At 48.4% G+C, this 111,205-nt stretch carries 106 protein-coding genes and 2 tRNA genes (1 of these 108 only partly in view); 80 read left to right on the top strand and 28 right to left on the bottom strand.

What is annotated here, in order from left to right:
* The first annotated feature begins 220 nt into the window (after positions 1-220).
* Genes FBF28_04550 through FBF28_04535 form a run of 4 tightly spaced genes read left to right on the top strand, consistent with a single transcriptional unit; the run spans position 221 to position 2,203 of the window.
* Positions 221-358 (top strand): 50S ribosomal protein L34, encoded by a 138-nt coding sequence (locus tag FBF28_04550; protein QJU08794.1) that lies wholly within the window; start codon positions 221-223, stop codon positions 356-358.
* 51 nt (positions 359-409) lie between these two features.
* The gene (rnpA, locus tag FBF28_04545) at positions 410-757 is read left to right on the top strand and encodes a ribonuclease P protein component (protein ID QJU08793.1); all 348 of its coding nucleotides are present in this window, start codon (positions 410-412) and stop codon (positions 755-757) included.
* A gap of 24 nt (positions 758-781) precedes the next feature.
* Entirely contained in the window at positions 782-1,732 is a 951-nt protein-coding gene (locus FBF28_04540) for a YidC/Oxa1 family membrane protein insertase (protein QJU08792.1), read from the top strand.
* A 9-nt stretch (positions 1,733-1,741) separates the two neighbouring features.
* Entirely contained in the window at positions 1,742-2,203 is a 462-nt protein-coding gene (locus FBF28_04535) for a KH domain-containing protein (protein ID QJU08791.1), read from the top strand.
* Here FBF28_04535 and FBF28_04530 read toward each other — a convergent pair.
* The 3 genes from FBF28_04530 to FBF28_04520 form a co-directional block, all read right to left on the bottom strand.
* Complete coding sequence (locus FBF28_04530; protein ID QJU08821.1) at positions 2,200-2,568, bottom strand: GtrA family protein; 369 nt, start codon at positions 2,566-2,568, stop codon at positions 2,200-2,202. The two genes, FBF28_04535 and FBF28_04530, sit on opposite strands and share 4 nt — an antisense overlap.
* Before the next feature lie 81 nt (positions 2,569-2,649).
* A complete protein-coding gene (locus FBF28_04525; protein QJU08790.1) occupies positions 2,650-3,831 on the bottom strand; it encodes a glycosyltransferase family 4 protein in 1,182 nt (393 codons plus the stop codon).
* Positions 3,815-5,014, bottom strand: a complete 1,200-nt coding sequence (locus FBF28_04520; GenBank protein ID QJU08789.1) for a glycosyltransferase family 4 protein — start codon at positions 5,012-5,014, stop codon at positions 3,815-3,817. Before FBF28_04520 ends, FBF28_04525 begins: the two co-directional genes overlap by 17 nt.
* On the opposite strand from FBF28_04520, the gene FBF28_04515 reads away from it, so the two are divergent.
* Entirely contained in the window at positions 5,006-5,815 is an 810-nt protein-coding gene (locus tag FBF28_04515) for an ABC transporter permease (GenBank protein QJU08788.1), read from the top strand. The two genes, FBF28_04520 and FBF28_04515, sit on opposite strands and share 9 nt — an antisense overlap.
* Entirely contained in the window at positions 5,816-6,997 is a 1,182-nt protein-coding gene (locus tag FBF28_04510; protein QJU08787.1) for an ATP-binding cassette domain-containing protein, read from the top strand.
* 52 nt (positions 6,998-7,049) lie between these two features.
* Here the strand turns inward: FBF28_04510 and FBF28_04505 are convergent, their stop codons facing one another.
* Positions 7,050-8,198, bottom strand: coding sequence for a glycosyltransferase (locus FBF28_04505; protein QJU08786.1), 1,149 nt, complete (start codon positions 8,196-8,198; stop codon positions 7,050-7,052).
* A gap of 7 nt (positions 8,199-8,205) precedes the next feature.
* Here FBF28_04505 and FBF28_04500 point away from each other — a divergent pair, with 7 nt between their 5' ends.
* Together FBF28_04500 and FBF28_04495 are read left to right on the top strand one after the other, a co-directional pair.
* On the top strand, positions 8,206-8,745 hold the full coding sequence (locus FBF28_04500; protein QJU08785.1) for a hypothetical protein: 540 nt from the start codon (positions 8,206-8,208) through the stop codon (positions 8,743-8,745).
* A complete protein-coding gene (locus FBF28_04495; protein ID QJU08784.1) occupies positions 8,742-11,405 on the top strand; it encodes a hypothetical protein in 2,664 nt (887 codons plus the stop codon). Before FBF28_04500 ends, FBF28_04495 begins: the two co-directional genes overlap by 4 nt.
* A gap of 9 nt (positions 11,406-11,414) precedes the next feature.
* Here FBF28_04495 and FBF28_04490 read toward each other — a convergent pair whose 3' ends face one another.
* A complete protein-coding gene (locus FBF28_04490; protein QJU08783.1) occupies positions 11,415-13,553 on the bottom strand; it encodes a glycosyltransferase in 2,139 nt (712 codons plus the stop codon).
* 67 nt (positions 13,554-13,620) lie between these two features.
* On the opposite strand from FBF28_04490, the gene FBF28_04485 reads away from it, so the two are divergent.
* The 5 genes from FBF28_04485 (at position 13,621) to FBF28_04465 (ending at position 19,232) form a co-directional block, all read left to right on the top strand.
* Positions 13,621-14,973 carry a hypothetical protein gene (locus FBF28_04485; protein ID QJU08782.1) on the top strand — a complete coding sequence of 451 codons (1,353 nt, stop codon included), beginning with the start codon at positions 13,621-13,623 and terminating at the stop codon, positions 14,971-14,973.
* Positions 14,966-16,081, top strand: a complete 1,116-nt coding sequence (locus FBF28_04480) for an FAD-binding oxidoreductase (protein QJU08781.1) — start codon at positions 14,966-14,968, stop codon at positions 16,079-16,081. The genes FBF28_04485 and FBF28_04480 overlap by 8 nt, the downstream gene beginning before the upstream one ends.
* Entirely contained in the window at positions 16,068-17,072 is a 1,005-nt protein-coding gene (locus FBF28_04475; protein ID QJU08780.1) for a glycosyltransferase, read from the top strand. Before FBF28_04480 ends, FBF28_04475 begins: the two co-directional genes overlap by 14 nt.
* Positions 17,069-17,905: a glycosyltransferase family 2 protein gene (locus tag FBF28_04470; GenBank protein QJU08779.1), complete on the top strand. Its 837-nt coding sequence runs from the start codon at positions 17,069-17,071 to the stop codon at positions 17,903-17,905. The genes FBF28_04475 and FBF28_04470 overlap by 4 nt, the downstream gene beginning before the upstream one ends.
* A gap of 82 nt (positions 17,906-17,987) precedes the next feature.
* Positions 17,988-19,232 (top strand): hypothetical protein, encoded by a 1,245-nt coding sequence (locus FBF28_04465; protein ID QJU08778.1) that lies wholly within the window; start codon positions 17,988-17,990, stop codon positions 19,230-19,232.
* On the opposite strand, the gene FBF28_04460 is transcribed toward FBF28_04465, so the two are convergent.
* Positions 19,233-21,350, bottom strand: a complete 2,118-nt coding sequence (locus FBF28_04460; GenBank protein ID QJU08777.1) for a hypothetical protein — start codon at positions 21,348-21,350, stop codon at positions 19,233-19,235. It abuts the gene before it with no gap.
* Positions 21,351-21,452: 102 nt separating this feature from the next.
* Here FBF28_04460 and FBF28_04455 point away from each other — a divergent pair, with 102 nt between their 5' ends.
* The 6 genes from FBF28_04455 to FBF28_04430 all read left to right on the top strand — a co-directional run bounded on the left by FBF28_04455 (position 21,453) and on the right by FBF28_04430 (position 27,110).
* On the top strand, positions 21,453-22,214 hold the full coding sequence (locus tag FBF28_04455; protein QJU08776.1) for an NAD-dependent epimerase/dehydratase family protein: 762 nt from the start codon (positions 21,453-21,455) through the stop codon (positions 22,212-22,214).
* An 18-nt stretch (positions 22,215-22,232) separates the two neighbouring features.
* Positions 22,233-23,132 (top strand): TIM barrel protein, encoded by a 900-nt coding sequence (locus FBF28_04450; protein ID QJU08775.1) that lies wholly within the window; start codon positions 22,233-22,235, stop codon positions 23,130-23,132.
* A gap of 31 nt (positions 23,133-23,163) precedes the next feature.
* Positions 23,164-23,982, top strand: a complete 819-nt coding sequence (locus tag FBF28_04445) for a sugar phosphate isomerase/epimerase (GenBank protein ID QJU08774.1) — start codon at positions 23,164-23,166, stop codon at positions 23,980-23,982.
* Between the two features lie 86 nt (positions 23,983-24,068).
* Complete coding sequence (locus tag FBF28_04440; GenBank protein ID QJU08773.1) at positions 24,069-24,785, top strand: DUF3800 domain-containing protein; 717 nt, start codon at positions 24,069-24,071, stop codon at positions 24,783-24,785.
* 291 nt (positions 24,786-25,076) lie between these two features.
* Positions 25,077-25,991, top strand: a complete 915-nt coding sequence (locus FBF28_04435) for a hypothetical protein (protein QJU08772.1) — start codon at positions 25,077-25,079, stop codon at positions 25,989-25,991.
* Positions 25,992-26,066: 75 nt separating this feature from the next.
* A complete protein-coding gene (locus tag FBF28_04430; protein QJU08771.1) occupies positions 26,067-27,110 on the top strand; it encodes a mannose-1-phosphate guanyltransferase in 1,044 nt (347 codons plus the stop codon).
* 79 nt (positions 27,111-27,189) lie between these two features.
* On the opposite strand, the gene FBF28_04425 is transcribed toward FBF28_04430, so the two are convergent.
* Genes FBF28_04425 through FBF28_04410 form a run of 4 tightly spaced genes read right to left on the bottom strand, consistent with a single transcriptional unit; the run spans position 27,190 to position 32,326 of the window.
* A complete protein-coding gene (locus FBF28_04425; GenBank protein ID QJU08770.1) occupies positions 27,190-28,296 on the bottom strand; it encodes a glycosyltransferase family 4 protein in 1,107 nt (368 codons plus the stop codon).
* A complete protein-coding gene (locus FBF28_04420) occupies positions 28,280-29,422 on the bottom strand; it encodes a glycosyltransferase family 4 protein (protein QJU08769.1) in 1,143 nt (380 codons plus the stop codon). Before FBF28_04420 ends, FBF28_04425 begins: the two co-directional genes overlap by 17 nt.
* Positions 29,422-30,846 (bottom strand): exopolysaccharide biosynthesis polyprenyl glycosylphosphotransferase, encoded by a 1,425-nt coding sequence (locus FBF28_04415; protein QJU08768.1) that lies wholly within the window; start codon positions 30,844-30,846, stop codon positions 29,422-29,424. The genes FBF28_04420 and FBF28_04415 overlap by 1 nt, the downstream gene beginning before the upstream one ends.
* Complete coding sequence (locus FBF28_04410) at positions 30,830-32,326, bottom strand: hypothetical protein (GenBank protein QJU08767.1); 1,497 nt, start codon at positions 32,324-32,326, stop codon at positions 30,830-30,832. The genes FBF28_04415 and FBF28_04410 overlap by 17 nt, the downstream gene beginning before the upstream one ends.
* Before the next feature lie 45 nt (positions 32,327-32,371).
* Between FBF28_04410 and FBF28_04405 the strand changes: the two genes are divergently transcribed.
* The 8 genes from FBF28_04405 (at position 32,372) to FBF28_04370 (ending at position 37,953) form a co-directional block, all read left to right on the top strand.
* A complete protein-coding gene (locus tag FBF28_04405; GenBank protein QJU08766.1) occupies positions 32,372-32,704 on the top strand; it encodes a hypothetical protein in 333 nt (110 codons plus the stop codon).
* A 41-nt stretch (positions 32,705-32,745) separates the two neighbouring features.
* Positions 32,746-32,820: transfer RNA gene (locus FBF28_04400), tRNA-Asn, on the top strand.
* A 196-nt stretch (positions 32,821-33,016) separates the two neighbouring features.
* A complete protein-coding gene (locus FBF28_04395) occupies positions 33,017-33,328 on the top strand; it encodes a hypothetical protein (GenBank protein QJU08765.1) in 312 nt (103 codons plus the stop codon).
* A 13-nt stretch (positions 33,329-33,341) separates the two neighbouring features.
* Positions 33,342-33,719, top strand: a complete 378-nt coding sequence (locus tag FBF28_04390) for a hypothetical protein (protein QJU08764.1) — start codon at positions 33,342-33,344, stop codon at positions 33,717-33,719.
* A gap of 2 nt (positions 33,720-33,721) precedes the next feature.
* Positions 33,722-34,285, top strand: a complete 564-nt coding sequence (locus tag FBF28_04385; GenBank protein QJU08763.1) for a TetR/AcrR family transcriptional regulator — start codon at positions 33,722-33,724, stop codon at positions 34,283-34,285.
* Positions 34,286-34,321: 36 nt separating this feature from the next.
* Positions 34,322-37,054: a glycosyltransferase gene (locus FBF28_04380; GenBank protein QJU08762.1), complete on the top strand. Its 2,733-nt coding sequence runs from the start codon at positions 34,322-34,324 to the stop codon at positions 37,052-37,054.
* A gap of 19 nt (positions 37,055-37,073) precedes the next feature.
* Positions 37,074-37,520 carry a hypothetical protein gene (locus FBF28_04375; protein ID QJU08761.1) on the top strand — a complete coding sequence of 149 codons (447 nt, stop codon included), beginning with the start codon at positions 37,074-37,076 and terminating at the stop codon, positions 37,518-37,520.
* 160 nt (positions 37,521-37,680) lie between these two features.
* Positions 37,681-37,953, top strand: coding sequence for a hypothetical protein (locus tag FBF28_04370; GenBank protein QJU08760.1), 273 nt, complete (start codon positions 37,681-37,683; stop codon positions 37,951-37,953).
* A gap of 34 nt (positions 37,954-37,987) precedes the next feature.
* Here the strand turns inward: FBF28_04370 and FBF28_04365 are convergent, their stop codons facing one another.
* Both FBF28_04365 and FBF28_04360 read right to left on the bottom strand, forming a co-directional pair.
* The gene (locus tag FBF28_04365) at positions 37,988-38,761 is read right to left on the bottom strand and encodes a ferredoxin reductase (protein QJU08759.1); all 774 of its coding nucleotides are present in this window, start codon (positions 38,759-38,761) and stop codon (positions 37,988-37,990) included.
* Complete coding sequence (locus FBF28_04360) at positions 38,758-39,324, bottom strand: TetR/AcrR family transcriptional regulator (protein QJU08758.1); 567 nt, start codon at positions 39,322-39,324, stop codon at positions 38,758-38,760. The genes FBF28_04365 and FBF28_04360 overlap by 4 nt, the downstream gene beginning before the upstream one ends.
* 389 nt (positions 39,325-39,713) lie before the next feature.
* On the opposite strand from FBF28_04360, the gene FBF28_04355 reads away from it, so the two are divergent.
* The 21 genes from FBF28_04355 to FBF28_04255 all read left to right on the top strand — a co-directional run bounded on the left by FBF28_04355 (position 39,714) and on the right by FBF28_04255 (position 62,504).
* Positions 39,714-40,088, top strand: coding sequence for an ASCH domain-containing protein (locus tag FBF28_04355; GenBank protein ID QJU08757.1), 375 nt, complete (start codon positions 39,714-39,716; stop codon positions 40,086-40,088).
* A 149-nt stretch (positions 40,089-40,237) separates the two neighbouring features.
* On the top strand, positions 40,238-40,987 hold the full coding sequence (locus FBF28_04350) for a hypothetical protein (GenBank protein ID QJU08756.1): 750 nt from the start codon (positions 40,238-40,240) through the stop codon (positions 40,985-40,987).
* The gene (locus FBF28_04345) at positions 40,891-41,073 is read left to right on the top strand and encodes a hypothetical protein (protein QJU08820.1); all 183 of its coding nucleotides are present in this window, start codon (positions 40,891-40,893) and stop codon (positions 41,071-41,073) included. The genes FBF28_04350 and FBF28_04345 overlap by 97 nt, the downstream gene beginning before the upstream one ends.
* A complete protein-coding gene (locus FBF28_04340) occupies positions 41,066-41,230 on the top strand; it encodes a hypothetical protein (GenBank protein ID QJU08755.1) in 165 nt (54 codons plus the stop codon). Before FBF28_04345 ends, FBF28_04340 begins: the two co-directional genes overlap by 8 nt.
* Before the next feature lie 75 nt (positions 41,231-41,305).
* Positions 41,306-41,938: a response regulator transcription factor gene (locus FBF28_04335; GenBank protein QJU08754.1), complete on the top strand. Its 633-nt coding sequence runs from the start codon at positions 41,306-41,308 to the stop codon at positions 41,936-41,938.
* Between the two features lie 15 nt (positions 41,939-41,953).
* Positions 41,954-42,562 carry a hypothetical protein gene (locus FBF28_04330; GenBank protein ID QJU08753.1) on the top strand — a complete coding sequence of 203 codons (609 nt, stop codon included), beginning with the start codon at positions 41,954-41,956 and terminating at the stop codon, positions 42,560-42,562.
* Between the two features lie 12 nt (positions 42,563-42,574).
* Positions 42,575-42,922 carry a sensor histidine kinase gene (locus FBF28_04325; protein QJU08752.1) on the top strand — a complete coding sequence of 116 codons (348 nt, stop codon included), beginning with the start codon at positions 42,575-42,577 and terminating at the stop codon, positions 42,920-42,922.
* Between the two features lie 93 nt (positions 42,923-43,015).
* On the top strand, positions 43,016-43,945 hold the full coding sequence (locus FBF28_04320) for an ABC transporter ATP-binding protein (GenBank protein ID QJU08751.1): 930 nt from the start codon (positions 43,016-43,018) through the stop codon (positions 43,943-43,945).
* Entirely contained in the window at positions 43,942-44,721 is a 780-nt protein-coding gene (locus FBF28_04315; protein QJU08750.1) for a hypothetical protein, read from the top strand. The genes FBF28_04320 and FBF28_04315 overlap by 4 nt, the downstream gene beginning before the upstream one ends.
* 42 nt (positions 44,722-44,763) lie before the next feature.
* A complete protein-coding gene (locus tag FBF28_04310) occupies positions 44,764-45,303 on the top strand; it encodes a uridine kinase (GenBank protein ID QJU08749.1) in 540 nt (179 codons plus the stop codon).
* Positions 45,304-45,461: 158 nt separating this feature from the next.
* Positions 45,462-47,597 (top strand): ribonucleoside triphosphate reductase, encoded by a 2,136-nt coding sequence (locus FBF28_04305; GenBank protein QJU08748.1) that lies wholly within the window; start codon positions 45,462-45,464, stop codon positions 47,595-47,597.
* Entirely contained in the window at positions 47,545-48,288 is a 744-nt protein-coding gene (locus FBF28_04300; protein QJU08747.1) for an anaerobic ribonucleoside-triphosphate reductase activating protein, read from the top strand. Before FBF28_04305 ends, FBF28_04300 begins: the two co-directional genes overlap by 53 nt.
* Complete coding sequence (locus FBF28_04295) at positions 48,273-48,935, top strand: hypothetical protein (GenBank protein ID QJU08746.1); 663 nt, start codon at positions 48,273-48,275, stop codon at positions 48,933-48,935. Before FBF28_04300 ends, FBF28_04295 begins: the two co-directional genes overlap by 16 nt.
* Positions 48,932-51,274, top strand: coding sequence for a hypothetical protein (locus tag FBF28_04290; GenBank protein QJU08745.1), 2,343 nt, complete (start codon positions 48,932-48,934; stop codon positions 51,272-51,274). The genes FBF28_04295 and FBF28_04290 overlap by 4 nt, the downstream gene beginning before the upstream one ends.
* Positions 51,275-51,322: 48 nt before the next feature.
* Positions 51,323-53,428, top strand: a complete 2,106-nt coding sequence (locus FBF28_04285) for a DUF262 domain-containing protein (protein ID QJU08744.1) — start codon at positions 51,323-51,325, stop codon at positions 53,426-53,428.
* A 55-nt stretch (positions 53,429-53,483) separates the two neighbouring features.
* Entirely contained in the window at positions 53,484-54,146 is a 663-nt protein-coding gene (gene radC, locus FBF28_04280; GenBank protein QJU08743.1) for a DNA repair protein RadC, read from the top strand.
* 120 nt (positions 54,147-54,266) lie between these two features.
* Positions 54,267-55,424, top strand: a complete 1,158-nt coding sequence (locus FBF28_04275; GenBank protein QJU08742.1) for a Fic family protein — start codon at positions 54,267-54,269, stop codon at positions 55,422-55,424.
* Between the two features lie 12 nt (positions 55,425-55,436).
* The gene (locus FBF28_04270) at positions 55,437-57,257 is read left to right on the top strand and encodes a site-specific DNA-methyltransferase (protein QJU08741.1); all 1,821 of its coding nucleotides are present in this window, start codon (positions 55,437-55,439) and stop codon (positions 57,255-57,257) included.
* Between the two features lie 184 nt (positions 57,258-57,441).
* A complete protein-coding gene (locus tag FBF28_04265) occupies positions 57,442-58,602 on the top strand; it encodes a hypothetical protein (protein ID QJU08740.1) in 1,161 nt (386 codons plus the stop codon).
* Between the two features lie 141 nt (positions 58,603-58,743).
* Positions 58,744-59,577, top strand: a complete 834-nt coding sequence (locus tag FBF28_04260; protein QJU08739.1) for a hypothetical protein — start codon at positions 58,744-58,746, stop codon at positions 59,575-59,577.
* A 182-nt stretch (positions 59,578-59,759) separates the two neighbouring features.
* The gene (locus tag FBF28_04255) at positions 59,760-62,504 is read left to right on the top strand and encodes a DEAD/DEAH box helicase (GenBank protein ID QJU08738.1); all 2,745 of its coding nucleotides are present in this window, start codon (positions 59,760-59,762) and stop codon (positions 62,502-62,504) included.
* Between the two features lie 12 nt (positions 62,505-62,516).
* Here FBF28_04255 and FBF28_04250 read toward each other — a convergent pair whose 3' ends face one another.
* Positions 62,517-63,125 carry a helix-turn-helix transcriptional regulator gene (locus FBF28_04250; GenBank protein ID QJU08819.1) on the bottom strand — a complete coding sequence of 203 codons (609 nt, stop codon included), beginning with the start codon at positions 63,123-63,125 and terminating at the stop codon, positions 62,517-62,519.
* Positions 63,126-63,299: 174 nt separating this feature from the next.
* Between FBF28_04250 and FBF28_04245 the strand changes: the two genes are divergently transcribed.
* The gene (locus FBF28_04245) at positions 63,300-63,527 is read left to right on the top strand and encodes a DUF167 domain-containing protein (protein QJU08737.1); all 228 of its coding nucleotides are present in this window, start codon (positions 63,300-63,302) and stop codon (positions 63,525-63,527) included.
* 42 nt (positions 63,528-63,569) lie between these two features.
* Here the strand turns inward: FBF28_04245 and FBF28_04240 are convergent, their stop codons facing one another.
* The 3 genes from FBF28_04240 to FBF28_04230 are packed head-to-tail and all read right to left on the bottom strand — an operon-like array spanning position 63,570 to position 66,402.
* A complete protein-coding gene (locus tag FBF28_04240) occupies positions 63,570-65,081 on the bottom strand; it encodes a hypothetical protein (protein QJU08736.1) in 1,512 nt (503 codons plus the stop codon).
* Positions 65,081-65,797 carry a hypothetical protein gene (locus FBF28_04235; GenBank protein ID QJU08735.1) on the bottom strand — a complete coding sequence of 239 codons (717 nt, stop codon included), beginning with the start codon at positions 65,795-65,797 and terminating at the stop codon, positions 65,081-65,083. The genes FBF28_04240 and FBF28_04235 overlap by 1 nt, the downstream gene beginning before the upstream one ends.
* On the bottom strand, positions 65,794-66,402 hold the full coding sequence (locus FBF28_04230) for a hypothetical protein (GenBank protein QJU08734.1): 609 nt from the start codon (positions 66,400-66,402) through the stop codon (positions 65,794-65,796). The genes FBF28_04235 and FBF28_04230 overlap by 4 nt, the downstream gene beginning before the upstream one ends.
* A gap of 201 nt (positions 66,403-66,603) precedes the next feature.
* Here FBF28_04230 and FBF28_04225 point away from each other — a divergent pair, with 201 nt between their 5' ends.
* The 3 genes from FBF28_04225 to FBF28_04215 are packed head-to-tail and all read left to right on the top strand — an operon-like array spanning position 66,604 to position 70,077.
* Entirely contained in the window at positions 66,604-67,146 is a 543-nt protein-coding gene (locus FBF28_04225) for a PadR family transcriptional regulator (protein QJU08733.1), read from the top strand.
* Positions 67,127-67,855 (top strand): ABC transporter ATP-binding protein, encoded by a 729-nt coding sequence (locus tag FBF28_04220; protein QJU08732.1) that lies wholly within the window; start codon positions 67,127-67,129, stop codon positions 67,853-67,855. The genes FBF28_04225 and FBF28_04220 overlap by 20 nt, the downstream gene beginning before the upstream one ends.
* Positions 67,852-70,077, top strand: coding sequence for an ABC transporter permease (locus FBF28_04215; GenBank protein ID QJU08731.1), 2,226 nt, complete (start codon positions 67,852-67,854; stop codon positions 70,075-70,077). Before FBF28_04220 ends, FBF28_04215 begins: the two co-directional genes overlap by 4 nt.
* A 167-nt stretch (positions 70,078-70,244) precedes the next feature.
* Here the strand turns inward: FBF28_04215 and FBF28_04210 are convergent, their stop codons facing one another.
* Positions 70,245-72,479, bottom strand: a complete 2,235-nt coding sequence (locus tag FBF28_04210; protein ID QJU08730.1) for an AAA family ATPase — start codon at positions 72,477-72,479, stop codon at positions 70,245-70,247.
* A 73-nt stretch (positions 72,480-72,552) separates the two neighbouring features.
* On the opposite strand from FBF28_04210, the gene FBF28_04205 reads away from it, so the two are divergent.
* The gene (locus tag FBF28_04205) at positions 72,553-73,035 is read left to right on the top strand and encodes an ASCH domain-containing protein (GenBank protein ID QJU08729.1); all 483 of its coding nucleotides are present in this window, start codon (positions 72,553-72,555) and stop codon (positions 73,033-73,035) included.
* Here FBF28_04205 and FBF28_04200 read toward each other — a convergent pair.
* Positions 72,974-73,723, bottom strand: coding sequence for a hypothetical protein (locus FBF28_04200; protein QJU08728.1), 750 nt, complete (start codon positions 73,721-73,723; stop codon positions 72,974-72,976). The genes FBF28_04205 and FBF28_04200 overlap by 62 nt on opposite strands.
* A gap of 41 nt (positions 73,724-73,764) precedes the next feature.
* Here FBF28_04200 and galE point away from each other — a divergent pair, with 41 nt between their 5' ends.
* Complete coding sequence (gene galE / locus FBF28_04195; protein ID QJU08727.1) at positions 73,765-74,778, top strand: UDP-glucose 4-epimerase GalE; 1,014 nt, start codon at positions 73,765-73,767, stop codon at positions 74,776-74,778.
* Positions 74,779-74,846: 68 nt separating this feature from the next.
* On the opposite strand, the gene FBF28_04190 is transcribed toward galE, so the two are convergent.
* Positions 74,847-76,421, bottom strand: coding sequence for an LTA synthase family protein (locus FBF28_04190; protein QJU08726.1), 1,575 nt, complete (start codon positions 76,419-76,421; stop codon positions 74,847-74,849).
* Positions 76,422-76,451: 30 nt separating this feature from the next.
* Here FBF28_04190 and FBF28_04185 point away from each other — a divergent pair, with 30 nt between their 5' ends.
* The 6 genes from FBF28_04185 (at position 76,452) to FBF28_04160 (ending at position 80,290) form a co-directional block, all read left to right on the top strand.
* Complete coding sequence (locus FBF28_04185) at positions 76,452-77,276, top strand: basic amino acid ABC transporter substrate-binding protein (GenBank protein ID QJU08725.1); 825 nt, start codon at positions 76,452-76,454, stop codon at positions 77,274-77,276.
* Positions 77,270-77,935 (top strand): amino acid ABC transporter permease, encoded by a 666-nt coding sequence (locus FBF28_04180; protein QJU08724.1) that lies wholly within the window; start codon positions 77,270-77,272, stop codon positions 77,933-77,935. The genes FBF28_04185 and FBF28_04180 overlap by 7 nt, the downstream gene beginning before the upstream one ends.
* 40 nt (positions 77,936-77,975) lie before the next feature.
* Positions 77,976-78,701, top strand: a complete 726-nt coding sequence (locus FBF28_04175) for an amino acid ABC transporter ATP-binding protein (protein ID QJU08818.1) — start codon at positions 77,976-77,978, stop codon at positions 78,699-78,701.
* A gap of 11 nt (positions 78,702-78,712) precedes the next feature.
* Positions 78,713-79,324 (top strand): hypothetical protein, encoded by a 612-nt coding sequence (locus FBF28_04170; GenBank protein ID QJU08723.1) that lies wholly within the window; start codon positions 78,713-78,715, stop codon positions 79,322-79,324.
* Between the two features lie 47 nt (positions 79,325-79,371).
* Positions 79,372-79,821 (top strand): hypothetical protein, encoded by a 450-nt coding sequence (locus FBF28_04165; GenBank protein QJU08722.1) that lies wholly within the window; start codon positions 79,372-79,374, stop codon positions 79,819-79,821.
* A gap of 112 nt (positions 79,822-79,933) precedes the next feature.
* The gene (locus FBF28_04160) at positions 79,934-80,290 is read left to right on the top strand and encodes a hypothetical protein (GenBank protein QJU08721.1); all 357 of its coding nucleotides are present in this window, start codon (positions 79,934-79,936) and stop codon (positions 80,288-80,290) included.
* 101 nt (positions 80,291-80,391) lie between these two features.
* On the opposite strand, the gene FBF28_04155 is transcribed toward FBF28_04160, so the two are convergent.
* On the bottom strand, positions 80,392-80,859 hold the full coding sequence (locus FBF28_04155) for an NUDIX domain-containing protein (protein ID QJU08720.1): 468 nt from the start codon (positions 80,857-80,859) through the stop codon (positions 80,392-80,394).
* Between the two features lie 67 nt (positions 80,860-80,926).
* A tRNA-Pro gene (locus FBF28_04150) sits at positions 80,927-81,003 on the bottom strand.
* A gap of 118 nt (positions 81,004-81,121) precedes the next feature.
* Here FBF28_04150 and FBF28_04145 point away from each other — a divergent pair.
* From FBF28_04145 to FBF28_04130, 4 genes are all read left to right on the top strand, one after another.
* The gene (locus tag FBF28_04145; GenBank protein QJU08719.1) at positions 81,122-82,885 is read left to right on the top strand and encodes an ABC transporter ATP-binding protein; all 1,764 of its coding nucleotides are present in this window, start codon (positions 81,122-81,124) and stop codon (positions 82,883-82,885) included.
* Positions 82,885-84,882, top strand: a complete 1,998-nt coding sequence (locus tag FBF28_04140) for an ABC transporter ATP-binding protein (GenBank protein QJU08718.1) — start codon at positions 82,885-82,887, stop codon at positions 84,880-84,882. Before FBF28_04145 ends, FBF28_04140 begins: the two co-directional genes overlap by 1 nt.
* A gap of 122 nt (positions 84,883-85,004) precedes the next feature.
* Positions 85,005-85,829 carry a DUF1837 domain-containing protein gene (locus FBF28_04135; protein ID QJU08717.1) on the top strand — a complete coding sequence of 275 codons (825 nt, stop codon included), beginning with the start codon at positions 85,005-85,007 and terminating at the stop codon, positions 85,827-85,829.
* The gene (locus tag FBF28_04130) at positions 85,829-88,375 is read left to right on the top strand and encodes a DEAD/DEAH box helicase (protein QJU08716.1); all 2,547 of its coding nucleotides are present in this window, start codon (positions 85,829-85,831) and stop codon (positions 88,373-88,375) included. Before FBF28_04135 ends, FBF28_04130 begins: the two co-directional genes overlap by 1 nt.
* A 79-nt stretch (positions 88,376-88,454) precedes the next feature.
* Here FBF28_04130 and FBF28_04125 read toward each other — a convergent pair whose 3' ends face one another.
* The 3 genes from FBF28_04125 to FBF28_04115 form a co-directional block, all read right to left on the bottom strand.
* Complete coding sequence (locus tag FBF28_04125; GenBank protein ID QJU08715.1) at positions 88,455-88,916, bottom strand: YbhB/YbcL family Raf kinase inhibitor-like protein; 462 nt, start codon at positions 88,914-88,916, stop codon at positions 88,455-88,457.
* Positions 88,917-88,925: 9 nt separating this feature from the next.
* The gene (locus tag FBF28_04120; protein ID QJU08714.1) at positions 88,926-89,660 is read right to left on the bottom strand and encodes a hypothetical protein; all 735 of its coding nucleotides are present in this window, start codon (positions 89,658-89,660) and stop codon (positions 88,926-88,928) included.
* A gap of 198 nt (positions 89,661-89,858) precedes the next feature.
* A complete protein-coding gene (locus FBF28_04115) occupies positions 89,859-90,845 on the bottom strand; it encodes a hypothetical protein (GenBank protein ID QJU08713.1) in 987 nt (328 codons plus the stop codon).
* 119 nt (positions 90,846-90,964) lie between these two features.
* Here FBF28_04115 and FBF28_04110 point away from each other — a divergent pair, with 119 nt between their 5' ends.
* The 8 genes from FBF28_04110 (at position 90,965) to FBF28_04075 (ending at position 99,175) form a co-directional block, all read left to right on the top strand.
* A complete protein-coding gene (locus tag FBF28_04110; protein ID QJU08712.1) occupies positions 90,965-91,582 on the top strand; it encodes a hypothetical protein in 618 nt (205 codons plus the stop codon).
* 45 nt (positions 91,583-91,627) lie between these two features.
* The gene (locus FBF28_04105; protein ID QJU08711.1) at positions 91,628-92,656 is read left to right on the top strand and encodes a VanZ family protein; all 1,029 of its coding nucleotides are present in this window, start codon (positions 91,628-91,630) and stop codon (positions 92,654-92,656) included.
* 86 nt (positions 92,657-92,742) lie between these two features.
* The gene (arcA, locus tag FBF28_04100; GenBank protein ID QJU08710.1) at positions 92,743-93,978 is read left to right on the top strand and encodes an arginine deiminase; all 1,236 of its coding nucleotides are present in this window, start codon (positions 92,743-92,745) and stop codon (positions 93,976-93,978) included.
* Positions 93,979-94,968 (top strand): ornithine carbamoyltransferase, encoded by a 990-nt coding sequence (gene argF / locus FBF28_04095; GenBank protein QJU08709.1) that lies wholly within the window; start codon positions 93,979-93,981, stop codon positions 94,966-94,968. It abuts the gene before it with no gap.
* A complete protein-coding gene (locus tag FBF28_04090; GenBank protein ID QJU08708.1) occupies positions 94,969-96,555 on the top strand; it encodes a YfcC family protein in 1,587 nt (528 codons plus the stop codon).
* Entirely contained in the window at positions 96,555-97,508 is a 954-nt protein-coding gene (gene arcC / locus FBF28_04085; protein ID QJU08707.1) for a carbamate kinase, read from the top strand. The genes FBF28_04090 and arcC overlap by 1 nt, the downstream gene beginning before the upstream one ends.
* 110 nt (positions 97,509-97,618) lie before the next feature.
* Positions 97,619-98,545 (top strand): magnesium transporter CorA family protein, encoded by a 927-nt coding sequence (locus tag FBF28_04080; protein ID QJU08706.1) that lies wholly within the window; start codon positions 97,619-97,621, stop codon positions 98,543-98,545.
* 57 nt (positions 98,546-98,602) lie between these two features.
* The gene (locus FBF28_04075) at positions 98,603-99,175 is read left to right on the top strand and encodes a hypothetical protein (GenBank protein QJU08705.1); all 573 of its coding nucleotides are present in this window, start codon (positions 98,603-98,605) and stop codon (positions 99,173-99,175) included.
* A gap of 70 nt (positions 99,176-99,245) precedes the next feature.
* Here the strand turns inward: FBF28_04075 and FBF28_04070 are convergent, their stop codons facing one another.
* Complete coding sequence (locus FBF28_04070; protein ID QJU08704.1) at positions 99,246-99,902, bottom strand: CHAP domain-containing protein; 657 nt, start codon at positions 99,900-99,902, stop codon at positions 99,246-99,248.
* Between the two features lie 158 nt (positions 99,903-100,060).
* On the opposite strand from FBF28_04070, the gene FBF28_04065 reads away from it, so the two are divergent.
* On the top strand, positions 100,061-100,825 hold the full coding sequence (locus FBF28_04065; protein ID QJU08703.1) for an ABC transporter ATP-binding protein: 765 nt from the start codon (positions 100,061-100,063) through the stop codon (positions 100,823-100,825).
* A gap of 1 nt (position 100,826) precedes the next feature.
* On the top strand, positions 100,827-101,945 hold the full coding sequence (locus FBF28_04060) for an ABC transporter permease (protein ID QJU08702.1): 1,119 nt from the start codon (positions 100,827-100,829) through the stop codon (positions 101,943-101,945).
* A gap of 40 nt (positions 101,946-101,985) precedes the next feature.
* Here FBF28_04060 and FBF28_04055 read toward each other — a convergent pair whose 3' ends face one another.
* Entirely contained in the window at positions 101,986-102,534 is a 549-nt protein-coding gene (locus FBF28_04055; GenBank protein ID QJU08701.1) for a hypothetical protein, read from the bottom strand.
* A 17-nt stretch (positions 102,535-102,551) separates the two neighbouring features.
* Between FBF28_04055 and lysS the strand changes: the two genes are divergently transcribed.
* The 3 genes from lysS to FBF28_04040 all read left to right on the top strand — a co-directional run bounded on the left by lysS (position 102,552) and on the right by FBF28_04040 (position 106,861).
* A complete protein-coding gene (gene lysS / locus FBF28_04050) occupies positions 102,552-104,078 on the top strand; it encodes a lysine--tRNA ligase (protein QJU08700.1) in 1,527 nt (508 codons plus the stop codon).
* Positions 104,079-104,251: 173 nt separating this feature from the next.
* The gene (locus FBF28_04045) at positions 104,252-105,904 is read left to right on the top strand and encodes an MFS transporter (GenBank protein QJU08699.1); all 1,653 of its coding nucleotides are present in this window, start codon (positions 104,252-104,254) and stop codon (positions 105,902-105,904) included.
* 36 nt (positions 105,905-105,940) lie between these two features.
* Entirely contained in the window at positions 105,941-106,861 is a 921-nt protein-coding gene (locus tag FBF28_04040) for a magnesium transporter CorA family protein (GenBank protein QJU08698.1), read from the top strand.
* Between the two features lie 363 nt (positions 106,862-107,224).
* On the opposite strand, the gene FBF28_04035 is transcribed toward FBF28_04040, so the two are convergent.
* A complete protein-coding gene (locus FBF28_04035; GenBank protein QJU08697.1) occupies positions 107,225-107,926 on the bottom strand; it encodes a hypothetical protein in 702 nt (233 codons plus the stop codon).
* A 46-nt stretch (positions 107,927-107,972) separates the two neighbouring features.
* On the opposite strand from FBF28_04035, the gene FBF28_04030 reads away from it, so the two are divergent.
* Together FBF28_04030 and FBF28_04025 are read left to right on the top strand one after the other, a co-directional pair.
* The gene (locus FBF28_04030; GenBank protein ID QJU08696.1) at positions 107,973-109,007 is read left to right on the top strand and encodes a CBS domain-containing protein; all 1,035 of its coding nucleotides are present in this window, start codon (positions 107,973-107,975) and stop codon (positions 109,005-109,007) included.
* A 27-nt stretch (positions 109,008-109,034) separates the two neighbouring features.
* A complete protein-coding gene (locus FBF28_04025) occupies positions 109,035-109,892 on the top strand; it encodes a PH domain-containing protein (GenBank protein ID QJU08695.1) in 858 nt (285 codons plus the stop codon).
* Positions 109,893-109,908: 16 nt separating this feature from the next.
* Here the strand turns inward: FBF28_04025 and FBF28_04020 are convergent, their stop codons facing one another.
* The gene (locus FBF28_04020) at positions 109,909-110,310 is read right to left on the bottom strand and encodes a type II secretion system protein (GenBank protein QJU08694.1); all 402 of its coding nucleotides are present in this window, start codon (positions 110,308-110,310) and stop codon (positions 109,909-109,911) included.
* Between the two features lie 78 nt (positions 110,311-110,388).
* Here FBF28_04020 and recA point away from each other — a divergent pair, with 78 nt between their 5' ends.
* Positions 110,389-111,205, top strand: the 5' portion of a protein-coding gene (recA, locus tag FBF28_04015; GenBank protein ID QJU08693.1) for a recombinase RecA. It continues 254 nt past the right edge of the window; only the first 817 of its 1,071 coding nucleotides appear in the window; it begins with the start codon at positions 110,389-110,391; the stop codon falls past the right edge of the window.

Below are 111,205 nucleotides of genomic sequence, written 5' to 3'. Positions count from 1 at the left end.
AATACCTTCCCCCTCGGAACTAGCTTGATGACTTTACTATAGCAAAAAATCAGACTTTTCCACAAGCACAGGCGCCATCATAAAATCTAGGGCCTCTCGAGGTGATTTTTCCACAACGATGAGCCACCTCTGTTAAATATGTGGAAAAAGCAGCGGAAGCAGTGGAAAGTTTATCCATGGCTTGCAAAAAATATCAAAAAAGGCTACACTAAATGACGATATGCCAAAGCGAACATTTCAACCACACAAGCGACATCGCGCCAAGACGCACGGTTTTCGAGCTCGTGTTTCGACCAAGGCTGGCCGCGCTGTCCTGAAGCGTCGTCGCCTCAAGGGTCGCGCTAAAATCGCTATCTAACTGTAAACTCCCGCCTCGCCTAACAGGGCGGGATTTTGCTATACTGGACCTATGTTACGTCACGTCAACCGATTTCATGGTCATGGTAGCCTGCGCTATGTCTATGCGCGCGGGCGGGCAATTCGCTCATCGCAGCTCACCATGAAATATATCGCCAATCCGCGCCGTCGCCATGGTCGGTTTTCGGTAGTGATTAGTAAAAAGGTGCTCAAATCCGCCGTTAAGCGCAATCGTGTTCGCCGCCGAATTTACGAAATTATCCGACTAGAATTGCCACATATTCGGGGTGGGTTTGATGTTGTTATTATGGTGTTTTCGCCGGAGGTGCTGGTGATGCCACATAGCGACCTAAGGACGGCAGTAAAACAACTCTTTTCACAGGCGGGGCTGTATAAATAGCGCCACCTCTGGTATAATGAGGACATGAACATGTTTGATGTGGTTATTGTGCAACCAATTTTTAACTTGCTGATGGCAATTTATGCGCTAATTCCAGGCGGCGACTTTGGGGTTAGCGTTGTATTATTTACAATAATTGTGCGTTTTCTCTTGTGGCCGCTGGTTAAGAAGCAGCTCCATCAAGCCAAAGCGATGCGCAAGATACAGCCCGAACTTGCCAAGCTGAACAAAAAATATAAGAGCAATCCACAGATGCGGGCGATGGCGATGATGGATGTGTATAAAAAGCATAACATCAAGCCGATGAGTTCTATCCTGGTACTTCTTATCCAGCTGCCGGTACTGATCGCGATTTACCGTGTGGTGCAGATATTCGTATTGCAGCGCTCAGAGCTCGCTAAGTACACATACGACGTAATGGAGCAGTGGGAGCCGGTCAGGCACTTGATCGCCAATCCAGATCACTTTAACCAGAATTTCTTGGGGCTGATGGACCTGACGAAGCAGGCGTTATCATCAAGTGGTGTATCAATTGGGTTGCTCATCCTCGCTCTGGTAGCTGCCGTTTTGCAATATTTATTATCAAAGCAGATGTCACCAAGTTCGGACAACAAGAAGCGGCTGCGTGATGTGCTGATGGAGGCGGGCGAGGGTAAGAACGCTGACCAAACTGAGGTTAACGCCATTGTTACACGCAAAATGATGAAGGTTATGCCGGCGTTTATGTTCCTTATTATGATCAGTCTGCCAGGAGCGCTGGCGCTCTACATGGCAACCTCAAATATCGCTGCTTATATCCAAAACGCCATTATTCTCAAGCAAGACGGGACAGAAATGCAGCAAATTGCCAGCGAAAAGCGTTCGCCAAAATCTACGAGCAAGTCTGCCGCATCAGCAAAAAAATCAAAAGCCGCTTCGCAACGAGCGGCCACAGCGACTGAGGCGAACATCACGCGGATAAAAGCGAAAGACTAAGGAGGATATATGGATCAAATCGCGACCATTGAATTTGTCAAGAAATACCTAGAGGACTTTTTGGCGTTCTTTGATCTCAATCTGGATGTCGATGTTAGCGTTGAAGACGATGTTATCAAGGCTGTTGTGCCATCGAGTGAGCGCAATAGCTTGCTGATTGGGCGGAATGCTGAGACGTTACGGAGTCTACAGACGGTGGTGTCAGCAATTTTGCGTAACCGTCAGGCGGCGCTGGTGCGGGTGAATATTGATATTGCTGATTATAAAAAGCAACACGCCGAAAAGATCGCCGACAAGGCGCGCGGCTGGATCGAAGAGGTGCGGCGGACGGGCGAGACGAAGATTGTTGAATTGAATTCGGCTGATCGCTGGGTAGTGCACCATGTGGCGAATGACTATAGCGATATTGAGACGCACTCTGAGGGCGAGGGCCGTGCACGGCACCTGGTGATTTCGCAGAAGAGCTCTTAATCTTTGAAGACAACATTGGTGTAGAGCAGGTAGTTCCAGATGAGGCTGGCGACCGTGGCGATGAGCTTACTGGCGAATAGTGCTGTCGGCTGACTGAAATTAAAGCTAATGAAAATTGGCGCGAGTAGCGCAATAATGATCGTCTGAATTACCCAGAGACCAAACAGGGTGACGAGGGCAAAGAGGAGTAGTTGTTGGCGAACGTTGCCGGTGCGTGAGCGAAAGGTGAATGATCGATTGGCGACAAAGCTGAAACTAAAGGCGATGGTTGTCGAGATAATGTTGGCTAATTCTTTCGGCGTGCTGATAAACCAGGTCAACATAAACAACACACCAAAATCAATGGCGGTGTTGATGGTGCCGATGAGGAGGTAGCGGAGCTTGGTGGCGTGTTTGGTGATGTAGTGTTTGAAACGAGCCATAATGATAAGTATAACCCATAAACCCTAGTTGGTGCGATGTTTTTTAGCGGCAATGGCCTCCTTGAAAGCAGCGATGAGGCGATCAGTATTATTCTGCCAGGAAATAGCATTGAGATGAGCTTGAGCCGCAGTTTTCATATCAAGGCGTGCTTTTTGTGGGTCAGCGATGATAGAGAGTATTTTTTTCATGAAGTCGTCGGGATTTTTAGACTGAGCGTAAAGAACCGCATTTCCACCAGCCTCGCGGAGCACAGGAATATCGGAGGCAACAACCGGCGTACCGCTAGTTAGCGCCTCAGCAACCGGCATGCCGAACCCTTCGTAAATGGAGCTCATGCAAAAAAGGTCTGCTTGCTGATAAAATGCAGGCACGTCTTCTTGGGGGATGTAGCCCGGACGGATGACGTGTTCACCCGCGGCCTGGGCTTCAGCAATGGCACGCTCAGTCGCGTCGGTCTTCCAGCCCTTACCGCCAGCTAAAACTAATGAATACTGCTTGCGGACCTTTTCCGGCAGGGCACGAAAGGCGGCGATCATCGTCGGCAAATCTTTACGCGGTTCGAGATTGCCGATTGAAAAGATATACCGCTTGGTTGGTAAGTTATATTTGGCGGCAACGTCGATTGTACCCGGTTGAGAATAAATTGAGTCGGCTGGTATTGGTGTGACGATAATTTTTGAGGCTGGCACACCGTATTCAGCGATGATTTCCGCCTTGACCGACTCCGAGACAGTAATGATAAGGTCTGCTATTCGGGCCGCATGAGCGACGCGGCGGCGTAAATGGGCTAAATTACGCTGTTCAATCGTTTCAGGAAAATAAAGATAGCCAAGGTCGTGAATGACAACGGCAGTAATAGCTGCCTTACTGGTTGTCCAGCGGTCGAAATTCGGAAAAATCGCGACATCAACAGGTGAAGACAGCAGGTCGTACGGTAACGGTAGACCGTAACTCTGGAGCTTAGCAAATAGCCGCTGCGGCATGAGCGTATGTTTTTCGTGCTTAACCTGGTCGTCTAGGACGGGATCTCGGTGCTTGCTTAGAAAATTAAAATAAAACGCTGAAACTTCAGTCCCCGGCGGCGAGTAACGAGCCAGGCTATTGGTTAACATGCGGATGTAATGACCAACGCCGGATATATTGGGAGCGGTGAGGGCAGCAGTTTCAACACGAATCTTCATAGGCATATTATAACCCGTTTTCATATAAAGGAATAAATTGCGTTTTGACGATGGTATGAAAAACAAACGAGGCGAGATATTGACGGCGGGCAGCGGTGGCTAGATGTGCGCGAAGCCTGGAATTAGAATATAGCTGCTCCATGGCATCATGTAGCGCCACTGAGTTCTTTGAGGGGACGAGGAGGCCGGTCTTATTATGATGAATAATCTCCGGATTGCCACCAACGTCAGTGGCGATAATTGGTAGCTGTAGCATGCTGGCCTCAACGAGTGAAACACTAAACCCCTCGTGGTATGTTGGATGAAGATATACGTCAGCGGCGGCAACTTCAGGGAGGGGGTCTGTTTGGTGGCCGCGAAAAGTAACCGGTAACCCTGTGGTCTGTTTCTCAAACCGTGAACGATCTGGTCCGTCACCGATCAGAATGAGGCGCGTGTTGTGATGTGTAGCGTGAAGTCGTTTGAATGCAGCGATTGCTTCACTAATTCCCTTATCAACAACCAGACGGCCGGCAATACAGAACGTGAACAGGCGGCTTTTGATGGGTGCGTGTGGTGGCTTCTGGTCGTTGACACCATTATAGATAACGGTTAATTTGTGATGAATTGGTGAGGTTGACGGCAGATTATCAGAGACAAGGCGGCATTCACTCTGGCTAACGAGGGTAATTGCGTCGGCAAAGCGTGCCGCCCAAGCAACCAGCTTACCAGTCGGGTTTTTATACCATACGCCGAGCTGTTTCCAGACATGCTTGAGGTCAGCGTGGTCGGTCCAGATAACGCGAGCACCGATAAGCTTACCAGCGATTGACCCGGCAATAAAATCATCCTTACTCTGCAGGTGAACAACGTCAGCTTTGTAGCGATGAAATTGGATAATATAATACAAAGTGAGTAGCAGCTGCCAGAGTATATATAGTGGTGTTAATACAACTCGCCGGCCGCTCCAGTTTTGTTGAGACCACCACCAAGAGCGGCGATAAGTCAACCGTTCGTGCTTAGCGTAGTCACAGAGTGTCATGTGGTGACTAAAAATAACCGGCAAATGGCCCAGCTCTCGTAGCTCCTGAGCTAAGAACACTGGAAATCGCTCGCCACCACCAAAATCATGAGGTGCGGCATTTCGTACGATAACAACTCGTAACCGATTCATTTTACAAGTATATATCTTTTTGGTGTAATTTGGTATAATCAGGGAGTGAAACATCTCTTTGGTAATGAAAAAAATCGGGCAATTTTGCGCGCGATGGTCAGCACGGACTTTAAAGTTCGCTACCAAAACTCTGCCCTCGGGTACGTGTGGTCACTCCTGAAGCCGCTGTTCATATTCGGCATTTTATATGTATTGTTTACCTATGCGTTCCCACAGGGCAGTAAAGGGATTGAATATTTTGGCGTCTGGTTATTAGTTGGCGTCGTGCTATGGAATTTTTTCTCTGAGGCAACGATGGTAGGTACTCGTTCGGTAGTGGAAAATGGGCAACTAATTCGTAAAGTAGCAATCCCGAGACACCTCCTGGTGGTTGCTAGTTCTGTCTCGGCGCTGATCAACCTTGGTCTCGGGATGGTTGTGGTGATAATTTTTGCGCTACTGAGTGGTTTGATGCCAACCTTGTTATGGTTGTTGTTAATCCCAATAATTGCCCAGTTATTTTTGCTATCAATTGGCCTATCTCTGCTACTCTCGGCACTCTACGTAACGTTTCGTGATATCGCGTATATCTGGGAGATTTTGTTGCAGGCTGGGTTCTATGCCAGTGGTATCATCTTTGCCATCATCTATATGCCTGCAGTTATCCAGAAGGTGGCGTTTTTAAACCCAGTCACACAAATTATTCAGGATGCTCGGCATGTACTCATGCCCAATAATTCAGCCTCTCAAACGATTTGGCAGACGTTTCACAACCCGTTACTATGGTTCATCCCGATCGCGATAACCCTTGGGCTGTTTGGGCTGGGGTGGTGGTATTTCCAGCGTAAGCAACGTTCATTTGCGGAGGATATTTAGATGACAAGACCGGCTATTGTAGTCAAGGATATACACAAAGAGTTTGTACTGCCGCAGACTAAAAACTCAAGCATTAAACATGCCTTCGTTAACATTATCAAGCGAAACAAAAAGACCGTCCAGAAAGTACTAGACGGGGTTAGTTTTACTGTTAATCAGGGCGATTTTTTCGGCGTTGTTGGTCGGAATGGCTCGGGAAAAAGTACCATGCTTAAAATTCTCGCCGGTGTATATCAACCGACGAGCGGTAGTATTCAGCTACATGGTAAGCTGACACCATTTATTGAACTGGGTGTTGGCTTCAACCCGGAGCTGTCTGGCCGAGACAACGTTTTTTTGAATGGAGCGCTACTTGGGTTCACTCGTAAAGAGATGGAAGCAATGTATGATGAGATCGTTGCCTTTGCTGAACTTGAACCGTTCATGGATCAGAAGCTAAAAAATTATTCGTCGGGTATGCAGGTACGATTGGCGTTTTCGGTAGCAATTAAGGCGCGTAATGATATTATGATTTTTGATGAAGTGTTGGCTGTCGGTGATGAGGCGTTTCAGCGCAAGTGTATTGATATATTTGAGCAGTACAAGGCAAGTGGCCAGACGGTTGTTCTGGTTACCCATGATATGGAAACAGTCAAGAAGTTTTGTAATCGTGCCGTACTAATCCAAGACGGCACAATTATCAAAGAGGGAGACCCAGTGCAGGTGGCTGACGAGTATAGTCGGCTCAATCAAGCAGTGATTGACGCAAGTATTGATAGAAATCGGCAATATACTGGTGAAAATGTTGATGTTACGATCCGCGGCGCGACAGGTAAAAAACAGCGCAGCTTTAAAGTTGGCGAGACTATCTCGTTTGATATTGCTTGGCGTCACGATAAGACGCGAGCAATCATGGTTGATTTGTATCGGAAGGACAGTGATTTAATATCGAATTTTATTACTAATCGTGAGGGATTCGCTGAGCTACCGAAAGACAAAAAACTGACACTCGATATCGAAGCAAACTTGGGTCCGGGGTCGTACTATGTTGATGTTAATCTCCTCAATCACGATGGATCAGTAAAATACGATGTTGCGTATCGTGCCGAGGAGTTCACAATTACGAAGGATTTTTCAGCGGTTGGACAGTCATTTGGTGGACTCACACTGATCCCGCGGCAGTGGCACCATGACCATAAATAGACAAAGCATAGCCCGTCTAGCGGTTTAATAACAAATTTAATATCCTGCACTATTAAACCGCTGTTTTTGCTTTTCGACGTGATGGTTGTAGTTTAATCTTAATAATATCAAGTCCCCACTTAACAACGATCTTGGCGGCAGTGCGACCAGTTGATGCTACGTTCCAGAGTTGATGAAGTCCCTTGCTGATCTTTCCCTTTTGAAGCATGCGATAGCCAATGCGCATGAGCACAAAGGTGTAGGCGTGCTTGTGGCTAATTCCAAAATCATGGTTGATTGGATTTTTGAGATAATAGGCGAAGGCGCGTTTAATATCGGCACGGCTGGTGACCGTCGGTTGAATATTGTCCCAATTACGATGAGAAAATTTCTTAGCAAGATTGTTTTGCTCATCGCGCCTTCTTGCCGAAATACTGCCGTCACTGATGCGATAGCGAAAAATAGGGTAAGGTACGTTGGCAAGTTCACCATGTTCGGCAAATTTACTAAACAGGTCATAATCCTCGGCTGGACAGGTGTCAGGGTAAAGACCAGCATCAAGTGCTGTCTGACGGCGATAAATGACCGATGAATGGCAGAATTGATTAAAAATGCAAAGACCGAGTCTAATATCTTCATTGCGAGCAACATTAAAAATAAAACCAGTCGGCACGCTATCTTGATTCATGATCTCTGCGCCACCGCCAACCAGAACTAGGTTTTTATTTGCTTCAAGCATAGCGACTTGAGTCCTGAGCTTGTGCGGTAGCCACTCATCGTCGCCATCAATACGGGCAATGTAGGTACCACGCGCTTCGGTAATGCCGTGGTTGAGTGAAGCCACGAGGCCGCTGTTTTTTTGATTAATGAGGCGGATGCGGTCATCTTCCTTTTGGAGGCGCTGAACAATTTTTTTTGTATTATCGGTCGATCCATCATTAATAATGAGGTACTCAAAATCGGTAAAATCTTGTGACAGCACGGAGCGAATTGAGGACTCAATATATGTTTCGTCATTATAGGTAGCGGTAATAATTGACACCAATGGTGGTTTAACTTGGGATTTCTGTGCTTTCATACGGGATATTATAGCATCTTTATTGGCAAAAATATTGAAAACCCAACGATTAACTGTTATGCTTAAGCTGATAGGATAAAACAGGGGAAACAACACTATGCGAGTTAAACAAACACCGTCAAAGAAGACCAGGGCTATAATCATTAGTTTAGTGAGCGTGGTCCTCGTGATTGCTATTGCGGCGGTTGTTTATGTGGTAACGCGGCCACAACAAACAGAGCGGGCCAAGGATGATGCTAATTCGTCCCGAGCAAAGGAAAATAACAGCAACAAAGACGGCAATAAGAAAGTTGACGACAGTAAGACGAAGCCAGAAGAGCGCGATGGTCGCAGCTCCGATAAGCCAGCCGGTCCTGGCGAGCAACGCGGTTCAAAACGAGCAGTGACGCCAATCGTAAGTGGTTACGGTCTGAGTGGTGATCGCCAGCATCTACAGATTGATGGCGGCGTTAACGCTATTGTCGAAAATGGTGGCAGCTGTACCTTCACGGTCTACTGGTCTGGTGGTCAAGTTTCGCGCCAAACTGGCGCATACGCTGGTCCGAGCTCGACGAATTGTCGGATGGCCGAGATTCCACTGTCAGAATTACCATCGGGCACTGACATGTCAATTAAAGTTACTTACTCATCGAGTGCATATGTTGGAGAATCTACAAATGGGCCGTCGTTCCGCAAGGAGGGGTTACGATGATTCAGTTACAGAATATGAAACCGTCCTGGCTAAAGCGTGTCGGATATACACTGGCCGTCCTTGGTGTTGTTGGCCTAGGGGTTGTCTTCTGGCCAAAAACAGGGGCGTTGTCGCCATGGAGCCCTGGGCGAATTATTGATGACAATGTTTTTTATGACACCAATACATTTTCAAGTGTTCAAGACATCCAAAACTTTATCAACAGTCATACGCCAGCCTGCGATACGTGGGGAACTGGGCCGTCCGAGTATGGCGGAGGTACGCGAGCGCAATATGCAGCCAAACGCGGTTGGCATGGGCCACCGTATGCCTGCCTGCGTGATTATCATGAAAATCCAAGCACGAAAGAAACCTCATTTGAAAAAGGAGGCGGCTGGTTTGCTGGCGGCCTGTCGGTGGCCAATATTATTTGGAATGTATCAAAAGAATTCGGCATTAATCCACAAGTAATGCTGGTGACACTAAAGAAAGAACAGGGGTCGTTATTTACTGATGTCTGGCCACTCAAGAGTCAGTACAAGTATGCTATGGGCTTTGCTTGTCCGGACAGCGGACCAGGTAATACAGCGAATTGTTCAAATGAGTATGCTGGCATGTACAATCAATTGCGGATGGCGGCGCGCCAATTCCGGCTATATACTAATCGGCCGGGTGAATATCGCTACAAGGCTGGTCGGTCAAATTATATCCAGTATAACACAAACGCAGCCTGCGGCGGCTCATGGGTATATATCGAGAATCAAGCAACAGCTAATTTGTATAACTACACCCCATATCAACCAAATCAAGGTGCGCTCAACGCCTATCCAGGGACGGCCCACTGTGGAGCATATGGCAATCGTAATTTCTGGCGCTTCTTTAATGAATGGTTTGGTTCGCCGCTGAAATCTGTGCGAATTGAATCGCCGTTGTCAGTGAGAACGGAGGGGACCGGGTCAAAACTATTTACAGACATGACAATCACGGCATCATTCACTATCCGTAATGCTACAAATCAGCGTCGCGATCTAGGCACTATGGCGATAGCTGCCCGCGACAGTAAGTGGAATAACCACGATTTTGGCAGTCAGCGGGTTGTTCTTGAGCCATGGCAGACATATACCTACCGAGTGACAACTAAGTTAACGAAAGAGGAGGATTATAAGTTCTGGATCACAAATTACCGTGAGGGCAACGGTTGGAGTAACAATTATCCAGAATCAGCTCCGGGCTATAGTCGTGAAGTGTCAACGTTCGTGCAGACGGCGCCAACAGTAACTTCTCCAGTAACTATTCAGAACCAACGAACCCACGTCGGGCAATCAACGCGGATTCGCTTCACGGTTAAAAACAATAGTCCGAAGCCAGTTGACCTCGGTTATTTTGGCGCGGCAATTACTAGTCCGAGTGGACGAAATGCTGACGCTAGTTTTGATACAGTCAACAGCCTTGCGCCGGGTGCAACCTATGCCTATGACCGGGAGTTTATTCCGCGGGAAAGCGGTATATACAAGGTGCGAATTAGCGGCACTCTCGACAAGGGGACGACCTGGACCGAGGCGCAGTATCCGGTGCCAACGCCGGCTAGTGCTGGTAACCGGGCGCAGTTCACCATCCTCCCCAATCCCACTCTCACCCAGGGTATCACTTTCTCCAACCCCTCTCCACGTGCCGGTGAGCCAGTCACTACCACCTTTAAGATCAAGAACTTTGCCAGCCAACCCATCACTACCACTAACCGCACCTGTCTCATTATGCGCAACCAACATGGAGCAAACTATGATCTCGGCTGCCTCCAACCAACCACCATTCAACCTGGTCAAGAACAAGAATTCAAGACCACTCGTTCCTTCCCAGTTGGTGTCTACCGCGCCTACTTCTCCACCTTTGACGGCCGTACTTGGCACGAATATGCTGCTCCACCGCTTGAGACTGGTAATGAGGCGGTGAAGGGAGAGATGAGGGTGCTGCAAGATGTCGTTATGTCGCAGGGATTATCGATAACGCCAGCGCGAGCGCGTGCTGGTGACAAGCTGACCGGCTCATTCACTCTGCGTAATCTTAGTTCGGCGGTGTCGCAGACTGATCAGCGCTTGTGCTACATTATTCGGGGTCCACGTGGCGAAAATCATGACCTTGGTTGTCAGTCAACAAAGGGAATTGCCCCACATGGTAGTGTGCAGTTTTCGCTCAGTCGTCCTTTTGACAAACCGGGCACGTATAGAGCCTTCTTTGCACTATACGACGGTAGCCGTTGGCATGAGGGGGCAGCACTGCCGGGGGTGACTGGCAAGGAGGTAACCAGCTTATCGTTCACCATCCTCCCCAATCCCACTCTCACCCAGGGTATCACTTTCTCCAACCCCTCTCCACGTGCCGGTGAGCCAGTCACTACCACCTTTAAGATCAAGAACTTTGCCAGCCAACCCATCACTACCACTAACCGCACCTGTCTCATTATGCGCAACCAACATGGAGCAAACTATGATCTCGGCTGCCTCCAACCAACCACCATTCAACCTGGTCAAGAACAAGAATTCAAGACCACTCGTTCCTTCCCAGTTGGTGTCTACCGCGCCTACTTCTCCACCTTTGACGGCCGTACTTGGCACGAATATGCTGCTCCACCGCTTGAGACTGGTAATGAGGCGGTGAAGGGAGAGATGAGGGTGCGCGAGTAGGACGGACAATTATCGCTTAAGCATACGCCTAACTTCTGTCAAAAACCTTTTTTGTGAAAAATCACGTAGCGCCTGCTTTCGTAGAGATTGGGCGTTGGCAAACGCTGTCTTGGGATTGTCCAGAACAACAGTTAACGCATCAGCGTAGGCTTTTGGATTGGTGATATCGTCAACAATCTGTCCATATGTACCAACAAAGTCTGCTACTCCACCAACGCGTGCTGCTACTAGGGGCAATCCGCGCAGAGCTATCTCAATTGGCGTATTTGGCATGCCGTCAAAGAGCGATGTATAGAGAAAGACGTCATAGTTATCAACAGGTAGTGACGGTATACCGTTAAAGCCGCCGCGGTAATGAACCCGTGGATGTGACGGTAGTTTATGGGTGGGAAACTCGCTCGATGCGTCACCGTACATATCAACGTGGACATCACCCGGCAACAAATCAGCAATGGCTGCGACTAATTGAGGTAATTTCTCTGGTGATAGGCGGGACGCCCAAAGAATACGCCTTTGACCAGCCAACTTTGCTATTGGTGTATACATACTGCTATCAAGTGGTTGATGATGAACAGTGATTGCATCCGCGTCATAAGCATATTCGTTAACCCACATTGACTTGACGGCCTCGTTGTCGGTGGTTATCTCGGCCAGCAGGTGATAAACTTGCGGCAGGTGACTGTGCGAAAAACCAAATATTCGTCCAGTTTCATCGGTGCTTTGGCTATAGGACGTAGCAATAACTTTTTTGCCGGTGGCCTTGATATACACTGCGTGATCTCGCACAAAATCATAGGCTAGCTCTGAGTTGAGAATATGGAGTATGGGCGCATGAATATTCTCGATTAATTGTTCTAGCAGTCTATATTTTTGTTCTATCGGGAAAAATCGAGTAATTGTCCCAAACGGCACGAAATCTACGTCGATGTTAAGTCGTGGTCGCCACTCTGAGTAATTAGCGTCAACTTCATTTGTGGCAATAACCAAAACTTTCTTGCCGAGTGACGCAGCGGTGTTGGCGTAGTTAAGAGCAAATAGATCAGCACCGCCACGCTTGAGCCACGGTACGAACAACACATAATCATACCTATCGTTTCGTAAATCACGACACATTTGCCAGTACGCCAAGCCAACACGATAATGATCATCGGTAATTGTGTGGTATACTGTCGGTAATGGATGTGGTGGAAAAATTAGTTTCTCAATATGATGTAATGCTCGCCATTCAGCATCAAGCCACGCTGGTAGCACCTCGGTCGCCGGTGTCGATTTCTTCTTTTTGAACGCATTGCGTCCGCGTCGGATAATTGCCAGCGGGCGCTTAACCAATCCTAGTGGAATGCGAGAACGAATCAGCAGTTCTTTGATGGTATTTTTCGTTTGGCGCCGCTGCTCTGAGGCAGGCGTGGCAACCGAGTCAAGCTTGATGGTACGAAAGTGCGATGGACTAAAGAGGGCGTGGGCGCGGAGCACTGAGCGGCTAGTTTTTTGGCGTGCCCATTCCGAGCCAGTGGCCTTACGGCGAACAAAGATAGCGGTTTCCGGGATGAGGACATTTTTGATACCGTGCTGGATGAACTGACAGCTCATAAACCAATCCTCGTAGCCATATCCGGGGCTATTTGGTGTATATGGGAATTGGCGAAGTAAAGTACTTGGCGCAATAATGACCGAGTTCCATCGTCCCGAGAGTACGCTCAGTAGCGTATCACGATCTTTATTGGTGTGGCCAACTTTTTCAACGATGGCATTTGCTCCTTCAAACTCAATAGTGTATGCGCTATGAGCAACATATTTACCATAGGGGTGGGCCGTTAAAAATTGCACACTATCGCGTAACCAGTTGGCACTCATCAAATCATCGGCGTCGATAAACGCAATAAAACGGCCACGTACTTTGGTGATGGCACTGTTACGAGACTTAGCAAGGTCGCCATGATTCCATTGGTGTATATCTATCGGCAGGGCGGTATAATTACTGAAGTAGCGAATAGTTTCTTCATCACCGCGGTCGATTGATACAATTATTTCGTAGGAAATATCGCTATCACAAAGCAGACTAACAGCACGCTCAATGGAGCGCATAGTTTTGTGGGCAACGAGGCCTTCGTGGTGGGCGGTGACGATGATGGATAAAAGTGGTTTCATGACGCTATTATAGTTTAGGTGATTGCTTTAGTCTATCGTTAAATTATGATACTATATGGTAAGTATTATGGAGAGAAAAAAGAGCATACTGTTTTTTAGCGTTGTTTGGGTGGTTTTGTTTTTATCTTTCTTTGGCAATGTTTTTGGAGTCGGTTTGTGGCGCGAATGGTTTGATGGCTTTCAGCGTGACTCATCGGCTATAGTAGAAAAGACGGCTCGTTGCAAGGAAAAATCTGGTTATAGCGGGCCGCTAATCGTTGCTAAAAATGAAGATTATAATTCAGTCATGATGGCTGAAGATTGCGACGCCAGTCTGCTCAAACCTTATGCTTCACAATATGGTCTACAGGCGAGAATAATTACCGCGCTAGCACCAAAGGACAATGCAAAACTACCGTCATATTTTAAGAAGGTTAATGTAGTTCTATCTGCAGCCATGGCGGCCCTTATGGCACTTGTAACCCTTAGAGTCAGGAAGTTGTTTGGCCTTGTTGCCGCAGCAGTATTCGCGACACTGGTTGCATTTAGTCCGTGGGTTGTCGGCTATGCGCAAAATATGTATTGGATAGAGCCACTCATGTTTGCTCCGTTTGCCTTTGCCTTTCTGAGTTACTCATACTGTAAGTCATCGAAGAAAATGTGGCTATTCTACCTCGGTGAAACCATATTGCTATTCTTAAAACTTTTGGGCGGCTATGAGTATATATCAACAATTGCTATATCTGTACTTGTACCAATCATATTCTTTGAACTCGTCAATAATAAACAAAAAGTTATCAGCCTGTGGAAGCACGCCGTCATGACATGTGTCGTGGTTGTCGTGGCCTTTGTTGGTGCGTACGCAACCAACTTTATGGCACTCTCTGATTACTATCACTCCTCAGACACCGCTCTCAAGATGATTAATGAGCGGGCATCGGAGAGAGGGCTTTCGGGAATTAGAAAGATGCGAACACATGCTGTTGGTAACTTAAAGACGCTTCTACCTGAATCATATGAATTTGCCAATCGATTTATTAACATGGAGGAGCTAGCGAAAGATAGAGGCTCAACATATCAGTATCTAGCAATAAACGCAGGTAACTATGTACTATTGCCGGCACTGAGCTTGCCGCTGTTACTCAAGGGTATGGTTGGTGAGATCGTTCAATCAGTACTTGTTTGGGTACTTGTGGGGTATTTAGTGTTATTCTATCTTAAGAGGCGACACCCGTCTTTCAAGTATTATCGTTCATTCCTATGGTCGTTACACATTTCATTAGCTGGGGCACTGAGTTGGTTAATTCTTATGCCTGGACATGCTTTGCCTCACGCCCACATTAACGGTATCGTATTCTATATGCCGCTGCTTCTGTTTGTCTATATGGTAGTTGGCTTGTATATTGGTAACATAGTTAAAAAACGGAGAAAACGTGCGTAACAAAACGGTGATAATTGGCGGTGGTTTTTATGGATTGAGTGTAGCGCTGTACCTGTACGACACCCTGGGCGTCAAGAATATCGATATTTTAGAAAAAGAAAAACAGACAATGACTCGGGCGTCATATGTTAACCAAGCCAGGGTACACAATGGCTATCATTACCCGAGAAGTATTCTAACGGGATATCGTTCAGCGGTTAATTTTCCACGCTTTACGAAACAGTTTGGGGCGGCAATTCATTCAGATTTTAATAAATATTATGCTGTTGCCAAGCATCTATCCAAGGTTAATGCACATCAATTCAAGAATTTTGCGGATAAGATTGAGGCAGATATAGCGGTAGCTCCGCTAAACATTCAAAAAATGTTTAATAAAAATCTCATTGAAGAAGTCTTTAAGGTTAAAGAATATGCCTTTAATGCCCACGCCCTGAGGGATGACTTACTACGGCAAATTAACGATCGTCCGGGGATAACGCTTCACACGGGCTGTCGCGTTACGATGATTGATGAAATGCCAGATGGGCTGTGCGTTGTCACTGATGGTGGCGAATTCAGGGGTGACTTTGTGCTAAATTGCACGTATGCTAACATCAACACGCTCCATCGTGCATCAAATATACCACTTGTTGGACTGAAACATGAAGTTACAGAAATGTGTTTGGTGAGCTTGCCAGAGCACCTAAAGGACTTTAGTATTACGGTGATGGATGGTCCATTTTTTTCCATTATGCCATTTCCTTCCAGGGGATTATATACACTCTCTCATGTCAGGTATACGCCGCACGAGTCATGGATCGACAACGAGGATACGCCGGCTGAGAAAATTGACACACATGCGTATCTTGACAAAAGTTCTTTCCAGAGCAATTACAAGCAAATGTATAACGACGTGGTGCGCTTTATCCCTGCCCTCAAGGATATGAAATATGAGGAGTCGATCGTTGAGGTAAAAACAGTGCTCGTTAAGAGCGAAGATGATGATAGCCGTCCCATTTTGTTTAAGGCCAATTTGGGCTATGATGGGTATGTTTGTATAATGGGCGGTAAGCTAGATAATATTTACGATGTGTACGAGGAGTTAGACAAGCTATATGGCAAAAAATAGTTCAACTAAGACAAATGAAAAATCGAACAAACAAGATATCTTTGTATCGGTTATTGTTGTAGCGCGCGACTTTGATGATTTTCCCGACTATTGTCGCAGGCTCTCACAGAGATTAATGGGTAGCTACACAAATTATGAGATTATAATTGTCGATAATGATTTGAGTCAAAATAGTGTGATTGCTGTCAGCGGGCTTCTCGATGAACTGCCATGTATGCGGCTTATCCGCCTCTCTCGACAATACACATATGACATCGCCATTATTGCTGGTCTCGAAGGGGCGATTGGCGATTATGCGGTAGTAACTAATCCCGCTATTGACGGCATAGAGGATGTAGTGAACATTGTTGAGGCGAATAAAAAACACGATATTGTACAGGGTGTTGCCGACATAACCACAAAGCGCCTTCTGTCAAAATCTGGTATCGGTCGCAGGTTGTTTTATTGGTATAATCGCAAATACATCAATATAGATATTCCACTACAAGCAACATATCTTATATCTCTCAATCGTCGCGCCATACGAGCGATAACCCTATCGACCAGACACGACAGTCATATCAGGCACATGATAAGAAGCATTGGTTATTCATATGCTGAATATAAATATTCACCCCTAGTCGATCCTATGAAAAAGCATGGTTTTGGACGAGGAACATTAGAGGCGCTTGATATTATTACCAGCCACTCCACTCAGCCACTTCGCTTTATGTCATGGGTTGGGTTCTTCGCCAGTGTCGTGAATATGGCGTATGCTATTTATGTCGTGGTCATAGCCTTTACGAAAAAGAATGTTGCGGAGGGCTGGGTATCGACGTCACTTGAATTGTCGGGAATGTTTTTCATCCTATTTTTATTTATGGTGATTCTGTCCGAATATATTGGCAAGATATTAGTGGAATCACGGCGGGATGCTCGGTATTATGTGCTTGATGAGCTAAGTAGTACAACGTCACTAGCAAATGCAGAAAGGAAGAATATTACATCATGACAAAAACCCCTATAGTCAATAAACAAGATCATATTCGTCAAGACCATCCGGAGTGGGAGTTTCCAGACTTTGAAGTTAATGAGATAAACAAAAAAAAGCACAGGTATTGCGTGTGTGTTTTCGTAATCAATGAAGGAGAGCGAATTCAGAAGCAGCTGCAAAAAATGAAGCCGCTAGCAAAGCAAATTGACATTGTGGTAGCCGATGGCGGCAGTACTGATGGTTCGCTTGAAACTGACTTTTTGAAATCTCAAGATGTGCGCGCTTTATTAACGAAAAAAGGCAAGGGCAAATTAAGCGCACAGATGAGAATGGCGTTTGCCTGGGCTCTTTCTGAGGGTTATGAAGGAGTGGTTGTTGTTGACGGTAATGGCAAGGATAGTATAGAGAGAATTCCTGATTTTATTAAGCTGCTTGATCAGGGATATGACCATATTCAGGGTTCACGGTTTATACCGGGCGGCAAGGCGGTAAATACGCCGCTTTCTAGAGAGATAGGTCTTCACCTGATCCATGCGCCGCTGATAAGTCTTGCGGCTGGTAAGAGGCATACCGATACCACAAATGGATTCCGCGCCTACAGTGCAAAGCTACTTAAAGACCCAGATATTGCTGTATTCCGTGATATATTTCAAACCTATGAGCTTCATTACTATCTTGCTATCGAGAGTAGCCGCCGCAAACAATATAAAACGGCCGAAACGCCAGTGGTACGAACGTATCCGAAGAAAGGTAAAACACCAACAAAAATTAGCCCCATTAAGGGAAATATGCACGTTCTGAAGGTGTTGTTCTATGCGGTTGCCGGAAAATATCGCAAACATAAAAAATAGCCTCTCAAAATTTCACATCCAGTCTGCGTTGGTAGCAGCAGGTATGCTAATGCTGCTCGTCATCGTTTTCTATCCTGGATATATGTCGCCCGACTCCATTAGCCACCTTGAGCAAGCCACGGGCGTAGCTCGCCTCACTGATTGGCATCCGCCAGTGATGACGCGACTATGGGGGCTTTTGATTGGGGTAACTGGCCATATTTCATCTATGCTGATTTTTCAGCTAGTGCTGCTTGTCGCGGCTATGTTTATGCTGTCGATTCTCGTATATCGGCACACTCGTAACCGAGCATGGGCTCTTTCTGTCTACGTGATTGTACTACTGCCTAATATAATGAATATTGCTGGCGTGATATGGAAAGATGTTCAGATGGCATTCAGTTTAACATTGGCGATACTCCTCATATGGTTCATCATAACTAGTAAAAAATCACTAGGACGCATTGCTATGTGTGGTATCGTCGGACTGGCGCTGCTATTGATTCTCTATGCTGGCATCTTACGGCATAATGCATTGTTTGCGGTGCTGCCCATTCTGTTTGTATTGCCGAGCTTGTTAACCAAGCGACTTCACGCATGGAGCGGTCTTGCTAGTGTAATAATTGGTTTAGTGGTAACAATTGGTGCTACCATTGTCATTAATCAGCCTAGTGAAAAAACTCATCCAATTACCGCTGTGCAGCTTGACGATATAGTTCACGTCGCTAATCTTGAAGGAGAACATCACAGCAGGTGGTCTATGTATAAAAAAATTCATGACACCTGTCGCGATAAAACAAAAGATATTATGAATTCTTATATCATATGTACAACGGCCGCCCAGCGAGAAGCACTCAAAAACGAACATCAAGGTGTATTTAATGATTGGCTATCGACGATCATAAGACATCCAATAAAATATGTATCATATCGGTTGGCGACTTTTTCGATATTTATCTTTCCGCAACCAGAGCGTATGTATATTTTTCAGCCTGGAATTGAGCAAAACCAGGTCGGCGCCGCGGTAAAGAATGAATATGCCGTTAGTGGCCTAGCAGCATATGTTAAAGGCGGCGCTCAGGCGAATATCCCTCTGATTTTTCAGCCGTGGTTGTATGTTGCTGTCCTTGTATTTATTTACTATACGAGCAGAAGAATACGAGAACAGGTACGGCGACACTTTATCCGCGCGGTGGCTTTGTCGGGTCTTATATATATCGTGGCATACTTTCCTGTGGCCGTGGCGGTTGATTATCGGTATATTTATTGGTCGGTTTTTGCGACAATGGTGTCCGGATTATTCACGATAATATTAAGCCGATCGAAGAAAGAAGGCCGCCGCTCGTAGCTAGCGTTTATTAATCCCTTCGCATTTATTAGCGTTATGTAGGCAAAAGTTACTTTGATAGATGTACAGGTTGTTTTGGGTGGTGACCTCGCGGTAAGATACGTCTTGTATTTCCAGGGAAGCCCCCGGTATCAAACTATAAACTTTTGGCGAAATTCGTATGGATGAATCATTTGATGCCAGTGCCACAGGGAAGCTCCAGCTCGTGTCGTATTGTGGTAGCGACACAGGATGTTTTTGTAGTGATGATCCAGATAATTCTAGGAGGTATCTCGGTAGTTTAGTGGTCATGGGTAGAACACTTCTAGCACTGTAGCGAACTGATACTTCAAACACGCGTATGTTGCTTGCAGTGCCAGTGGTAATGACATAATCTCCGTTTGCGTCTTTTTGTACGTGGTGTTTCGGATAGCTCGTCTTTTTCTGTGCCGCAGTACCCGCCCGGCGTTTCCACAAAACATGAGAATCATTTGTAGCAATGATAGTGTAGTTATCCTGAAGATCCTTATAAAATGCCCAGTGACGAGTCCACAGCCACTCCTCATATTTAAAATATGAGGGATTTAGGGTTATGACGTAATCAGGCTTTTGTGTTATAAAATCTTGAGTGTAGTGATTTCTTCTGGCGGGGCCTAGGGCGTGTATAATATAGTCTTCACCCCCTGAAGATCCATTCTTCTGTTGGCGAATCGAATCATAAATACTGGTGTAGGTAGACCAGACACGTGCCCCCTTTTCAATATGTGGAGCAAAGGCCTCGAGGCGCTTCCTCCAGGCGGTGCTGATATATTCAGCATCATCAGTAGAATGCCTGGCCTTTTTTGACTCGGTAATAATGTGTCTTAGCGGCATCCAATCAATTTTTTGTAGAAATACCGCAGTGTTATATCCTAGGGCGATGATGCTACCAAGCAACAACCCGAATGCTAAGACCGAGAAGCCCTTACTTTTAGCGTTAGGAGTCGATTTTTTTGCTCGGATCAGGTTATATATCACACGCGTTACTATCGCCACAAGAATAACTCCTGCTGCTCGCTCCAGTGGTATGAGCTGCGCACTGGGTGCCCAGTAACCAGTGGCAGAAACAGCAAACACCACCGGGCCATATAGTAGCAAGACGGAGAAAACGAACGTTTCTTTTTTGGACAGTAGAGCTTTCTTTACACCAACGATATAGGCAACAACACCGCCGATAATGATGGGCAGCATGTAGAATAGCATCCTGTTGGTAAATAACTGATCAAGATTGCTTAATTGCAAAAAACTGTTCGGCGGAGCACCAAAGTACCACCCTTGGTCGCCTGAGACTTCGACGAGTGCATAGTAAAGCGCCTCATGTGCGTGACCGAGCGTCATAATTGAAAGCACGACATAGGCGGCCACTGCTATACCAAATAACTCGCCAACAAACGTCAGCACCCGCTTTTTCATCGTTTCCTTAGAGCGAATATATTGAATTGCTCTGATGAGCACATAAGCAAGAATAAATGCAAGGCCTTGTTCGGTTCCGCACGCGACGGAAATCCCCATGAGAATGTATAGGATAGGGTAGTAAAGGTTAATCTTTGTTTTATGTTTACCAACACTAACATGCCAGTCTGGGTGCCATAGTATAAATGCTGCTGCAATGAATGGAAACGCTGTTCTAAGACCTAGAAGGGAATTGCCTGCCCAAATAGCGTCAATACACAGTAGTGAAATGACGGTAAATATACTTGTCGTAAAGACTGCTTTCTTTACGTTTCTGAAGTAGGCCCAAAATAGCAAGAAAGACGAGATGAGGAATATGAGTGGTGATACTAGTAACTTTGCGACCTCTACGGCAAACAAATTGTGCCCCATGATGTAAAACAAGGGGAAATGAAGCAGGGGAACTCCCACTCCGTGAAAGAAGGGAAAATCTCGTGCCAAAATTTCACCATCAAGCAGTCGCCGGAGAGGGTTATATAGCTGGAATGTCCCATTGGCCGCATAGGAATCCATCGCCAGGCCATTCCCGAGAGCTGCGAATACAGCGTAGCCTACGAAGACCAATAAGTGGGCAATACCTACAAATACCGCGGTAAAAAGCAGTGCTTGTTTAAGAGTTATGTTGTCTAAAATTTTAGGTTTTTTCATAGCACCTAAACCATTCTATAATTGATGTTGTCGCATGTCCATACTGGCTATCGTTGAGTTTTATATAAAATCTGACATAATTGTAGCCAGGAGGAATATACTATGAAGACTGCATTAATTGGGTACACCGGATTTGTCGGTGGAAATATAAAGAGTCAACACGAGTTTGACGATTATTATAACAGCAAAAATATAGCTGACATTGAAGGTCAAGAGTACGACCTGGTGGTGAGCGCTGCAAATCGTGCTGAGATGTGGCGGATCAATCAGGAGCCAGAAGTTGACCGCGCGGAGATCGAAGGCTTTATCTCTCATATCAAAAAGGCAAAGATCAAGAAACTCGTGTTGATCTCAACAGTCGGTGTTTATAAAAACCCAAATGGTGCTAATGAAGATACGCCTATTGACACCGAAGGGCTTTTGCCATACGGAGTTAATAGGTACTATCTTGAGCAATTCTGTCGTGAGAACTTTGACACAACAATTGTTCGCCTGCCGGGGCTATTTGGCGACGGGCTGAAGAAGAATGTTATCTATGATCTGATGAATAATAACATGGTTGAGAAAATTCATGCTGATGGTATGTATCAGTACTACAATCTCGCCAATATTTGGCGTGATATCACCATTGCTCTCGAGAATAATCTGCCGCTGGTTAATTTTGCGACGCCGCCAGTCAGCACGCGGGAAGTCGCCAAGGTTGCCTTTGGTATAGAGTTTACCAACACACTAGAAGGAGTAACACCGGCCTACTGGGATATGCACAGTAAATACGCTGAGGTGTATGGCGGCGAGGGCAATTATCTATATACAAAGGCAGAGGAGCTAGCTGGCATCAAGGAGTTTGTTGCAAAAAATAAGTAATCATGGTATAATGCTGGCATGAAGTCAAATGAATCAATGAAGCTTGCCATCTCGAATATTGCCTTTGGTGAAGATCAACAAGCAGCACTGAAGTGTGTGTCGCAGAGTGGTGTTGAGGGGCTGGTGATTGCGCCGCCGATAATCTGGTCGGATCTACCGGAAATCACTAATTTCTCTGAGCGGGAGCGCAAAGACCGCCTCAAGACTATGGAGCGGAAGGCCAGAGAATACCGTGAGCGTCTCGGAGGTCTCGGTCTAACGGTCGTTGGGTTGCAGTCTTTGACGTATGCCACCAAGGATATGGCACTTTTTGGCAGTGACTATGAACGCGAACGTCTAGCGAAACATCTAGAAGTTCAAGCTATACTCGCCGGTGAGCTCGGTGCAGATTCGATGTCATTTGGCTCGCCGGCGCTGCGTAAACTGGGGGGTCGTAGCTATGAACAGGCCATGGAGGAGGCGATCGGGTTATTTACTAGGGTTGCTCGTACGGCCGCTCGTAATAATACACAGCTAGCAATTGAGCCGTTGTGTGGCTATGGCAATGAGTTTGGTATCACACTAGAGCAGGCTGAGGATCTGACTTGTCGCATTGCTGATGGGCTCGAGACGGAGAACCGTTTGGGGTTTGGAATTCATCCTGATACGGCAGCGATGCATGGTGCTGGGGACGCGCCGGGGGATTTGGCTTCGCTGGTTCGTGACCACAGAGACCGTGTGCGGGGTATTGATGCCAGTGCTCCGGAGCTAAAGCGGCTTTCAGCTGCACCGGAGGTTCCCCAGGGAGGCTATATGGATGCCCTCAGAGGGGCTACTTACGATGGCTGGGTATCAATCGAAATGAGGGGTCCTTTGAACCCGAAGGTTCTTAAGGAGGAAATCGAAATCTTCAAAAAGCAGTGTGGTCTCGCGGCATAGCCCATAGGATAAATAGTGGTATAATTACCATATGAAACTAGCTATATCGAATATCGCATGGACAAATGAAGAAGAAGTGGACGTTGCCGCAAAGCTGCGGGAGCTTGGCGTGCGCTACGTCGAGATTGCACCGACAAAGCGCTGGGACGATCCGACCAAGGCAACTCCCGAGCAAATTAACGAATATGTCGAGTGGTGGAGGGGGTATGGTATTGAGATCGTGGCCTTTCAGTCGATGCTGTTTGCGCGCCCTGACCTGAAGATGTTTGAATCAAGCGAACTTTGCGACGAGATGCGGCAATATTTGGCTGACTTTTTGCGATTGGCTGGGGATATGGGTGCTGGTCGGTTGGTGTTTGGTTCGCCAAAGAATCGACAGCGCGGTGCGATGTCAGTAGAAGAGGCGGACAGTATCGCAAGCCGCTTCTTCGCCGAACTCGGTGATGTTGCCAAACGGCATAATACCATGCTCTGTATCGAACCAAACGCCCCCCAATACAATTGTGACTACGTGACAACGGCGGATGAAGGCGCACGGCTGGTTCGTACGATTAACTCGGAGGGGATTGGCCTACATCTTGATACGGCGTGTATGGCGCTGGCTGGCGATGACATCGGTGAGTCGATACGAAATAATGGCGATATCTTGAAGCATTTTCATGTCAGCGCTCCGATGCTTGATCGAGTTTATGATCGCGACGACGTTGACTATCGCGCTGCAGCTGATGCACTAAAACACATTGGCTATGAGGGCGTTGTATCAATCGAAATGCGTCCGGGTGAGCAGGGTGAAAACGTGAAGCGTGTAGCAGACGCGGTGTCGTTCGTACAAAGCTTTTTTGAAGGGTAGGTAGCTACTTAAAAACTGGGGAGTTTTCGGATTTGGTTAGTGAACGCTCAGGCGTTTTTACGAAAAATGTTATAATTATTACCAATATGAGTGATAAAGAGTATCAAGAGATATCGATATACCTAGATGATTCTGGTGTTTTCTCTCTTAATTCTGGGCATGATTATTTTATATACGCTGGATATCTGTTCTTGGATAACCACGAGCGTATCGCAGCAAGAGAGCGGTTCAAAACGATGTCTCGAGAGATAAAATCCAGTCTCGGCATGTCGATGGGGTCGGAGTTAAAAGCGGCTGGCTTAGAGATTAAATACAAGAGAAGTCTGTATAATTGCGTCAAGTCATTCAATAGTCTTAGTGCTACGGTAAAGCTGTCTGACGTCAATGAATCTATTATGGCAAACAAGCTATCGATTCATCGCTACAAAGACTACGCCCTAAAGAGAATGATAAAGTCCAAGCTAGAGAAGCTAATTGTGTCTGGCAAGATTGATGCAGACAAGCCGGTTTCTCTGCGAGTCTACATTGACCAGCAACACACATCAACCAACGGATATTATAAACTCTCAGATAGTATTCGAGAGGAGCTAATACATGGAATTCGTAATTTTGATTACGGTATGTTTTATCCTCCGATACTGTTTGCTGACTTCAAAATTAGTATAAAGTTTTGCGATTCATCCCTAGATTATCTGGTTCAGGCAAGTGATATTCTAGCTAATCGCTTATGGTACGGCAGGAATTTCAATCGTCCGAAGCTCTATACTAATATCCCATACCATAATGATATTTTATTGCCATAATGCTTGCGCCATTGTGCTTAGCATGGTAGTATGGTGGTACAGACGTAAGTACTGTTGCACAGCCACAAGCGATCAAACTGATTAAGCGTATTGTAAATACGTCGCCTGGTTGGGATAACCCTTCTGATTCAGAAGGGTTATTTTTGCACCAACTTATTTTAGATGAGAAGCTACTCTTGTTAGTTGTATCGTATCTAATTTTTATTTAAGATTTGTTATTTCTAGATTTGTTGACCGAACCCGTTAGGACAAGATCATTGACAAATTAGACTTATGTGCTAAAATGAGAGCATGAATCGATTTAAGGGCCATTCTATAGATGGAGCACCAGTCGTTGGAGTAACGGGGACGTATTATACTGATCTTGACGATGTTCGCTTTGAAATTGCACTTGATACGGCAGCGGAGTGGAACAAGTGGGGGCTACCATTTGTTGTGGTCGATGGATCGCCAGATAGTAAAGTGGCAGGTGCCTTACGCGCACGTGGGGCTACTGTACTAACTGCCTGTGCGTTAGGAATTGCCAGTCAGCGACAGGAAGGTGCACGATATGTCATAGATCAAGGTGGAAATAAAATCATTACCTCCGAGCCAGAAAAGCCGTCGATGCCAGAGTTTGCAGAAGAGATTAGCAGGATGCTGAATAAGTTTTCAGTCGTTGTTATCGGACGGACGGAGGCTTCGAAAGAATCAATGCCGCCGTTCCAGCGGCGTACCGAAGAATTGGCTGGCTGGGTGCTTGAGCGTACGCTAGGTTTGCCGCCGGATGCGCTCGCTGGTCCACGAGGTTATAGTCGTCAAGGAATACAGCATCTGCTGAGATACCCATCAGATAGACCGGGGATGAATAACTGGATTTATATGTACGATAATCCTCTAGCAGCAAGGGCTAATGGAGAGCGTGTTGGCGCAATTGAGGTTGACCTGATATATCCAGAATCGCAGGTTGAGCAGGAAACTGACAACCCTACTTTCGATAGGAAGCGGTATGAACAGTTTGCACTCCAGCTTAACTATTTGCTGAGAAGGCCTGAGATCAAACAGCCAGCTGATGACTTGCGCAATATGGTGCTAGGGAGGCTTGCACTAATGTCAGAACGGCCAACGGATAAGGAAATAAAAGAATTCTTTAATACACTAGAAGCCAAGGCGAGGGGCTTTGGCTATAAGAAGAACAACAAGGATACACAGTACCTCAGTTTATAAATATTATTAAGTGTACACGGAGTTCGCCAAAGAATAGTTGGCGTTTGTGCGCCTAACTCGGTATACTATATTAATATGATAGCTGTAATTATTGCCGGTGGTTCAGGCACGCGTCTCTGGCCACTCTCAACCTCCACTCAACCAAAACAACTTTTGGCGTTAACTAGTGAACGCACCATGGTCCAGCAAGCCTATGACCGGGCCAGAAAGCTCGGTGATGCCATTTATGTGGTGACCGAGGCCAGCCACGCCGGGGCGCTTCGGGCGCAGCTGCCGGAGCTGCCGGACGAGGCCTTCTTGATCGAGCCGGGACGGCGGGGGACGGCGCACTGTATCGTATTGGCCCTGGATTATATCAATCGCCACCATGACCGGACTGAGCCGATTGCTTTTATTCACTCTGATCATAATGTGCGTGACACCCAAGGGTTTGCCCACTCGTTCGATACAGCAGCGCGCGTTTCTCACGAGCGTGGTTGTATTACGCTTATTGGCATTGAGCCGACCTTCCCGTCGACTGGCTTTGGTTATATTCAGCGCGATGGGGTGATTGATGCTCAAGCGGGCGTCTATAATGTCGAGTCCTTCAAGGAAAAGCCTGATTACGAGACAGCGAAGCAGTATGTTGAGTCGGGAAATTATCTGTGGAATTGTGGCTACTTTGTTGGCTCAGTCGAGGTGTTTATGCGTGAAATGCAGCAGAGCGCTCCAGATTTGTGGTCGAACTATCAGACGCTGGCGTCAATTGCTGACTTTGGTAGCGAGGCCTACAATCACGCGTACCTGGCACTGGACAATCAAGTCATCGACATCGCCCTGATCGAAAAAGCTCATCAGCTGGCTATGGTATCGGCTAGCTTTGACTGGATGGACATCGGTAATTTTAAGGATCTACACGACGCGGTCGCCAAGGATGAGTCGGGTAATTACGCATACGGTGACAACATTCATACCATTGACGTCGCTAGTACCTATATTCGCAACGAGCGGCCGGATAAGCCAGTAGCAGTCATCGGCCTTGATAATGTGGTGGTGGTCAACACACCAGACGGTGTGTTGGTGGCACGGCGGGATGTGGCCGCCAAGTGTGGCGACATCGCGAAGAAATTGCAAAAATAGCCCAGTAGCCGAGCCGCAGTCTAAAAAGTTATGGTTGCAGACGTAAGTGCCTCGTGTGTGGATGAGCCAGGATCGTCCTCTATGAGTTGGCACTCTGGCGGCCATACTGTTCGTACACCGCCAGCGTCTGCTCGGCCATTCGCTGCCACGAGAAGGTTTTGACATGCTGTTTACCCTTCTTGATGAGGTCACGGCGTCGTTTCTCGTCAGTCAGAAGTTCGTCAATTGCCCGCGCCATGTCCTCGACGCTATATGGATCAAAATAATGCGCCGCCTCGCCATGCGTTTCTGGTAGGCAAGTGGCGGTGCTCGAGGCGACCGGTGCGCCGTGTAGCATGGCTTCGAGGCCCGGCAGGCCAAAGCCCTCGCTCAGCGACGGGAAGCAATACACGGCTGCATGCTCGTACATCCAGCGCATTTGCTCGTCCGACACAAAACCGGTGAAGACGACATTTGTGATACCGCGTTCAGTAACGTATGCCTCATGGCGAGCGTAGTTACCGTCCTTTTTGCCAGCCAGTGCCAATGTCAACTCAGGATGTTTCTGCTGTAACAGTGCAAATGCATCGATCAGCCGCCGCAGATTTTTATGCGGTGTCGGCCGGCCAATATACATGATGAACTTTTTTCCAACCAGCTCTTTGACCGGATCATTGCCCTTTGGTAGCTCGTCGGCGGACTCAAGTGTCACGGTAATCTTGTCTGGACTGACCCCGGTAAAATCCACCAAGTCACGCTTCACAAATTCAGAAATAGTGATGATATGAGCCGACTTTCTGGCGACTTTTTTATTGACCCATTTATAAATTTGCTGCTTCACCCAAAAGACCACCGGGTTCTTGTCGGGGTTGCTGAATCGAACGGTGGTCAGGTCTTGCATGGTGGTAACGACCGGGCTGGCCCGGTACCACACGGGCTGCTGAACCATTGCAAAGTGCACGAGATCTGGGTACAGCTCCTCCAGTTGTTTCTTAAAACCCCGTTGCTCGGCAAATGAGAATTCAGCAAATGGACAGGCGACTTTTTGAAAGCGTGGGTTATCAGCCTGCCAGCTGTCCATGTCCTTTGGTTTGAGCAAGATAATATAGTCATTCCTGTCGTCAATTTTTTGTAAGTAGTGAATCAGCCGTTCGACGTAACGGCCAGTGCTCGTCCGTAGTGTCCGAGCATCAATGGCGATGCGCATGAGCACCCCTCCTTTCGTTGGTCACAATTTTCTTGATGGCGAGTGTAAAGGCATGTTCAGCAAATGGTTGAGCGGAGGCGGCGATGGCCCGCGGCGAGACTTGCTGGTCGGGCAGTGTTTGAAGCGTTGCTACCAAGCTCTCAACTGTTTGTTCAGCGAAAAACCAGCCATTCTTACCGGGGCTGATATAATCCAGCGCGCCACCGGCCTGATACGCTACCACCGGCAGTCCAGCGGCCAAGGCTTCAACTGGTGCGACGCCAAAATCTTCGTGGGCGGTAAAGATGAACAAGTCAGCTTGTTGGATGGCGGCAGCCCGGTCCTCGTCACTGACGTAGCCAAGAAAGCGCGTTGATTCGCCCGCCAGCTTCTCTAGCTGCTCGCGATCAGGCCCATCGCCCATGATGTCGAGCGGCCAACCAAGTTGCTGACAGGCCTCAATCACCAAATCCAGCCGCTTCATCGGCACCAGTCGCCCCCACACCAGGCAGCGCGGCCGGGTGGGTAGTGTGACGGAGCGTGGCCTGGTTTTTGCGAGCGCCATAAAGCTGGTTGTTTGTACCGGCGGAAAGACGACGATACTGTCTCGGTCATAAAACTGCTTGATATCAGCCTGAATGGCGGTGGAATTGGCCAAAAAGACATCAACGTGCTGCGCCGCCTGATAATCACGCCGCCTGAGAGGTCGGACCAGTAGCCGCAGGCCCAGTCGCGCCAGCCACCGCGGTCGAAAGCTCGGCCGACGCAGGTATTCTTGGTAGTGCCGCCAATAAAAATGCGTCGGCGTATGACAATAGCAGATATGTCGTTGATCGGGGCGGGTTTGGATAAACTTGGCCTCACCATTACCAGAGCTGGAAATAATAATATCAAATTGCCCGAGATCCAGCCGCGTAAACCACCGCTGCCTGAGTACCGGCAGCAGTCGCCTGAGCTGAGCGAATGGCCAATGCTGCAAATACCCGGTCACCACCTTGTTATCAAGCTTCTCTCGCCACGTTCTCGAGCAGTACGAGGTATAAATCGGGGCGTCAGGATAGAGCCGGTGTAGCGCCAGGACAACCTGCTCGGCGCCACCACCATACAACCAGTCGTGAACGATCGCGATGGTCGGCTGGGCGCGCATCACGACTCCTTCTTAAAGATGACCAGGCAGGTCTTGAGGAGAATGGTGATATCCAGCCACAAACTCCAGTTTTGCACATAATAGAGATCCAGTCGCCGCCGCTCTTCAAAGCCGATACTACGTCGCCCCGACACAACGGCCAGGCCAGTCAGGCCAGATTTGACCGTCAGCAGCGTGTGCTTTTTCTCGTAGTTACTCAGCTCGTGCGGCACCAGCGCCCGCGGCCCAACGAGGCTAATATCACCCTTGATAACATTAAATAACTGCGGCAGCTCGTCGAGGCTAAACCGGCGAATGAAACGACCAACCGGCGTGACGCGAAAGTCGTGATTGAGCCTATCACCGTTCTGGCGATATTCGTCGATCAGCTCTGGCTTGCCAATCATTGTGAATACCTCCTCGTCAGTCTTGCCGTCAAACTTGGCGTAGTGCGAGCGAAACTTATACACTTTGAAAGGGCGATTAAACTGGGTCAAACGTCGCCGCTGCTGCCCATGCATCAGTACGGGGCCGCGCGGGTCGCCGAGCTTAACGGCGATGGCCACCAGTAGCATAATTGGCGAGGTGATAATAATGCCGATGGTCGCACCGATGAGATCCATCAGTCGTTTGACCACGCGTCCGTAGCCGGTAGCTAGCGGCGTTGGGTGAATGTATGCCAGCGGCACGGAATTGATAATCTCGACTGTATGGCGCGCCGTCATCAGGCCGTCGAGGGCTGGCGCTTGATAAAAATCGAGATAGTGCTGCTCGGCCAAGTTATAGTGCGCTTCGCTGCGGGTGGTGTCGGTCTGGATAATGGCGTCAATTTTATCGCGAGTCAGCGCCGATGCCAGTGTCGAACGCCGCAAACCCTTGAGTCGTGGCGGGATGAGCTCGTCTTTGGATACAATAGCACTGAGGTGAAAGCCGGTTGAGGGGTGGGCACTGATAAATTCAGCTAGCGTCCGCGTCGATTCGGCGTTGCCAACCAGCGCCACGCGCTTGATGCCGATGTTTTTGCGCAGCAGATGTAGCCTGACGATATTGGCAGCGCTACGCAGAATGAGCAAGATAATAAAGCTGATGATCAGCGCATAAATCACCACCATCTTGGCCGGAAATAGCGGTGTGTTGCTAAAGAAGCTAAAGGAAATCATCATCATAATGCCGCAAACTGCCGCCATGCCCAGCCGCCAAAACTCGCGCAGCGGATGAATGTAGTGCTCACGGTCGTATAGCCCAAAAAATGAGAACAAGACAACCCACAGCGGCAGCATTAGCACAATCGACGTGATAAACTCCAGTGCCCCGATTTGCACATGGAAGGGTCGCGTGTCGAGTGATACGCGCATGATGTATGCCGCCGTGAACGCACCAACTAGCGCCAGTACGTCCAGCCCGATCAACACCAATTTGAAGTAAAAATCAGAGTTCTTCTTCATGACCTTTGGGGTGATTATACAAGAAAATACCAATCCATGCAAGGCAATGTACCGAGTTGATCAAGCTGCCAAAAAACCAAAAGTGGATAGCGATAGCCGTCGTTAACAGTAAGGCAAATCGCCCCCACGGCTTTAGTAGCCATTGGCCGCTGCGCCATAGCGTGACGACGAGCAGCGCTAGTAGCGGTATCATGCCGACAACGCCGATATTACTCAGCAGCAACACGTAGAAAATATACACTGTATGGTCGGTCGACACCGGTTGATGCAGCTGATGTTGGATAAAACTGCCGAGATTGCCAAGGCCAGTCCCAAAGAGTATGGTGCGCGGACTTGACGCCCAGGCTCGGAGTGCCAGCTGGGCGGCATTGAGTCGATCATCAGCCGAAGCGACGACGAAACCCGATGGCTGGAAATTGGCTGATGGTGCGAGCGGGTTTGGCTGGGTGGTGGGCGGTGACGGTGATGATTGCGGTGCCGTGGTCTCGTTGGTTGGTGGTGCTTGCGTGGCGGGTGGGTTGTCTGGCATAGTGGTAGTATTTTTCTGCGGTAATTTAATGCGGCCGAGCGACAACTGGTCAAGCATGCTCACTGCAGTATTATAGGCAATGTGCGGTGTGTTGTGATAGCGAACCACCGCTGATACCAGCAGTAGAGTGCATCCAATCACGAATCCGGCCGTGATGATGCCGAGTTGACGCCATGCGTCACGACGAATAGGCTCCACGGTGTCAATAGAACGAGACCCGCTTCTACACCGCTGCCACCAGCGGACGATACCATACACGATGCCCGCACCGACGATTGCGATAAACGCGCCGCGCGAAAACGTGAGGCTGATCGCCACGCTGCTACCAAAAACGCTCCAGCCAGCCAGCCGCCGTCGCTCTCGCCAGCATAGTCCAACGAACAGGGCTGGCAGTAAGCTGCTTGCTAAAAATTGCGGCTCAGCGGCAAACAGATTGATCCTGACAAAGCCAAACACGCCAGCATGACAGCCCGAGCAGAGCGTACCGAACGCCGTTGGCTCAACGTGAGCAAAGATGAGCTGCAGCACCGCTAACACACCAAACACGATGCCGCTCCACAAGCCAATTGTCATGAGGCGCCGCCGATCACTCGTTGATAACGCCCGGTACATCAGGGCAGCACACGCCGCGGTCAGCAGTAGCAGCAAGAGCGATGCCGTATATAATGCGGTACGCGCTCGGACATAGGATAATAACAGCCCAACGATACTGGTGACAGCCAGCATACCAACGCTCAGCCACCACCATCGCCCCCGAGGCCACAGTCGCTGGCGCACCATTATGCCAAGACCGCAGCCAACCACGCCGATCACCGCCACTTGATATAGTCCAATGCGGAATGATGGAAAATCGAGCATTGCCAGGCTGATGCTCGGCTGCAAGGACAGTGCGCCGCCAAACAGCACAATGGCCAGTAGCCACACATATATCGTCGATGATACTCGCTTCACCTCTTTAGTATAGCGCAAATAACTCGGGCGGGTTATACTAAAAGCATGCAACCAACGAAAAAGCAAAAAATACTGCTGGATTTCATCGATGGATTTATCAAGGGCAATGGCTATAGCCCGACGCTACGGGAAATTATGCGGGCGCTGGGGTATAAGTCGGTCTCAACGGTGGCCAAGCATGTCGATAATTTGGTGGCAGCCGGCATGCTCGATAAGCGTGATGGTGAGGTGCGGTCACTGGCGCTGTGCCTGTCGGAAAAAGAGGCGTGGTGGCAAAACTTGGTGAAGGAGATTAAGCAGCGGGAAGCGGTGGATGATGAGAAATCACGCCTGGAGGCAGCAATCTTGAAAAAAGCCCTGGCAATCGTCCGCCGGTAACTTTACAACCGCCATAAAACTCGCTATAATACGACAGGTATTCCGGGGTAGCTCAGCGGTAGAGCGGTTGGCTGTTAACCAATAGGCCGCGGGTTCGAACCCCGCCCCCGGAGCCAAGAAGAGACACTTCTATGGAGGTGTTTTTTCTTTGCCATCATATATGTAGATCATAAGGACTGTTCCTGTAAAAATCTCCTCCGATCGGCGGACTCCGAATGCTAAAAGTATTGTCCTATAGAGATACGGTATGCTATAATTTGAATGAATATAAAAAATATTCATTCAAATAAGATAAAATGGAAAGGAACTACTATGACAATTTTAGGAATTTGTCTCATCATTATCGGAATTATTACAGCTGGACTGGGTATTATAGAAACGCATACAATTAACCCAATGAATAGTGACTTTATGTCGTTTTTACTTAGTGGTATCATCCTAGCAACGATTGGCATTTGTGTTATATCAGAAATACCAACTTACGGTAAGGTGACGGCAGTTTGGCTATCTGCGCTGGCGGCGGTTGTATATACGTGGGGGATGGATATGGATTTGCCGATCAAATTAATCAGTGCTGTTGTCGTGTTTGGGCTAGCTGCCTGGATAACCACAAAACTGTTATAATGAAAGGTATATTATGAATAAACCATTGCTTATATCGCTCATTGTTGCTGGTGTTATTATCATTAGCTATGTCGCTATTAAATTGTTGCCGGCAAGCTCCGATGCAAATAATCGTAGCAAGTTAGAGCGTACCTTTACTACTGAGGAGCAGCGGTTGATTGATACCAACAAAATATCATATGAAGAATTAGCCAAGTTTAACGGACAGGGTGATAATAAACCATATGTGGCAGTGAATGGTGTTGTTTATGATTTGTCGAGTATTCAATCATGGAAAAACGGTCAGCATCACGGTGTTCGAGCAGGAGCTGACGCCACTGATAAGTTTGTGAAGTCGGGGCATGGTCGATCAATTTTGCAGAAACTACCAGTCATCGGAGGATTAAAGTAGCTATGGCGACTAGTAGTCGGGCTGGACTACTCAAGGCAGCACGGTGTATATTTTTGCGTCACGGCTATAAAGCAACATCGATAGCTGATATTGCGAAACGAGCTGGCATAGCGGTCGGTAGCGTGTATGCACTGTATCCGTCGAAGCTGGAGCTGTTTCAAGCGGTATACGAAACAGAGAATACCAGTTCAAAGCAGAAAATTGTCGCGGCAATCGATTGGTCACATCCTAAGCCTGCTCTACAGCAATATATTCGGGCGAATATAGAAGCTATCCGGCATAATAAAATCCTTGCCGAATGGTATAGCCAAGTTCCAGGTGAAGTATTGCGTAGGACACATCTAGAAACTCAGTCGAAGCTATCCGGTTGTTTTCTGGGTGAATCTCTTGCTGAAAAAGTGTCGGAGTGGCGTGCCAGTGGTCAGTTGAGGCCGGTCGCTACCGATCAATTACTTAGTGAATTATTTACTGTATTGACCATCAAAGATACGTCGGGTAAAGTCAGCCCAGAAATGATGCAGTTTTTGATCGAGGCGGTGCTGGATAAGTTGTTCATAGACGCCTAAAGCAAAATTACAGACCCCTTGGTTATAGTTGCTTGCATGAATACGAAAGCAGCAACCATATCCCAACCACTGGCTCGGTCGCGGCACTTCGCCGCTCAGAACCAGCCGTCGTTTCGGGCAATTGCCCGTCCGCTCATTGACATCGTCGTGCCGGTGTTGAATGAGGAGAAGATTCTTCAAAAAAGTATCACGACGCTTGATGAATATATGGCGAAACACTTGCCGTATCGCTACCAAATCACCATCGCGGATAACGGCAGCCAGGACAAGACCCTGGAAATTGCCAATAACTTAGCAAAAAAGCACCAATCGGTGCGGGTAGTAAGTCTGGTGGAGCGTGGTCGGGGGCGAGCGCTCAAACAAGTCTGGCAGAATAGCCCAGCCGACATCTTGACCTATATGGACGTTGATCTGTCGACCAGCTTGGATGATTTTCTGCCGATGATTCAGCCGCTAGTGGCGGGCGAAGCTGGTGTAGCGATTGGTTCGCGGCTGATGAAAGATTCTAGAACCAGTCGTGGTGTGAAGCGGGAGTTCATCTCGCGGTGCTATAACAATATTATCAAATGGACGTCAGGTACTAAGTTTAGCGATGCGCAGTGTGGTTTCAAGGCGATCCGCCGGGATGTCGCTGCAAAATTCTTGCCGAAAATCAAAGACAATGAATGGTTTTTTGACACCGAATTGCTGATCAAAACCGAGCGAGCCGGTGTGCCGATTCACGAGCAACCAGTCACCTGGATTGAAGATACGGATAGCCGCGTGAAAATTGTGAAAACGGCTGTCGATGATCTGAAAGGACTGTACCGCGTCAACAGGGAACTGGACAAACGATCATGGTTGGAGAAGTGGACACTACCGGTGCTGTTGGCGCTGACTGGTGCGCTGTATTTGTTTGGCGCGCTCCATAATGGCATGGCGAATAGTTACTATGCAGCGGCGGTGCAGGCGGCCAGCCGGGATTGGACGGCGTGGTTATTTGGCGGTCTGGACGCGGCCAATTATGTATCGGTTGATAAGCCTCCACTGGCGACGATGGTGATGGGGCTGAGCGCGCGGTTGTTTGGCTTTTCAAGCTTTTCGATGTTGCTGCCAAGTGTGCTAGCGGGCGTTGGTTCAGTGTGGCTAGTCTATGCGGCGGTGAAGCGGCAGTTTGGTTTCACCAGTGCCGTGATTGCTGGAGCAACGCTGATGCTGACACCAGTGGCGGCGCTGATGTTTGGCTTTAATAATCCTGATGCGATTTTGACACTGATGCTGACTGCCAGTGGCTACGCATTTTTACGCTCGCTGGAAGGTAAACGACCACTGTTGTGGCTGGGTCTGGCGGGGTTATTCACGGGACTGGCGTTTAATACCAAGATGCTGCAAGGGTTGATGGTGCTACCGGCGATGGTGCTAGTCTATGTGGTGTTTGCCAAGCCGCCGATCGTCACGCGGTTTCTACACGTGATGTTTGCCGGCGTCATCGCCATGATGTCGACGCTGTGGTGGAGTGTGTTGGTTTGGCTGACACCAGCTGGTAGTCGGCCGTGGGTGGGCAGCACCAATGATAACAACATTTGGAGTTTAATATTTGGCTATAACGGCTTTGGTCGACTGCTTGGCGGGCGTGGTGGAGGCGGTGGCCCAGGTGGTACGCCACCAAGTGGTGGCATGGGCGGTACCGCGATGAACACGGCGGGTAGCGGTACAAACGTAGCGTCGCAAACTATCGCCGCGCAAACTGCAACAGACGGCATCGGCATGGGCGGCGGCCCGGGTGGCCCCGGTGGCGGACATGGCCCAGGTGGTACGGGTTTCGGTGGGCAGACGGGAATTTTCAGGATCTTTAACAATGATTTTGGGCCAAATATTGCTTGGTTGCTAGTCCTAGCCCTGGCGGGCGGTGGATTATTACTGTGGATTCTACGCAAAACACCCCGGACGAATCGTGGTCGGGCAGCAGTAATGTTCTGGATGCTGTGGCTGCTGATTCACGTCGTGATTTTCAGCATGACCAGCGGCGTGATTCATCCGTACTACGTAGTGGTAATGGCGCCAGCGGTGGCGGCACTCGTCGGTATCAGTCTGCCGTTTCTGTGGGGCGCCTATGTCAGGCGCAAACCATATGCGTGGCTCCTGCCGGTGCTGGTCGGTATGACGGCAATAATTGCGGTGATTATCCTCGGTTACGCTGGGACGATGACGTGGCTGATGTGGACGGTTGGGCTATTGGGTATTGTGGGGATGATTGGATTATTAATCAACCTTTACACACCGCGGCGGTGGCTGCAAAACTTAGCAATCATCACTGCCCTAGCTGCCTGCACGCTCGCTCCGACGGTCTATACCCTAGCGACAGTCAACGTCGCACACACTGGTAGCATCCCGACGGCCGGGCCGAGTTCGACGGCGATGCAGGGTAGTAATAATGAAACATCACAGGCGGACAGTCAATTGGTGCAGTATCTTTTGCGGCATCAACATGGCGCAACCTGGCTGGTAGCAGTAGCTAGCGCCAACGAGTCGGCGGCGATTCAGCTGACCAGCGGCCAGCCGGTGATGGCGGTCGGTGGATTTAACGGTAGCGATACACCGCTGACGCTGGAGCAATTTAAGCAATTAGTGAAGGCCGGCAAGGTCAACTATTACGCCATCAGCTCACATGGTCGTGGTGGTGGCCCAGGCGGCGGTAATAATGAAATCACGGCGTGGGTCAAACAGACTGGCACCGTCGTTAATTATGGAGGTAGCGATGTAACACTATACAAGCTGTCCGCAACGTAAACTAACGAAAGGAGAAATTATGGCAATTTCACAAACCAAACAAGCACAGCTCACCACGCCAGAAGCGGCCTATGATCAGCCGTCCGCACCGCGCCCGAATGGTACAAACTCTGGCAAGAATGGGTTAAGCGCCGGGGCGATTACCGGCATGGCGGTCGGTGGCGTCGTGGCCTGCGCGCTCAGCTTTGTCATCGGTATGCAGGTCGGTGGCTCGCAAAATGGTGGCATGAATAATCAGGCTGGTGGCCCGCCGGGTATGAGCCGAAGCCAGAATAGCCAGCAAGGCAGGCCGGGTGGACAAACGGGCGGCATACCTGGTGGTAGCCAGAACCAGACTGGTCAAAGCCCCCAAACGCCAGTGACGCAGAGTAGTAACGGCGCAGCGCAAAATAACCAAACTACCCCGTCGTCACAGACTGGCTCAGCACAGCCGCCAACCACCAGCACCGCGCCGCAGACCGATTAACCAGCGGTGAATCAGCAAAAAGCAGCGTCTGCCTCCTCGGGCGCTGCTTTTTCATGCGGTAATTCTCGCACCAATAACCAACACCCACCCCAAAAAATCTTACAGCGAAATTACAGATTGTTTAGCTATCATATACTCATCACTAACAGAAAGGATGATCATGAACAAGGTGCAAGCAAACGAAATCAACTTAACTACCAACGAGGCGCTGATACTCCAGCAAGTCTACGAAGACGGCGGTGACGATGCGGCCATGCTGGCAGTACAAATGGGCCTGCCGCGTCGAACGGCGATGAATGTGCTGGCGGACTTGCGGCATAAAGGTTTGATGGCAATCGACCAGGCCTATGGTGACGCCTGGGTGCGACTAACCACACGTGGCAAACGGCTGGTGCAGCGAATTTGGCCGGAAGCTCAGGCGATAGCTGCCTAAGTATTACCTATCGGCAACCATGCAGTCATATTGACTACTTCAACCCCCGAAAAGTACTTGATTTGACGTTATCATGCATCGCGTTGTCTCCAAGGAGTTTCTTCATCGTTTTCACATCGTCGGGCTGTCCTGCTACAAGATATTGAGCCTTGTTGCCATATCTATCAATCGCCTGCTTGAAGCGTTCTTGGCTTTGAGAAAGGCTAGCAATGGTCTCATAAGTCATATTGGCTGTTTTGTTTGCTAGCTCTGAGAGTTCCTTGTCAAAGACCTTTACCCCCTTGTCTAGGTGATAGAGCATGATAGGACGTTTACCGGCCCACTGCCTGACAATTGGTCGCATTGCTGAGATACCGACATCAGAGGCGAAGCAAACCAGCGGCTCGCTACCGTCTGTAACTGACAAAGAAGATTCCAGCCAACTCATCTTGACCTGACTACCTGCTGGTAGGCTAGTCAAAGCTTTTTTATAAGGACTACCGCTATTGTGGGTTAGGATAATAATTTCATTATCCTCAGGACTAGAGGCGATACTCAGCCAACGGCTTGTCTGTTCGCCCTTATGATCATTCTTTTCGCCACCCGATGCCGTACTAGGTAGCGTGATCTTGGCATTAGAGCCTGCCTTCCATGTCATAGTATCAGGCTTTGCGAGGCGAATGACATGAAGGTCTCCGCTAGGGTTTTCGATAGATTTGACCGATAACGTTTGGCCTCTCCCTAAGTAGGCGATGACACCCCAAGTGGCAAGGCCTATAACTGTAAGAATAGATATAACGATGATTACCATTTTTTTACTCCTTTTCATGATGTAAAAATCCCTTTAACAAAGTTAGTGGCAAGTATTTCCAGCGTCCTACTGATACCTGGAAAATCGCCTTCAGTGATATGTATATCCATGTAGTAAAACAAATTATAAACCTGTAAAATATCCTGAATATTCTCCTCTGAATATCCTTCTGCTACCATGCGACCAGTAAAGGTCTCGACCAAAAATTGATGGAAGGTATTCGTAGCTTTACCCTTACCCGAAGAATAATAACCACGTAGTGTGCGAGAGACGGCTGGATTATGCCATTCCACCAGGATTTTATTGGACGAAACGAGGCTACGTGACTGTTCAAAAATCTGCCTCACGAGTTCAACCAAATCTTGCTGCCAATCAATGTCGTCCATCATCGCTTGGCGAATGCGATTGTTTTCTTCAATGTACACATCCAGAAAGATAGTTTCTTTGCCGTCGTAGTAGTTGTAGAAAGAACCGACTGCTACCCCAGCACGTTTAGCAATTTCTGAGATACCGGTATCTTTATATCCCTTTTTTGAGAAGACATCATAGGCAGCTATTTTTAATGCTTGTCTTTTATCCAACGCTGGTGACCTCCTTCATGTTAATAATATGAATGAATAATTTTTTATATTCATTCATATCGTATCGAATTATGATTATTGTGTCAATAGAAGAGTGGCTGAGTGGCTGTTGGTAGATTCGTGATGTCCAAGGACTGATGGCAATCAACCGGGTGTACGGTGACGCCTGGGTGCGACTGACCACGCGCGGTAAACGGCTGGTGCAGCGAATTTGGCCAGAGGCACAGGCGATGGCCGTTTAAGGTTTGCCTAATCTAAAGATTTTATTGTAGTTTGGTAGGCATGCCCAGTAGAAACACTTTTATAGGCTGTGCTATAATTTTACTATGACACTGCTGCTGTCTAGAAGTTAAGAAAAACTATAAAAAAGATACAACACTGTAGGAATTATGAAAATCTGGCACTCAGGACGAGAATCAAAATTACTCGACGATATTATCGCCGGGCGGAAGACGGTTGAAGGTCGATTGAATCGCGGAAAGTTTGCCGAGTACCGAGTCGGCGATAAGATTCACCTGCGCCGCGATGTTCGCGATGCCGAAGGAATACTACACGACGGCGAACCAGATCAAGCACGCGTGGAGATTATCGCTATCCGCCACTACAATTCCTTTTTAGAAATGGTGCAGGCCGAGGGTTACCACCGTGTTATTCCGCACGCCACCAGTGCCGAAGCTGCTGCTGCCGAATACAACAAATATTATTCTGCTGCTGACCAAAAACATTATGGCGTGCTAGCAGTGGAAGTTCGCTCATTGCTTTAATCTTTCAGTATGGCTATAATATACCGAAACCATGACGAATTTACTCTCAATCTATTACCATCTCCACGCATAAGCAGGAGGTATTTACTGTTGCGTTTTGCCTCCTGCGGGAGGTTTTTTGCTTGATTAATTTTTAGGAAAGGAAATATATGATACCAGATAGATTACAGCCAGGCGATGAAGTCAGGGTAGTTGCGCCGGCGCGTTCTGCGAGCGATATTGACGAAAGAGTTTTAGATCGGGCGAAAGCGGCGTTAGAGTCACTGGGGCTAACGGTTACGTTTAGTAAAAATGCTTTTTCTCGGAATCAGCAAGGCTGTCCGACGGACGACGAGAAGGTTGAGGATCTACAGGAAGCATTTATGGACGAAAATGTGAAGTGCATTTTGGCGGCGATTGGCGGGTTTAATTCCAATCAGTTGCTTGGTAAAATTGACTGGCAAATTATTAAAGACAATCCGAAGATCTTTGGTGGTTTTTCTGATATTACCGTTCTTAATCACGCGATTTTGGCAAAAACTGGGTTGGTGACCTATGCGATGCCGAATTTCTATTGTTTTGGTTTGCCGCCAGAAGCCGATTATTCGTTGGAGTATTTTCGGTGGTGTTTGTTTGCAGATCAGCCGGCAGAATTGGTCGTTCAGCAATCGGAAACATTTTACGATCTTCCGTGGAATTATGACGAAGCTTCGCCGCGCCAAGCTTTGGAAAATAATGGACCGCGAGTCGTGCAGAGTGGGTCGGCTGAAGGAGTAATGATTGGTGGCAATTTGTGTAGTCTAAACTTGTTGAATGGTACGGAATATTTCCGAAAATTGAAGGCGATATTATTTTGTGTATTGAAGACGATAGCTATGATTCAATTCCCGAAACGTTTGAGCGCTACGTGCAGGCGTTGATGCAACAGCCATTTTTTCGTCAGGTAAAAGCAATTTTGGTTGGGCGTTTCCAATCTGAATCTCGGGCGACCGACGAATATGATTAATGATATCATCCTTTCGAAAAATATTGATCCCACGATTCCGGTGTTGGTCAATCTCGATTTTGGTCACACCGACCCGAAGTTCACGTATCCTGTCGGTGGCAAGTGTAGGATTGTAGCGGGAGATGGTACTAGAATTGTCATTCGTTGCGACGACTAAGCGACTTTTGAGCGAGGAGCTTTCAGCAATTTTTCAGATGTCTGTGCTAAAGTTGAAAAAGAGGATAGTTAGCTAATGAGAATTTTACTAGTAGAAGATGACGTGGCGATTGCCCGGTCGCTGAAGGAAGGCTTGGAAGATGGAGCCTATGCGGTTGATGTAGTCTATGATGGCGACGAGGGGTATCGGACGGCGACGGCGGATGACTATGACGTGATTATTCTTGATGTGATGCTGCCGGAAATGAATGGCTATGAAGTTTGTCGGGCGCTACGTAAAGACGGTAATCAGACGCCGATTTTGATGTTGACAGCGCGTGATGCCGAGCGGGATATTGTCGAAGGTCTGGATATGGGCGCTGATGATTATCTGGCGAAGCCGTTTAGTTTTGAGGTGTTGTTGGCACGTCTTCGCGCTTTGCTGCGTCGTCCGAATGAGAAGCTGGAAGAAGTTTTGCGGGTTGGCGATTTGACGCTTGATCCGAGTTTGAAAAAAGTAACGCGGGCGAATCAGGAAATTAGCCTGACTGCCAAAGAATATGGCGTTTTGGAATATCTGATGCGCAACGCTGGCAAGGTTTTGTCCAAAGAGCAGATCATCTCGCACGTGTGGGACTTTGATGCTGATGTCTTGCCGAACAACGTTGAACTATTCATCATGTTTTTGCGGCGCAAAATTGATTCACACCGTCCCGGGCTTTGGTTATAAACTGGAGGATAAATCATGAAACGACGGCGTGTCAGGCGGTTGGCGTTGAGTTATTTGGCGGTGATTATGACGTTGTCGCTGTTGTTTAGTGTGATTATTTTTGCCATCACCTCGGTGCAACTGAATCGGCCGCTGCCGCCAGGCGAACACACTCAGCAGCCGCCAGAGCTTATTGAGCGTCAATTCAATCGCCGTCTGGAGCAGCGCAACAGCGAGACGCGTGGGTCGGTGATCATATCACTGGCGGCACTGAACGGGGTGATGCTACTGGTTGGCTATTGGCTCAGTCTGTTATTGGCGCGGCGGACGTTGGCGCCGATTGAGCGGGCAATGCGGGCCCAGGTGCAATTTGTGTCGGATGCTAGTCACGAGCTGCGGACGCCACTGACGGCATTGATGACCACCAACGAAGTGGCACTACGCAAAAAAACGCTGGATGAGAAAAAGGCGAGAGCGGTGTTTCAGCGCAATATTGACGAGGTTGAAAAATTGCGTGAGCTGACGGACAATTTATTGCAACTTACCCAGGTCGATAATCAGCAGATTGAAAAACAGGCGGTTGATATGGCGAAACTTGTCCGCGACACGGTTGATCGCTATCAGCCAGTAGCTGACAAAAAATAAGTAGTGCTGGATATGCAAGTGCCATCAGTAACTCATGTGGTCGCAGTCGCGGCGGTGACGCAAATTTTGGGTACGCTGATCGATAACGCCATCAAATATTCGGCGCTAGGCAGTACGGTAGTGATTCGGCTGGACGGACAAACGCTATCAGTCGTCGACCAAGGCATTGGCATTGCCAAAAAAGACCAGGCGAAAATTTTCGACAGATTTTATCGTAGTGATGAAGCGCGTACGCGTGGGCACAGTTCGGGCTATGGACTAGGGTTGGCTATCGCTAAGGCGGTGGCTGACAAAAATGGCTATCAATTGAGCGTCAAGAGTGAACCAGGCCAGGGTTCTACCTTCAGCTTACATTTCTGATAGCTGACCAGTTAATCGCTTACAATTAAATAAAGTTACGTTTTGGTCTGGTGGCGTAAACACCTACCATGTTATATACTGAAACTATAGCAAATGATGACTATAAAAGGAGTCGTTATGAGTGATACTTCACCGATGATATTACACGGGCTGACCAAGCGCTTTGGTTATAAACTAGCAGTCGACAATGTGTCGCTGGAGCTGCGTGAAGGTGAGGTGTTTGGGTTTCTTGGTCCAAATGGTGCGGGTAAAAGCACGACGATTCGGTCGGTGATGGATTTCTTGAGGCCGACGGATGGCTGGGTAGAGTTGCTGGGCGGACAGAGCGTTGAGGAGCGAACGGCGCTTCATGATCAGGTTGGGTATCTAGCGGGCGACATCGCGCTGTATGAAACTATGACTGGTCGGAAATTGCTGAAGTTTTTGACGCAAATGGGTCGAAAGGTTGATTGGCGCTATGTTGATGAATTGGCTGGGCGTTTTGAGGTGCCGCTGGATCGACCGATTCGTCAACTTTCCAAGGGTAATCGTCAGAAGATTGGCCTGATTCAAGCTTTTATGCACCGTCCGAAATTGCTAATTTTGGACGAGCCGACTAGCGGGCTGGATCCGCTGATGAAGCAAGTATTTTACGATTTGGTGCGCGAAGTTTCTGATCAAGGCGCTACGGTGTTTGTCAGTAGTCACGATCTGGCTGAAGTGCAAAAAATTTGTCACCGCGCTGGCTTTATTCGCGATGGAAAATTGATTGCTATTGAACCTATCGCGACCATGAAACACCTGTCGACACACCGTTACATTGTGGTATTTACTAAAAAACCGTCCCTAGTGGCAGCCAGAAAACTGCCATCCATCACCGATGTTCAACGCCGCTGCGACGAATACGAATTCACTGTCAAAGGTGACGCGGAAGAGTTTGTTTCATTCATCGCCGAACATAAACCAAAAGTCCTGCGCGAATCAGAACTAGAATTGGAAGAATTATTCATGCGGTATTATGAAGGCGAGGAGGCAAAGCGATGATGTGGCAGACGGTACGGCAAAATTACAAGTTGCCGCTGTTTTTGGGTGTTGGCATTAGCGTTGTGGCGGTGTTGTTTTCGGCGCTGTTCAATAAATTTAGCGATCAACTAAGTCCGTTCATCGACATGATGCCGGCTGGTATGAAAGCAGTGGTTGGCGATTTGGCGATCGGTACTACGCCAGAAGGCTGGCTGAGTATTGAGCTGTTTCCGCTGGTGGCGATGGTCGGGGTGGTGATTACGGCGATTGTTTTGGGCGCTGGGGTAATTGGCCGGGAAGAAGATTTGGGGACATTGGAGTTGTTGCTTGCTAGTCGACGGACTCGCGTGACGATTGTGCTGCAAAAATATGCGGCGATGGCAGGATTGTTGGTGATTCCTCCCGTGCTACTGTGTATGACCATTGCGTTCATCGGTCCGCTGTTTGATTTTCACCCAAACCTCACGCACGTTGCCGGGGCTTGTGTGAGTTTGTGGTTTTTGGGGCTTAGTTTTGGTAGCCTCACCTTTGTCACTCAGGCAGTGACGGGTAGGCGCGGGCTGGCTGTCGGCGTTGGTAGTCTAATTTTTCTAGGAATGTATGCCCTGTCAATTACCGCCAAGCTGATCGAAAGTTGGAAAGACTACGATGTCTGGTCGCTGATCCATTATTACAATATTCCGGGTACTTTGATGGACGGATTGGACTTAGGAAAATTGGTCGTTTTAGTTTGTGTGAGTTTGGTGGCACTCGGCGTGGCGGTGATCGGATTTTGTCGGCGAGACACGGGGGTGTAATACGGAGACTGTCGTTATAATCTATGATTTGTTGGAGCGTACATGACGAACTCTCATCCGCTGATAATTCTTCGTGGTAATTCTGGTTGCGGTAAAACCAGCACGGCGCGCCTGCTCCAGTGTCAGCTAGGCTACGGCACGATGCTGGTGTCGCAGGATATGGTGCGGCGAGAAATGCTTCGCGTGAAAGACAGTGAAAGCAACCCGGCGATTCAGCTGATTTATGATCTGTGCATGTACGGCAATAACGTTGGTTATACGGTGATTTTGGAAGGTATTTTGAGTCGTAAAAAATACGGCGCGATGCTGCATCGGCTGCTGAATGATTTTCAGGGCGAAAAATTGATTTATTATTTTGACATATCATTTGAGGAAACGGTGCGCCGCCACGCCACTAAGCCAAACGCTCATGAATTTGGCGAATCGGAGATGCGCCAGTGGTGGAAAGATCAGGACGTTTTGGACGTGCCAGGCGAGCAGCGAATTGGCGAGAAGTTGGCTCAGGCAGAAATTGTTGATATGATTTACCGCGACATTTTGGCGTTACCAGAGGGAACAAATACTTCCGCCTCTCATATGTAAATAATACAATGTATTTTCGTTGACAAACGCTATATATCGCGTGTATATTCTATATTAAGCACTAGATATGGTGTTTTAGAAAATAAATAACGTTTTTTGCAACACGAGCCCCTCGGGGAGGTTGGGGCTGGTTTGTTGTTGCCAGAATAAGGAGGGGTATGTATAAATCAATCAAAAAACGCGACGGTCGCACAGTCAAATTTGACCGCAAAAAAATCGAGAAGGCCATTGAGAAGGCGGGCCTGGAGACCGGCGAGTTTGACGCCAAACAGGCCGTTAAATTGACTGACAAGGTGTTGGCGGTACTGGAAACTCGCAACCAAAAACGCTTGCCAGGTGTCGAAGACATCCAGGACGTCGTCGAGGATATTTTGATTGATTCCAAGTTTAAGAAAACCGCCAAGGCCTACATCATTTACCGCGACCAGCATAAAAAACTGCGTGAAATTACATCCAATGCGCACGTCGATTTGATTGATAAATACGTCAACAACTTGGATTGGAAAGTCAAAGAAAATTCCAACATGGGCTATAGTTTGCAGGGACTGAATAATTACGTTTCGGCGGAAATTACCAAGACCTACTGGCTGGATAAGATTTATTCGCCGAAAATCGGCCGGGCGCACAAAGAGGGTGATTTGCATATTCACGACCTGAACCTATTGAGTGTCTACTGCGTCGGTTGGGATCTGATGGATTTACTGCGCCAAGGTTTCACTGGCGTCAAAAACAAGGTTGCCTCCAAACCGGCTAAGCATTTCCGTTCAGCTCTTGGACAGGTGGTCAATTTCTTTTACACTTTGCAGGGCGAGGCGGCTGGTGCTCAGGCATTCTCTGACTTTGATACGCTCTTGGCGCCGTTCATTCGCGCTGATAAGCTGAGTTATGACGAGGTTAAGCAAGCGCTGCAAGAATTTGTCTTTAACGTCAATGTGCCAACGCGGGTTGGCTTCCAGACGCCGTTTACCAACATTACGCTCGATCTGGAATGCCCGAAGCACATGGCTGGCAACCCGGTGATCATCGGCGGCGAGATGCAGGATACTAACTACGGCGATTATCAGGAAGAGATGAATATGCTTAATAAGGCGCTGCTGGAGGTATTGTCTGAGGGCGACGCCAACGGCCGGGTCTTTACCTTCCCGATTCCGACAGTCAACATCACCAAAGATTTCAACTGGGATAATCCGGTCATTGAAAATCTTTGGGAAGCTAGCGCCAAATATGGTATTCCGTACTTCTCAAACTTCATCAATTCCGACATGGATCCAGAAGATGCGCGCTCGATGTGCTGCCGCCTGCGGATTGATAATCGCCAGCTGGAGTATCGCGGCGGCGGCTTGTTTGGCAGTAATCCGATGACTGGCTCGATCGGCGTAGTGACGATTAACTTACCGCGCTTGGCGCTGAAATCAAAGAACGAGAAAGAGTTTTTCAAAGGCCTGGGCGAATTGATGGACATGGCACGCGACAGTCTGGAGACCAAGCGTAAGGTGCTGGAGAAGCTGACCGATTCGGACATCAGCCTGTATCCGTACACCAAGTTTTACCTGCGCGATATCAAAAAGCGTTTCAATGAGTATTGGAAGAATCACTTCTCGACGATTGGCTTGATCGGTACGAATGAGGCAGCGCTGAATTTGCTGGGCGTCGACATTGGTACCGAAAAGGGCAAGGCTTTTGCTGAAAAGACACTTGATTTTATGCGCGATCGGCTGGTGGAATACCAGAAAGAAACGGGCAATAATTATAACCTGGAGGCGACGCCAGCCGAGGGCACGACCTACCGCTTGGCACAGATTGATAAGGCCAGCTTCCCCGACCGAGCGCACTTTGCCAATGGATTGGGCGCGGCGGTCAAACATCCGTTCTATACCAATTCCAGCCACTTGCCGGTCAACTATACTGACGACCTGTTCGAGTTGATGGATTTGCAGGATAATTTGCAAACCAAATACACGGGCGGCACGGTGATTCACTTCTTCCTCGGCGAGCGCATGGATGATCCACAAACGCTCAAGAAATTGGTCAAGACAATTTGCGAAAACTACAAATTGCCGTACTTTACCTTTACGCCGAGCTTCTCGATTTGCGCCAATCACGGTTATATCGTCGGCGAGCACCCGGCTTGCCCGAATTGCGGCGAAAGCACTGAGGTGTACTCGCGGGTGGTTGGTTTCTTGCGCCCAGTTTCCCAGTGGAATAACGGTAAGCAGGCTGAATTTGACATGAGGGAGCATTATGACGATGCCGCCGAACATCAGCGAGCCAACGCCGTCGCTGTCCCAGCTTAAGGTAGCGATCGGCGGGATTCAGAAGCTGTCGCTGGTGGATTATCCAGGGCACGTGGCGGCAGCGCTGTTTCTCTCGGGCTGTAATATGCGCTGCGGTTATTGCCATAATCCTGAACTGGTACTGCCCGAGCGGTTGGCGCCGAGCATTCCAGTTGAGGAGGCGATGATTTTTCTAAAATCACGTGTTGGCAAGTTAGACGGTGTGGTGATTTCTGGCGGCGAGCCGACGGTCAACGAAGATTTGCCGGTGTTGTGTCGGATGATCAAGAGCCTTGGTTTTGATGTCAAGCTAGACACCAACGGCACACACCCAGATATGGTGCGCGGCATGGTCGAGGAGGGGACGATTGATTTCATCGCCATGGATGTCAAGGGTCCGCTGGAAAAATATGTGGAGATTGCGGCGCGGCCGATTGATCTGGAAGCCATCAAGGAGAATGTGCGGCTGATGATTGATTCGGGAATTGGCCATGAGTTTCGGACGACGATCGTTCGCGAGCAGCTGGAAGTCGCGGATTTTGAAAAGATTGGTCAGTTGGTCAAGGGAGCCAAGCGCTTTGCTTTGCAGCATTTTCGCACTGGCACGACGATTAGTCCGAAATTTGCCAATTACCACACCTTTACCGACGAAGAATTCAGAGCTGCCCAAAAAATAATGGAAAGGTACGTTGACGAATGCGTGATTCACTAGCTGTCGAAATTGTGCGGGTGCGCCAGGAAAACCCCGAGGTGACGACACTGTATTTTGTGCGGCCGTTTGATTTTATGGCGGGGCAATATATTACGGTGTTCATTGAAGGCAGTCAGGTGCGTGAAGGTAAGGCTTATAGTATTTCTTCGCGGCCACATGAAGAGTTGATGTCGATTACCGTCAAGGATGTTGGCGGCGAATTTTCGAGTTATCTTTGCTCGCGGCAAGTTGGCGACAAGCTGCAAATCAGTCCTGCTTATGGCGATTTTAATCCGCAAACCGAGCGGCCATTGGTTGGCATTGCGGCGGGTTGCGGCCTCAGCCCGATTTGGAGTATTTTGGCGGATGCCAAGCAGCCGACTTTCCTCTATTTGAGTCAAAAATCGCCAGAATACATGGTGTTCTCGGAAGAATTAGCAGCGTCGAATATTACGGTCAAAAAATTCAGTACTCGTCAGCAGGTTGAGGAACGAGACGGCTGGCATAACGGGCGGTTTGAGGTGGCGAAGATTGTGAGTGAAGTGCCGAGTGAGGCGCACTTTCTGGTTTGTGGCAGCTTGCCATTTGTACGCGATGTTTGGCAAAAGCTAACCGCCGCTGGCGTCGATGAATCACATATTTCAACGGAGACATTTTTTGAGCAATGATTGGGGCGACGAGTACAGCAGAAGTATCACCGACAGGAATTGACGGTGATAATTTTGACGTATTTTCGTCGCTAAGAGACGGTGCTAGCAGTGAGGATTTTTCGTCTGGCATTGGCGAAACGGTGGCTGATAGTGTTGAGCAGTTTGATTTGGTAGCGGTGGCCAGCGGTGAGGCAGAACTCAATACTGTTACAAACAGCAAACCCGAATCAAAAGAAACATCAGCACCAGTCAATCCCGAGCAGTGTCAAAAGTATGGGACGATTGCTTGTATTGGCTGCGGTCTCAGACAATTTTGTGAAGAGCGTCAAGCCGCAATGATGGCAGGCAATACTGAACTTCAATCCGGGGAACAGCTAAGCACCCTAGAGCAATTACTCCGAGAAGACGACGCGCCGGGCGAGATTGTCTGGGCACAGCCCTTACCTGACGACTTTGATGGTGAGGAACTGCCAGTTGCTGATGGTCCAAGAGTGGTTGAAACTAGCGCCGACAAGCCAGATGGGCCAACTGAGAAGATCACGCCGCAGGAACAAGAAAGTAAAGCTTCGACTAGCAAGCCAGTCGAAGTTTCGGGCGAAGATATGGATACTGAAGCGGCAGAAGCGCCATTCTTTGGATTAAAAATGGCTCCAGAAACTATCGCTGACGATATTAAAGATGTCGGGGAATCTCGGCCAGAAAGTGCTAGCGAAGTGCCTGTCAATACATCTGGCAAGGAACAGTTTACCGAACCAACAGAGGAAAATCGTCCGTCGATAGAAATAAAACAGCAGACTTCTGCTATTATCTCTGACGCAGTAGACAAAGAAAACCAGCAGCCGGTATTCCAATCTCCAGACATACCAACCCAAACGCAAACGAAAACTGTGCCGTCATCGCCGGGGGTAAGCGAGGATACTCAAACTGGTGATGAGAGTTGCAATCCGCTGGAAAATGAAACTGTTTACCCTACGGCTAGTGAGGATAAGGTTGCTGCTAGTGTTGTGGAAAATACATATGATGGCGATGAAACTACTGCGCCGTCAAGCGTAAAAACACCATCAATTGAACGCCAAAAAGAAAAAGTTTTTGTTATAACAGGGTCAGAATCGGCCAATTCTGAGCCGAGCCGAGCAGCAGAAAATGATGAAAGTACTACGCCAGTTTCCGAGCAGCAGCACTTGGCAGCGCAGTTTGAGGCGGTAAAGGTGGATGAATCTGCGACCACGGGACCAATTGATAATTCTGGCACGAAAGCATCAACAGACGCTCAACCTAGCGAGATTAGTATAGATGCGGCGCCGGATTATAATAATTTTGTCGAATCGACCGATGGCGTTGATGTCGAACAGCCCAAGCATGTAATTCCAACCGCATCTAATGTGTCGCCATATCAGGAGCAAGAGGACGCCGTTAATGTGTCGGCGGAATACGAAACAAACGAGACATCTACTGAAAAGATGGTTAATGCGGCCGCATTAATTCCAGCGAAAGAGCAGCCTGATCAGCCGGTGATTGTGTCATTATCAGCTCAAGATATCGTTGAATATGGCGAGGACAACGAAGCTTGGGCTGAGGAGGATATGGTGTTTTTTGTCGAACAACAAGCGCCAGTAGTAGAGCCGGGAGTATCTTCGGCTGAAGTGGTGACGATTGCGCTGCCAATGGAGGCAACTACGGTGCGTGAAGAAGTCGATGATTTGAAACTCTCTGTAGACGACGAGATTGGTGTTGATATGGATTCCGCGGGGCAATTGGACAATTCTAAGGCGGTATCAGTTCCTAAAATCACCAATGATTATGAGCCAGAGGGGCAGATAGTTATTCCTGCCTCGCCGGCTATTGAGCTAATACCTGATTTCGAGCTGGATGAGCCAGCAGTGGAAATTTTAGAGGAGCGCATCATGCCTCGCGAGGAGCGTGACAATATGACTGTAAAAACATCGGAAAAAAGTGATTTGTTGCGCCTGGATGCTGAAGTTGAAACTATAACTATGGATACTAGCAGCATAGAATCAGTCGTCGATTTGTCTGAAGAGCAAGAAGAACTTACTGCTACTGAAGTGTCTGAGGCGGTAGAATCTGAAGTGGACGAACAGAATGATTTGGCGGTTGACAGCGCGGTTGACAGTTACGGTTATAATAGCGAAACGAGTGCCGTGAGTGACAATGTTTTGGTCGTAAAAAGCTGTCAATCCCCTGGCCTATGGCCGGACGACAGCCAGCTCAATCCGGAGGAAGAATTCACGACAACAACTCAATCAAGTGCAGACGACAGCTCATTAGTATCGCGGCTGGTTGGCATGTTTGTAGTGGCGATGTGCGTGGTGCGCGGCCGACAGTCAGTGAAAGTTTAGTAAACACATCGCCTAAAGAAGCAGCAATGAAGTAGTATAATTAGATATATGAAAGCGCTGCAAACTAACATTAAATTATTCTTATATACGCCAAACAAATTCTTTGAGATACCTAATTTTCAACGCCCTTATTCTTGGACAGCCGATAATGTCCAAATGTTTTTAGACGACCTTGAAGAGGTGAAGCGTGGAGATAAGAAACACTATTTTGGCAGTATCGTATATATAAACGATGGTAACCGAAGCGTTATTATCGATGGCCAGCAGCGTGCGACGACAGTTTTGCTGATGATCACTGCAATTTACCATTTAGCGTTAGAGTCACCTGAAAAGCTTAGACTGGTAGCCGAGCAAATCAAGGACGAATATTTATATAACAGATATGCAAAACAATATGATTCGGAGGAAAATCGGATTAAGCTTCGGGCGGTAACTACCGACAATAAAATATTTGAGAAAATATTTAGCCAGGCAGAACTGACAGAATATGAGAAGAAAAGTAATTTGTATAAATCCTACCTCCAATTCTACGACTACTTTAGAAATCGTGATCATTTAGAACAATATATTGATACGCTTGATGACTTCGAGATTGTCACGATTGTTCTAGACAAAGATGACGATAATCCACAAAAAGTTTTTGAAAGTATTAACTCAACTGGCAAGCCATTGACAGATGGCGACAAAATCCGAAACTTCTCGTTAATGTTGCGCACTTCAGAAAAACAAGATTATGTTTTGACTAGTTATTGGCAGTATATTGAAACGTACCTAACCGATCCGCAGCGTGATGACATCACCGACTTCTTCCGTGTCTATTTGATTGCCAAGAACCAATCGGTCGTGAATACTGATAAGGTGTATCCAGAGTTTAAAAAAGCTTTTTCTAATAATATTTCTGATGATCAGTCATATGAATCGCTTGACGAATTTTACGGCGAGATTTTGAGAATACTAAAATATTATCGCTTTCTAAAGTTTGGCATAGACGAAAATAATGAATTTGCAAGACTTAGTTCGGTGGCATTTACAATGCGCTATCTGAGAATTGAAGCATTCTTTCCGTATGCTGTATCAGTCATGAAATATTGGCAAGATGGACATTTGTCTGATGATGAAATTGCTGAGGTGTTTGATGTGTTACGCGTCTACTTTTCGCGGCGTATCGTTATCAACTTATCGACAACAGGCTTAGGTAAATATTTCGCCGGATTACACAGAAGTATATTGTCAATTGCTGAGCAGGACAATGCCGTATATCTTGAAGTGCTGAAATATACCGTACTTTCGAAAAACAGGCAGATCCGATTGCCCCGAGATAATGAAATAGAAACAGCGATAAAAGCAAACTTTACCTATAATCAGCGCTCTTCCAATGTCATGTATTTGTTAACTGCGGTTGACGATGAGTCTAAGGACGTGTCATTGCTGAAACAGATTAATAACAAAGAGCTACACCTAACGATTGAACATATTATGCCGCAAACCATGACCAATACTTGGCGGGATGAGCTCGGTGACCGTGCCGATGAAATTCATGGCATATATTTGCATGGGCTAGCGAATTTGACATTGACGGGATATAACTCTGAATATTCAAACAAGAGTTTCCGGGAAAAGCGTGATATGCCAGACGGGTTTGCTGATAGCCCGCTTAAGATTAATAGGACTGTTGCTAAATATAGTACCTGGAATGAGAAGACTATACTGGAACGTCAGCAGTGGTGGATTGATAAAATAATTAAAATTTGGCCGCTGCCAACAAGTACGTTTGAACCGCCAATACTTGACACGAAAGTTAATATTTTCGACGATATTGATTTTACAGGCGCAGCGGTAAAAATATTCTATATCGGTGACGATTCTTATCCAGTAACGAGCTGGTCGCAAATTCTTGGCGTCTATTGTGAGTATCTGTACGACGAGAACCCTGATTTTACTGATCAGATTATGAATAGCGAAAAGACGAAAAATTGGATTAGTAATGATTCTAAAAGATTTTTTAATTCCGTAAAGATTCACGACACAGGGCTTGTGGTTGACGTAGCAACAAATACGAATCAAAAAATACGGCTCATGCGCGAACTGGCGGAGATGTTTAATGTTGATAAAATCTCTATCAATGTTGAATTGACAAAGCCGATTGAACAGTAGGTATGTGTGCGGTCTGACACTTTAGCTTAGTTGGGGTGCTTGCTATACTGTCTATATGAGAATCTCTGACCGTCATCCGTTGGATCGTCCCCGCGAGAAATTGGCGCGCTATGGTACGGCGCGGCTGAGCGACTTGGAATTGTTGATGGCGATTATCGGCAGCGGCAATGCTCGGGCGGATGTCGGTAAAATTGCGCGCGAGGTGCTGAAAATTGTGCGTCAAAAAGGCGGCGATGTTTCGTATGATGATCTGCATGGCGTAGTTGGCTTGGGTGATGCGAAAATTCCGGTGATTCTGGCGAGTTTGGAGCTGGCGCGGCGGTATTTGCTGGATAGCGACCAGCCAATCATTGACAGCCCAGAAAAAGTCGTCGAGCTGCTGGTCGACATTCGCGACAAAAAGCAGGAATACTTTGTTTGCCTGACGCTGGATGGTGCGAATCGTTTGATCGCCAAGCGGGTAGTGACTATCGGCACACTGACTGCCAGCCTAGTACACCCGCGCGAGGTCTTCGCCGACGCCATCGCCGACCGCGCGGCCAGCATCATCGTGGCGCATAATCATCCGAGCGGGAGTTTGGAGGCGAGTCAGGCTGATAAAGATGTCACGAATAGGCTAGCAGAAGCGGGAAAATTGCTCGGTATTACGCTTAATGATCATATTATTGTTACGAAAACTGACTATGTAAGCATTATCTATAAAAAGGATGAGCAGTAACTAACTATATAACAAAATGTTAAGAAATAAATTAACAGACTATGGAATATAACAGATTAATATGAGAGAAAAATGTTAAAAAGTGTTGACTGAAATTTAACAAACATATATAATGCAGGTATGAATCCTCTTAAATCTATCAACCCATCATTTAACTCAGAATTGGTGAGTGAACTATTTAATTTGGAGAAAATTCGCTATACCCATTTAGGGGGCACGACTCCGCCATGGCTATTCTTTGATTTGAGAGAGATTATGTACATATTAGAAAGTGTCGCGTCTGCTCGAATTGAAGGTAATCGTACAACGGTGGTTAGTGCCGCCATGGATTCATTGAGTAATGATGAAAAGCCCAGCGACGAAAACCTTCAAGAGCTTCGCAACATCAGGAAGGCGATAGATTTTATTGAAGAGACTTTTGATGGAGATGACAGTCAACAAATTACTCCTTCCTTTATTCGTGAAGTTCAGAAAATAGTTGTTACTGATTTAAAGCACGATGGTAGTAAGTGGCCTGGAGATTGGCGAAGTTGCTCAGTACATATTAAAAAAAGCGATCATGAGCCGCCAAATCATATAGAGATACCCCGGCTTATTCAGGAGTTATGCGACTATATTGCTGATGATAATGATAACAAAATGGATATTATCAAAATTGCTCTTGCACACCATCGACTAGCCGCAATACACCCATTTGATAATGGAAACGGTAGAACGGCAAGGCTTGTCACGTATGCGATGCTTATTAAGGCTAAATTTATCAACAAAACTATGCGGACTATTTTAAATCCTTCGGCTATTTTTTGTATGGATCGTCAAGAATACTATAATAAATTGGCTGCAGCAGACTCTGGCAAGGAAGAAGCATTAGAGGATTGGTGTCTATATGTCGCACGGGGCATAGCTAGTGAGATGGTCAGGGTGAATAAACTATTAGATCGTAATTATGCTGTGCCAAATATAATAGAGCCAGCATTAAAAAGCGCCCTTGATAGTCAATTTATATCTGCAGAAGAGCATGAGATTTTAAAGATAGCCATGCAAAAAGACCTAATTCAAGCACAAGACGTAAGACACCTATTTGGACCAACCGCCTCTGCTGCGGTGCAGACGTCTCGTGTTTTGACGAATATGAGAGACAAAGGATTGCTCATGGTTCATCCTGACTACCAAAAGAAGTACGTTATGAGGTTTGCTAATAACTATTTATTAAGAGATGTGTTGTTGGCTATGGATAGAAATGGTTTATTAGTAGTAAAAAATGAAGCAACAGAATAAAGAGAAAAAACGATGAACGGCTACAACGATAACATACATCAACAACAAATTGACAAACTCCAGCAGCTCTTCCCCGAGGTAGTCACCGAAGGCAAGATCGACTGGCAGAAGCTCCAGGCGACCCTGGGCGAGGCGGTTGATTTGGGTGAGCGCTACGGGCTCGGCTGGAAGGGTAAGAGCGACGTCTTCACCACTATCCAGGAGAAGACCGTCCAGACGCTCCACCCCGACCGGGCGAATTCTGTCGATTGGGATACGACGGGCAATATGTTTATCGAGGGCGACAATCTGGCGGCGCTGAAGATCTTGCACAAGGCGTATTACGGCAAGGTTAAGATGATCTATATCGATCCGCCCTACAACACTGGCAATGATTTCATCTACAATGACGACTTCAAGCAGACACGCCGTAGCTACGAGGCAGAGGCGGGCATCACTGATGATGAGGGTAACGTTGTGCGGGATGACGGTCTGCGTACCAATACCGGCGGGCATAAGCACAGCAACTGGCTGAATATGATGTATCCACGCCTCTTCCTGGCACGTAACCTGCTCCGCCAAGACGGCGTCATCTTCGTCTCGATCGACGACAACGAAGTCCACAACCTCCGTCTGGTGATGAATGAGATATTCGGGGAGGAGAATTTTGTAGCGCAGTTGATTTGGAGAAAAAAGGGAACTTCAACGAATGTTTCAGGGTCGCAAATAAGTGCACTGACTGAATATATGCTGGTTTATGCAAGAAGTGAAGTAGCAAAGCTTAATCAGCGCATATTCTCAAAAGACAACAGAAGTTATCCGTATAGTGATGACGAGGGTAGTTATAGAACGGCCATAATAGAGAAGAAAAGTACCGGTGGTTACGACCGTGAGACTATGAAGTTTGAAATTCTAGGACAAACACCCCGCCCAGGCAAGAGGTGGCAGATTGGTGAAGCGAAAGCGCGTGAGCTTGAATCGAACCATAGGTTTATACTTAAAGATGGAATAATAAAACTAAAGATATATTCCCACGAAGATACGGACACTTCATCGGCCAATCCGAATTTACTTCTGGACCACGGATCAACCCAGTCGGGACAGGCTGAAGTAGATAATATTATGGATGGTTCATTTTTCGATAACCCAAAACCAGTCTCTTTGATAAATCACTTATTAAAACTATCAACATCGAGTAAAAACAACGATATCATCCTCGACTTTTTCTCTGGCTCGGGTACAACCGCTCATGCTGTTGCTGAGCTTAACGCCGAAGACGGTGGCAATCGTCGTTGGATTTGTGTGCAGCTGCCTGAGCTGACTGACGAGAAGTCGGAGGCGTATAAAGCTGGCTACCGCACCATCGCAGACATTGCTCGTGAGCGCATCCGTCGGGCGGGCGCCAAGATCAGTACTGACCAGGCGGACAAGCTCGCCTCTCGTGACACTCCGCTTGACCTTGGCTTTCGGGCATATCGGGTGGATGATAGCAACTTCAAGCAGTGGAACGAGCTAGTTTCTGACCCAGAGGAGATTCGCCAGCAGGCACTTGCTAACCTTGACCCGCTAGAGGAGGGTACAACTGATGATGACCTGCTGACCGAGCTCCTGCTCAAGCGAGGCATCTCACCATTGGCGAAGATTGAGCAGCACGATAACTTCTGCTTTATCCCTTCCGAGAAGCTGGCTATTTGTTTGGCGCACTCCATAACAGAGGAGCTATTTACAGCCATCCTCGCCACCAAACCTTCATCCATCATCCTCCTCGACCGATCCTTCGGTGACGACATAAATCTAAAAGTAAACCTGCTCTTGCAAGCCGAACGGCAAGGTGTTGAGGTGGAGGTGGTGTGATGAATACACGTGACTACGGCAAAAAATTGAATGAGGTTTTGATGGTGTCTCGAGCAAAGATAGATGTCATTCAGAAAGCTCACGATGATATAAAAATATAAAAGTCCAAATTGAAGAGTATCTAAAGCAAACTACCGAACTCAACAATAAAATTACAGACGAGGAAACAGGCCTTCAGGCGATATTGGAGTCCGCACAAGAATTGGAAGGTAATATTAGTGCATCAAAAGTGAACGCCGATGCACAACTTCAAAAAATCACTGAATCCCTAAATAGTGTTCGGTCGAGCATTGAAGAAATGGAGACCGCATATACTGAGTTTACCGAACTCAACAATAAAATTACAGACGAGGAAACAGGCCTTCAGGCGATATTGGAGTCCGCACAAGAATTGGAAGGTAATATTAGTGCATCAAAAGTGAACGCCGATGCACAACTTCAAAAAATCACTGAATCCCTAAATAGTGTTCGGTCGAGCATTGAAGAAATGGAGACCGCATATACTGAGTTTACCGAACTCAACAATAAAATTACAGACGAGGAAACAGGCCTTCAGGCGATATTGGATCAAGCAACTAAATTAAAATCCGACATTGTCGCTGTTAAATCTAATGCAGAAACTGTGTACAAAGAAATTCGTATTTTTCGTGATAATGCAGCCGAATACATCAAGGAGATTGAGAATTTTAAAGGCAATGCGGACAATACAACTCAAAAAATCCAGAATAAATATGATGAAAGTGCTGAGCTTGAAAAGAAAATACAAGAAATATTTGACATAGGAACTAAAGGTGCGCATGCCAACTACTTTGTTGAGAGGCGTAATCAGATTAGAAAGATGTTTGTAGTATGGATGATAATATCTTCGATATCCCTTATAGCGACTGTAATTTTAGCTGTATGCTTCATTGTGCCAATGGGATACAACATGAAACATTCTCTTGATGTAAACCTAAGTGCGCTTTTGTTGCGTTTCAGTATATTGACACCTACAACCTTCGCTTTTATATATTCGTTGAATCAATACTCTCAGGAAAGGCGTTTGTATGAGAAATACGCATTCAAAGCTATAAGCACCTACTCTATCGAGACATCGCTAAATACTCTTCTACGTTCTACTGAAGGATTATCTGACCAAAATAGAGATAAAAAGATTACCGATTTTGCAATTTGTACATTTAACTCTATATATCAAGAGCCAATAGAGACTAAAAAGGAGCGATGGTCTTTCGGTGTAGGTAATAAAATATTGAAATTAACGGCCGAAACAAACCAAACCGTAGGAAAGATTCACCAAGAGGTTGATAACTTAAAAGATCTTGCAAAACAGGAAATAGGTGAATAGGATGAAGTTGTTTATTGTAAATGGAGATAGTTGTTCAGTTGTCCGGAAAAACCAGGCAACTAACGAAATAGTCAGTTGTTCGGAAATTACGAATAGCTATGTAGAAAATTCGGGATTTCCGAATTCTGTGGAAGTGGTGTTATGATTGAATCTAACAAAAAGAGAAACAACCTAAAGCCATATACCTATCACCGTTTCATTGATGAGGCGGGCGACATGACGTTTTTCTTGAAGGGGAAAGCACCAGCTCCTTTGGGTAGCAACGGTATTTCTAGAACATTTATATTAGGTATGGCGCATATCAAACAAGATTTAGAGCAGGTGTGTGGTTTTATTAGGGTATTTTGCAAAGAAATAGAGAGTGATCCGTATTTTAACGAAATACCTAGCGTGAAAAAGCGCATAGATCAAGGCGGTTTTTATTTGCACGCCAAGGATGATCCGCCAGAGCTTCGGTATAAGTTCCTTATGTTCTTGCTTGAGAGTATAGATTTCTCTGTACAGATGGTGGTGGGGCGTAAACGGCTTACGAGGTTTGTCAATAAACACCACTCTCAGGAAAGAGAATTTTATGCTGACTTGCTTTCTCATCTGTTGAAAGATAAGGGAAATTACGAAAAGTTAGTTATTAACATTGCGGAGCGTGGAAGTAGTACGAAAAATAATAATCTAGAAATTGCTCTATCGCAGGCGCATGAACGTCATGCAAAGACACGTCGATATAAGTACAGGGCCGATATAAAATTTAATGTCCAGAGGTATAGTAGTGAGCCAGTGCTGGCAATAACAGATTATATTTTATGGACGGTGCAGCGAGTTTTTGAAAAAGGAGAAACGCGTTTTTATGATGCTGTGAAAGATAGAATCCCGTTAATTTTGGATTTGTATGACACGACAAAATATGAGAACTATCAGAATTATTATGGACCGAAAAACCCTCTTACAAAGCAGAACAGGGTGGTTAATAATGACTAGGTGCTCTGTATTTCAAAAAGACCCATATCATTCTGAGAAGGATACCCTTCGATGGCGTGAAGCCAACTTTCAAATGATACAGGTCTTCGTGAAACAAAATTGTCCCTATGTAAATTATACTTTGAAGAATTGTTTATTGTCAAACATATGTAATATTCTTAATTCAAAAGGGTTATTTATTGATGAAACTAAAATTTGACTCTAATCAGCAGTATCAACTCGACGCCATCCAGGCGGTGGTGGATATTTTCGCTGGGCAATCGAAAGGTGGTGACGGTGCGAATTACCATATAGATCAGGGTAGACAGACAAGCTTCGAAGCGACGATTTCTAGGGGAAATAGTTTGGTGTTGGATGCAACGCAGATCGCCGAAAATATGCATAAAGTCCAAGATAGGAATGGTATCGAGAAAAGCGAGACTAAAGAAGGTGGCTTTAGCATTCCGGCGACTTTTCCGCCAGAAATCGGCGAAAAATCTCTGAAACACGGCATGAACTTCTCCATCGAGATGGAGACCGGCACGGGCAAAACGTATGTGTACTTGCGGACGATTCATGAGCTACACCAGCATTATGGTTGGAAGAAGTTTATAATCGTGGTGCCGAGCGTGGCGATTCGTGAAGGCGTGCTGAAGAATTTAGCGATTACCAGGGAGCACTTCGCCGATCTCTACAACAAGCCAGAGATGGACTACTACGTCTGGGACAGCAAGAAGACCGGTCAGGCTCGTGAGTTTGCGACGAACGATACCTTGCAGATCATGGTGATTACTATTGATAGCTTCGCCAAGGCGCAGAATGTGATGAATCGGCAGAGCGATTATGGTCGGCCGCTCGACTTTATCAAAGCCACCCACCCGGTAGTTATTCTCGACGAACCGCAGAATATGGAGACTGACATACGACGGAATGCTATTACTAGCCTTAATCCGCTGTGCACGTTGCGCTACAGTGCTACTCACAAGCACTTATATAATTTGCTATATCGGCTGACTCCGGTCGATGCCTATGATAAAGGCTTGGTCAAAAAGATCGAGGTGCATAGTGTCCAGAGTGAGGATAATTATAATGATGCGTATATCAATGTATTGTCGCTAGAGCGCCAGTCGAAGACTCGTTCGTTTGCTAAAATTGAAGTAGATGCGAGTGATGAGTATGGCTTGCAGCGCAAGATCATCAAGGCTTTTCCGGGCGATGACTTAGAGGCGAAGACGGGGCGTTCAGCCTATGCCGGCTACTATGTCGAGTCGATCAATCACGGCGATGATTGCGTCGAATTCAGTAATGGTAAGGTAGTTTATGTTGGTCAGCGTGATGAAAGCCTGCATGATGATATTATCAAGCGGCAGATTGAACTGACAATTGATGATCATTTTGATAAACAGCGTCGACTGGGTAGTAGTGTCAAAGTGCTGAGCCTATTCTTTATTGATAAAGTCATGAACTATCGTGAATATACGACGAATGGTGTCAGTAAGGGTAAATTTGCCAAATGGTTTGAGGAGGCGTACGCCAAGGTGGCGTCTAAACCAAAATATGCTGGCGTCATGGATGGTTTGTCGGCGAGTGAGGTGCACGATGGCTATTTTGCGGCGGATAAGAATGGCCAATGGAAAGATTCTCGTGACACCAAGGGTGAGGGTGGACGGACGAAGGACGATGATACAGCATATACCTTAATCATGAAGGATAAAGAAAGACTGCTGGATATAAATGAGCCGCTACGGTTTATCTTTAGCCACTCCGCACTACGCGAGGGCTGGGATAATCCTAATGTATTTCAGATCTGCACGCTTAACGAAACGTCGAGTCAGATGAAAAAGCGCCAAGAAATCGGGCGAGGACTGCGTCTGCCGGTTAATATTGATGGGCAACGAGTGTATGATGATAGCGTCAACATACTAACGGTAGTAGCTAACGAAAGTTATGCAGAGTTTAGTCGCAAGCTTCAGACGGAGATTGAGGAAGAGGCCGGCATTCGCTTCGGTGGACGAATCAAAAATCGTGATGATCGGCGACCTGTTAGGTTTCAGAAATCACGGGCGCTTGACCCAGCATTTGAGGAGCTATGGGATAAGATTAAGCATAAAACGACTTATCGGGTGGCGATTGATACAGACAAGTTAGTGACGGAGGCGGCCAGTGAATTAGCGCAGGTCACTATTAGTAAACCCAATATCGCTGAGACAAAAACACTGATTGATTCCATGGGTAATGATAATGGCTTTATGGTGCGCGAGACTGGTTTCAACACGTATGCGGTGCGCCAAGCTGAGGTAAAGATGCCGAATTTATTAGCGGATATTCAGCGTCAGACACAAATGACTCGCCGGGTGATATTTGAAGTGCTTGATCAAGCGGGGATGTTTGCGCAGGTAGCTATTAATCCACAGCAGGTGATTGATGAAACAGCTCGGGCGATTAATCGGGTGAAGCAGCGTTTGGTAGTTGATGGCGTTAAATATCACAGGACAGGCGAGTATTATGACATGACGTTGTTTGAGAATGGTGAGCTACAGGCATACTTGTATGATGCGGCGATGAAGAGCGGGGCAATTGCAGTGGGAGACCAGGCAAAAACCATCTACGATTACGTGGCGGTTGATTCAGAAGTTGAGCGAGAATTCATGCAGTCGCTAGAGGATAATGCTGACGTTAAGTTTTATATCAAGCTACCGGGTTGGTTTAAGATTGATACGCCAGTCGGCAAGTATAATCCAGATTGGGCAGTGGCGTTTGATGGTGATGAGCGGATTTACTTTGTGGCCGAGACGAAGGGGTCGGATGATATTAACGATAATCACTTGAGCGCTAATGAACGAGGTAAAATTACTGCGGCCCGCCAGCATTTTGCGGAAATTGATGTACCATACGTGGCGCCAGTGAGGATTTTGCGGCAAGCGTTGACTATGGTCAGAGATATCTAATGCTGAGAATGTCTATTGTTGTTTATTTGATGGCTCTACAACAAACCCGCTTCGCCGATACATATAATCACCAACCGTCAATCCTTTGCGAGGGAATGTCTCGGCTAATTCTCGTCGTTCAATATATGTCTTTGTAACTTCGACGATCCATGAGCGACCAGATTTTTCAACCAGATAGTAGCGTCTATCGCCTTTAAGTTGTCCAATGGCCTCGCCGGAAAAAGCCACATCAAGCGTTCCAGCTCCTACGAAAAAGTCGATGATTTTTTGCCACCACGTTAGTCGTCGGTGGCGATTTAGCGATTCAATGTGATCGGCGTCGGCAAATTTGTCTGCAACTGCCAGATCGGATGCTGAATATCCTTTCGTATCTGTCGGGTAGGCATCAAGATCAAGTGGTTCGCGTATGGCCGAAGCTAATCCTGCTCGTGTGTAGTCGAGCAGCTCGTCTACGCTAGTGTTAAATAATTTTGCTAATGCTTGCATATTGTCTATGTCTGGAAAGCCCGCACCTCGTTCCCATTTAGCAACTGCTTGTCGCGTAACGTTGAGTCGATCGGCTAGTTGCTCTTGTGACCAATCGGCTTGTTGACGTAATTGTTTAAGTTTTTTTGCAAAAATCATTTGGTGCCCTTTCATTTATTTTCTAATAGCATAGCGTAATTTTAGTGTCTTGGCGAGCAACTTTGCGTTACCTATTGCATCATGGGGTAATACAATACGCAAAGTTTGTCATAGGGAGGTATAATAGGACTAAAGGAAAGGTAATATGATAAAGCCGGTAGGATATTAACCATGAAAATCTCCGTCCACCTCAAGCCCAACTCTCGTCACCGCGAAGAAGTCGTGGTTGGTGATGATGGTTCGCTGACTATTTACACCAAGGCGCCAGCCATTGAAGGGCGGGCGAATCTGGCGGCGGTAAAATTACTGGCGAAGCATTTTGGTGTGGCGTCGTCAAAGGTAAAATTAGTGCGCGGCGCAACTTCGAAATATAAGGTTTTTGAGGTAGATAAGGCATAATAGCCGCTGCAACGAGCAGCCGTAACACCCAGCTATAATTTTCTACGGATATCCAGCTCCCGGTGTGGTATTGCCAAGTAGCCCCCGCACCGTCACAAACGAATACCCCTGCTGTTTCAGCGCGCTAAGGATACACGGCACGGCACCGACTGACGTTTGGTGAATGTCGTGCATCAAGATGATAGCTCCAGGGTGGGCGCCAGCGACGGCGCGCGAACAGACGATGTTGCTATTGCGATCAGCCCAGTCGCGGGTGTCGACCGACCATAAGATTGACGACATACCGCGCAGGCGAAGCTGCTCCAAGACGACGCTGTTGACCGCACCATAAGGCGGGCGCATAACAGTTGGTGTGACGCCGGTGGCTTGCTTAATGGCGTCGTTGGTGCGGTCGATTTCGCTGGCAATTTGGTTAACTGGTAGCTTGGGTAACTCTGGGTGCGACCACGAATGATTACCCAGTTGGTGGCCGCGCGAGTGCATGCGCCGCAGCACATCGGCTTGCGCGGAGACTTTGCTGCCGATCAAGAAAAATGTCGCTTTAGCGCCATGCTGATCCAAGATGTCCAGTAGGTGTGCGGTGTATGGTCCCGGCCCGTCGTCAAACGTCAAGGCGATCACTTTACCTGGGTTTGCGGCTGTCGGTGCGGCAGGCGCTGGCTTTGGCTCGGGCGGCTTGGGGATGTTAGCCAGCTTCCGGGCTGTCGGATTTTGCAGATATTTGGCAACGGCGGCGATCGGCACTTTGATCGTCATTTCGCCGTAGGCTGACGGTAAGAGCGAAGCCTGTCCAATTGGCCAAGCCAAGGTGTTACCATCATCAGTGATGGTGAAGTTCGACAACGCCTCCTTGGTGATCATCTCATCAAGATTTGCTTCTGGTTGGTGGCGCTGTTTGATGGTTTGCGCGACGTCGTGCCGGGCAGCTGCCACGATTGCCTTGATGGCTTCCTCCGATTTTTCAGTCAAATTATCCAAGCCAATCACCTCGCCAGACTTCTTGTCAAACGTCCAAAAATGCGTTAGTGACACCGGATGCGCGCCGTGCATGTCTTGTTTAATATTGACGATCATCGACAGAGCGGTCGAATTATTATGCGTAACTTGATAACTAATCGTCTCTGTCATTGGCCGGTCGAATGTCGGAGCGTTAGTGGCGGTGTGGCGGAAATCACCGTCAGCACGGTCGATTACTCGGGCGATGAGTTTGTTGATTTTGGAATTGCTGGTGATTGGATATTCAATTGAAACTTTCTCGTGTTTGGTGTCGCGCGTTACGAACTTGGAGCGGATGCCAGCATAGCGTGAGTCGGTGAAGTAATATTTTTCATCTTCCAGAACGGTTGGGCGCTGGACGGGTGGTTGTATGGATTGGAGATAAAATAACGCCGCCATGGCGACTACCGCCAACAAAAGTAGTATGGCGAATAAGACACCGCTTAGTTTTGATGTGCTTTGGGGAGCTGTGCTGGTTTTTGGCTCACGACGAGGCTGAGTTGACGGTCGTTCTTTTGATAATTTTTGAGATTTCGTTTGCGTTTTTTTGGCAGACATTAGTTCACTCCGCCAGCTTTCAAAATTGCTTTTAGGCCACTTTCACCACCAGCAAATCCACTGGCGACATAGTCATTGACTACCATGTATGGTAGACCGCTCACGCCAAGCGAAAGGGCTTTTTGGGTGCTGTCATCAATCTCTTTTTGGTGAGGTTTTTTGGTCATACAATCAGTAAATGTTGCCTCATCCATACCAACATGTTTGGCAGAAGCCAGGAAGTAGCCTAACGGCAGTGGTGGAATTTTTTGCGGTACGGCAACGTTTTTCACACCAATGCCTTTGTCAAAATAATCACGTTTGATGCGTGGCACGATGTCGTGTGTATATTGCCAATATTTGTCTTGGTCAGCGGCGCAAAAAGCAGCGTGAGCGCCAGTTTCTGTGTTGTCGGTAACTTCTTTGAGCAGCGTCACCACGCGGTGTTCGTAGCGAACTTTGCCTGATTTGAGATACTCATTTTTGAAGAAATCAGCGTTGGTGGCCGCTTCAACTTCGGCACAGAATGAGCAGAAATAATCAGTATAGTCAACGAATACGTGCTTGGCCTCAGTAGAGCCTTGCGACATCTTTTCGTTCCACGGCTTGCCGTCACCAATGTGGCGATTTGGCGGGCGATTGACAATACCATAAATAAATAGTGCTACAATTCCCGTGATCATAATCCCCAAGATGACCCAAATGAGTGCTATGCCGGCTGTTTTTTGTCGATTCATATGTCCCCCTGTTTTGCTAATTCGGTATACATAAAGGCGATTTGTCCAGACTTGTAGAGTGAAAAGAGGCTTAATAGCAGGGCTAGGATCAGCACGAGGGTGCTGGCGACAGTGGCGGCAGTGGCTGTGGCGGCGCCTGAGAAGAACACGGCAACGAGCGGCAGGATGAGTGACGTGCCGCAAGGAACGCAGCCCAAACCGATAGCGGCAGCCACGGAGGCCAAGCCGCTGAGTCCGACTTGTCGAGTGACCGACTGTTCATTACGCTTATTTTTCTTGACAGTGAAAATGACGACGGTAATTGACAGTCCTTGGAGGAGTGACACTATGAGCAGTAGCGCGCCGTTTAGCGAGCTGAAGCCCTGTTTGAATATATCAATGAACATGGTTCCAAAAAGGGAGATTTTGTCTAATATTGGTAGTCGCGACATCATCAGCGGGCCATAAAAATTGGCGTTGATGGCAAAGAAAATAATGAGTGCAAACAGCACGAATAAGATAATTGCCAGTAGCAAGTAGGGTGGTAAGCTGAGAATTTTACTAACCCCCAACGCGGCCGACTTGACAGAGCGCCGTTTATTATACACTCGGCAAAATTGAACCATGCATCCATTATACGTCAAAATTGCATAATAGTATGCATTCTGGTGCAGTCTACTCGCGTTTGGGTGGCGGGCTACGGAATGAGGTGGCTGTGATGGGGTAGATCGTATAGCAAGAGAGCGGGTAGTTGGTCGCCAACACAAACTATACACTGAGTGTATAAAACTCTTGCAATAACTAAACATAGGGTGTATAGTAAGAGTATGAGCGTTCAATATACCCTGTTAGGCTTTTTAGCGGAAGAGTCAAATTATGGCTATGAGTTAAAGAAAAAATATGACGGCTATTTTGGTAAGGACAAGCCAATTTTAACCGGTCAGATATATTCAACTCTGGCGCGGCTCAAACGCGACAACAAGGTCAAAGAAATTACTGATACCAGCGAATCGGGCGGGCCGGATCGGGTTCGGTATGAAATTACCGACGAGGGTAAGCAAGATTTGCAGGCTTGGCTGGAATCACCAGAGGCGCCGTCGCCGCAACTGCAAGCGACGATGTATGTCAAAGCAGTGCTAGCTATTCTGAAGGATGGCGATGCGTCACCGTATTTGGATAACCAACGGCAGGCGCACATCCAACGGATGCGTGAGCTGACAGCTCAGCGGCGTGACAGCAATTTATCGGATATGCTGCTGATCGACCACGCGCTGTATCATTTGGAGGCGGATTTACGCTGGATTGAATTAACTATTTCGCGGTTAACGCGGCTAAAGGAGGAAATTTTGCATGAGCAAACCAATAATTAGCGCTAAAAATATTACAAAGTCGTTCGGGCAAACGCAGGCGCTGCGCGGTGTTAGCTTGGATGTCGAGGCGGGCGAAGTACTGGCGATTATGGGTCCGTCGGGTTCTGGTAAGTCAACACTGCTACACAGCTTGGCAGCGATTACCAAAGTTGATGGCGGCGAGATCGACTTCGACGGCCAGCGGATTGATAAGATGGGTGACGATAAGCGTAGCATATTGCGGCGCACCAGTTTTGGTTTTGTCTTTCAGTTTGGGCAGTTGGTGCCGGAGCTGACAGCGCTGGATAATGTGGCATTGCCGCTGCTACTCAACGGCGTCAAACGCAAAGAGGCCTATCAACAGGCGAAATCATGGCTGAATAAGGTTGAGCTGGCGAGTAAAGCTGACAGTATGCTCGGTGAGTTGTCGGGCGGGCAAATGCAGCGCGTAGCGATTGCTCGGGCGATGGTGATTGAGCCAAAAGTGCTGTTTGCTGACGAGCCGACTGGCTCATTAGATAGTCTCAACTCAGAAAAGGTCATGGAGCTATTTATTAAAACTGCCAAAGACCACGGTACGACAGTTATCATGGTGACGCACGAGCCAACGATTGCCGCTTATGCTGATCGGGAAATTATTGTTCGTGATGGGCAAATTTCTGGTGCTGAGGCGGCGGTAAATCCAATGCGGGCGAGACTTAATAAAACTAATGCGAGGATTATCCGATGAGCGTTAGTTGGATGTTATTACAAAAGTCTGGCCGCCAGTCGTTCGCGCGTCTGGGCCTGACCACGGCGGCGGTGGCGCTGGGGATCGTGCTGGTGTGCTGCTTTACGGCTGGTATCAACGGGATAAAGGGGCGCGCTAGTGGGCTAGCAATTAATACGGCGGCGTATCAGGCGGCTCGCGGTGCAGCTGAACAAAAACCGATTGAGGGCGTTGAACCGCTGAAAATTGGCGGTACCTGGCGTGGCGATGCGTCGAAATGGCGCGGTCAGTCCATCCAGTCTTATTCAATGTACGGCACAGCTAAATCGCCGCAGTTTGCTAAGCTAAAAACGCCGCGTCCTGGTGAATACTACTTATCAAAAGCGTTGGCCGATGCGGTTGCTCAGCATCCAGAGGACAATATCTTGGCACGTTTTGGTAAAAATACCAAATACCTTGGCGTAATTCCTAGCGAATATGTTGCCAGCCCGGATGCATTGATGATGGTACGTGGCGCGAGCGCCGAGGAAGTGGCCGAGAGCGATGCTTTTACCAAATCTCAGGGACAGCCGTCATACTTTGCCGATGTCTATCGGACGGATACCAATGGATTGAAGTCGAACGCTGTATTTGATCCGGTAGCGATCATTGTATTTGGTGTCGGCGGGACGATCCTGCTGTTTCCAATTGTCATTTTCGTGTCAGTAGCAACGCAACTGGGCGCCGCGCAGCGTGAGAAACGCTATGCCGCCTTGCGGCTGATTGGCGCAACTAAGCAGCAAGTGGGGCTGGTGTTGATGTTAGAATCGCTATTGGCGTCGGTGGTGGGTGTACTAATTGGGCTGGGCGCGTTCTGGCTGCTGCAAGCGCCGCTACAGGCTTTCAAGATGGACGGCATGCGATTTAATCCTAGTGACTTAGCATTAACCAGTACGCAATACGCGCTGATTATCGGATTGACGCTGGGGCTGACAATGTTTGTTAACTGGCGACGGATGCGTCGAGCACAAATTTCGCCGCTGGGCGTGTCGCGTTCACTTGAAAAGGTGAAGAAGTTACGTGTTTGGCGGGCGCTGGTGCCGGCAACTGGTATCGCGATCTTTGCGTGGCTATCGTCGAAGCCAGGGTTAGACTGGCTGGCGGAGAATAAAGAATCAGCCATGCCGACGTTGCTGCTGATGGTAGCCCTGCTGCTGGTGATGTTCGGGCTGATTCTGGCTGGCGGCTGGCTGACGAATAAACTGTCGCTGTTGGCAGCGCGCTGGGCTAATAACGCTTCGATGCTGATCGCTGGTAAGCGTACGGCGGTGCATTCGCGGACAATTTTCCGCAGCATCAGCGGCGTGGTATTGGCGCTGTTTGCGGGCAGCTTTTACTTAACGGCGACCAGTGGTATTGAAGGCTTAAACGCTCAAGCTGTCAAAGATAATGGCTTTTCGCAATTAAAGCGCGGTACGGCAATTGTCATCGGTCGTTCGCTGCCAGGTGATATGGCGGAGCAACTAAAGCAAGAATCTTACATCACGTCGGTGGCGACGACCTATCCACGTAACGACGGCGACGCAATTCGCTGCCAAGATTTGGCAATGTACACCGAGCACGCGTGTCCGAATAGTGCTCAACCCGACCAATTTGCATTGCTGAATTTTGATAAGCCGGTGGTCAAAAAGGTGTCGCTGATTAATGACCGGGTTGATACGAATGGCGCTAAAGAATATTTGGTGACATTGAAATCAGACGATGACATCGAGAAGCTGCGTACCTTGGTGACGGCGAAGGCTAATCAGTACGATCTGACATATGCAGTGAGCGGTACTGATGCCAAGAAGCCGCATATCAATCCAACGATTCGCGAGTTTGCCGACTTAGCCTATGTCGGTATCGGCGTGACGCTGTTCGTGGCGGTGGCAAGCTTGATCGTCTCGACGATTGGCGGGCTGATGGAACGTCGCCGCTCGCTGTACACGCTGCGGCTGGGCGGTATGCGCCTCAGTCAGTTGAAGCGCCTGGTGATGGTTGAGTCGGTGGCGCCGCTGCTGATCACCTCGATTCTGTCGTGTAGCCTTGGCGTATGGACGGGGGCGGTGTTTACCAGCACATTCTCGACGACGCTGAAGCCAGTGTTAACACCAACGTACTTTGCCATCGTTGGTGTTGGCTTGGCGGCAGCGATTATCGGTATCTATCTAATTCTGCCGATGGTTGACAAGTTAACGCGGGCAGAGGCTAATCAAACCGAGTAGTGCGCCTCGGTCCGAGGATAATCTACCGAAAAGCGTTCCAGTTGGCGGCTGGGACGCTTTTTCTTGCGCTGCATTGATTCAGTCAAGACGAGACTTCCGGACGTTTGCAGTCAAATGCGGCTGTACGACGATGGAAGGTGTTAATCAGGGAAATAGGTGAAACTTAATTATTGTTTTTGGAACTTCATGCGGTCGTTAATCATATTCACTTTTACTGCCATGCCATCATGAATTCGCCCGTCAATCAGCTCCAGTGCTAGCGGATCAAGAATACGCTTTTGCACCAAGCGCTTGAGCGGGCGGGCGCCAAAGGCCGGGTCGTAGCCATCGCGGGCCAGCATGTCGCGGACGCTATCGTCAAATTCCAGCGTGATGTCGCGGCTGTCTTTGACTTGGCGGGCGACGCGTTTCAGCTGAACGTCGACAATCGCTCGCATTGCTTCTGGTCGAATGCGGTCAAAAATAACGATATCGTCAATGCGGTTGAGGAACTCTGGACGGAAATGTTGTCTGAGCACCTCAAGCATCTGATTATCGAGTGCCGACAGATCGTCGCCAGAAAAATCCATAATTGCTTGCGAGCCGACATTGCTGGTCATGATGATGACCGTGTTCGAAAAATCGACTGTTCGCCCCTGGCCATCGGTCAGGCGACCATCGTCGAGCACCTGGAGAAGCACGTTAAAGACATCGGGGTGGGCCTTCTCGATTTCATCAAACAGTACCACGCTGTAAGGGCGGCGGCGGACCGCTTCGGTGAGTTGGCCGCCCTGATCGTAACCGACGTAGCCTGGCGGCGAGCCAATCAGGCGGGCCACGGCGTGCCGCTCCATGTACTCACTCATATCGATGCGGATCATGGCATGTTCGTCGTCGAATAATTCGCGGCACAGACTGCGGGCTACCTCTGTTTTGCCCACACCGGTGGGGCCAAGGAAGAGGAAGGAGCCGATTGGCCGGTTGGTATCACTGAGGCCAGCGCGCGAACGGCGAATAGCACTGGCGATTGCGGCGATGGCTTTGTCTTGACCAATCACTTGGGTGCTAATATGTTCCTCTAATTTGGCTAGTTTGCTGGATTCGGTCTCAATCAGTCGCTCGACGGGGATGCCCGTCCAGCGCGCCACCACGCTGGCGATGTCATCAGGCGTGACTTCTTCGCGTAGTAAGCGGTCAGCCGGCGGGATAGCCGCCAGTTCCTGGCGAGCGGCGGCCAGCTTTTTCTCTAGCTCTGGCAGGTCGCCGTATTTGATGCGGCTAGCGGTGGCGAGATCCGCGTCGCGCTCGGCGATTTCCAGTTGTGAGCGCAAACTATCCATTTTTTCAGTGGCGGTATTGACGGTCTGGAGAATGTCTTTTTCGTGCTGCCATTTACTGTCAATCACCTCGGCCTGAGCCCGAAGGTCGGCGATTTGTTGCTTAATTTCCTCTGTGCGGGCTTTGGCGTGGTCGGATTTGTCTTTTTTCAGCGCTGCTTCTTCAATTTCCAGCTGCAAGCGGCGATTATTCAGCCGATCGAGGGCAATCGGTACGCTCTCTAGCTGCATCTTCAGGGCGCTGGTGGCTTCATCCAGGAGGTCAACGGCCTTGTCAGGCAAAAAGCGATCAGGTAGATAGCGGGTGGACAGCCGTGCCGCCGCCACGATGGCATCGTCAGAGATTTTAACGCCGTGATGGACTTCATACTTTTCCTTCAGGCCGCGCAAAATCGCCACGGTATCGTCAAAACTCGGCTCGCCGACATAGACTGGTTGAAAGCGCCGCTCCAGAGCCGCGTCTTTCTCGACATGCTGGCGATATTCCGCCAACGTCGTCGCACCGATCATGTGTAGTTTACCGCGCGCTAGGGCGGGTTTAAGCATATTGCCAGCGTCCATGCTGCCTTCGGTTTTGCCGGCGCCGACCATGGTGTGAATTTCATCAACGAACAAAATAATTTCGCCGGCGGCCTCCTCAACTTCTTTCAAAATTGCTTTGAGGCGCTCTTCAAATTGGCCGCGAAAGCTAGCGCCGGCCAGTAAACTGGAGATTTCCAAAGAGATCAGCCGCTTGTCCTTTAGCGATGCCGGTACGTCGCCCTTGACAATGCGCTGTGCCAAGGCTTCGACGATGGCGGTTTTACCGACGCCCGGTTCACCGATCAGCACCGGGTTATTTTTGGTGCGCCTGCTCAAGATTTGCATGGTGCGGCGAATTTCCTCGTCGCGCCCGATGACCGGATCAAGTTTATGTTCCCTGGCGAGTGCTGTGATATCGGTGCCGAATTTCTCCAGCGGCTGCTCAAGCTCTTCTTGCATAGTTGGTGGCATAGGTCCTCCTTTGATTTTTTGGGCTTTTCCAAGTCCGTATTTATGATACGCCGCGGCAAGAGACAGAGCGGGGATAATTGATACAATTATCATAGCAAATTAGCACTCTCAGTGCAAGAGTGCTAACTTAGTTTACCGATTGCTGAACTTGTCCTATACTGTCGGTATGAGTCGTTATATTTTGATGTCGATTCAAACTCGTTATGCCGAGAAAATTTTTCGTGGTGAAAAGCGATGGGAATTTCGTAAATCCTTGCCGCGCCACAGCAAAGACGATGAGCTAACCGTAGTCGTTTATTCGTCGGGGGGTGACCGGGCGGTTATCGGCGAATTTCGGGTTGGACGTGTCATGCGCTGCCCACTGGATGAGTTGATGCGGCTCACTGGGTATGATACGGATGAGCAAGCCGTGCAGTGGTTTTCGCGCTATTATGCGGGGCGGAAACAGTGTGGCGCGTTAGAGATACTGGCGTCGGTGCGCTACGACCAGCCAATTTCTTTATCACAGTTACGTCAGGTTCTGCCAGCATTTCGCCCGCCACAAAACTTCAGGTATATTTGGCCTGATAGCGACCTAGCAGCACAGCTTAGTGAAATGAGCGCGATATGCCCAGATATTCTTTCCAAACTTTCAAAACCTCGTCACTAAATTCCGGCAAGAGCTGCTTCTCACTAATCAATTCTTTTATAAACTCATAATATTTTTGCTCTTTAGCGTGAATATCGCCAGAAAAGAACAGACCTAAGATTTCATCGTTATGTTTCTTGTCTAATTCCTTATATTTATCTGTCGATAACCGACCTGTTATTTGCGACTGGGCTAACTGCTCGATAAACCCGCGGTAGCATTTATATGCCGACCAATGTTCCTGGCGATACTGATACTTAACATAGCGCAACGAGCCCATTAACACATCCAGATAATTGTGCTGCTCATCTGATTCTGTCCATATTTTGCCGGATTCTTTGGCGGGCTGGTCTGTGTGGTCGTTTTGGAAAATTAATGTTGAATTTGGAAATAATTTAGTTTTATCAGGTAATAAAAAGCCGATGTCAATTTTATGAAACAAGCTCATGCCGCTTAGGAAAAACGAACGAGCAACTTCGTGATTATTCTGAGCAATAGTATATGTCGCAATGATACTAAATTGATTATCAAGAGTCTTGTGCGTATAATCTTCGGCAACCTCTGGATAATTAGTTATGGCTGTAAGGTCAATGTCGGAAAATTGGTCATCATCAAATACAGCTCGCGAACCGAAAACATACAGCTCGTTAATGTATGGATTATGGTTCAGTGCTGCGAGTAGGTCTGGCGGGATGGTTACAGTGTGCATCTGATATAATAATACTAGAATCATAGCGAAAGGGGTACTTCATGAACATTCTCGTTACTGGCGGCGCTGGATATATCGGCAGCCACACTATCATTGAACTGCTGGCGTCGGGTCACGGCGTGGTGGTGGTTGATAACTTATCAAATTCATCTGCCGAGAGTTTGCGGCGGGTTGAGGAAATTACCGGCCAGTCGGTGCCGTTTTATGAGTTTGACTTACGTGATCGGACGCGGCTGGCGGAGTTATTTAAGTCTGAGGCAATTGACGCAGCGATTCATTTTGCGGGCTTGAAAGCTGTCGGCGAGTCGGTGGAAAAGGCGCTGCTCTATTATCAGAACAATTTGGAGAGCACCTTGACACTGCTGGATGTCATGCAGGAATTTGATGTGAAAAAGCTGGTCTTTTCTAGCTCGGCAACAGTGTACGGCGACCCGGCGCGGCTGCCGATTACCGAGGATATGCCGCTGTCGGCGACTAATCCGTACGGTCAGACCAAGCTGATGATCGAGCACATTCTGCGCGATGTGGCGGTAACCAAGCAGGGCTGGCAGTTTACCTCGCTGCGCTACTTCAATCCCGTCGGCGCTCATCCGAGCGGCCGCATTGGTGAAGATCCGTCGGGCATTCCGAATAATTTGCTGCCGTTTGTGTCGCAAGTGGCAGTCGGCAAGCGCGACCATTTGAGTGTGTTTGGCGACGATTATGACACACCGGATGGCACGGGTGTGCGCGATTATATTCACGTGGTTGATTTGGCGCGGGCACACGTGGCGGCGTTGGAACATTTGGGCGAGCCGGATGAATATAAGGTGTATAATATCGGTACTGGCCGCGGTACGTCGGTGTTGGAGTTGGTGAAAGCATTTGAAACAGCGTCGGGCCGGGACGTCCCATACCAAATCACGCCGCGCCGACCGGGCGACATCGCCGCGTGCTATGCTGACCCGAGTTTGGCAGGGGCAGAGCTGGGCTGGCGGGCAGAATTGACGATTGAGGATGCTTGCCGCGATGCCTGGAATTGGCAGAGCAATAATCCGAACGGTTACGAGACGTGATTCTCTTGACATACCTATTCAATCCGGCGGGGCGACTCGTCGGATTTTTATGTAGGCGAGACGTTTATTTATGAACTGCTCAAGATCCGCCGCTCGTAGTAAGTTGAGCGCTTGCTGAGTTCAGTATTGAGCTGGTCAATACCACCAAATTGTTCAACCAGTGTCTGGCGATTTGAGAACAAATTAGTACCCAGCCCCATACGGTCGCCGTCCACCGTCACGCCCAGTGCCGCCAGGGTCGACGGATACATGTCAAAGGCAGCGAATTGGCGGTTAGTGGCGCGAGTTGGCTGGACGGCGGGGTTGATGAAGGCGTTATAGACAGTTCGTTGGTAGGGAGCACCGGCAATCTTTTCTTCGTAATATGGCGTCTGCATGCCGAGGTGGTCGCCGCTAATGATGATGGTGGTATTGGCGTAAAATGGCTGTTGCTTGACCCACTCGACGAAGGACGCGATTTGTTTGGAGGCGCAGGCATGAACATTGTCGTATTTCGCCTCAAATTGCTCCTTGCAAACATCTTTATCCATCCAGCCATCGGTGAAGTGCGTGTCAACGGTCAGCATTTGCAGGTTGAATGGCTTGTCGGACTTGCTGAGACGAGTGGCCTCGTCGCGGGCAAATTGAAAAAGCTTTTTGTCTTCGTAGCCCCACCATACCTTGTAATCCTGTGGGACTAACCCATGTTTTTGGGCGTAGGTAAGATCAATAATGTGGTAATCGCCGTGTTGCTCCAGTAATTTATCGCGGCCGCCGAAGGCTTTGTTTGAGCCCATGAGGAATGATTGGTTGTAGCCAGCCTTTTCAAGCACCTGCCCGAGGGTATAAGCGCCCGGCAAGAATTTATTAAAATCACCCATACCGTTGCGGTCGCGGTCACCGAACACCCCGCCGTCTTTGAGCGGCACGCCGGCGGATTGAGCGGTCATGCCGGCTACCGTCCAAGTGGTACCGTGTGCAGGCAGGGCGCCGCCGAGACCTGAGGGTCGGTGTGAAAATGAGGTGTTAGTCAGTGCCAATTTCTCTAACTCCGGAATGACTGATTTGTCGCTCATGCCGCCATTGGCTTTGGCGGCGGGCGTATTTTCCAGCGACTCGACGTAGACATAAATTAAGTTGCGTTTGGTACTAGGAAACGTCAATTTGACGCCGCGCGGATCGACATAATGCTGATCATAGATCTTTGACGACTGGGCGAGGGCGATGACGTAGGCGGGGATGCTGAAACTTTGAACTAACAGCGCTAGGCTGATCATGAATAGGCCGCCCGCGTAATACGCTTGGTGGCGTAAGCGGAGCGGTCGTTTTTTCCAACGTAGTTTGAGGATGATTGGCAGTAGCAAAATGATGAGCAGCCCAATGACGTAGGGGATATTTTCCCAGACGGCTGAGGCAAAGCTGCTAGACTGCCCACCCGCCAGGCCGTTCTTGAAATAGAATAAAATCTCGTCAATCTTGGCGTCACGAAATTGCACAATTTTATAACGGCTAGCGACAAAGAAAACAGCGCTACATAGTAATAGCAAGACGATAGCCACGCGAATGATAATGCGGTTGTTGGCGCCGCGGCCAGACGGAGAGGTGCTCATAATGATATTATACAACGTTTGTCTGGGTACGTGGGCTGTTTGGGGGCTTATCATTTCTTTTCAAAGCGCGTATACTAAATAAGCATGAACAGAACGAAAGCGCATCATCGGGGGTTTGGTGTTAGTTGGTGGATAGGCCTGGGGCTGTTTGTGGCGTTGATTGGCTTTATGGCGTTTGACATTTTGCAGCGCGAAGGCGGGTTTGGCAAGAGTGATGACGTATTGGTGATGGGTACCAATGCCGGGTTCAAGCCGTTTGAGTACAAGCAGGGTAATGAAGTTGTTGGTTTTGATGTTGATTTGGCGAAGGAAATTGCCCGCAGTATGAACAAGAAGCTAAAGATTGAAGACATGTCGTTTGACGGATTGCTGCCAGCATTGGAATCAGGGCAAATTGACATGGCGGTGGCTGGTATGTCGGTGACGCCAGAGCGCGCCAAAAATGCGCTGTTTTCCGAGCCGTATTATTCCGCCTCGCAGCGGATTATTGTCAAAAAGGGTAGCCCCATTCGCAATAGGTATCAGCTGACGGGCAAGAAGATTGGTGTGCAGTTGGGTACGACGGGTGATACGCTGGCCAGGAAGATTGTCGGCGCTAAGGTGTCGCAATTTCCAACCGCACCAAGTGTATTGACGGAGTTAAATGCTGGTGGCGTCGAGGCGGTTATTTTGGATGATGCGCCGGCTGCTCAGTACACGGCGGGCTTTCCGAACTTAGAGATTTTGCCGGGTGAGTTATCAAGCGAGCACTATGCGATTGCCATCAAAAATAATAATCACGACTTGCTGGAAAAAATTAACCGAGTGTTGGCGGAGATGAAAAAGGACGGCCGATATGACAATCTCGTCCGCAAGCATTTTGGTGTCGCAGCACTTGAGTCGATGAAGAAAAAGGAGCTTGAATCGTGAATTTCCTGGAAGTAATCTTCGGCGATGGTCGATGGCTGTATTTGTGGCACGGTCTAGAGGTAACCTTGGTGCTAACAGTCCTATCATTACTCCTCGGTACAATCATTGGCCTCGTGGTAGCGCTGCTTCGTACCTCGACGATCAAACCGCTCAACTGGATTGGCAAGATTTATGTCGACATCATTCGGGGCACGCCGCTTCTGGTTCAGCTGTTGATTATGTACTACGTCGTCTTTGGCTCGTACCAGTTTATGCCGAAGATTTTTGTGGCAGCCATTGCCTTTGGTATCAATAGTGGTGCGTACATTGGCGAGATCATCCGCGGTGGTATCGAAAGTGTCGACAAGGGGCAAATGGAAGCAGCTCGTTCGCTGGGCTTTAGCCGCTGGCAGGCCATGCGTCTGGTGATTTTGCCACAAGCGCTCAAAAATTCGTTGCCGGCGCTGATTAGCGAATTCATCGCTCTGTTGAAAGAAACTTCAGTCGTCGGCTGGATTGGGCTGAATGACATCATGCGCGGCGCCGATAATATTCGTTTTCAAACCGCTACGGCGTTTCAGTCCTTGTTTGCTGCAGCGGTGATGTACTTGGCGTTGACCGCCATATTTACCCGTGTGATGACCCGAGTAGAGAGGAGACTAAAAGATGGCAGTGAATAAGGTGAAGGAAGTGGCGCAACCGAGCATTGAGCACCCAGCAATTATCACGGTGGCTAACCTCAAAAAACAGTTTGGTAGTAACCGCGTGCTCAGGGATATTGATGTTGAAATTTATGAAGGCGAAGTGGTGGTGGTTGTTGGTTCGAGTGGCTCAGGCAAATCAACCTTTTTGCGCTGCTTGAATTTACTGGAGATGCCGACCGGTGGGCGCATTATCATCGACGGCGTGGAAACAACAGCGCCGAAAGTCGATCTGAACGCTTTGCGCCAAAAAGTTGGCATGGTGTTTCAATCGTTCAATCTGTTCCCAAACTTGAGCGTGCTGGATAACATCAAACTAGCGCCGCGGAAACTGCGCAAATTGTCTGACCGGGCGGCGACGCGCCTGGCAAAGAAATTGCTCGCGGACGTGGGGCTGGCGGACAAAGCCGGGGCCTTTCCTTCGCAGCTCTCAGGCGGACAAAAGCAGCGCGTGGCCATCGCGAGAGCCCTCGCTATGGAGCCGGACATCATGTTGTTTGATGAGCCAACCTCGGCGCTTGATCCAGAGATGATCGGCGAAGTGTTGGATGTGATTCGTGAGGTTGCCGCCAAAGGTATGACCATGGTCATCGTCACGCATGAAATGAAGTTTGCGCGCGAAGTGGCTACGCGGATGATTTTCCTGGACAAGGGTGAGATCATCGAAAATGGGCCGCCAGAACAGGTGATGGATCATCCGGTGACCGAGCGAGCACGGAAGTTTTTTGGTGTCAAAGGGAAATGAGGGAGGTCCAGATGAAACATACCAAGCTAGCCAAACGCCAGAACAAACGGCTGTGTTTGGCCATCGGTTTTGTTGGTATTATTGCTATCGTCATATGCGGTTGGTATATGTGGTCGCACCCGCAGACACCTCCGTCACCGCAGTCCTCAGACGCCGCTCGCTTCAAGACCGCTTACTCCCGGGTGGCTGATGACAATCGCTTCGTCTTTGCTGCGGCTGGCGAGGTTTTGGAGAAATTTGAATCAGGTAGCGGCTTGATTTTCCTTGGTTTTCAGCAGTGCCCGTGGTGTCAGCGGCTGGCACCGATTGTCGATGAAGCCGCTAAGGCCGAAAGGTTAGACAAGATTTACTATCTCGACATTCGCCATGCCCGCGAAACCAATGATGCTACCTACAAAAAATTGGTTGAGAAACTAAAGCCGCATCTTCGCACCGACGAGAACGGACAACCGCGAGTGTATGTTCCTGATGTGACGGCACTAAAAGACGGCCGTGTCGTCGGTCATTTCCTCCAAGAAACTACCGCTGACGGCGAAAAGGCTACGCCTGATACTTATTGGACAAGGGAACGCCGTGCTCGGGCGGTTGAGCAGCTGAGGCAGATGATTCGGGCCATGCGGTAGTATGTATAGCTATTTTCAAAATAATAATTTTATGTTATAACACAAATATGGATACCGAGCGTGGAGCAGCATGTCGCCTTCTGGTCGAGACAACTAGAAGGCCGTCTTTGCCTGACATGTCAGAGCAAGTTGATCATATGTCCAGGGAGTTTTATCCAGAGCTTGATTTAGGCAATAAACCATTGCTGTATGTTACACCGAACTTTCCCCCTGTCACTACAGCTGAGCCACACAGAGATTTATCACGTGAAGGCTCGTCTCGTAACGGAGCATTTACTGTAGATGTGAAAACAGTTAGTGGCTCCAAGGAAGAGTTTGCTATTAAGCGGCTTCCGTTGACAACTGCTCTTGCCGAGGTCGCCATGACCCAGTATGTTAGTACGCAGGGACTGGCCCCCTTCTCAGTTCAAGCACTTATGATAGCAGGGAAGCCCAGTGGTTCCAAGTACCGTTCGGCATGGATCATGACTCGATTCGATAAAAGCGGTCAACTTTGAGGGTCTTGCATGGCGTGAAATGAGCTCAGAGAATATCAAACAGCATTTAATGGATGCTCTTTTGGCATTATCTGCGTTGCATAAAATACATATTGCTCACAAGGATGCCTTTATGCGTAATCTTGTCCGGCTGTCGGGTTCTGATGGTGATAATTCAGCGACTCGCTATATTGACTTTGAATATGCGAGAAGTTTTCGTGGTTATGTTGAGCAAGTTGATCACGGTGAGGATATTTTTCGCGCGCAAGGATATATTAATAGATCAGTTCAAGGTGACCTCCGGTCGTTACTTATTGACGCTATATCAGTTTTGGCGAATCAGCTCAACCAGTCTCCAGCCGATAGGTGGAAGCTATTAGAAAAATGTCTGGGCAGTTACCGAGAAGTGGTGTCTGCGAGTGAAAATTCACCCGCACTTAAGGAGGCGGCTGTTCATGCAATAACCACCCTACAGCGCGACTATATGTAGCAAATTATTGGGGTGTTAGCTAAAAATGGTACGTTAAGCACGATAGATTATCCGAAAACTGACTATAGCAAAATCTTTGGTAAATAGTCTTGGTGGGATTGTTACAATTCACTCATCATCTGAACGTCGGTCGACTCATTAACCAGCCAGTTGAGGTCAACCTCCGTTAGGTAACCTGGTAAAATCCGCGTGGTTTTTGGATCGACAAAGCCGCACTCCGCCACTTCCTCGACGCCGTGCGATGTTTGCTCCAGGTCGATGTGCCGGTAATCTTGCCAGTTGGTGATGGAGAAGAAAAACTCGAGCTGCTCAGTAACGCCGTGTTTAGACGAGGGGTTGGTGTCGGTAAATTGTTGGATGAATAATAGCTTGCCAATGGTTGGCTTGACGCCAGTTTCCTCAATCATCTCGCGCGTTAGGCCATCCAGCAGACTCTCGCCAAGCTCCAAACCGCCGCCCGGTGCACACCAAAACTCTCGCCCCGTGCCGTTATTTGCGGTTAATTTCTGGCAAAAAATCTCGCCCTGATCGCTGATAATAATTCCGCGTACGTTAACTCGTCGCTGCATATAACCTCCTTTGCTTTTGTGATCGCCAGAGGTTCTAGGTGGTGAACATGCGCTTCAAATAATTTCATGGTCGGGGTGACTGGATTTGAACCAGCGACCTCACCGTCCCGAACGGTGCGCGCTACCGAGCTGCGCCACACCCCGACGCTAAAAATAGTATAAGCCGAGCGGGTGATTTTGTCCAATCACCGTCCGCCAGAGTGGAGCTGGGCCGCCGCTTAGTGTTATAATAGAAGTTGGCTTTGGGTGGTAAAGGAATAAAATGAAACATATTTTACGGATTTTTAGTGGCTACTGGCTGATGTTTATCATCTTGGTCGGTTTTACCTACGCTATGGTCATGGCGAATTTGTGGCTGCCCGACAAGATGTCGGAAATCGTCAATAACGGCATCATCAAGCAAGATATGCCAGCGATTTGGCGCAACGGACTAGCGATGATTTTGGTGACGGCGGCGGGCGGACTGTGCTCAATTATCATAGGATTTTTGGCCTCCCGGATTGCCACTGGTGCGGCGCAGAAACTACGAATGGAACTATTTGAGCGGGTCGAGAGTTTTGCGCTGGCGGATTTTAATAAATTTTCGACCGCCTCGCTAATTACCCGATCGACCAATGATATTCAGCAAATTCAAATGACGTCAATTCTGCTGCTGCGCATGGCTTTACTGGCGCCAATTATGGCGGTCGGCGGTCTGCAAAAAGCCGTTCACAACGCGCCAGATTTGAGCTGGATCATTGCGCTGGCGGTGTCGGTGCTGCTGGTGGTCATTGCTGTGTTGTTTGTCATTGCTGTGCCTCGGTTCAAGAAATTGCAAACGCTGGTGGACAAACTAAATCTGGTGACGCGTGAAAACTTGGTGGGTTTGAAGGTCATCCGGGCGTTTCATAATGAAAAAATTGAGCAGAAAAAATTCCAGCAAGCCAACACTGAGTTGAATAAGATGAACTTATTTGTTAATCGCTTGATGATGCTGCTCGACCCAATCATGACGCTGGTGATGAACTTTTCTAGCGTGGCGATTGTCTGGTTCGGCGCGCATTTGATTAGTAGCGGCAATCTACAAATTGGTAATATGATGGCGTTTTTGGAATACGCCATGCAGGTGATTATTTCTTTCTTGCTGCTGTCAATGGTGTTTATTATGGTGCCGCGGGCGGCCGTGTCGGTAAAGCGGGTGGGCGAGGTGTTGGACACACTGCCGTCAATTGTCGATCCGCCGTCGCCGCAGCAATTGCCAAATGACGCTACTGGTAAAATTGAATTTAAAGACGTCACTTTTGCTTATCCAGACGCTGATCTGCCAGTGCTCTCTAATATCAATTTTACAGCCGAACCAGGGCAAACCACAGCGTTCATTGGCAGCACTGGCTCCGGCAAATCAACGTTGATTAATTTGATTCCGCGCTTTTATGATGTGTCGGCGGGACAAATTTTGCTGGATGGCATGGATATTCGCCAGCTCAAACTGGAAGAATTGTACGATCAAATCGGTTATGTGCCGCAAAAGGGCGTGCTGTTTAGCGGCACCATTGCCAGTAATATCAAGTACGGCAACGCCAAAGCCAGCCAAGAATTGGTTGAAAAATCCGCTAAAATTGCTCAAGCCACCGAATTCATCAGTGAGCTGAAAAACGGCTACAAAAATGAAATCGCTCAAGGCGGCAGCAATGTTTCCGGCGGTCAGCGGCAGCGTTTGTCGATTGCTCGGGCGATTGCTGTTGAGCCGAATGTCTACATTTTTGACGATTCGTTTTCGGCGCTGGATTTCAAGACTGACGCTAAATTACGCTCGGCACTGGCCAAAGAAACCAAACATAAAACCGTGCTGATCGTCGGTCAGCGCATCAACACCATCATGAACGCTGACAAAATCATCGTGCTGGACGAAGGTAAAATTGTCGGCCAAGGCACGCACCAGGAATTGATGAAAGATTGCCAAGTCTATCAAGAAATCGCCGTCTCCCAGCTTTCGGAAGATGACCTGCAGAAGATGTCGGCGACGACCGCGAAAGGAGCGGCGTAATGGCTCAGCAAAGCATGAAAAAACGCCAGCCAGTGAAGATGGGCGGTCCAATGGGCGGCGGTATGGGCGCGGGTGAAAAAGCCAAAGATTTCAAGGGCACGGTCAAGAAGTTGGCCAAATATTTGGCAGAGTTTCGCTGGCACATGCTCATGGTGGCGATTTTCGCAGTCGGTAGCACAATGTTTGCGATTGCCAGTCCGAAAATTTTGGGCGGCGCCACCAACCAAATCGTCGAAGATTATGTCAGCATGAAAGCGTACGAAACCATTACCAGCAAGCTGCCAAATGGTGCTTCGCTGCCAGCTGGCACGACTGGTGCTGATGTCCTGAAACGCTTGCCGAACAAGTCGGAAATTGAAAGCCAAATTCCATCAAACCAGCTTGATACCATCAAAAAGCTGGATCTCAGCCGGCGTCCAGAATTCCACTTTGAGGCTATTTGGCAGGTCGTTAGTTTGCTGATCGGCTTATATATACTCAGTGCCATTTTCCGCTACATCCAAACCTGGCTGATGACCCAAGTGACGCAGACAGTTACTTTCAGGATGCGCCGGCAATTGTCCGAGAAAATCAACCGCCTGCCGCTGAGTTATTTTGACAAGCAAACCTACGGCGAAGTGCTCAGTCGCGTTACCAACGACGTCGATACTATCAGCCAGACGCTCAATCAAAGCCTATCGCAAATCGTCTCCTCGACAGTGATGGTGCTGGGAATTTTGGTGATGATGTTTTCCATCAGCTGGCAAATGTCGCTGGTGGCGCTGCTGGTGCTGCCGTTGGCTGGCGGCGTAATCACGCTGATCGCCAAAAGCTCGCAAAAGCAATTCCTTCGCCAGCAAACGCAGCTGGGAGAATTGAACGGCCACATCGAAGAAATGTACGGTGGCCATCAGGTGATGCGTGTGTTCAACGGCCAGAAAAAGTCGCTGGCTAAGTTTTCGCGGATTAACAATCAGTTGCAGGAAAGCGCCTGGAAAGCCCAATTTTTGTCGGGGCTGATTTATCCGATCATGAATTTCATCGGCAATATCGGTTACGTCGTCATGGCGATTTTGGGCGGTTGGCTGGCGATTGAAGGCCGGCTGAAAATTGGCGACATTCAAGCATTCATCCAGTACATCGACCAATTCAACCAGCCGCTGGTGCAGGTCGCCAACATCGCCAACATCTTGCAATCAACAGCGGCGGCGGCCGAGCGGGTGTTTGAATTTTTGGACGAGCCGGAAGAACAGGCGGAGGGCAAGGATTTGGTGAAATTGGCGCACGTCAAGGGCGAAGTCGAATTTGACAACGTAGTCTTTGGCTACAAGCCTGACCAAACCATCATCAAAGGTCTGTCGGCGCACATCAAGCCCGGCCAGCGCGTGGCGATTGTCGGTCCGACGGGTGCGGGCAAAACCACCTTGGTCAATTTACTGATGCGATTTTACGAAATTAACAGCGGCGCTATCAAAATTGACGGCGTGAACATAGCCCAGATGAAGCGCAGCGATGTGCGGCAAATGTTTGGTATGGTGTTGCAGGACACTTGGTTGTTTAACGGCACGATTCGCCAAAATTTGCTCTACGGCAATCCAACAGCCAGCGAAGAAGAGATGGTCGCCACCGCCAAGGAGGCGCATGTTGATCACTTCGTGCGGTCGCTGCCGGGCGGTTATGACATGATACTGGGCGAGGAAGCCGCGAACATTTCACAGGGCGAGAAGCAGCTGCTGACGATCTCCCGGGCGATGCTGGCGTGCACGCCGATGCTGATTTTGGACGAAGCTACCAGCTCGGTCGACACCCGCACTGAAGTGCTCATCCAAAAAGCCATGGACAAGTTGATACAAGGCAAAACTAGCTTCGTCATCGCCCATCGGCTGAGTACCATCCGCGACGCTGATCTAATCTTGGTCGTCCGCGACGGCAACATCATCGAGCAGGGCAAGCATGATGAACTGCTGAAGCAAGGCGGTTTTTATGCTGAGCTTTATAATAGTCAGTTTGCTGAGTGATTGTGCGCTGACAAAGTTAGCATTCAGTTGTACTAATCACTAAAATGATATAATAAGTCATATAATTGAATTAAATCTTTTATTTTAGATAAAAAGATTATATATGGAGTATACTCAGTAGAATGTCTTTATCTGACGATATATTGTGTGTGAAAGATGAATACGGTCATGTGAAGTATAGAATACTAAATATTAATGATCATCATTTTGAAGACCTTAAAGAAATGATAAGGGTTAAATTGGCAGAGGTCTGCTATGGCACAGAGCCTATTGCTATTGAGCCTGATGAATATACCTACCAAGCTGCTTGTAGGCAGATGTATGAAAATCTAATGAGTCGTAAAGACGAAGAAGGCAAGTACGGGGTTATTGGTGAGTTATTGATGCATATTCTAGCTTCAAACTATTTAGATTTTTCAGCTGAAAGCATGAGTAGAATATTTGCACTTCAAAATCGGAATATAAAGCCAGGTTTTGATTTAAATTTTTATGACAAGGACTGTAAAAAAATATGGTATGGCGAGGTAAAATCTGGGTTAGTTGAAAAAACTAATCGCGAAGAGCTAATTAATAGGGCGAGCAAGGGCCTTAAGAACTACTTTGATAATATTATGTCGGAAGGACAGGCATCCACTCGATATAGATGGGAGGCTGCTAAGGCAGAGGTGGCGGTAATATTTGCGTCGGAGAAAAAAATAGAGTTAACCAAGTTACTGTCTAACAGTAGAAATATGGTTTATCAACGGGAGGGGACTAACCGTAACGCAATTCTTATGGCGGTTAATTTTGGAGATTTTGCTTATAATATAACAGACACGAAAGATGTTATTAAGAAAATTGATAGTATAAAGAATACAGGGTGTTTTGATAATTTTATAATTATTTGTATTCATCGTAAACTATTCGATGATATTATTGATTTCTTAGGGGCTGAAGGAGGGGTTTGATGTACAAGATCACTCTTAGCTCTTTAAGATCAGCATTAACAAGGAAAGCTGAGGATCATAATTTCTTATTTGCTAAAGTATACAGAAAAATAATGTTGAGACAGCATCTAGCTCAGGATGAGACGCAATTTATATATAGAATCTTAAATTATTTTTCACTTTATGGTGATGAGGATGTGCAAAAAATGGCATATTCAATAGCCCTAAATTACGGGCTTCTTAGTAATAATTTTTATGCATTATCTCATTTTGCTAGCTTATTACGATACTATCCTGTACTTATGCTCATACAAGCTCACGATAGTTATACTACAGAATTAGAGGCTGTGGAGGACGACGTGAACAGTCTATTTAATAAGGCGTTGGCAGAATCATATAAGGAAGAGTATTACAAATCAGAGCAACAATTTAGACTAAGTCGTAGTGTCAGAAATGTTTCTAATCTTGCTGTCGTTGCGCCAACCTCTTATGGTAAGTCTCATTTGATGGTGTCTAAAGCTATTGAAAAGTTCAATAGTGGTTTGTCTGTTTGTATAGTTGTTCCCACTAAATCATTGATAAATCAAACAGTATCAATGGTTTTGAACAAAAAAGGAAGTCGAACTGATGTTATAACTCATCCTGACATGTATGTTAAAAAATACAAGCATAGCCAATTTATTGCTGTGTTAACACAGGAGCGACTAATGGCATTATTGGCGAAACATAATGAGCTAATAATAGATTATCTATTTATTGATGAATCTCATAATTTATTTAAAGATGAGGATAGATTCTTAACTCTCTCGAGGGCAATCATAATCGCTAGTAATAGAAAATCAAGTGTGGCCATTGATTACTACTCTCCTTTTATTGTAGACCCAAGGTCAAGTCTATGTCTTATAAATGATAAACATAATTCAAAAAATATACAATCAAGAGAAATTACTGAGTATATGAAAATACCACGTTATTTTCTTTGGGATAATAATAGTCAATGTTTAGAGTTGTTTGATCAGTTTACGGCAAAATTTTACGAAATAACTGAATCGTCTACAGACTATTACCAAATATTATTTAGTAGAGGTGGGGATAAAAATATTATTTATGTTAATAAGCCAAGCGGAGTTGAAAAACTTGCCGATGCGTTAGCTGCTAGGACGCCAGAAATTAAATACAGCCCTGAAAGTCAAGTTATAATTGATGATGCATGTAATATCCTATCAAGCTATGTTCATCCTTTCTATAATCTAATAAAGCTCGTTAAACGCGGCATAGTTATCAGTCACGGTAAGATACCGGACACTATTAAGGAGCATGTAGAGTTCTTGTATCGTAATATTCCTGAGATTAGATTTATTGTTACTACGAGCACATTACTCGAAGGCGTGAATATTCCTGCAAGTAAATTATTTTTAATGAACTATTCCAAGGGGGCTAGGTGCTTGGACGTTCCTGATTTCAGAAATTTAGTGGGCAGGGTGGGCCGTTATAACATAATCTTTGATTTTACAAACCCAAGAATGGAACTATTAACACCAGAAATATATATAATTAAAAATGATGATTATATGGAGAAGAGGGCAAATGCTAGTAAATTCTTATCGGAGCATGCCAAGGAGGGGGTTGTAGTTGAGGACAGTATCAATAACCCGCTCCTTGCTTCTTATAAAGGAAGCGATAAGGAATATAGAATTGCCGATGAAGTTAACATACTTGCAAATATAGATAAAACAAGAGAAGCCATGTATTCGCAAATTAACAACTCAAAGCCATTATTGGCGCAAACTGAGCTAGGTACTAAGTGTTATGCCCATAACGTGAAAATATTTGATATTGTGAAATATGAACAAATCATCTCTAAAAAGATGGAGCATCTCTTGAACACTCAAATAATTGATGATGGTAATAAGTTATTAAATACGATTATTAGTGTTTTTCTTGAGGTGACATATCAGACAGGTCTCAGGATCGATAAGCATAAGTATGGGAATTGGATATATTTACTATACACAGAGCCATCTATAAGGGATATTTATATAAGAATTATTGACGAAAAAGCTAATAATGAAGCCAGCTTTTCTACGTTGATTGCAAGGTCTGTTTTTATGTGGCGCGGTAAAATCGGAAATCCAGTATATGTTGGCGATATAGGAAGTTGTGGTGTCGATGGCAAGACTGGATCGTGGAATAAATATCATATATTTCAGCAGCAGACTCAAAATTTGATGCCAAGTTATGCGGCTGCTTTAGCTAAGGAGAATCTTGATAATGTTGACCATTATATTATTCCATTTCTTGAGATATTGAATGATTTTGGTGTAGTCAATGAGTCGTTTTATAAACGTATAAAGTATGGTACTGATAATGACTTTAAAATTGCTCTTATTAGAGCGGGGATTGATTGTAGTTTAGCAAAAATAATTCACGAAAATAGTAATCTGAGAGCGCTTATCTTAATTGATCAAGAAAGTCCTGTGTGCACTGATAAGACTTCTTTCTTAAAAATCATGCACGAAGAAAGTATCTCGTTAATGTATATTAACCTAGTGCTTGAACTGTTATAAATTAAAAAATATAGATGACAGAATAGGATTGGCGGTGTCGTTTAATAGTCTGTAGACTTTCGCCCAGAGAAAGTGGTGCTTAATCCCGCCGCAAAATATCCAACACGCCAAACTTTCCAGTCAATACGGCCTGATCGATGATATGCGGCGTGAGAGCGGCGATGAGCTCTCTGGGCTTGGTGCTGTCTGGTAAATCTAACGTCGTGTCCAGCGCGTACACATAAAATTGGTAGCGGTGCGTGCCAAACGGTGGTTGCGGCCCGCCCCAGCCAGGCCGACCCCAACTGGTCATCCCTTCGACGGCGCCCGCGGGTAGTGATTCGCTGGTGATTTCAGTGGTTTTGGTTGGTAAATTCCAAACCGTCCAATGGTAAAATCCATCGCGCCCAGGCGCATCAGGGTCGTGGCAAATGATCACCAGGCTTTTGGTATTTGCCGGTACGTCGCTGATCTCGAGCGGCGGGCGTTGATTACCGCCGAGCTTGGAATAAATTTTTGGTATTTTAGCGTTTTCAGTGAAGGCTGGGCTGGTTATTTTCATGCTATGATTTTAGCATAGTGATATTTTTGTCGCTTCGGGTACGTGAAGGTCAAAATCAATATCGGTTTTCTGGACAATCTCGTAACAAGACGACACTGCTGGGTTGTCTGGTAATTCAATTATTTTTCCATCATTAAATAGCTGTCCTTGTCGGTAGATGTTGTGAATAAACGGCACATTTGGTTTTGTTTTTCTCAAGCGATATAACGCTGATTCATGCCGTGTTTCGCCATCTGTAACAACTTTGGGCTGCGTATGCCATTGTCCCATAATACATAATGTTGGTAGAGAGCCGTCAATTCCGAGGATATTTTTAGCTAGCTGCTCTTCTCGTTCTTGCGGGCTTGGTGGTATGATGGCATCCTCATCTAAATTGTCAAAAAATGTATCAATAAAAACGAGCTCTTTAAGTTGATTTTGCTGCAGAAGAATTGCTATCGTTTTTATCATCTCAAGAGATAGAACGCTTAAGTCAAAAAGGTCTTCATCAACTAAGGAAAAATCATAAGAATTGATCTTTACTGAATTGATGAAGTCAAACACAGTAGGGCTAGCTTCAATGGCCAATCGTTGTATGCAAGTTTTTTTAACCAAGGTATAGACGATATTGGCATTTTCTTTTATGCCGTGAATTTCACCATAAACAATTAGGTTTGACTTTTGTAAGGCAGGTAGCAGGAGATCGAGGTGTTTTATGTCTAATTGTTTCGGCAAGAATGTTTTGATGATTTTGTGCTTGTTCATAATATACTCTTTGATAGGTTACCCCGTGCCCTTGCAAAAACACAAGGGCACGGGGTGTGACGTGGGACTAGTCGTCCGTCGTCTTGGGCTTGCCGGATCGGGTCAGGAAGGTCGACGAGTCGACCTCCGAATCAACGATCGTGGCAACTTTCGCGGAAAAGATCTCGGCGTTGTTCATGCTTCACCTCCTTTCGATTGTCAGAGTAGACTTTTTTCCACCAGGCAGCACGCCATGTGTGCGGCTGCCGGTAGGCCTATTTCATCGGTGTAACCGAGCCACTGGCCATTTGGGTTTGCTTCAAGGAAATGCAGATCTCCGATTTCGTCTATCGCGAAATCAATTGCAGCAAAACCAAGACCTAGCGAAGTCAGCAGAGAACGAACCTTCCGCTCAATGTCTTCGGGAAGGACGTAGTCGATCACGTATCGACTGCCAGAATCTTGTAGAGATCTCCAGTCTACCGTGCTGGAGGTTTTCTCTTGTGGAATCTGACGGGCAACGAAGATCTGTTTTCCGATACAAGTGACCCGTAACTCACTTGTTTTTCTGATAAACCTTTGCAGAATGATCGGTTGTGATTTGATCAATCCCAAGGAGTCTATCAGCTCATCTGTCATGAGCGTGGTTTCTATCATGTAGCCTGTATCGTCAAGATCTAGGCTAGATACAGATACCGGTTTGAATACGGTTGGCGCTTCTAGACAGAACTGGCGAGCTGCGTCTGGATCTGATGTAATCAGTGTGTCGGGCATTGGCGGCCCAATACGCTTTGCAATCGACAATTGGTATGGCTTAATCCTAGCTGTATGAATGGAGCTAGGGTGATTAATCCAAAACTTGTCGCGTAGCAGAAAACACAGACCATTCAATACATCATGTATCTCTTTGTCTACGATAGACCTTTGAACTGGATCCTGGATACTCTCAAGGAATCCGTAGGTTTGACTGAACCCGAACGGCTTTCTGTACCATACGCTATCAATACTACGAAGATCTGTAATTTCTCCCAGTTGCTTGTATAGTATACTACCGTTTGAATAGTCAAAAGAGATACTACATTGCCCTTGGATTAAAAGATCTGTATCAATCCGTATGATCCGATTGCTTTCTGAGTCAATATATTGGCTCACTGCCTCAACATGAGGGTTGTCCAGAGAATTGGTCAGTATGAGAATTGTAGTCATGGTCTACTCCTGAACGAATAGATGATGGTAAAGAACGCGTTTAGAAATTCTCGACGCTTGTTTCAGCATATATATATCGATTATTTGTCAATACTCCGGAGGTTATTTATAATGACGTTATGAATAAAGTTGACCAACTCCTCGCCAGACATCCCATCATTTCCGACCAAGTTGATACCAAAGAACTCGGCATCTTGTTGCGAGAATTGGAAAAGGTGCTGCGAAGCGGCGTGGCAGGCAATATTGTGGAGTTTGGCTGTTATGTCGGCACGACGAGTTTGTTTATTCGGCGGCTACTGGACGCCTATGATTTTACCGGTGAGTTTCATGTTTACGATTCGTTTATGGGCTTGCCAGAAAAAACCCAAGCCGACGCCAGCGCTGCGGGTGAGCAGTTCAAGGCGGGTGAACTCTTGGCGCCGCGTAAAACCTTCGTCCAGAATTTTAAGAAAGCAGGACTAAAACTGCCGATTATTCACAAAGGTTGGTTTGCCGATTTTACCTCTGAGGATGTGCCAGAAAGCATTATCTTCGCCTTTTTTGACGGTGATTTTTATGAGTCAATTGCCGATTCGTTTCGTGTGTGTGACGGCAAATTTCAGGAAACGGCAACCATCATTGTTGATGATTACGCCAATGAAGCCTTGCCGGGTGCCGCGCGGGCGGTCGATGAATGGCTGAAGTACCATCTGGCTCGGCTGATAGTCGAGGCATCCTTGGCGATCATTCGAGAATGAGGCATATTTGACGATAGCTAATTTTTCCTGCATAATAGTAAAAGTATGACAGCGTTTTTTACTACATTCTCCTCGTCATTTCAGCTGGCGATATCATTCTGGCCATTTGCTGCACTGCTCTTGACATTTCCGCTGCTCGTTGTACAGTATATGCGATTACGACGGCTAGTAGTCGGCAGGATGGTCATGGTGTATCTGGTTGTATTGTATGCACTGGGACTCGTGGCGTTTACGCTCTATCCGATGCCAGATAATACAGCATGGTTCTGTGCGCATCATGCAGTCTCACCACAACTACATCCGCTCGCATCAATTATGGACATACAGGCTGAAGGGTTGCGGGCTGTTCTACAGGTAGTGATGAATATAGTCTTTTTTATGCCGTTCGGTATGTTTTTACGAGTGATGTACCCTGTACGCTGGTACATGGTTGTACTATTAGGACTCGCTCTATCACTAACGATTGAAGTGACCCAGCTAACGGGTGCGTTTGGCTTGTATCCATGTAGTTATAGGCTGTTTGATGTTGATGACTTGTTGCTCAATACCGGAGGTGCTTTGGTCGGCTATTGGTGTGGTCGGTTGCTACCAGATCTGCGCAATGTAAAGCATGGCGAGACCGTGACAACACAGCCGGGCCTAGTGCGGCGATTAGTGGCATTTATACTTGATGTGGTTGTGGTGCTTGTAGTGAGGACGTGCATCGGTATTATATTGTATATCACGATGCCGGGTTTGGCGGGAAATACTATTGCGGGACTGTCATATGGTATTCTCGCTGGCGGTGAGTTAGTAGTCCAGCTGATCATGCCGCTCATGATGGGTGGGCAAACGATTGGCGGCTGGATGACGGGAATATCATTGGATGATCGTGAACGTTCTTGGCCTCATCGATTGACAATGTATCTGCTGCGATTGGGGTATATTGGCTTGTTCATGTATGGCATTATACTGGGGCCTAGGGCCGGTATGCCTATTGTCATTGGCTGGCTTGGGGTGACATTAGTTAGCTGGTGGCGATACCGGCGTTTGCCGTATACGATTATTGATGCAGTTTGGCCTCGTAGGCGGTAATTCACCGGCTCGCTAAGTGATGCTTGTGTTCTTGGGCGTATATGCTATATTGTTAGTATAACCATAAACAAAAAGGGGATGGGGGTATGGATCCATTACATATTACATCAGAAATTGGCCGACTTAAGGCGGTGCTGTTGCATCGTCCGGGCGAAGAATTAGAAAACTTAACACCAGACTACTTGACTGATCTGCTGTTTGACGACATTCCGTATTTGCAGGTCGCCCAAAAGGAGCATGATGCGTTTGCTCAGGTATTGCGTGATCACGGTGTCGAGGTGTTGTATCTCGATCAGCTGGTGACCGAGGCGCTATATACTGATCAATTACGCGAGCAGTTTGTTGATGAAATGTTGGCAAATTCGAAGCAAGGGTCACGCCGCGTCACCAGGGTGCTGCGCCAGTTCCTGCTAGACCTACCAACGAACGCGATGGTGCGTAAAATTATGGCCGGTGTGCGCAAGGACGAGATTACGCTGCCGCCAGACCAGCACCAGCAATTGCATAATATGATCGAGAAAAATCACTATCCATTCTATCTCGATCCGATGCCAAATCTGTACTTTACCCGCGACCCGGCTGCAACCATCGGTCATGGTCTGACGATCAACAAGATGCACTGGCCGGCGCGTCGTCGTGAGTCGCTATTCATGCGCTACATCATTGATCATCATCCACGGTTTGCCGGCAAGAATGTACCGGTGTGGTATGATCGCCACGAAAAGTTCTCAATTGAAGGTGGCGATGAGCTAGTGTTGAGCAGTGAAGTGATGGCCATCGGCGTATCGGAGCGCACCACGGCTGAGGCGATTGAAAAGATGGCGACGAAACTGTTTGCTGGTTCTGGCTTTAAGAAGGTCGTTGCCATGGAAATTCCAAAGTCGCACGCCTTTATGCACCTGGACACGGTGTTTACGATGATTGATCGGGACAAGTTTACTATTCATCCGGAAATCCGCGATCGCGGCGGCAAGATGAATTGTTTCGTATTGGAAAAGGTCGAGGGACAGCCGTTCCCACGCATTACGCACGAGACGGATCTCGAGCATGTCTTGCGGGTGGCCTTGGGGCTGCCGAGTGTTACCCTGATCGAATGTGGCGGCGGTGATCCAATTGCGGCGGCTCGTGAGCAGTGGAATGACGGCTCGAATACCTTGGCGATTGCGCCGGGCGTGGTGGTAACCTATGACCGCAACTATGTGACCAACCAAAAACTGCGCGAGCACGGCGTTGAAGTTATAGAAGTCAGTGGTGCTGAGCTTGGCCGCGGCCGCGGCGGTCCGCGCTGTATGAGTATGCCGCTGGTACGGGAGGATGTATAAATGGCACAAAGTTTGAAGGGGCGATCATTCCTAACACTGGGTGATTTTACCGCGGGTGACATTCGGTTGCTACTAACGACGGCGAATGAATATAAGCGGATGAAGTACGCTGGTACGCCGCATCGGATTCATGAGGGCAAGAATATTGCGTTATTGTTTGAGAAGACCTCGACCAGGACGCGCTGCGCCTTTACGGTGGCAGCTAACGACCTCGGTATCGCGCCGGAGTATCTCGGTAAGGACGATATTCAGCTTGGCAAGAAAGAGACAGTCGAGGATACCGCCAAGGTGCTGGGCCGGATGTTTGATGGTATTGAGTTTCGTGGTTTTGCGCACAAAACGGTAGAAGATCTAGCGAAGCACGCCGGCGTGCCGGTGTGGAACGGATTGACTGATAAGTTCCACCCAACGCAGATTCTAGCCGACTTTATGACTATCGAGGAGCACCTTGGTCGGCTGCACGGCGTCAAGCTGGTGTTTGTCGGCGATGGCCGCAACAACATGGCTAATAGTTTGCTGCTCGGCTCGGCCATCATGGGGCTGGACTTTCGGATTTTAGCGCCGCGTGAATTGTTCCCTGAAGAGGGCCTCGTCCATCACGCGCATGAGCTGGCGCACCAGAACCACGGGCGGATTACTATCACTGATAATTTTGAGGAAGCCCTGCGCGGTGCCGATGTCGTTTACACCGATGTCTGGGTGTCGATGGGCGAAGAGGATAAGTTCGCTGAGCGCATCAATCAGCTGCGTCACTTCCAGGTTAATCGCGACATGCTGAACCTTACTGGCAATCCTGAGGTCAAGTTCATGCACTGCTTGCCGGCCTTTCATGATGCGTTGACCACGACCGGCCAGCACATCAGGGATGATTTCGGGCTAGAGGCGATGGAGGTGACGGATGACGTCTTCCGCTCGCCAAATTCGATCGTCTTTGACCAGGCGGAGAATCGTATGCATACCATCAAGGCGGTTATCGCTTTGACGCTGTAGATGTCTAATACAGGAGTAAAGGAGGCTCCGGACATGGTAGAAAAAATGAAAAAAATTAAGAAAAAGCTGCGCTCGCCCTCAGCCTTTACCGTGCTGTTTGTGGTGATTGCCTTGATGGCAGTCCTAACGTGGATTATCCCGTCTGGTGTGTACAACACAAAACCAGATCCAAATGATGCGGAAAAGACAGTGCGCATCGCTGGTACGTATAAACAGACTGATAAAGTCACTACTAAAAAAGCCGATGACGGCACCGAGACAACCACTGATTCCCGCCAAGGTTTGTGGGATGCAGCACTTGCACCGATCAAGGGCATGAGTGAGAAGCTCGACGTCATCGTCTTCGTGTTGATCCTCGGTGGCTTCCTCGGGGTGACGATGAAGACTGGTGCGCTGGATGCGACGCTTGGTGCCATGCTGCGCAAGATGAAGGGCAAGGAGAAATGGCTTATCCCAATTCTCATGACGTTCTTCGCTATCGGTGGTACCACCTACGGCATGCAGGAAGAGGCAGTGGCGTTTTATGCGCTGGTGGTGCCGATCATGATGGCGGCTGGCTACAACGCCATGACCGCGGTGATGGTGATCGTGCTCGGTGGTGGCGTCGGTGTGCTTGGCTCGACCTTGAATCCATTTTCGACTGGTATCGCTGCCAAGTCGGCTGACGTGCCACTCGGTAATGTGTTGGGTCTCCAATCAATAATTTTACTGCTCTGTTTGATCGCGGCTATCGTGTTCACCATGCGATACGCGTCAAAGGTAAAGGCTGGTAAGTATAAAGATGATGTTCGCTACAAGCCAGCCACCACCGCACTTGATATGAGCAACGTGCCAGAATTTACCGGTCCGCGTAAAGCAGTGATGGCGGTCTTTGGCGTCACTTTCCTACTGATGATCATCTCGCTTATCCCGTGGGGCAACTGGGGGATCACACTGTTCGCCGATATCCATAAATGGTTTGCAGGGCTACCGGTCGTTGGTGCTATCTTGGGTCTTGATCATGTCTTGCCATTTGGTGAGTGGTACTTCAACGAGATCTCGACCCTGTTTCTGTTGTCAACCTTAGTCATCGCAGCGATTTATTATCGCCAATTCAAGAAAGAGGAAGTCTTCGTTGTTGACACCTTCCTGAAGGGTACAGCCGATCTACTGAGTGTGGCACTGATCATTGCAGTGGCAGCTGGTGTTGGCGTGGTGATGCAGAATGGTGCGATCCAAGACACGATCATTAGCTGGGGTGAATCTGCACTGAAGGGTGCGGGTAGCTTTGTTGGTATTCTCGCCTATATCTTCTACTTGCCGATGAGCTTTATCATTCCGTCATCATCAGGTCTAGCGGCGGCAACTATGCCAGTCATTGCGCCGGTGGCTGATCTAGTCGGCTCCAGCAAGGAGATCATCGTTGTCGCATTTGCCGCGGCATCGGGTCTGTTGAATATGATGGCCCCAACCATTGCTTCATTGATGGGTGGTCTGGCCCTAGCCGGCGTGTCGTACCGTGCATGGTTGAAGCGCTCGATGCCAATCATGGTGGTCTTTGCGATAATTAGCCTCGTAGCTATCACGGTATACGGAGCCATTGCTTAATGAATCAGCAGCGAACTATTGTCGTCGCGCTTGGAGGTAACGCCCTGCAACGTCAGGGCGAGGCCTCGTCTCAGGCGCAGCAGCGAGTGGCTGACGAGACCATTGCCCAGCTCCTGCCGCTGATTCAAGCTGGCCACCGTGTAGCCATTGTCCACGGCAATGGCCCGCAGGTCGGTAACATTGTCCTACACGAGGAAGCGATTAACACCGAGGCGGTGCCGAGCTTACCGCTGGAAGATTCTGGTGCGATGAGCCAGGGGCTAATTGGTTTTTGGCTGCAGCAAGCAATCCACGATGCGCTGGCAACTCGTGGTGTGCATGATAAGTATGCAGCGAGCATCGTTACCCAGACGGTGGTTGATCAGGCTGATCCAGCATTTCAAAATCCAACCAAGCCGATCGGGCCATTCTATTCGGAAGAAGAGGCCAGGAAAGTACAGGCCGAGCGTGGCTATACGGTGCGTGAAGACTCGGGTCGTGGCTGGCGGCGCGTTGTGCCATCACCAAAGCCTCAGGAGATTGTTGAGGCTCCGGTTATCAAGGCGCTGGTTGACGCTGGCGTGTTGGTGGTCTCGACTGGCGGCGGCGGCATCCCGGTGCTGCGTGACGCATCGGGTCAATTGAGTGGCGTGGCGGCGGTGATTGACAAAGATTTTGGTGCGGCCAAACTGGCGGACACACTCGGGGCGGACACACTATTGATCCTAACCTCGGTTGATGCAGCTAAGGTCAATTTTGGTCAGCCGACGGAGCAGGCGCTTGGCGAAGTATCAGCCGAGGAGCTGCAGCAGCATATTGATGCTGGGCAGTTTGCGGCTGGCTCAATGCTACCAAAAACCCAGGCGGCGTTAAGTTTTGTGGCCGGCGCTTCGGGGCGTACGGCGATCATCACCTCGCTCGAAAAAACCGCTGACGCTATCAACGGTGCTGCTGGTACGCGCATCAAGAGTTAGTGCTCATATAAATAAACACTCAAAACCACCAGTCGGGTAGCTCGGCTGGTGGTTTTTGATGATGTCCTCCGCAAGCTTATTGTCATCTAACCGGTACCAAAATATTTCAAATGAGCTATACTGAGTACATGATAGAATACCTGCATTCAACAGGCGAGGCGATCGCACCGATTCAGACATTGCGTAGCGGCAGTTGGCTGCGCTGCGAACGGCCAACCGAAGAGGAAGTGTCCGAGCTGCTGACGCTGGGGATGGATGAGGATATGATTAGTGACGCGCTCGACCCGCATGAGGTGCCGCGTATTGAGTTTGATGATGAGTGGACGTACTTGATCGCCCGGCTACCGGATACGGATGATGATTTTAATGATTTTACTACGCCAATTTTGTTCGGCATTCACAAAGAGTATGTGGTGACATTGTCGCGCGATAGCTTGGGTCGGCTGTGGCAGCCGTTTATCGATAAGACGCGGGTGCGGACATCGCGGCGGATTGAACTGGTGGTGGCGATGATCGAGGCGGTATCAAGTCAGTACCAGCGGCGGGTGGCGACCATCAATCGCCAAATGCGGGCGGCGACTGACGATATTCACACTTTGCGGGCGCGTGATATCGTCACCTTGACCGAATATGAGCGCAAGTTAAATGACTACCTGGATGCCTTGCTGCCGATGAACTGGGCGATTGAGCGGTTGATTGCCAATCGCAGCTTGCGACTCAAGGATGATGACAAGGATGACGTCGAAGATATTTCCATCGACCTCGAGCAGGTAATTAGCCGTTGTAAATCGCTGCTGCGAACCATCACCAATGTGCGTGATAGCTACCGGGCGGTGATGGATACTCGGTTGAATGAGACAATTCGATTGCTAACGGTGATCACGGTGGCGCTGACTATCCCGACGATGGTGGCCGGGCTGTATGGCATGAATGTGCCTTTGCCGGCTGCAGAGAGCCCGGTGACCTTTTGGGTGGTTATCGGCGGTAGCGCGCTGGCGGCACTGGCGATTGGCTATTATTTCTTGAAGCGGCGCTGAGATCCTCGGCGGGATGGCGCTTGTGCTTGCCGTTATTTTCGGGTATAATAAAGCGACATGGATATCAAAAAACTGATTCACTTTTTTAAGGATAAATTAGCGCAGCTGCCGGCTATGCGCGAGCTGCACGATCCTGAGAATTCGCGGTTTGTCGCCTGGTGGAGTGAGGTGATGGCGACCGGTGAGGAAATGGGCGACGCCTATATGCACCGAGTGATGCGGATCGAGTTTTTGCCGGCAATTGTTTCCGAGGGCGGGGATAATTCTGAGGAATTTGCTCAGGCCTATCAGCGTGGTATGGACGAGGCGGAGGCCTTGATGCGGGCGACGATTGAAGGCCTCGAAAACCTCCAACGCAAAGCCGAAGCCGCCAAGCGCAGTCCCAAGCATGCGCACGAAGTGGTCTCGCCCTACGTTGCGCTCAGCGACGAGCAGGTCAAGCAAGTTACTCAGGCGATGCGCCTCGATCGGTATGATGGTCAGACGCAGCGGACGGTCAAACGCCTCCTCGAGGAGCTCAAAAATGGTGGCACAAACAAGGACGCTATCGTTGACGCCGTAACGTGGCTGGCTGAGCAGCAGCCCGATGCATTGGTGGCGTTTTTGCTAGCGGCAAGTCACGCGGCGTAATGTCGCTACTGCGGCTACTCGGTTAGGTGCGATATTATAATTGTAATTGGGTGTTAGTTCTGGGTTTTTATTATTCTGCTAGCACGCCATATCCCAGCAGCCCATCGTAGCGCTTATCGTGGTTGGTGAATACGCGGATACGGTTCATTTCATTACCGCCAACAGTGGTCAGAACGCCGTCGTTATTTTTGAGGACAATATTCGTATGGTCGCCAAACACCGGCGAGCCACGATAAATTGCCACATCACCTGGACGCGGTTGATAGCCAGAGGTGACGGGCTTGAATCGACCGGCTGCTTCGTAATATTCACGCAAGGTAAACGTTCCTGGAATGCGCCAGCCACCAGTGTGCGGATTCTTTAATGGCGCGTTCGCCTGCTGCATGACCCAACTCACAAAGTCAGCGCACCAAGCTTCACGGACGCCCTGGCTGAACTTGGTGCCAGCGGACTGTGCTTCGAATTCAGTTTTGGCGAGGCTGATAATTTTTTGCCGGGTTGGGTGTAAATTTATGGTATCAATCTGCGGGAATGTCGCCTCGCCGCGTGACGGATCGACGCTACTGGCGACCCTTAGCGAATGAAGTTTATGAGCAATCTTTGGCCAGTACAGCACGCCGAGACTGATACAAACAGCGATCAATGGTATCAGCACCAGCGCAAATACGTATCGTTTCCTGAGACGACTCTGCGGCCGCGTGATAGAGAGTTCGGGTTTCTTTGGCATATAGCTAGTATAGCGGTATCGTATCGGCTTGGCTAGATCCCTCGGTTGCATCGCCCGCCTGGAGTGCTATAATTACTAGATAATAGATAGCTTGGCAGGGAGTCACTCTATCATTTAAGGTATACAGTGCTGAAATAGAGCGCGGAAAGGAGTTATACATGGCTCAACCTGAACCAATCATAACAGTTGACCAACTCGTCAAGACCTATAGCGGCAAAAATGTTGTTGATGGCGTGTCGTTTGAGGTCAAGAAAGGCGAGATCTTTGGTATCCTCGGTCCCAACGGTGCCGGCAAGACGACGACGCTAGAGATGCTGGAGGCGCTCCGGCCGATTGACGGCGGTACGGCGACTATCGACGGGATTGATGTTGCTAAGCAGCCGAAGCACATTAAAAACATCATCGGCATCCAGCTACAATCGACAACGTTTTACGACAAGCTGACCCTGCGCGAACAATTGAAAATGTTTGCTAGCCTGTATGGCCAGACGGTTGACGCCGACGCACTACTCGCCAAGGTGCAGTTGACCGACAAAGCCAAAAGCTATGTCGAGCAGCTCTCAGGCGGGCAAAAGCAACGCTTCGCTATCGCTTCGACGCTGGTCAATAACCCGACGGTGCTATTTCTCGATGAGCCGACCACTGGGCTGGATCCGCAGGCTCGCCGCAATCTCTGGGATTTGATTAAAGAGATTCGCGATGAAGGTATTACTGTCGTGCTGACAACTCATTACATGGACGAGGCTGAATTGCTGTGCGATCGCTTGGCGATTATGGACAATGGTAAAATCATCACCATTGACACGCCGCATAATCTGATCCAGCAGCTGCTGGCGCGCGGTTTCAAGAAAAAGCAAGTCGTCGAGCAAGCGAACCTAGAGGACGTATTTATTGATTTAACAGGAAAGGCGATTCGGGATTAGTATGAAAAAATATTGGACTGGTGTATTCGGGCAAGTGCGCGCCCAACAAAAACGTTTCATCCGCGATAAAATGTCGCTGTTCTTTACCTTCCTGTTTCCGCTCATCTTTTTGTTGGTATTCGGTTCGATTTTTAATAATCAATCGACCAGCTTTGACATTGCGATTATCAATAATTCGCAGACGGAATTTGCTAAAAATTTCGTCAAAGGCGTCAAAGACAATGCCAAAGATTCGATTCTTAGGATCAAAGACGTCAAGGATATGGACGAGGCCCGTGAGAAGATGAAGCGTTCGGAATTGAACGGCGTCATTGAACTGCCAAGTGATTTTGGCGAAGTGAAGGGTGAGGGCAGAGATGCTCGCCCGACTGGTACAATCAACGTTCTGTACGCCAAAGGTTCCGAGCAAACTGGTAGCGCCTTGACAGCAGTGATGAATCAGATTGCCAATGAAATAAACAAGCATTTGGGTCAGCCAGAAGCGCCGCTCAAGGCTGCCGGTAAAGCGGTCGGCGACGAGCGGTTGAAACCATTTGACTATACCTTTACTGGACTGCTGGCATTTAGTTTAATGAGTATGGGCATCTTTGGTCTAGCCAACCAGATGCCGGCCGAAAAGCAGCGTGGCTCCTACCGCCGACTGCGCGCGGCGCCGTTTACCTCGGGTCAGCTGATTATTTCTATGGCGATTCACTACACGATTATTTCGCTGCTTAGCCTGACTATGATGGTTGTCGTTGGCATGTTGATGTTCCAATTTAATATGCGCGGCGATTGGGGGCTCTTTGTCCTTATGGCGGTGCTGGCGGCCTTTATGATGGTAGGCTTGGGCCTGTTGATCGGCGGCTGGGCAAAGAATGAAAATCAGTCCGCACCGCTGAGCAACTTACTTTCTTTCCCGATGATGTTCTTGTCTGGTGCATTCTTCCCGCTGTACATGTTCCCAGAGTGGTTACGCGGTGCCGCCCAGTTTATCCCGATGACGCCGATTACTGATGGTTTCCGTTTGATCATGACTGAGCATGCCAGTTTTATCGAGGCCCTGCCGCAAATCGGTGCTGTCGCCGCCTGGACTCTCGTTATCTATGTCGCTGCGATTAAGCTGTTTCGGTGGGAATGAAATTTGAGAGTTGGCGGTAGGGTAGCTACCATTCCTGCTCTTATTCTGTTAATCCAGACTTAGTTCTATATGCTGTTAGCCACGAATCGAGTTCAGTGTAAAACTTCTCAGGATTACAACCGAAGAATTGATGTCGCAATCGCGATGAAATACGCTCGTGTAGGGAATGTGGTTGGTAGATTCGCAGATGTTTGAGCGGTGCCATAGTTATCGTACTCGAAATTCCATCCCATTGAGATATTGGTAAAATTGATACGAGTTTGTTATCAACTGATGGGTCAATGTCGCAGACTGATCCATTAATAAATACACGAAGCATAACGTGTCGCTCGTTTCGACATTGACGTAGTTTAAGAATACGATCAGGTATTGGTAAATCCTGCCAATTAAATACGCCAATTAACAACTGGCTTGCTATGTCAACTTTTTGTAATTCTCGCTGTAAATACACGCATTTTTGGTAGCATGACCACCTCCCATTATTACCACTTGTTCCGTATGGCAAGTCGCGGATCTTCTCGAATAAGATAACTGCTTTTTGAATATTCATAAGGCGAATGGTTGGGCTAATGTGCAGAATAATATTCATGATGTATAATAGCACATATGAAGTGGCTTGATGATATCGTAGATCAGTTTCAAAGTGTAGATAAAGAGGTACTCGTTTCTTCGGGTGCGTCACCGTCGGGGGTGTATCATGTGGGGCATTTGCGCGAAATCGTTATCGCTGACGCCGTAGTGCGGGCGCTGAAGCAAGCAGGCATTCGGGCGCGCCACGTTCACGTTTCGGATAACCTGGACGCCTTTCGTAAAGTACCGGTTAATTTGCCAGCTAGTTACGAGCAGTACTTGGGTATGCCGCTCTGCACGGTGCCCTCGCCAGATGATCGGTACGGTTCGTGGGGGGATTTTTGCCTGAAGCCATTTCTTGACAGTGCTGATAAAATTGGCGTCACCATGGACGTGATCTATGCTAGCGATAAGTATCGGAGCGGGTTTTTTGTGCCGGCCATCGAGCGCTCACTGAAACGCATTGGCAAAGCCAAGTCGGCCATCCAGGAGGTATCGGGCCGGCAGCTGGATGACCAGTGGTCGCCAATTCAGATCATGGAGCATGGTCGGCTGAAAAATCGCCGGTTCATCAGCATGGATAGCGATGCTAAAACGATCACCTATCGTAGCCACGATGACTCGGAGCACACAGTTCGGTATGACGACGGGCAGGTGAAGCTGGACTGGCGACTGGACTGGCCGGGGCGGTGGTGGTTGCTCGGGGTTGATGTTGAGCCGTTCGGTCGTGATCACGCCACGAAGGGCGGCTCGTATGATACCGGTAAGCGGATCGCCCGCGAGGTTTATAACATTGATGCGCCAGTACCGGTGCCGTACGACTTTATTAATCGCACTGGTGATACCAAAAAGATGAGCGCCAGCAAAGGCACCGGCGTGAATGCGCACGATGTCGTCGATATGTTGCCGCCTGAAGTGGTGCGCTATTTCATGCTCCGGTATTCGCCGGCCAAGCGGCTGTATTTTGACGAGACCGATAGCCTGGTGCGGCTGGTTGACGACTTCGCGGCGATGAAGCAGCATCCACAAAATGAGCTCGACGAACAGCTATTATTCTTGTGTACTGACGGGCTAGATCAGCCAGCAGTCAGCTCAATTCCATTCTCGCATCTCGTCATTTCATACCAAGCAGCGCTGTGCGACACGGCAAAAACGGTAGAAATTTTGCGGCGCAGTCCGGAATATGCCCGCATCGTCGATGAGGAAGAGACGGTGATTATTACGGAACTAGGCTATGTCAGTCGGTGGCTGGAAAAGTGGGCGCCTGAGTCATTGAAGTTTCGCCTGGCGGACGAGGTGCGTCCCGATGAGTTTTCGCCAGAACAAAAAGAATACCTGCGGCGATTAGCTGACGACATCGCCGGGGCGCCGGCTGAGGCTGATGGTAATTGGTTTCATCAAGCAATTTACACCTACAAGGAAAGCGGTTTACTGTCGCCGCGGGAACTCTTCACCACCATCTACCGCGTGCTCATTGGCAAAGATTCCGGCCCGCGTGCTGGCTGGTTCTTGTCGATCCTGCCAAGAGACTGGCTGGTTGAGCGACTACAGCTGGTGAAGTAAGAGTTTTGGCAAGGCTGGGTTGGGGGCAGATTCTGTCTGCCTGACTGCTTCTTGACACCAACCGCCCATCCGGCGTAAAATATTACACTTGGGTGCAGGTGTAAATCATACTGGGTAGTTGAGAGTTCTTACATTTATGGGCTACTGATACTTGAATAACATGAAAGGTAACAATGCTACACGAATTATCGATCAGAAATAAATTAATCGTCATGAGTGCGGTGATGAGCGCACTGTTTTTGGTGGCGCTGGATCAAACGATTGTCTCGACGGCGCTGGCGGCGATTGTCAAGGAATTTAATAGCTTTTCGTCGCTTGGCTTCATCGTGACTGCTTACATGTTGACCACCACGGTGACCGTGCCGCTGGCTGGTAAGTTGAGCGACATGTATGGCCGCAAGCCGCTACTGCTCGCCGGGGTGAGTATCTTTACCATCGGCTCGCTGCTGAGTGGCCTGGCGCCGACGGTCGAGTGGCTGATTGCGTGGCGGGCGCTGCAGGGCATCGGCGGCGGTATTATCACTGCAAACGCCTTTACCATTGTCGGCGACCTCTTTCCGCCAAAGGAACGTAGTAAATGGCAAGGACTGTTTGGTGCAGTCTTTGGGATGAGTTCAGTAGCCGGGCCGTTAATCGGTGGTTGGCTGACAGATGGTGTGTCGCTGTTTGGCATGGTCAGTGATTGGCGCTGGACGTTCTTGATCAATGTGCCGATCGGCGTGATCGCTACCGTACTCATCATTCGCTACTGCCCGCAGATCAAGCATGACCGCACGCACAAGCCCGATTACCTCGGCGCGCTGTTTATCACCATTGCTCTGGCGACACTGGTGCTGGCGGTAGACAACACAGAGATGATCTTTAAGGGACTAATCGAGAGTGGTGTCAGCCTAGCGCTCATTCAGGGCGTGTTGCTGACGGTATCGGCGCTGGCGGCGCTGAGTTTTGTTCTCATTGAGCGGCGAGCTAAGCAGCCGATCCTACCGCTACGGTTCTTTGCCAATCGGACATATAGTTTGATTATGGCGGCGGCTAGCCTGTTTGGCGCGGCCTTTATGGGGGCAATTTTATATCTAACACAGTTTAACCAGCAGGTGTTTGGCGCCACTGCCTCGCAGGCTGGGCTGATGCTGCTACCGATGGTGGCAGGCAGTATAACAAGCTCGATAACTATCGGTCGGCTGGTTGCTAAAACCGGTGCATATAAACGCTGGATAGTGGCCGGTTTTGGGCTAACGGCGGTCGGTGTCGCCGTGCTAACAATTCTACAGCCAGAATCGCCATATTGGCACGAAGCTATCGTGGCGGTATTTGTTGGGCTTGGATTCGGCGCGGCGATGCCGATCTTGACCTTGGCGGTGCAGAACGAGTTTATGCAAAAAGACCTCGGTGCGGCGACGTCCAGTGTGCAGCTATTTCGTGGGCTGGGTTCGACAATTGGTGCGGCGGTATTCTCGGGTGTATTGACCGCTGGCATCCTAGCCCATGTCGGTGATCCGCACCAACTGCCATATATTCAGAGCCTACAGCGCTCACCAGCTGCCCAGCAGATGCTGTCTGGTGAGCTGAATGCTGACGTACTGCTGCGGCTGAATGCTCAAAAAGAGACGATCGCTCGGGCGGCGGCTCAAGGGTTTGAGCGGCTACCAGCACCAGCTCAAGCTCAGGCAAAACAGCAGTTCAGCCAGCAGCAGGAGGAATTTACCAATGTCATTCTCCACGCATTTGCCGATGGGCTGCATCAGGTATTTTTGATCAGTTCAGGGCTGATGGTTGTTGCGATGATTGCGGTAATGCCGGTCAGGGAAAAGCGACTGCGCGGCTAATTGCCAGAGTGGTATTTTTTGGGGTATAATTTTCTCATGACGGTGGGCTACTTTGAGCGGCGATGTTCGAGCGATTCGTTAGGACAGACACATCAGTTTCATCGTGGCGTGTGGGCACATGTCAGTGGTACGCTATGTCCAGATGAATTGGCCGAGCAGTTTGGCCTTGACGAAAATATCGTCCGTGACGCGGCCGATGTGCGCGAACTACCGCGGATGGAATATAGCGGCGGCATTGAGTATGTCTTTGTGCGGCTGCCGTTGGTTCGGGACGATGCTATAAAGACCGCACCGCTGCTGGCTGCTGTGTCGAAAACCCAGTTTGTAACGATTAATCCTGCCAATAATTTCTCGCCACAAGCCGCCGAGCCGTTTCTCACAACCACGACCGACAAGCCCGGCGCCCTCCTCGCAGCGACCATCGCTTGCGTGGTGGCTGCGTACGAACAACAGATTCATGACCTTGCTGGTAATATCGCTGCCGCCCGACACCGGCTGTCGCGCCACGAGGTGAAAAACGCTGACTTTATCGAGTTTGTAGCCATCGAAGATAGCCTCAACGAATTTCACTCTAGCCTCGAGGGGTTAGCGAGTGTGCTCGGCCAATTAGTGCTCAATCGCCGCAGCCTATTCACAGTGCGCGACCTCGAGGCGCTGGGTGATCTGGTACTGCACGTCAAGCAATTACTCGTCATGGTCGCCGCCAACAGCCAGACCATCACCAGCATCCAGAACGCCTATTCAACCATCGCCAACAATGTCCTCAACCAGCGAATGAAAGTCTTGACCGCCATCACTATTCTCCTGGCCATCCCGAATGTGTTTTACGGTATGTACGGCATGAATATTACCTTACCGTTTCAAGGTGAGGCGTGGGCCTATCCGGTGATTACCGGGTTTACGGTGCTGCTCATCGGCATTGTGTACATCTTCGCCAAGCGGTTGCGCCTGTTTTGAGGCTGATATCAGGGGTCAGATCAGAGGTAGACCTGGCTTGACGTTCGTATCAGTCTTTGCTATCATGGCTGATGTGTCTCGCGCCGAAGCATGTCGCTGCTTATAAATAAAGTGGGCAATAAAGGTCGAAGCGCGTGAGGCTGCACTAGTACAAAGGAGTACGAAACACATGCCAATAGCAATCAATGTTGTGTCGACCAGTCGGCGCAAGAAGGTCGCAGTGGATGTGGTGCCTGCCAAATGGCAAACATACATAGCACAATAAGTGCGCATGTCCTAAAAAGGGACGGCATAAAAATCACCCCACAGGCACCGGGGTGATTTTTACCTGGACACTAGTTAATGCTTTTGATCAATTTGATGTTATTTTTTTGCTTCATCGACTGCGACGCCGGCTTTTTTCAGGGCGTCTTTGACAGCATTTTCGATAGAGCTAGCGTCACTGAGGTTGAGCTTGTTGCCATTGATGAAAAAGGTTGGTGTGCCATCAATTTGTAACTGTCGCCCGACCGCCACATCAAAGTCAATTTTCTTTGTGACAGCGCTACCGGCTAGGTCAGCATTGAATTTATCAACATTCAGCCCCAGCTGCTTAGCGTAGCCACTGAAGACGTCGGTGCGTTCTTTGGCGCGGGCATTACTCCACGCGCCTTGGTTGGTGTAGAGTAGGTCGTGCATTTCCCAGAACTTGCCCTGCAGCCCAGCTGCCTCGGCGACCGCCGCTGCCGCTCGGGCGTTTGGATGGAGCGACGGGATCGGATAATTACGAAAGACCAGCGCGACGTGATCCTTGTATTTCTCGGCCACGCGCTTGGCTTCTGGTGCAGCAGTGCGGCAGCCTGGGCACTGGTAGTCGCCGTATTCGATCATCAAGACTTTGCCATTGGTGTTGCCGATAGTGTGCTCACCGATGTCGCCAGTGCGTGCTTCGGCTGGCATAACGCGCAGGGCGGCGTCGCGCGAGATATCACTAACATTCAAGCGATTTTGTGTTGACAGATAAATCATACCGCCGACGACAGCCGCGACAACGATTGCAAAGATAGCCCAGGTTTTTCCGTTCATAGTTCCTCCAAATTAACTCTGGCTATTATAGCATAAAAAGTATACAATGAACAGCATGAGCGATATTTTGCTAGGAATGCTGTATGTGATAGTGCTGATATTGCTCGTAATAGTCATGGGCGTTCATCCGCAGGCCTCGTCACACAGTAAGTTTGAGCTGCAGCGGCGAGCGCGCCGCGGTGATCAGGATGCGCGCCATTTGTTAAAGCGACATGCGCTGATGCGGGATATTTTCTCATTGCAGCGGGTGATTGCAGCGGTGCTGCTGGTGACGCTCAGTGTCATTGGTGTGGAGTTGTTTCATTGGCTACTGGGCATTATTATCTCGCTGGTGATCGCACTGGAGATAGGAGCACTGGCGCGGATTTCACTATGGCAGCAATATTCCCAGCGGCTTTACGAGCGGTATGAGGGGCGAATTTTAGCGCTGATTGAGAAGTTTCCGATGTTATTTGCAATGATTCGCTCGGTGGCGCCAATGCCCAATGACGGCTATGATATTGAGTCAAAAGAAGAGCTCGTCACTATGGTCGAGCAGGCGGGTGAGGCGCTTAGCGAGGATGAGAAAAAGATGGTCATTGGCGTGCTGTCGTTTGATGCGGTGCCGGTCAAGGAAGTGATGACGCCGCGTAGCGTGATTGATACGGTGGATCAGGATGAGGTATTGGGGCCGCTGGTATTGGATGCGCTGCACAAGACCGGACATAGCCGCTTTCCGGTGACCAAGGGCGATATTGATCATGTGGTAGGGATGCTATACATTCAGGATCTGTTGACAATTAACCGTTCGTCGACGAGCAAGCGGGCACGAACCGTCATGGAGAAAAAGGTGTATTATATCCGCGAGGATCAGACATTGCAGCACGCGCTGGCGGCGTTTTTGCGAGTGCGGCATCACTTGTTCATCGTGGTGAATGAGTTTCGCGAGACGGTTGGTATCGTCAGCCTGGAGGACGTGATTGAGCGGATCTTGGGACATAAGATTGTTGATGAGTTTGATGCGCACGAGGATCTGCGGCGGGTGGCGCAACGTAATCCACGCCATAACAATCGGACAAAACATGCCCGTGACGTCGCATAATCCGGCCGATATGCTATACTAGAACTAATGAATCCGAACCAGACTAACCCTGAGCCTGATTATACCCAGCCGGTTGCGTATGATTCTGACGGTCGGCCGCTGTATCACCATCCGCCGGCCGCCGCGACACCGCCACCGGCGACGACCGCGCCGCCGATTGAGCCACAGCCAGCCTCGCACGTCACCATCCAGCCAGAGATGATTGAGGGGCAAAACTTCAATCCACAGATTCGTGCCCAATACGCTAACGAACCAAATGTTGTTCATGCTGCGCGGCCGCTTGAGCCGACCGTTCCCGCAGTTAGCCCAGAGACCAAGGCGCGTCACGACCAGTCCGTTCGTGATTATCCGCAGCTCAATCTCAGCGAGGGCGAGTATGTCATCCTCGACATCAAGCGCCACCCGATCGGCATGGTTATTCCTACAGCCATCACCCTCCTGTTGGTCGTGGTACTGCTGGTATTTGCGGCCTCGTTCTCGTCGTTAACTGCCAATATTCCGCTGTTTCCGGCGGTGAATCCGGGAGCAGTACTGGGTATTGCGCTGCTGCTCGTTGCTTTGGTGGTGCTTGGCGGCGCGATCACCCTGTGGGTGTATCTACAAAATCATTTTTTCATGACTAATGAAAGCGTCATCCAGGAAATCCAACAGAGCCTCTTCGTTCGGCACGAGCAGACAGTCAGCCTCGGTAGCATCGAGGACGCCAGCTTTTTCCAGGCCGGCATCGCCCAGACGATCTTTAACTACGGCACAATTCGCCTCAGTACTGAGGGTGAGGAGACGACCTATATTTTTCATTACGTGGCCAATCCCAAGCACCAAGTGGCCATCCTTAACAACGCCATTGAAGCCTTCAAAAACGGCCGGCCAGTCTGTTACGATTAGTTTGGCTACGATTTAGCTATTTATGGCGGCTGTCTTTGACGAAATCTGTCTCACCATCAAGCATGGCTCTGAGCGAATATGATTTGCATTTACCGCCGGTACAGTTTGTTGGCTCGTAGCGATAGGCGCTGCCATTGTCGCCCAGCTTTTTACCACCCGGATCTTTGAGTAGCTCCTTATCCATGGTCGGTAGTGTCTCGTCGGTAATTTTTTCCGGATAAGAGCCGTGCTGCTTGTAATAGGCTTCTTCGAGGCTATAATGCACGGCATTAATAGCGGTTTTTTTCCGGTCGTTTTGGTGCTCGCGTTGGATCGTCACCAGCTGGGTGAACGCCACCGCCGTGGCCACGCCGAGAAATATAATCGCCACCAGCACCTCAATCACCGTAAAGCCTGCTTGTCGTTTCATATTGTCCATTATAGCAAAGTTTCACCGCTCGCGGTAGGCGCTTGATTTATGGTATACTATACAACATAAGATAACGGAGGGAGAGGTATGGCTAGCACAGCGAAAACCAGCGACAAACATCAAACAGACACCGCAACTGGCACAGCTCAGGCACCAGAGAAGAAGGTCGATGACGGGAAATTAAAAGCGCTGGGTCTAGCCATGGATCAAATTACCAAGCAGTTTGGTGATGGTTCAATCATGAAACTAGGCGAAGCGCACAAAGTTGATGTTGAAGTGATTCCGTCGGGTTCGCTAAGCCTCGATTTGGCGCTAGGCGGCGGCTATCCGAAGGGTCGCATCATTGAGATTTACGGCCCAGAAAGTTCAGGTAAGACAACTCTGACACTGCACGCCATCGCCGAAATCCAAAAGCAGGGCGGTACGGCAGCCTTTATCGACGCTGAGCACGCGCTTGACCCCAGCTATGCTAAGCGTTTGGGTGTGGATACCGAAAATCTGCTGGTGTCGCAGCCAGACAACGGTGAGCAAGCGTTGGAAATTACCGAAACCTTGGTGCGCTCAAACGCGGTGGATCTGATCGTGGTGGACTCGGTGGCAGCACTGACCCCGCAAGCGGAAATTGACGGTGATATGGGTGATTCGCACATGGGTCTGCAGGCGCGGCTGATGAGCCAGGCGCTGCGTAAACTGACTGGTATCATCAACAAGTCGAAGGCGACGGTGATTTTCATTAACCAGATCCGCATGAAGATTGGCGTGATGTTTGGTAATCCGGAGACCACGACGGGTGGTAATGCGCTGAAGTTTTATGCCTCGCAGCGGGTGGATATTCGCCGGATTGGGCAGATTAAGGTTGGCGATGATATCCTTGGTAACCGCACCAAGATCAAGGTGGTGAAGA

The organism is Candidatus Saccharibacteria bacterium oral taxon 488, from assembly GCA_013099195.1.
GTDB lineage: Bacteria > Patescibacteriota > Saccharimonadia > Saccharimonadales > Saccharimonadaceae > Nanosynbacter.
This window is presented reverse-complemented; position numbering and strand designations above follow the sequence as displayed.

Bases quoted from the DNA above. Each gene is read 5' to 3' on its own strand.
- FBF28_04550 (QJU08794.1), top strand. From the start codon at position 221: ATGCCAAAGCGAACATTTCAACCACACAAGCGACATCGCGCCAAGACG.
- rnpA (QJU08793.1), top strand. From the start codon at position 410: ATGTTACGTCACGTCAACCGATTTCATGGTCATGGTAGCCTGCGCTAT.
- FBF28_04540 (QJU08792.1), top strand. From the start codon at position 782: ATGAACATGTTTGATGTGGTTATTGTGCAACCAATTTTTAACTTGCTG.
- FBF28_04535 (QJU08791.1), top strand. From the start codon at position 1,742: ATGGATCAAATCGCGACCATTGAATTTGTCAAGAAATACCTAGAGGAC.
- FBF28_04525 (QJU08790.1), bottom strand. From the start codon at position 3,831: ATGAAAACGGGTTATAATATGCCTATGAAGATTCGTGTTGAAACTGCT.
- FBF28_04520 (QJU08789.1), bottom strand. From the start codon at position 5,014: ATGTTTCACTCCCTGATTATACCAAATTACACCAAAAAGATATATACT.
- FBF28_04510 (QJU08787.1), top strand. From the start codon at position 5,816: ATGACAAGACCGGCTATTGTAGTCAAGGATATACACAAAGAGTTTGTA.
- FBF28_04505 (QJU08786.1), bottom strand. From the start codon at position 8,198: ATGATTATAGCCCTGGTCTTCTTTGACGGTGTTTGTTTAACTCGCATA.
- FBF28_04495 (QJU08784.1), top strand. From the start codon at position 8,742: ATGATTCAGTTACAGAATATGAAACCGTCCTGGCTAAAGCGTGTCGGA.
- FBF28_04490 (QJU08783.1), bottom strand. From the start codon at position 13,553: ATGAAACCACTTTTATCCATCATCGTCACCGCCCACCACGAAGGCCTC.
- FBF28_04485 (QJU08782.1), top strand. From the start codon at position 13,621: ATGGAGAGAAAAAAGAGCATACTGTTTTTTAGCGTTGTTTGGGTGGTT.
- FBF28_04475 (QJU08780.1), top strand. From the start codon at position 16,068: ATGGCAAAAAATAGTTCAACTAAGACAAATGAAAAATCGAACAAACAA.
- FBF28_04470 (QJU08779.1), top strand. From the start codon at position 17,069: ATGACAAAAACCCCTATAGTCAATAAACAAGATCATATTCGTCAAGAC.
- FBF28_04465 (QJU08778.1), top strand. From the start codon at position 17,988: ATGTCGCCCGACTCCATTAGCCACCTTGAGCAAGCCACGGGCGTAGCT.
- FBF28_04460 (QJU08777.1), bottom strand. From the start codon at position 21,350: ATGAAAAAACCTAAAATTTTAGACAACATAACTCTTAAACAAGCACTG.
- FBF28_04455 (QJU08776.1), top strand. From the start codon at position 21,453: ATGAAGACTGCATTAATTGGGTACACCGGATTTGTCGGTGGAAATATA.
- FBF28_04450 (QJU08775.1), top strand. From the start codon at position 22,233: ATGAAGTCAAATGAATCAATGAAGCTTGCCATCTCGAATATTGCCTTT.
- FBF28_04445 (QJU08774.1), top strand. From the start codon at position 23,164: ATGAAACTAGCTATATCGAATATCGCATGGACAAATGAAGAAGAAGTG.
- FBF28_04440 (QJU08773.1), top strand. From the start codon at position 24,069: ATGAGTGATAAAGAGTATCAAGAGATATCGATATACCTAGATGATTCT.
- FBF28_04435 (QJU08772.1), top strand. From the start codon at position 25,077: ATGAATCGATTTAAGGGCCATTCTATAGATGGAGCACCAGTCGTTGGA.
- FBF28_04430 (QJU08771.1), top strand. From the start codon at position 26,067: ATGATAGCTGTAATTATTGCCGGTGGTTCAGGCACGCGTCTCTGGCCA.
- FBF28_04425 (QJU08770.1), bottom strand. From the start codon at position 28,296: ATGCGCATCGCCATTGATGCTCGGACACTACGGACGAGCACTGGCCGT.
- FBF28_04420 (QJU08769.1), bottom strand. From the start codon at position 29,422: ATGCGCGCCCAGCCGACCATCGCGATCGTTCACGACTGGTTGTATGGT.
- FBF28_04415 (QJU08768.1), bottom strand. From the start codon at position 30,846: ATGAAGAAGAACTCTGATTTTTACTTCAAATTGGTGTTGATCGGGCTG.
- FBF28_04405 (QJU08766.1), top strand. From the start codon at position 32,372: ATGCAACCAACGAAAAAGCAAAAAATACTGCTGGATTTCATCGATGGA.
- FBF28_04395 (QJU08765.1), top strand. From the start codon at position 33,017: ATGACAATTTTAGGAATTTGTCTCATCATTATCGGAATTATTACAGCT.
- FBF28_04390 (QJU08764.1), top strand. From the start codon at position 33,342: ATGAATAAACCATTGCTTATATCGCTCATTGTTGCTGGTGTTATTATC.
- FBF28_04385 (QJU08763.1), top strand. From the start codon at position 33,722: ATGGCGACTAGTAGTCGGGCTGGACTACTCAAGGCAGCACGGTGTATA.
- FBF28_04380 (QJU08762.1), top strand. From the start codon at position 34,322: ATGAATACGAAAGCAGCAACCATATCCCAACCACTGGCTCGGTCGCGG.
- FBF28_04375 (QJU08761.1), top strand. From the start codon at position 37,074: ATGGCAATTTCACAAACCAAACAAGCACAGCTCACCACGCCAGAAGCG.
- FBF28_04370 (QJU08760.1), top strand. From the start codon at position 37,681: ATGAACAAGGTGCAAGCAAACGAAATCAACTTAACTACCAACGAGGCG.
- FBF28_04365 (QJU08759.1), bottom strand. From the start codon at position 38,761: ATGAAAAGGAGTAAAAAAATGGTAATCATCGTTATATCTATTCTTACA.
- FBF28_04355 (QJU08757.1), top strand. From the start codon at position 39,714: ATGAAAATCTGGCACTCAGGACGAGAATCAAAATTACTCGACGATATT.
- FBF28_04350 (QJU08756.1), top strand. From the start codon at position 40,238: ATGATACCAGATAGATTACAGCCAGGCGATGAAGTCAGGGTAGTTGCG.
- FBF28_04340 (QJU08755.1), top strand. From the start codon at position 41,066: ATGATTAATGATATCATCCTTTCGAAAAATATTGATCCCACGATTCCG.
- FBF28_04335 (QJU08754.1), top strand. From the start codon at position 41,306: ATGAGAATTTTACTAGTAGAAGATGACGTGGCGATTGCCCGGTCGCTG.
- FBF28_04330 (QJU08753.1), top strand. From the start codon at position 41,954: ATGAAACGACGGCGTGTCAGGCGGTTGGCGTTGAGTTATTTGGCGGTG.
- FBF28_04325 (QJU08752.1), top strand. From the start codon at position 42,575: ATGCAAGTGCCATCAGTAACTCATGTGGTCGCAGTCGCGGCGGTGACG.
- FBF28_04320 (QJU08751.1), top strand. From the start codon at position 43,016: ATGATGACTATAAAAGGAGTCGTTATGAGTGATACTTCACCGATGATA.
- FBF28_04315 (QJU08750.1), top strand. From the start codon at position 43,942: ATGATGTGGCAGACGGTACGGCAAAATTACAAGTTGCCGCTGTTTTTG.
- FBF28_04310 (QJU08749.1), top strand. From the start codon at position 44,764: ATGACGAACTCTCATCCGCTGATAATTCTTCGTGGTAATTCTGGTTGC.
- FBF28_04305 (QJU08748.1), top strand. From the start codon at position 45,462: ATGTATAAATCAATCAAAAAACGCGACGGTCGCACAGTCAAATTTGAC.
- FBF28_04300 (QJU08747.1), top strand. From the start codon at position 47,545: ATGACGATGCCGCCGAACATCAGCGAGCCAACGCCGTCGCTGTCCCAG.
- FBF28_04295 (QJU08746.1), top strand. From the start codon at position 48,273: ATGCGTGATTCACTAGCTGTCGAAATTGTGCGGGTGCGCCAGGAAAAC.
- FBF28_04290 (QJU08745.1), top strand. From the start codon at position 48,932: ATGATTGGGGCGACGAGTACAGCAGAAGTATCACCGACAGGAATTGAC.
- FBF28_04285 (QJU08744.1), top strand. From the start codon at position 51,323: ATGAAAGCGCTGCAAACTAACATTAAATTATTCTTATATACGCCAAAC.
- radC (QJU08743.1), top strand. From the start codon at position 53,484: ATGAGAATCTCTGACCGTCATCCGTTGGATCGTCCCCGCGAGAAATTG.
- FBF28_04275 (QJU08742.1), top strand. From the start codon at position 54,267: ATGAATCCTCTTAAATCTATCAACCCATCATTTAACTCAGAATTGGTG.
- FBF28_04270 (QJU08741.1), top strand. From the start codon at position 55,437: ATGAACGGCTACAACGATAACATACATCAACAACAAATTGACAAACTC.
- FBF28_04260 (QJU08739.1), top strand. From the start codon at position 58,744: ATGATTGAATCTAACAAAAAGAGAAACAACCTAAAGCCATATACCTAT.
- FBF28_04255 (QJU08738.1), top strand. From the start codon at position 59,760: ATGAAACTAAAATTTGACTCTAATCAGCAGTATCAACTCGACGCCATC.
- FBF28_04245 (QJU08737.1), top strand. From the start codon at position 63,300: ATGAAAATCTCCGTCCACCTCAAGCCCAACTCTCGTCACCGCGAAGAA.
- FBF28_04240 (QJU08736.1), bottom strand. From the start codon at position 65,081: ATGTCTGCCAAAAAAACGCAAACGAAATCTCAAAAATTATCAAAAGAA.
- FBF28_04235 (QJU08735.1), bottom strand. From the start codon at position 65,797: ATGAATCGACAAAAAACAGCCGGCATAGCACTCATTTGGGTCATCTTG.
- FBF28_04230 (QJU08734.1), bottom strand. From the start codon at position 66,402: ATGGTTCAATTTTGCCGAGTGTATAATAAACGGCGCTCTGTCAAGTCG.
- FBF28_04225 (QJU08733.1), top strand. From the start codon at position 66,604: ATGAGCGTTCAATATACCCTGTTAGGCTTTTTAGCGGAAGAGTCAAAT.
- FBF28_04220 (QJU08732.1), top strand. From the start codon at position 67,127: ATGAGCAAACCAATAATTAGCGCTAAAAATATTACAAAGTCGTTCGGG.
- FBF28_04215 (QJU08731.1), top strand. From the start codon at position 67,852: ATGAGCGTTAGTTGGATGTTATTACAAAAGTCTGGCCGCCAGTCGTTC.
- FBF28_04210 (QJU08730.1), bottom strand. From the start codon at position 72,479: ATGATAATTGTATCAATTATCCCCGCTCTGTCTCTTGCCGCGGCGTAT.
- FBF28_04205 (QJU08729.1), top strand. From the start codon at position 72,553: ATGAGTCGTTATATTTTGATGTCGATTCAAACTCGTTATGCCGAGAAA.
- FBF28_04200 (QJU08728.1), bottom strand. From the start codon at position 73,723: ATGCACACTGTAACCATCCCGCCAGACCTACTCGCAGCACTGAACCAT.
- galE (QJU08727.1), top strand. From the start codon at position 73,765: ATGAACATTCTCGTTACTGGCGGCGCTGGATATATCGGCAGCCACACT.
- FBF28_04190 (QJU08726.1), bottom strand. From the start codon at position 76,421: ATGATAAGCCCCCAAACAGCCCACGTACCCAGACAAACGTTGTATAAT.
- FBF28_04185 (QJU08725.1), top strand. From the start codon at position 76,452: ATGAACAGAACGAAAGCGCATCATCGGGGGTTTGGTGTTAGTTGGTGG.
- FBF28_04170 (QJU08723.1), top strand. From the start codon at position 78,713: ATGAAACATACCAAGCTAGCCAAACGCCAGAACAAACGGCTGTGTTTG.
- FBF28_04165 (QJU08722.1), top strand. From the start codon at position 79,372: ATGGATACCGAGCGTGGAGCAGCATGTCGCCTTCTGGTCGAGACAACT.
- FBF28_04160 (QJU08721.1), top strand. From the start codon at position 79,934: ATGCGTAATCTTGTCCGGCTGTCGGGTTCTGATGGTGATAATTCAGCG.
- FBF28_04155 (QJU08720.1), bottom strand. From the start codon at position 80,859: ATGCAGCGACGAGTTAACGTACGCGGAATTATTATCAGCGATCAGGGC.
- FBF28_04145 (QJU08719.1), top strand. From the start codon at position 81,122: ATGAAACATATTTTACGGATTTTTAGTGGCTACTGGCTGATGTTTATC.
- FBF28_04140 (QJU08718.1), top strand. From the start codon at position 82,885: ATGGCTCAGCAAAGCATGAAAAAACGCCAGCCAGTGAAGATGGGCGGT.
- FBF28_04135 (QJU08717.1), top strand. From the start codon at position 85,005: ATGTCTTTATCTGACGATATATTGTGTGTGAAAGATGAATACGGTCAT.
- FBF28_04130 (QJU08716.1), top strand. From the start codon at position 85,829: ATGTACAAGATCACTCTTAGCTCTTTAAGATCAGCATTAACAAGGAAA.
- FBF28_04125 (QJU08715.1), bottom strand. From the start codon at position 88,916: ATGAAAATAACCAGCCCAGCCTTCACTGAAAACGCTAAAATACCAAAA.
- FBF28_04120 (QJU08714.1), bottom strand. From the start codon at position 89,660: ATGAACAAGCACAAAATCATCAAAACATTCTTGCCGAAACAATTAGAC.
- FBF28_04115 (QJU08713.1), bottom strand. From the start codon at position 90,845: ATGACTACAATTCTCATACTGACCAATTCTCTGGACAACCCTCATGTT.
- FBF28_04110 (QJU08712.1), top strand. From the start codon at position 90,965: ATGAATAAAGTTGACCAACTCCTCGCCAGACATCCCATCATTTCCGAC.
- FBF28_04105 (QJU08711.1), top strand. From the start codon at position 91,628: ATGACAGCGTTTTTTACTACATTCTCCTCGTCATTTCAGCTGGCGATA.
- arcA (QJU08710.1), top strand. From the start codon at position 92,743: ATGGATCCATTACATATTACATCAGAAATTGGCCGACTTAAGGCGGTG.
- argF (QJU08709.1), top strand. From the start codon at position 93,979: ATGGCACAAAGTTTGAAGGGGCGATCATTCCTAACACTGGGTGATTTT.
- FBF28_04090 (QJU08708.1), top strand. From the start codon at position 94,969: ATGTCTAATACAGGAGTAAAGGAGGCTCCGGACATGGTAGAAAAAATG.
- arcC (QJU08707.1), top strand. From the start codon at position 96,555: ATGAATCAGCAGCGAACTATTGTCGTCGCGCTTGGAGGTAACGCCCTG.
- FBF28_04080 (QJU08706.1), top strand. From the start codon at position 97,619: ATGAGCTATACTGAGTACATGATAGAATACCTGCATTCAACAGGCGAG.
- FBF28_04075 (QJU08705.1), top strand. From the start codon at position 98,603: ATGGATATCAAAAAACTGATTCACTTTTTTAAGGATAAATTAGCGCAG.
- FBF28_04070 (QJU08704.1), bottom strand. From the start codon at position 99,902: ATGCCAAAGAAACCCGAACTCTCTATCACGCGGCCGCAGAGTCGTCTC.
- FBF28_04065 (QJU08703.1), top strand. From the start codon at position 100,061: ATGGCTCAACCTGAACCAATCATAACAGTTGACCAACTCGTCAAGACC.
- FBF28_04060 (QJU08702.1), top strand. From the start codon at position 100,827: ATGAAAAAATATTGGACTGGTGTATTCGGGCAAGTGCGCGCCCAACAA.
- FBF28_04055 (QJU08701.1), bottom strand. From the start codon at position 102,534: ATGAATATTATTCTGCACATTAGCCCAACCATTCGCCTTATGAATATT.
- lysS (QJU08700.1), top strand. From the start codon at position 102,552: ATGAAGTGGCTTGATGATATCGTAGATCAGTTTCAAAGTGTAGATAAA.
- FBF28_04045 (QJU08699.1), top strand. From the start codon at position 104,252: ATGCTACACGAATTATCGATCAGAAATAAATTAATCGTCATGAGTGCG.
- FBF28_04040 (QJU08698.1), top strand. From the start codon at position 105,941: ATGACGGTGGGCTACTTTGAGCGGCGATGTTCGAGCGATTCGTTAGGA.
- FBF28_04035 (QJU08697.1), bottom strand. From the start codon at position 107,926: ATGAACGGAAAAACCTGGGCTATCTTTGCAATCGTTGTCGCGGCTGTC.
- FBF28_04030 (QJU08696.1), top strand. From the start codon at position 107,973: ATGAACAGCATGAGCGATATTTTGCTAGGAATGCTGTATGTGATAGTG.
- FBF28_04025 (QJU08695.1), top strand. From the start codon at position 109,035: ATGAATCCGAACCAGACTAACCCTGAGCCTGATTATACCCAGCCGGTT.
- FBF28_04020 (QJU08694.1), bottom strand. From the start codon at position 110,310: ATGGACAATATGAAACGACAAGCAGGCTTTACGGTGATTGAGGTGCTG.